This is a genomic window from Nonomuraea sp. NPDC048826 (assembly GCF_043198225.1).
GTDB lineage: Bacteria > Actinomycetota > Actinomycetes > Streptosporangiales > Streptosporangiaceae > Nonomuraea.
On record NZ_JBICUQ010000006.1, the window covers coordinates 291,590 to 403,095 of the forward strand.

Consider the following 111,506-nt stretch of genomic DNA (forward strand, 5'->3'; position numbering starts at 1 on the left):
CACCGGCACCAGCCACACCGACAGCGGACTCAGCGCCGACACCGCCTACACCTACACCGTCCGCGCCCGCGACGCCGCCGGCAACCGCTCCGCCGCCAGCACCGCCGTCACCGCCCGCACCTCCACCGGAGGCGGCGGAGGCGGGGACAAGGTCCTCGGCTACTTCGTCAACTGGGGCGTCTACCAGCGGAACTACCACGTCAAGAACATCGACACCAGCGGCTCGGCGGCCAAGCTCACGCACATCAACTACGCCTTCGGCGACGTGCGGAACGGCCAGTGCGCGCTCACCGACACCTACGCCGACTACGACCGCTTCTACAGCGCGGCCGAGAGCGTCGACGGCGTCGCCGACACCTGGGACACCGGCGCCCTGCGCGGCAACTTCAACCAGCTGCGCAAGCTCAAGCAGAAGCACCCGCACATCAAGGTGCTGTTCTCCTTCGGCGGCTGGACCCTGTCCGGCGGCTTCGGCCAGGCCGCCCAGAACCCGGCCGCGTTCGCCGAGTCCTGCTACCGCCTGGTCGAGGACCCGCGCTGGGCGGACGTGTTCGACGGCATCGACATCGACTGGGAGTACCCGAACGCCTGCGGCCTCAGCTGCGACACCAGCGGACCGGCCTCGTTCCGGAACCTGATGCAGGCGCTCCGGGCCCGGTTCGGCTCCGGCAACCTGGTGACCGCCGCCATCACGGCCGACGGCACGAACGGCGGCAAGATCGACGCCGCCGACTACGCGGGCGCCGCCCAGTACGCCGACTGGTACAACGTCATGACGTACGACTACTTCGGCGCCTTCGCGGCCCAGGGGCCGACCGCCCCGCACTCGCCGCTCACCTCCTACAGCGGCATCCCGACGCCGGGGTTCTACTCCGACGCCGCGATCCAGAAGCTGAAGAGCAAGGGCGTCCCGGCGAGCAAGCTGCTGCTCGGCATCGGCTTCTACGGCCGCGGCTGGACCGGCGTCAGCCAGGCGGCCCCGGGCGGCTCCGCCTCCGGCGCGGCCCCCGGCACCTACGAGGCGGGCATCGAGGACTACAAGGTGCTCAAGACCCGCTGCCCCGCCACCGGAACCGTCGCGGGCACCGCGTACGCGCACTGCGGCAACCAGTGGTGGAGCTACGACACGCCGGCCACGATCGGCGGCAAGATGGGCTACTCGAAGAACCAGGGCCTCGGTGGCGCGTTCTTCTGGGAGCTCAGCGGTGACACGACCAACGGGGAACTGATCACCGCGATGCGGAACGGCCTCCGCTGATCCGCGGCCGTTGACAGGGCCGGCTCCGCGATCCGGGGCCGGCCCTCTCACGTCCGGCGGTAGCCCCGCACGTAGTCGACGGTGAACTCCTTCGGGTACGGCCCCCGCTCGGGGCCGGGGAACTCGTAGATGTCGAGCATGAGCTGCATCGGATAGCCGGGCGACTGGGCGACGGTCCTGACGTGCTCGCCGTCGACGAAGAAGGCCACCTCGTCCGGGGTCCACTCGGCCGCGTAGGTGTGGAAGTCGCGGGCGTCGATGGGCAGCGTCTCGCGGGTGAAGTCGTCGGTGATCGCCGGGTCGCCGAACGGGTGCAGGCCCATGCCGACGCCTGTCGTGCCGGGGCCGACGTCCCGGCCGAAGATCTCGCAGACGCAGATCTCGGCCGAGCGTTCCGGCGCGTCCTCGTACCCGATCATCCAGAGCGCGCACATGGCGCGCGGGTCGTCGGTCACCTTGCCCCGCATCTCGATCAGGCCGTGGTGCGGGGTGTAGAGGCGGACGTCGTCCTGGGCCTCGCGGACCACGGCGGCGCCGCGCCCGTGCTGGCCGACGGTGCTGCCGACCGGGCCCGCGAACACGCCGGTCTGCAGGGACGACACGCGCAGCCCGCCCTCCAGCTCGGGGCTCCACGCCGGCTGGTCCTCCTCGATGAGCAGCCGCAGCCGACCGCCTCCGGTGCGGTAGCGGGCCGCCGACCGGTCGGCGGTGGTCCACTGCGGCAGGTAGCGGGCCACCCACTTGCCGCCGTCGAGCTCGGCGGCGTCGAACGTGTCCTCGAACTCCAGCTCGTAACCGTCTCGGCGCACCAGCCCACCGTACGTCAGAAGATCAGGAACTCGGCGCCCGCGGCCCAGCGCCTGAACTTGACCGGCCCGTGCGACGGCGCGGCGGGCTCCAGGTGGATCACGCGGGCGTCGTCCGGGACGTGCCGCAGGTCGTGGGTGATCATGATGGTGGTCCGGCCCGCCATCAGCCGGCGCAGCGGCTCCATCACCCGGGCGACCGTGTCCTCGTCCAGCCCGGTCATGGGCTCGTCCAGGACCAGCACCGGGGCGTCACGCAGGATCGCCCTGGCGATCGCCAGCCGCTGCCGCTGCCCGCCGGACAGCAGCCTGCCGCGCTGGCCCACCGAGGAGTCGTACCCGCGCGGCAGCGTCTTGACGAAGTCGTGCACCCCGGCCAGCTCGGCCGCCGCCAGCACCTCGTCGGGCGAGGCGTCCGGCCGCCCGTAGGCGATGTTGTCGCGGACCGAGCCGGCGAACAGCAGCGTCTCCTGGTGCAGGATCGTGACGTTGTCGCGGAGCGACTGCCGGGTCACGTCGCGGACGTCGATCCCGTCCAGCAGCACGGCCCCGGCCTGCGGGTCGTAGAACCGCAGCAGCAGCTTGGCCAGCGTCGACTTGCCCGCCCCGCTCGGCCCGGTGCACGCGACCAGCTCGCCCGGCTCGACGGTGAACGACAGGTCCACCAGCGTCGGCCGCCTGCGCCCCGGATAGGTGAAGGTGACGTGGTCGAACGCGATCACGCCGCGGGCGCGGCCGGGGATCGGCTCCGCGCCCGGCCGGTCGGTGACGGTGGGCTGGATCTTGAGCATCTCGATGACCCGGTCGGAGCCCGCCGCCGCCTCCGACACGGTGAGCGCGATCTCCCCCAGGCTCTGCACGGCCGGATAGAGCATGGCCAGGTAGGCGGCGAAGGCCAGCAGCCCGCCGAGCGTGAGCCGGCCGGTGGCGATCTCCCACGCGCCCACGCCCAGGATGACGATCAGGCAGATGGTCTCCATGACCTGCATCAGCGGTCCGTACACGCTCGACAGCCACGCCTGCCGCAGGTTCGCGCGGAGCCAGCCCCGCCCGGCGCGGTGCAGCCGCCGCGACTCGCTCGCCTCGCGGTTGTACGCGTGCACCAGCGCCTGGTTGGCCAGCCCCTCCTCGATGACGCTGTTCATGTCGCCGTTGCTGGCCCGCTCGGTCGCCGAGGCCGTCCTGAACCGGGACGCGAACACCTTCGAGGCGATCAGGAACGCCGGGAACAGCGCCATCGTCACCAGCGCCAGGTCCCACCGGATGAAGAACGCCGCCGCGGCGAAGAACACCGCGCTCGCCACCGTGGTCAGCAGCTTGACCAGCCCGGAGCCCATCATCTCCTCGATGGCCTCTATGTCGTCGGTCAGCCGGGCCATCAGGTCGCCCAGGCGGCGGTTCTCCGAGAAGTCAGGCGACAGCTTCTGCAGGTGGGCGAAGACCCGGTCGCGCAGCCGCAGCAGGAAGCGCTCGGCCCCCACCGCCGTCGTGTACGTGCCCGCGATCGACGCCCCCCCGGCCACGACCGCCAGCCCCAGCCACGCGCCCGCCGGCGTCCAGAAGGCGTCCATGTCGCGCGTGGTCAGCACCTCGTCGGTGATGTGCGCGAACAGCCGGATGGCCACCACCTCGCAGAGCGCGGCCAGCACGGCGAACACCACGCCCGCCGCGAAGAACCACCGCAACCCACGGGTGTCGGGCCAGAACTCCCGGAACGTACGACGCAGCGACACGGCCGGCGCGAGCGGCCCGCGCTCGCTCCGGTCGGCCAACCGGAGGGAGAGCCGGCGGTTGACCCGCCGGCTCTCCCGACTATCCATTACCACTCCCACCACCTGCGGTAGTAGTAGCAGCTACAGCAGCGATACCTGCGCCTTCGGCAGCACCGCCGCCTTCTTCCGCATCCACTCGTAAGAGCCATTTCTGCCTCCCCCGAATCGATCGAACCGTCTTTTTCGGACGGTAGCACCTATATGCCCTCAATTCACCAGAGAAACATCTGCAAAACCAGACTTGACCTGCCACGCCGGTCAAGTCTCCCGAACCTCGTTGAATGGTCAACACCTAGCAATTCGGGACCGCTGATGCGTTTCCCTTTTCTTCACGCGTACGGAAAGAATCCCACCGAACAAAATTCGGACCCTGGTACGGATGTGACGGCAGAGACGGAATGAATGATCCGCCTGTCCGGAAAAGGCGAGGGATCTACCTCAACGGACTGGAATGCTGGCCTTCAGGGGCTTTCTTGGCCCGCCGGGACCGTGCTTCGGTTGCGGGCGGCCGAGACCGTCACCGCGGCCAGCCCCGCCAATCCCGCGCCCGCCACGTACGGCAGCGCCGTGGCCGCGTCGAACAGGGCGCCCGCGCCTGCCGGGCCCGCGATGCGGGCGAAGGCGCCGGCCGACTGGCCGGTGCCGAGGCGGGCTCCGCGCCGATCGGGTGGGCCTGCGGCGGCGAGGAGGCTGGCCACGGTGGGGGTGACGAGGCCGTTGCCCGCCGACAGGACGCACACGGCCAGCAGGCACAGCCAGGCCGGGCCGGCGGGGACGACGGGCAGGCAGACCGCCATCACAACCGCCCCCGCCGCGGCCACGCGGGCGTCGCCCCACCGTCTGGCCAGCAGCGTCACGGGCCCCGCCTGGATCGCCGCCATGGACAGCCCGGCGGCGGCCATGGCGAGGCCGATGGCCTCGGGGCCCCAGCCGTACCGGTCCCTGCCGAGGAAGGCGAGCGTCGTCTCCATGCCGACGAACGCCGCCATGGTGAGGAAGCCCGTCCCGGCCAGGAGCAGCACCGCGCTCCCCTGGGGGCCGGTGCGGCCGGCGGCCTCCTGGTGCCGTTCCGGCTCGGGGAGCAGGAAGACCGCGGCGACCAGGTTGGCGGCGGCGAGGGCGGCGGCGGCGTACGCGGAGGCCTGGAACCCCCACGGGGCCAGGGCCGCGCCCAGTGCGGGACCGGCCACGAACGCCGTGCCGATGGCCATGCCGAGCCGGGCCATCGCGGCGGTGCGCCGGTCCTCCGGCACGGCGTCGGCGAGGTATGCCTGGGCGACCGAGATGCTCCCGCCGAAGGCCCCGGCCAGCGCTCTGGCGGCGACCAGCCAGGCCAGGGAGGTCGCGGCGCCGGACATGGCCAGCGACAGCGCCGAGCCGGCGAGCGCGATCAGCAGGACCGGGCGTCGTCCGTACCGGTCGGAGAGCCTGCCCAGCAGAGGCGCGGCCAGGAACTGCGCGACGGAGTAGGCGCTCACCGTGACCCCGTACCAGACGCCGGTGGCGCCCAGGTCGGCGGCGAAGAACGGCAGCGACGGCAGGATCACCGTGAACCCCAGCAGGTCGACGAAGACCGTGAGGGTGATCACGAGTTGGACCGGCCGCCGCATCGGCACTCCAAGGTGAGGGTCTGTATTCGGCGTGTCATGCTACAAGTCGTCACCATCGGTCTCTCCGACAGGACGGAGAGCGTCATTACGCTGGCAAGACCCTCTTATGGGTGATAGACAGCCTTATGCCGGGACAATCAACACGCCGCCGTCCGGCCGGGTCGGCATGATGTCTCCGGCGAGGTGGGGTGGCCGCGACATGGACGGTCCTGAACAACCGATGGAGCCCTCGCAGAACTACTTCGACCGCCTGGCCGACCTGGACGCGCGGCTGGGTCGGACCCGCGGCGATGACGCGATGGCGCTGGAGCGGGCCGCGGGCGTGCTGGCCGGGCGCACCTCGTGCCGGATCTCCGAGGCGCACGCCTACCTGCGCGGGCTCGCCGCCGACCAGGGGCGTGACGTGTTCGAGCTGGCCGCCGAGGTGCTGGTGGCGCTGGAGGGCCATGCCGAGGAGGGGCCGGAGCGGCTGCGCGCCACGGTGGCCTCGGCGCTGCGCCCGGTGCCCCGGCCGCGGCCGTCGCACCGGCCCCCGGAGGGGACGAGTGACTGGGCACGGGTCGCCCAGCAGGTCCTGGACGCGGTGGGCGGCAGCTTCACGGTGCTGGTGCCGATGCGGGGCGAGGACGGGCGCATCGAGGACTACCGGTTCATGGCCGCCGGTCCGGAGCTGGTGGACATCTCCGGGCGGCGCGGCGCGGAGATCGTCGGCCTGCGGCTCAGCGAGGTCTACCCGACGCTCGTGGGCGGGGTCGTGTGGGACGCCTGGGAGCGGTGTCTCGCCGACGGCATGCCGCGTCAGGTCGGCCCCATCCCGTACGTCAGCGTCGCGTCCAGGGCGCCGGCCGAGATGTCCATCTCGGTGCAGATCAGGCCGGTCGGCGGCGGGGTGATCAACAGCTGGGTGCGGCACGACGTGCAGACCCGCCTGGAGGACCGGGTCGCGCAGACCGAGCGGCTGGGCAACCTCGGCTGGGGCGAGTGGGACCTGGTCACCGGCGAGGTCTCCTGGTCGCCCGGCCTCTACCAGGTCTACGAACGCGACCCGGCGAGCGGGCCGCTCGCCCACGACCTGCTCGACACCTTCACGCTGCCGGAGGACGCGCCGGTCCGGGCCCAGGCGGCTGCGGACTTCGCCCGGGGCCGGACCGTCGATCTCACGTACCGGGCCAGGATCGGCGACCGGGTCAAGCACCTGCGCATGGTCGCCGACGCGGTGCGCGACTCCGAGGGCCGGCCGGCCAAGGTCTTCGGCATCATCCAGGACGTCACCACCCGCGAGACCACCCGGGCCGAGCTGGCCAGGATCGAGCAGGAGCTGCATGAGCACCGGCGCAACCTCGAGGTCGAGCACCGGCTCGCCGCCGAGCTCCAGCAGATCGTGCTGCCCATCCCGTCCGAGCCGATCGATCTGCCCCGGCTCCGGGTGGCGGTCCGCTATCTGCCGGCCGTGCAGGCGGAGCGGGTCGGCGGCGACTGGTACCACGCGGCCGTCGCGGGTGACGGCAGCGTGGTGCTCGCCATCGGCGACGTCGCGGGTCACGGGGTGCGCGCCGCGGCGTGCATGGCCCAGCTCCGGTACGCGCTGGCGGCGCTGGCCGTGACCACCACCAGCGAACCCGCCGAGCTGCTCGCCCACCTCAACCACCTGCTGTACGTGGGAGGCGCGGGGACGAGCACCGCCACCGCGGTGGTGGGCCGCTACCTGCCCGAGACCGGCGAGCTGCGCTGGTCCCAGGCCGGGCACCCGCCGCCGCTGCACGCCCGGGCCGGGCGTACTGTCGAGCTGGACCGACCGGACGGCCCGCTGCTCGGGGCCGTGCCGACCGCCGCCTACGGCACCGCCGCCGTCACCATCGAAGCGGGAGACCTGCTGCTGCTCTACACCGACGGCCTGGTCGAGCGCCGGGACAAGACGCTGCGCGAGGGGCTCGACCCCGTGATCGAGACCCTCGACCGGACCTCGGCCGAGGGCAGCAGGCAGCCGGTCGCCGACGTGATCACCCAGCTGCCCGAGGCCAACCCGCACGACGACACCTGCGTGCTGGCGGCCCGCCGGTTGCCCGTCCCGGCGGAGGGCGGCCATGGCTGAGGAACTGGAACCGCTGTTCAGCCGCGACTTCGACCGGGAGTCCCTGGTCACGCTGCGCCGGGAGGTGGAGCGCCGCAGCGAGGAGCAGGGGCTGGCCGGGCTGGCGCTGTACCGGTTCGTGGTGGCGGTCAACGAGATCACCACCAACGCGGTGCGGCACGGCGGCGGGCACGGCCGGCTGACCCTGTGGAAGGGCGACGACCGGCTCTTCTGCGAGGTCGCCGACCGGGGCCGCGGTCTGCCCTCCGGCCGCGAGTGGGCGCCGCCACCGCCCGCCACCAGCACCACCGGCCGCGGCCTGCTGCTGGCCAGGCATGGCGCCAGCCGGCTCAGCATCCGCAGCGACGGTGACGGCACCAGCGTCCTGCTGGAGATCACCTACTCCTGAGCGCCCCGAGCACCCTTCCGAGAGTCGAGTCTTTTCTTTTATTATAGTAATGATTCGACTTCAGGAGGGCGTACGGGGTGGGCAGGATCGGCACGGTGCACGCTTACGGCACATTCGCCATCGACGCCGTGGCAGGCGCGCCGGACGTGCTCCGGGACCGCGAGGTGGTGACCTGCCCCACGCCGGAGAGCTTCGCCCGCGAGCTGGACCGCGTCGAGGCCGTGCTGGGCTTCGGCATGCGGGTGCCCGACTGGTCCGCGGCCGGGCGGCTGCGGCTGGTCCACCTCGTCGGTTCCGGCGCCGACAGCATCCTGCCGGCGGCCGGACTGTCGCCGGACGTGCCGGTGGCCGCCGCCCGGGGGGTGTCCGCGCCGGCCATGGCCGAGTTCGCCGTGGCCATGCTCCTCGCCCTGGCCAAGCGGCTGCCCGAGGTGCTCGCCAGCCAGCGGTCGCGTACCTGGGAACGGCACCATCCCGTCCTGCTGTCCGGGAGCACCCTCCTGGTGGCGGGGGCGGGGCCGGTCGGGCGCGAGGTCGCCGTCCGGGCGCGGGCGCTGGGCATGACCGTGATCGGGGTGCGCGGCGAGCCCGTCCCGGTGCCGGAGTTCGACGAGACGCACCCCGCCGGGAGCTTCGCCGAGCTGGCCGGGCGGGCCGACGCCATCGTCCTGGCGGTCCCCGCGACGCCGCTGACCCGCCACCTGCTGGACGGGAAGGTCCTGGACCGGTGCCGCCCGTCGTGCCTGATCGTCAACGTCTCCCGCGGCGAGGTGGTGGACGAGCGCGAGCTGGCCGCCCGGCTGCGCGCGGGCTCGATCGGCGGCGCCGCGCTCGACGTGTTCGAGAAGGAGCCGCTGCCGCAGGACAGCCCGCTGTGGGACGCCCCCGGCGCCATCCTCACCCCGCACGTGTCGTGGAGCTCGCCCGGCTACACCCGCAAGGTGGTGGAGCTGTTCGCCCGCAACCTGGAGCGGGTCGAACGCGGCCAACCGGTGATCAACCCGGTCGACCTGGCGCGCGGGTACTGAGCCGTGGTCCCCTCCTGGTTCCGCGACGCGCTCGCCCGGCCCGCCGACACCGGCGAGATCACCGTCGGCGGGGTGCCCATCCGCTACCGGGCCTGGGGTCCCGCGGGCCGGCCCGGGGTCGTGTTCGTGCACGGCGGCGCGGCGCACGGCCGGTGGTGGGACCATCTCGCGCCGCTCTACGCCGACGGCCACCGCGTCGTCGCCCCGGACCTGGCCGGGCACGGCGACAGCGGCCACGCCCGGCGCTACAGCCACGACTCCTGGGCCGAGCAGGTGCTCGCGGCGGCGGACGACGCCGGGGTCGCGGGACCTCCGGTGCTGGTCGGGCACAGCATGGGCGGGCTGGTCTGCCTGCGCGCGGCGCTCTCGTACGGGCCGAGACTGGGCGGCGTGGTCTGCGTGGACTCGATCCTGCGCGAGGAGGACGACACCCCGGAGCACGTGCACCGGCGGCAGCGGGCGCTGCGCCGCCCGCGCCTCTACCCGAGCAGGGAGGAGGCGGTGGCGCGGTTCCACCCCATCCCGGAGGTCGGGCGGGCGCACCGGTTCATCGTCGAGCACCTGGCCGAGACCTCGGTCCGGGCCGTCGAGGGCGGCTGGACCTGGAAGTTCGACCCGCTGCTGTTCGGGCAGGCCTCGCTCACCATGGCCGAGCTGGCTCCGCCGGGCTGCCCGGTCGCGCTGCTCCGCGCCGAGGACGGGCTGCCCCCGCCGGGGATGACGGAGACGATGCGCCGGCGGCTGAACGCCTCGCTGCCGGTCGTGGAGATCGCCGGCTCCGGTCACCACGTCATGCTCGACCAGCCGCTGACCCTCGTGGCCGCGCTGGACGGGGTGTTCGCGGCGTGGGGCCTTCCGCTGAAGGGACGGCTGACGACATGACGGATCTCGACCTGCCGGAGCGGCTGCGGGCGGTCCTGGCCGTCGAGCCGGGCGCGCGGGCGCTGGAGCTGGACGGCCGGTGGTGCACCTGGGGCGACCTCGCCGCGGGCGCCCGCGCGCTGGACGAGCGGCTGCGCTCGATCGGGGCGCCGGAGGGCGCGCGGGTCGGCGTGGTGATGCGCAACCGGCCGGGCGTCGTCGGCGCGGTGCTCGGGGTGCTGGCCGGGCGGTACTGCGTCGTGTCGCTCAGCCACCTGGCGCCCGCCGAGTCGCTCGCCCGGGACGTCCGGGACCTGGACCTGGTGGCGGTGGTCGCCGACGCGGCCGACTGGGAGTCGGAGAGCCTGGTGGCGGCCGCCCGGTCGGCCGGCGTGCTCGGGCTCTCGGTGCCCGCGTACGAGCCGGGCGCCGTCGAGCTGGTCACCGGGTGCGCGCTGGACCCGGGGACGGTCGCCGCGCGAGCGCACCCCGGGGTGGCCGTCAACATGCTGACGAGCGGCACCACCGGCCCGCCCAAGCGCGTCCCGGTCGGCTACCGCAACCTGGCGGCCAGCTTCGCGGGGGCCGCGCACTACGAGTCGGGCAAGCCGTGGCGGCCCCGGCTCCGCTCCGGGGTGGCCGTCGTGGTCGCGCCCATCCTGCACACCAGCGGGCTGTTCCGGCTGCTGCTCAACCTGCTGGAAGGGCGGAGCGTGGCGATGCTGGAGCGGTTCACGGTCGACGGCCTGGTCCGGCTGGTCACCGCGTACGACCCTCGGCTGCTCGCGCTCACGCCCACCTCGATGCGGATGGTCCTGGACGCCGGGGTGGACCCGGGCGTGTTCGCCGGGGTCCGCGCGGTGGTGTGCGGCACCGCGCCGCTCCGGCCCGAGCTGGGCCGCCGGTTCGAGGCGGTCTACGACGTCGCGGTGCTGGTCACGTACGGGGCGACGGAGTTCGCGGGCGGGATCGCGGGCTGGACGATGAAGGACTGGGAACGCCACCGCGACGCCAAGCCCGGCAGCGTGGGCCGGATCCATCCGGGGGTCGACGTACGGGTGCGCGACCCCGAGACCGGCGAGCCGGTGCCGCCGGGCCAGGCCGGCCGGCTGGACGTGCGCACCGCGCAGTCGCCGGACCCGGACCGGTGGCAGGAGACCACCGACCTGGCGCGGGTCGACGAGGACGGCTTCCTGTGGGTGCTCGGCCGGACGGACGACGTGATCATCCGGGGCGGGTTCAAGGTGTCGGCGGGCGCGGTGGCCGAGGTCCTGAAGGACCATCCCTCGGTACGCGACGCCGCCGTGGTGGGCCTGCCCGACGTCCGGCTGGGTGAGGTGCCGGTCGCGGCCGTGGAGGTCGCCGACGGCGCCGCCTTCGACCCGGACGGGCTGGCGAGCTGGGCGCGCGGGAGGCTGACGCCCTACCAGGTGCCGGTCCGGTTCGTGGCGATGGAGGCGCTGCCCCGTACGCCGTCGTTGAAGGTGAGCCAGGAGCGCCTGAAGGAGCTGCTCGCCTGACGGTCTCCCCGGGGCCGGGGAGACCGTCAGGCGTGGCTCAGGCGATCCGCTCGAAGACGGCGGCGATGCCCTGGCCGCCGCCGATGCAGAGGGTGGCCAGGCCGTAGCGCTGCTCGCGGCGGTGCAGCTCGCGGGCGAGCGCGCCGACCATGCGGGTGCCGGTGGCGCCGACCGGGTGGCCGAGCGAGATGCCCGACCCGCGCGGGTTCGTGCGCTCCAGGTCCTTCTCGCCGAACCGCCACTCGCGCATGACCGCGAGCGCCTGGGCCGCGAACGCCTCGTTGAGCTCGATGAGGTCCATGTCGGCCAGCCGCAGCCCGGCCCGGTCCAGCGCGATCCCGGTGGCCGGGACCGGGCCGATGCCCATCCGGTGCGGCTCCACCGCGCCGATCCCCGACGACACCAGCCGCACCAGCGGCCGCAGCCCGAGTGCCTCCGCCCGGTCGGCGGTGGTGACGACGCAGAGCGCGGCGGCGTCGTTCTGGCCGCTGGCGTTGCCCGCGGTGACCGTCGCCTCCGGGTCGGCGGCGGCGCGGATGGGGCGCAGCCTGGCCAGCGACTCCAGGGTGGTGTCGGCGCGCGGGTGCTCGTCGCGGTCGACGGTCGTCTCGCCGCCCTTGACCGGGACCGTCACCGGGATGATCTCCTCGGCGCTCCGGCCGTCGCGCTGGGCCTCGACCGCCCGCTGGTGCGACAGCAGCGCGAGCGCGTCCTGCTCGGCGCGCGGGATCGCGTACTCGCGGCGCAGGTTCTCCGCCGTCTCCAGCATGCCGCCGGGCACCGGGTGGTGGCGGCCGCCCGCGGTGACCCGGCCGCGCTCCAGGCTGTCGTGCAGGGTGACCCCGCCCTGGCGGGCGCCCCATCGGACGTCGAAGGAGAAGTGGGCGGCGTTGCTCATGCTCTCCACGCCACCGGCGACGATCATGTCGGCGTTGCCCGTCTCGACCTCCCTGGCCGCGTACAGGATCGCCTGCAGGCCCGAGCCGCAGCGGCGGTCGACGGTGAGGCCTGGCACGGTGACGGGCAGCCCGGCGTCCATCGCGACCACCCGGCCGATGGCCGGGGCCTCGCTCGTCGGGTAGCAGTGGCCGAGCACGACGTCGTCGATCGCCTCCGGCGGGACGCCGGTGCGGGCGAGCAGCCCGCGCAGCGCCTGGGCGCCCAGCTCGGGAGCGGTGAGCGCCTTGAGCGCACCGCCGTAGCGGCCGATCGGCGTCCGCACCGGCTCGCAGATCACGACGTCACGGGATCCGGTCATCGGGCGGCCACCTCGCGCATCAGATTCCTGGCGATGATCAACTTCTGCACCTCGCTGGTCCCCTCGTAGATGCGGTAGAGCCGGGCGTCACGGTAGAAGCGCTCGACCGGCACCCCGTGCATGTAGCCGCTGCCGCCGTGGATCTGGACGGCGCGGTCGGCGACCCGACCGGCCATCTCGCTGCAGAACAACTTGGCGCTGGACGGGCCGATCCGCCGATCCGTGCCGTCATCGTAGGCGCGGGCGGCCGACAGCACGAGCGCGCGACCGGCCATCAGCTCGGTCTGCGAGTCCGCGATCATCGCCTGGACCTGCTGGAAGGTGCCGATCACGGCGCCTCCCTGCTTGGCCGATGCGGCGTACGCCACGCTCTCGTCGACCAGCCGCTGCGCCAGCCCGACGCAGCAGGCGGCGATGTGCAGCCGGCCCTTGGCCAGGGAGCGCATCGCGGCGGCGAACCCCTCGTTCTCCACCTCGCCGATCAGCCGGGAGGCGGGCACCCGGACGCCGTCGAAGGCGATCTCGCTGGTGTGGGAGCCGCGCTGCCCCATCTTCTTGTCCCTCGGGCCCACGGTCACCCCCGGCGTGGCGGTGTCCACGGCGAAGACCGAGATGCCCTTCGGGCCGGCCTCCCCGGTACGGGCGAACACCATGAGCAGGTCCGACCGGTCCGCGTTGGTGATGAACCGCTTGTGGCCGTCGATGACGTAGTCGTCGCCGTCGCGCACGGCGCGGGTGCGCAGGCCGCTCGGGTCGGACCCGGCCTCCGGCTCGGTCAGCGCGAAGGAGGCCACGCACTCCCCGGCCGCCATCCGCGGCAGGAACTCCGCCTTCTGCCGTTCGGTGCCGAAGTTGACCAGCACCTGGCCGGCGATGCCGTTGTTGGTGCCGAACATCGAGCGGAACGACGGGGTCGTGTAGCCCAGCTCCATGGCCAGGCGGGCGTCCTGCTCGGCGTCGCAGCCCAGGCCGCCGTGCTCCTCCGGGATGGTGTAGCCGAACAGCCCCATCTCCGCGGCGGCGGCCCGGATCCGCTCGGGGATCTCGTCGGTCTCCTCGATGACGTCCTCGGCGGGCACCACGACGTCGCGTACGAAGCTTCGCACGGTGCTCAAAACGGCGGCGAAGTCCCCGCTGTCCATGTGTCGTCTTCCTCTCTCGTCACCTGCCCATGCAGGCGTCCTTGATCCGTTCCAGGTCGTCGATCTCGGCCACGGGGGAGCTCACGACGACCTTGCCGACGTCGATCACCGTCACGTGGTCGGCGACCTCGACCGCGGCCTCGACCGCCTGCTCGACCAGCACGATCGCCAGGCCCGACGCCTTCAGCGCGGCCACCCTGGCCATCACCTCGGCCACCACCGACGGCGCGAGGCCGCCCGACGGCTCGTCGAGCATGAGCAGCCGCGGCCTGGCCATCAGGGCCTGCCCGATGGCCACCATCTGCTGCTGCCCGCCGGACAGCGAGCCCGCCGGGGACTCGCGCTTCTCGGCCAGGATCGGGAACAGCTCGTAGATCCGGGCCAGCTCGCCCTCCAGCGCGCGGCGCCGCAGGCCCAGGCTGTAGCCGCCGAGGAGCAGGTTCTCCTGTACGGACTGCTCGCGGAAGACCCGCTTGCCCTCCTGGACGTAGCTGATCCCCAGCTTGACCCGGGCGTGCGCGGGAACCTGGGCCAGCGGGCGGCCGTCGTAGACCAGCTCGCCGCCGTGCAGCGGGTTGAGCCCGGCGACGGCGCGCAGCGTGGTGGTCTTGCCCGAGCCGTTGCGGCCGAGCAGCGCGGTGACCTGGCCCGGCCTGGCCTCGAAGGAGACGTCCCAGACGGCCCGCAGGTCGCCGTAGCCGGTGGCCAGGTTGGTCACGGTCAGCAGGGCGTCGCTCATGCGCGTTCCTCCTTGCCGGTGGCGACCTGGTCGTCAGTCACGCCGAGGTACTCGTCGCGCACCCGCGGGTCGGCCTCGATCTCGGCGGGGGTGCCGGAGGCGAGCACGGAGCCGCGGGCCAGCACCACGATCTCGTCGGCCAGCGACAGCACCAGGCCGAAGTTGTGCTCGACCAGGATCACCGTGCAGCCCGCGTCGCGGATCCGGCGGATGAGCGCGGCCAGGGTCTCGACCTCGGTCTCGTCCAGTCCGGAGGCGACCTCGTCGAGCAGCAGCACCTTGGGCTCGGCGACCAGCGCCCGCGCGACCTCCAGCAGCCTGCGCATGCCGAGCGGCAGCGTGGCCGCCTCGGTGTCGGCCAGGTGGTCCAGCCCGACGAGGGCGAGCGCCTCGGCGGCCCGTTCCCGGTCGCGCCGCTGGGTCCCGCGGAAGCGCGGGGTGCGCAGGATCGCGCCGGCGAACGAGGCGGGCTCGGCGGTGTAGCGGCCCGAGGCCACCACGTCCCTGACGGTGATGCCGGGCGGGATCAGCGGCGTCTGGAACGTGCGCGCGACGCCCAGCCTGGCGATCCGGTGGGTCGCGGCCCTGCCGATCTCCTCGCCGTCCAGCGTGATCGTGCCGGAGTCCCTGCGGTAGTAGCCGCAGACGAGGTTGAGCAGCGTGGTCTTGCCCGAGCCGTTGGGGCCGATCAGCGCCGTGACCCGGCCGGGTTCGGCGCGCAGCGTCGCGTTCGCGAGCGCCTGGTTGCCGCCGAAGGCCTTGGCCACGCCGGTGACCTCCAGCGTACCGCCGGCGATGGGGGCGAGCTCGGTCCGCGTCCCCGCGGCGTCCGTCCCCAGCACGCCGGCGGCCCGGTCGAGCCTGGCGACCAGCTTGCGGGCCACGCCGGCCAGGCCGCCGTTCAGGAGCACGCCGCCGATCAGCAGGAACAGGCCGAAGAAGACCAGCGAGTACTCCTGGAAACTGGCCGACTGGGTGCTGCCGTACTCCACGACCCCCGCGCCGATCAGCGCACCGTAGACGCTGACCGAGCCGCCCAGGATGGACGCGGCCAGGGCGCCGGTCGCGACGTGGAAGGTGAAGGCGTCCAGCGACACGAACAGGTCCAGGTTGGCGAAGAGCGCGCCCGCGAGCCCGGCGGGGATCGCGCCGATCGCGTACCCGGCCAGCTTGGTGCGGAAGATGGACATGCCGACCGAGGACGCCAGCACCGGGCTCTGCTTGAGCACCTGGAAGGCGATCCCGTGCCGGGACGCCACGATGTTGCGGAAGGCCGCGAACCACGCGATGGCGACGGCGACCACGCAGAAGTAGAAGTGCTCGGGCATCAGCGGGAAGCCGAACAGGGTCGCGGGCGGGATGCCCGACAGGCCGTGCGCCCCGCCGGTGTGGTCCTCCAGGATCGTCACCACGTCCGGGACGAGCAGCACCAGGAAGAACGAGGTCATGGCCAGCGACCAGGAGCCCAGCCGGAGCCCGGGGATGCCGGTGAGGATCCCGACGAGCAGCGCCGCCAGCCCCGCCGCGACCAGGTGGACCAGCAGGTCGGTGGTCCCGGCCTTGGACAGGATGGCGGCCGTGTAGGCGCCGGCCGCGTACATGGCCACCTGCCCGATGGCGAGCTGGCCGGCGTACCCGAGCGAGAGGTTCAGGCCGCTGACGATCAGCGCCATGATGAGCGTCAGCTCCACCTGCCGGGTCAGCCCGTAGTCCGCGCCCAGGAACGGCAGCACCAGCAGCAGGGCTCCCAGCAGCGCCGGATACACCCACGAAGGCACCGCCCGCAGGGCAGCCCACGCCTTCATCGTCGTCACACCACCCGTTCCTGGACCTTGCCGAACAGCCCGGTGGGCCGGATCATCAGCACCAGCAGGAGGATCGCGAAGACGCTCAGGTTGCTGAACTCCGAGCCGAGGTAGCGGGCCGCGTGCTCCTCCACCAGCCCGACGGTGAAGCCGCCGGCCAGGCCGCCGTAGAAGCTGCCGAAGCCGCCGATCGCCAGTGCCACGAAGCCCTTGAGCGCCAGCGCCGAGCCGAGCGTGGCGACGGCGAACGTCTTGGGGCCGATGAAGAAGCCCATCAGCCCGGCGAGCAGCCCGGTGACCGCGAACGCGGCGAAGGCCAGCATCCGCACGTTGACCCCGCGCAGCACGGCCGCCTCCGCGTCCTGCGACATCGCCACCACGGCCAGGCCGTTGAGCCGCCTGCGGGTGTACAGGTGGATGCCCACGACGAGCAGCACGGCCATGACGACCAGGCCGATCTCGAAGCTGTAGACCCGGCCGCCGGCGAGCGTGAACGCCTCCTTCGAGCCGATGAACGGCACGTCGAGCGGCTGCGTCCCCCAGATGAGCTGGGCCAGGCCCGTCAGGACCGTGCCGAAACCCAGCGTGGTGATCAGCTGGGTCTGGTGGTCCGCGACGGGCCTGACCGCGATGCGCTCCTCGATGGCGGCGATCACCATGACGACGACCATCGCCAGGAGGATGACGGCGACCGCCGGGAGCCCGAACGTGACGTGGCCGGTGTAGGCGACGAACGCGCCGATCATCATCAGCTGGGCCTGCGCGAAGTTGAACGACCGCGAGGCCACGAAGACGATGTTGTAACCGATGGCCACGAGCGCGTAGACGGCTCCCAGCGACAGCCCTGCGTAGATCAGCGTCACGTGGACGCGCCCATCTGGCCGTTGACGATCGGGGCCGGAGCCACGAACTTGTGCGTGCCGCGGGGCAGCTTGGGCTCGTGCGAGTCCGCCGAGTACGGGTAGCTCCCGTAGACCGCGGTGCCCGCGTTGCCGTTGACCTGCGGGTCCTCCAGCGCCTTGGCGATGGCCGCGGCGTCGGTGCTGCCGGCGCTCTTGGCCCCGGCGGCGATGAGCAGGACTCCGTCGTACCCGAGGACGTTGACCATGGCGCCCTTGATGCCGCCCAGCGCCTTCATCTTCTCGACGGCCTTGTTCGTGGCCTCCGCCGCCTGGTCGTAGACCGTGGCCGCGTTCACCTCGATCTTGAGGTTCTTGACCTCGGGCGAGCCGAGCAGGCCGTCCGGCGGGTCCTGGGTGACCAGCGGGGTCGAGGCGACCGACGTCTCGCCCAGCAGCGGGACGTCCCAGCCCAGCTTGGTGATGCCCTTGAGCACGTAGCCGGTGGGGGCGCCGTAGGCGTTGAAGACGACCACGTCGGGGTCGGCGTCGCGGAGCGCGGAGATCTGGGCGGTCATGTCGAGCGCGGCGGAGTCGTACTCGATGGTGCCGACGACCTCGTAGTTGTTCTCCTTGAACACCTTCTCGGCCAGCTCACCGAACGACTTGGCGTACGGTGAGTTGCCGTGCAGGATGCCGATCTTCTTGTAGCCGTTGGCCTCGAACTCCGGCAGGTAGTCCTCGACCACCACCCGGGGGGAGGCGGCCAGGTTGAAGGCCAGCGGGTGCTGCTTGGGGTCCGCCGTCTCGTCGAGGTTGGCGGAGTTCATGAACAGGATCTTGTTCTGGTTCAGGATCGGCGCGACCGCCGAGCTGACCTGGGTGCCCGCCGTGACGATGTAGGCGTCCGGCTTCTCCTTGGCGAGCTGCGCGCGCAGCCCGGACACCGCCTTGGTCGGGTTGGCGTTGTCCTGCGACTCGATGAGCTTGACCTGACGCCCGTTGATCCCGCCGGACTCGTTGACCGTCTCGACCGCGGCCTTGACCGAGTTCACGCCGGTGATGAGCTGGTCGGTGACGGGGCCCGCGTCGCTGCCGGCACTCACCATGATCACGTACGGGGCGTCAGCCGCCCCTGTTGTCCCGGCGTCCTCGGCGGCGCCACACGCCGGGAGCGCGAGCAGGGCGATCGCCAGCGCCGCCCACCTCGCCCGTCGGCCCTTCATTGCATCAATCCAATCTTATCTATGATTGAATCCTAGTAAGAGAAGGCTGGCACAAGGCCCTCTCCATTGGCAATGGGGAACGGTGAAAATCCCCCGGCGCGGCGTATGCGGAGGTCAGAGGGCGGCGCGCAGATCCCGCCTGAGCACCTTGCCGCTGGCGTTGCGGGGCAGCTCCTCGACGAACTCGACCGTACGCGGGACCTTGAAGTTGGCCAGCCGCTCCCGCGCCCACGCGATGATCTCCTCGCCGGTGGCCTCGGTGCCGCGGCGGCGCACCACGTACGCCCTGGCCACCTCGCCCAGCCGGGCGTCCGGCACGCCGATCACCGCCACCTCGGAGACGCCCGGATGGCGGGCCAGCGTCTGCTCGACCTCGGCGGGCGAGACGTTGAACCCGCCGACGAAGAAGAGGTCCTTGATCCGGTCGGTGATCTTGAGGTTGCCGTCGGCGTCCAGGGTGCCGACGTCGCCCGAGTGCAGCCAGCCGCCGGCGTCGATCGCCTCGGCCGTGGCGGCCGGATCCTCCCAGTAGCCCGGGGTGACGTTGGCGCCCCGGATCAGCACCTCGCCCGGCTCGCCCGGCGGCAGGTCGCGCCCCTCGGCGTCCACGACCCGCAGGCCCACGCCCGGCAGCGCGCGCCCGTTGGAGCGGGCGATCACGTCGGACGGGTCGCCCCTGCGGCACATCGTCGCGGTGCCGAAGCACTCGGTCATCCCGTAGGCGGTGATGAAGTGCTCGAACGGCAGCTCGGAGCGGGCCCGCTCGACCAGCGCCACCGGCACCACCGCGGCTCCGGTGGCGGCCACCCGCAGCGACCCGAGATCGCGGGACGCCCGCTCGGGGCTCTCCAGCAAGGCGTAGTAGATGGTGGGCGGCCCGTTCATGACCGAGATGCGGGCCGACTCGATGATCCGCAGGACCTCCGCCGGGTCGAACACGGCCAGCGGCACGATCGTCAGCCCGTTCATCAGGCTCGTGATCATGCCGGCCTTGTTGCCGCCGGTGTGGAAGAACGGCAGCGACACCAGGTAGCGGTCGCCGGGCCGCAGCCCCCAGATCTCGCCGTACGACGCGTACAGGTCCAGGCAGGCCCCGTGCGGGATGGTCACGCCCTTGGCCCGGCCGGTGGTCCCCGAGGTGAAGATGACCTCGCTCAGGTCGTCGGGGTCCACCGCCAGCGCGGTCCGCACGGCGGTCTCGGCGCTCACCGCCGCGCCCCCGGCCAGGAAGTCCTTCCATCCCAGGCCGTCGCCGCCGTCGAGCAGGTCGACCACGGCGAGCTCGCCCAGCGGGGGCTCGTCCTCGTCGCGCTCGCGCAGCGCGGCCGCGTAGTCGTAGCCGAGGAAGCCGTTGTCCAGGAAGACCGCCGTGGCCCGGACCCGGCCCAGGATCTCGCGGGCCTCGCGGCCCCGGTAGCGGGTGTTGAGCGGGACCACGGTGGCGCCGGCGCAGTGCAGGCCCAGCGAGGTGACGACCCACCGGTAGGTGTTGGGCGCCCAGATGCCCACCCGGTCGCCCGGCCTGACGCCGAGCGCGATGGCGCCGCGGGCCACCTCCAGCGCCCGGTCGAGCAGCTCCCGGTACGTCAGCTCGACCTCGCCGTCGAGCACCGCGGGCCGGTCGCCGAACCGTTCGGCCCCGGCCATCAGCATGCGCGGCACGGTGCGTTCCGCCGCTCGCTCGATCTCCATCAAGGTCTCCTATCTCCCGGTGAACTTCGGCTCACGCTTCTCCACGAAGGCGCCGAGGCCCTCGCGGAAGTCCTGGCTGCGGGAGGAGATCTCCAGCGCGAACGCCTCGGCGGGCAGCTGCTCGGCCAGGGTGGCGTCGGCGGCCTGGTTGATCAGGGCCTTGGTGAGGCCGAGCGCCACCGTCGGCCCGGCCGCCAGCCGGGCGGCGAGCGCGCCGGCCACCTCGCCGGCCCGCCCCGGCTCGACGACCTCGTGCACGATCCCCCACCCGGCCGCGGTCTCGGCGTCAAGCCGCTCGCCCAGCATGAGCAGGCGGCGCGCGCGCAGCGGGCCGACCGCGCGGGCGGTCAGCCAGGTGGCCCCGCTGTCGGGCGTCATGCCGCGGGTGATGAACGGCTGCCAGAAGGCGGCCGTGGTGTCGGCGACCACGAAGTCGGCCGCCAGCGCGAGCTGGAACCCGATCCCGACCGCGTATCCCGTCACCGCGCAGACCACCGGCACCTGCAGCTCGCACAGCTGCGGGATCAGCCGGTGCGCCTGGGACGGCAGCCGCCGCTGGATCGCGCCCGGCCGGGGCCGGCCGCCGGAACCCGCGTTGCGCGCCACGATGTCGAAGCCGCTGCAGAAGTCGCCGCCCGAGCCGGACAGGAGGACGGCGCGTACCCGCTCGTCGTTCTGGGCCAGTTCCAGGGCGTCGATGACGCCGCGCAGGGAGCGGTCGTTGAGCGCGTTGCGCCGGCGCGGATCGTCCAGGCGCACGGAGAGCACACCCTCCGACAGCTCGACGACCAGGCCTTCGACGGCCGGATACTCGCTATGCATACAAGCATTATAAAGATGGACTCTTAGACTCCGTCAGCCCTACCTATCGATGTTACTATCTTTGTAATGATTGCGTTTCATGGAGAGGACGCGGATGAGCACGAGCGTTCCACGGGGGGACGGGCAGGCCGACGGGCCGGCCGGGCGATCGCTGATGGAGCTCCTCGATGAGCTGCCTGCGCTCGACGAGGCCACCGTCGTGCATTCGACCAGCAGCACCATGACCCTGGCCGAGCTGCGCGCCGCCGTGTCCCGGGTGGCTGACGAGCTGGTACGGGCCGGGGTCCGGCCGGGCCATCCGGTCGGCGCGCTCGTCGGGTCGGGCACCTCCGGCGTGGTGGCGATGTTCGCGGCCTGGCGGGCCGGCGCCGTCTACATGCCGGTCAACCACCGCATGACAGGCCACGAGGTGGCGGCACTCATCGACGACACCCCCGTCTGCCTGCTCCTCGGCACCGCCGACGACCTCGACGGGCGGGACGCGGGCATCGGCGTGGTGGAGCTCGACGAGGCCACCTGGAGCGCCCGCACCCGCAGGCCGGTGCCGGCCGACGCGACCACGTACGACGACGACATCGCCCTGGTGCTGCGCACGTCCGGGACGACCGGCAAGCCCAAGGCGGTGCTGCTGCGCCACGACGGCACGCTGGACGCGCTGGACGCGAGCCTGCGCAAGCTGCGCCGGCGTGACCGGGGGGCGCGCGAGCCGCGGGCGGCGCTCCGGGTCAACCTGATCCCGCTCTCCCTGGCGCTGTGGGCGGGGATCTTCAACACGTTGTTCTCGTTCCGCGCCGGGTTCGGCGTGGTGCTGCTCGACCGGTTCACGCCGGAGGAGTTCGCGCGGGCGGTGCGCGAGCACGGGCTGACGTCCACGGTGCTCGCCCCCGCCATGATCACGATGCTGACGGACGCCCCCGACCTGGACAGCCTGGAGCCGCTGCGCATCGTCCGCTCCATCACGGCGCCGCTCTCCCCCGCCGTCGCCCAGCGCTTCCACGACCGCTACGGCGTGCTCGTGCTGAACTCCTACGGGCAGACCGAGCTGGGCGGCGAGGTCGTCGGCTGGACGATCGAGGACATCCGGACCTACGGCACCGAGAAGCTCGGCGCGGCCGGCCGCCCCTACGACGACGTGGACGTGCGCATCCTCGACGAGAACGACTCCGAGCTGCCGCCGGGCGAGCTCGGCCACATCCACATCCGCTCCCCCTACCGCATGCGCGGGTACGCGGTGGCGGGCTCCGAGGACGCCGACCGGATGCTCGACGACTACCTGCGCACCGGCGACGTCGGCCGGCTGGACGCCGACGGGTTCCTCTGGATCGAGGGCCGGGTCAGTGACATGATCAATCGGGGTGGCCTCAAGATCTTCCCCGACGAGGTGGAGGAGGTGCTGCGGCGTCATCCGGCGGTGCGCGACGCGGCCGTCGCGGGCGTGCCCGACCGCCGGCTCGGCGAGGTGCCCTGTGCGTGGATCGTCCCGGTGGACGGTACGGTTGACGCCGCCGCCCTGGCGGCCTGGTGCCGCGAGCACCTGGCGCCGTACAAGGTGCCGGTGTCGTTCGTCGCCATCGACGCGATGCCGCGCAACGACGTGGGCAAGGTGCTGCGCCGTCAGTTGCGGGTCAGCACTCCCCCTCGGGAAGTTATGCTGTAATCATAATGATTGTATGATTGACAACGACGTGTCACGCGGCGTTGCGAGCGCCGGTCCGGCGCTCCGTTCGTTCCCTTGAAACCATAGGAGAGAAGAGGCACGCGTGCGACAGCTACGACAGCCGCGTCTCGCCGAGATCGTCGCCGCGAAGCTGCGCGACGACATCCTCTCGGGCCGGCTCACCGAAGGGGACAGCCTGCCCCGGCAGGAGCACCTCTTCACGGAGTTCCGCGTGAGCCTGCCGGCCGTGCGCGAGGCGATGCGCATCCTGGAGACCGAAGGGCTGGTGTCCGTGCGCCGCGGCAACGTCGGCGGCGCGGTCGTCCACCTGCCCACGCCGCAGCGCATCGCCCGCACCATCAGCATGGTGCTGCAGACCCGCCGCACCACGATGTCCGACGTGAGCGGCGCGCTGCTCAGCCTGGAGCCGACCTGCGTCGCGCTCTGCGCCGCGCGCCCCGACCGGGCCGAGACCACCGTCCCCGAGCTGCGCAAGGTCGTCGCCGAGCAGCAGGAGGCGTTCGACGACCCGGAGCAGTTCCCCCGGCTGGCCCGGCGCTTCCACGAGAAGATCGTCGAGACCTGCGGCAACGAGACCATGATCGTCATCATCGGCTCGCTGGAGCTGATCTGGACCGCCCACGAGTCCACGGTCTGGGGCGACGTCCAGGTGGGCGACGACACCGACTCCCCGATGGCGCGCAAGTCGCTCCGGGCCGCTCTGCGTGACCACGAGAAGATCGTCGACGCCATCGAGGCCGGCGACGGGCCGCGCGCCGTCAAGCTCGCCACCGCCCACCTCGACGCCACCCGCAGCTCCAGCCTCGGCGCCGCGAAGGACGACCTGGTCAACACCGACCTGCTCGACAACATCGACTACGGCACCCGCTGACCCCACGCGAAACGGCCGCCGGTCCACCGGCGGCCGTTCCTCGTTCCCGGTGCAGGGAACGGCCGCCGGACTTTCCCGGCGGCCGTTCCTCGTTCCGGGGTCAGGCCTGGCCGACCGCCTCCGTCCGGATCGTGTCGTCCACGAGCTTGGAGGCGGGGATGACGTCGGTGTAGGTGAGCGTCCCGTCCACCTTCATGAACATCTCCTGCATCTCCGTCAGCGTGCTCTCGTTGATGGCGAGGCTGGTGTCGAAGGCGTAGAGACCACCGCCGCTGATCGTGTTCTCCGGCACCTTCATGAAGTCGGCGAGCATCTTGACGATCTCGGCGTCCTTGCGCCAGTCACCCTCGAACCGCTTGACCGCGCAGGCGTTGGCCTTGAGGAAGCTCACCCCGGCGGCCCGGTCGGTCTTGAGCAGCTTCGGGCCGTACATGATGCCGGCCGTCGTGCTCTGCCCGTACGCCTTCTTCGAGTCGACCAGCGCGTGGGCCACGTCCTGATCGATCGCCTTCTGGGTCTCCGGCGCGAACAGCAGGGCCGCCTCCACGCCGCCGTTCTTGAGCGCCGGCACCATGTCGGAGCTGTTGAGCGGGACCAGTTCGACGTCGGAGAAGGTCAGCCCGCCGGCCTCCAGCGACTTGCCCAGCAGGTAGGAGGTCGCCGAGCCGACGGTGCCCAGCAGGGCCACCCGCTTGCCCTTGAGCTCCTCGACCGACTTGATCGACTTGGCCGCGAACAGGCCGCTGGGCGCGGCCTCGCCCTCCGGCGTGTTCACCGAGCCGAGCGAGGCCACCATCTTGAGCTCGGCGCCCTTCGCGACCTGGTTGAACATGCCCGCCGACGGCGAACCGACGTAGGCGTCGAGCTTGTCGGTGGCGAGGAAGGCGATCGCGTCGGCCGGGTTCTTGATGGGCTCGAACTCGACGGTCAGGCCCGCGTCGCGGTAGCACCCGAGGGCGTCGGCGACGAAGGCCGGGCCGAGCGAGGTGCCGGAGATGTAGCCGACTTTGAGCGTGCGGGTGGTGTCACCGCCGGCCGTGCCGGTCTCCTCGTCGGCGCCGCAAGCGGTCAGCGCGCCGAGGGCGAGAATGGGGAGAGCGAGCGCGGCGATGACGCGCCTGCCCAACGAGAGCCGTGCGGTCACGGGTCGTTCCTTTCGATCGGCCGGTGCGGGGGATCACCGGTTCCAGGGGGTGAGCAGCCATTCGACGCCCCGCAGCACCAGGCCGAAGACCACGCCGATCAGCGAGATCGACACGATGCCCACGTACATGTGCTCGGGGACGCCGAGGTTCCACGAGTTCCACACGAGGAAACCCAGGCCCGCGTCGGCGGCGACGAACTCGGCGCCGACGATGACGATGACGGCGAGGCCGGAGGCGATGCGCATCCCGGTGAGGGTCTGCGGCAGCGCCGCCGGCAGCGTGATGTGGAGCAGCGTGGACCAGCGCGAGGCGCCGGCCGAGCGGCCCACGTCGTGATAGCGGGGCGAGACGCCGCCCACCGCGTCGATCGTGTTGATGAGCACGACGAAGAAGCAGGTCAGCGCGACAAGGAGGATCTTGCTCGTCTCGCCGAGCCCGAAGATGAGCAGCAGCAGCGGCAGGATCGCCAGCTTCGGCACCGTGTAGAGGGCCGAGATCGTGGGTTCGAGCGCCACCCGGATCAGCCGGACCGAGCCGATCACCATGCCGAGCGCGACCGCGCTCAGCGTGCCGAGGAGATAGCCGGAGACGATGCGGCCCAGGCTGGCCAGCACCGACTCCTGGTAGACGCCGTTGGCCACGAGGTCGGCCCAGGAGGCGGCGATCTCGGTGGGCGCGGGGAAGTAGTTGCTCTCCAGCACCCCGGCTCCGGCCAGGATCTGCCACAGACCGATGAGCGCGACCGGGACGAGCACCGCCAGGCCGCGTTCGAGCAGGGTGCGGCGCCGGGCGTACCCACGCGGGTCGAGCTCGGCCGGGCCGGGCGCGATGGTCCGCCAGTTTCCGGTGCGCTCCGCGGTGGCGGAATCCTGATCGCGGGTGACGGGGCTCATGCGGGCTGGAGTTCCCTTCGCAGTCGGTGCCAGATCTCGTCGCGCAGCAGGGCGAAGTCGGGCGAGGCGCGGATCTCGTCGGGGTCGCGCGGCCGGTCGAAGGGCACGTCGATCACCGTGGCGATGCGGCCGGGCCGCGCGCTCATCACCGCGATCCGGTCGCCGAGCAGCAGCGCCTCGTCGATCGAGTGGGTGACGAAGACGACCGTGTTCTGGTTGGCCTGCCACAGGTCCAGCAGCTTCTCCTGGAGGAGCAGGCGGAGCTGGGCGTCGAGCGCGGCCAGCGGCTCGTCCATGAGCAGCGTCTCGGGCTCCACGGCGAGCGCCCTGGCGATCGCGACGCGCTGCTTCATGCCGCCGGAGACGGTGTCCGGATAGGCGTTCTCGAAGCCGGACAGGTCGAGCTGGGCGAGCCAGTGGTCGGCGATCTCCTTGGCCCGCGCCCGCCGGACTCCCGTCTGCAGCAGCGGGAAGATGACGTTCTCCCTGATCGTCTTCCATGGGAAGACGGAGTAGTCCTGGAACACCACCGCCGACAGTGACCGCGACGGGTCGTCGTGCCGCATCTCGATGGCGCCGCTGGACGGCCGCTCCAGCCCCGCCATCACGCGGAGCAGGGTGGTCTTGCCGCATCCGGAGGGGCCCAGCAGGCACAGGAACTCGCCGTCGTGGACGTCCAGCGAGATCTCGTCCAGGGCGCGGACAGAGCCGGAGCCGCTGGAGAAGACCTTGCCGAGCTGTCGCACGGCGATCTTCACGGGCTTTGGAGGCGGCATGGCGTACGCCTTTCGGAACACTGCGTCGGAGCTGATCTAAAAGTCAATCATTAATAAGATACGCAACACGCTAGTCAGCGACAAGGCCGTTGCTCCGGTTAAGGCCAACCCGTAACCTTCCGGACTCACCCTCCCAGCACCTCGTCCGACACCCGCGACTCCACCGCGTACGCCTCCGCCAGCGTGCCGCGCACGCCCTCGCCCACCGCCCGCTTGATCCCGCGCACGGCGGCGGCCGGATGGCCGGCGATCAGCTCGGCCAGGTCGAGTGCGCGGTCCAGCGCGGCGCCCTCCGGCACCACCTCGCCGACGAACCCCCACTCCCGCATCCGCTCCGCGCCGAACCGCTCACCGGTGAGCATCACCTGCATCGCCGCCGGATAGCCGATCTGCCGGGGCAGCCTGGCCACCGACCCGCCGCTCGCGATGAACCCGTGCCGCACCTCCGGCAGCGAGAACAGCGCCGACGCGCCGGCCACCCGGATGTCGGCGGCGCCGGCCAGCTCCATCCCGGCGCCGAAGCAGACGCCCTCGATCGCGGCCACCACCGGGATCTCCAGCAGCACGTCCCGCAGCAGCGCGTGGTGCACGTCGCCCCACACGCCGGCGGCGGGCTCGCCACCCCGGATCGCCGCGGCCACGTCCCCGGAGAACGTCGCCAGATCGGCGCCGGAGGAGAAGTCCCGCACCCCGGTCACCACGACAGCCCCGACCCCGGCACCCCGCCCGGCCCCGCCCTCACCGCCGGCGGCGGCCCGCCCACCCTCGCCCCCAACCCCCGCGGCGGCCCCGGCGGTGGCCTCGGCGGTGATGGAGCGCCAGGCGGCGGCCAGGGCGCGGAAGCCCGCCAGGTCAAGGGCGTTGCGGCGGGCGGGGCGGTCGAGCGTGACGAGCCGGACGCCCGGCCGGGGCGCGGAAACGACGATCACGAGCACTCTCCTCTTATGATTTACATCATTGAAATGATAGATTGAGACAATGGTCGACACCAGCCACGCCGAGGACGAGGTCCTCATCCGCTCCCTCATCGGGCTCGCCGCCCACCTCGCAGACGAGGGCGAGCCGGACGACTACCGCAGGCTCTACACCGCCGACGCCACCTGGAGCTTCGGCGGCAGCACCCAGCACGGCGCGGACGAGATCGTCGCCGCCACCCGGCAGCGCCGCGCCGAAGGCGTCAGCGGGCCCGGCACCGACACCCGCCACATGGTGGTCCCGCTGCACGTGACCGTGACCGGCGACACGGCCACCGCGGTCTCGTACTTCCTGTTCTTCGCCGACACCACCGGCACCCCGGTCGTCCGGGTCTTCGGCGTCTACACCGACGAGCTCGTCCGGACGCCGGAGGGCTGGCGGATCAGCAGCCGGACCAGCCGGGCGGGATGACCTTTCGTGTGCGTTTGGGCAATGATGTCCTCTACTGGAGAGGATCGCTCAGCATGACCACGTCGATCGAGACGCTTCTGGCAGCCGCGGCCGAGGACGCCGCGGACGTTCCCGCGCTGCTGTGCGAGGGCGAGTCGGTGACCTACGCCGACCTGCACACGCGCGTCCGCGAGGGCGCCGCCGCCTGGCGGGCGCACGGCCTGCGCCCCGGCGACCGGGTGGCCTGCTGGGCCGCGAACACGATCGAGTGCGCCGTCGCCATGCTCTCGGCCATCGTGGCCGGAGGCGTGCTGGTCCCGCTCAACCCGCGCTACACGGTCGCCGAGGTGGCCGCGATCCTGCCCCGGGTCTCCTCCCGCTTCCTCGTCGCCCCCGGCCTGCTCGCCGGGCGGCGGCTGGCCGCCGAGGCCCTGCCGATCGCGGGCGGCGCCCAGGTGGTGGCCCTCGGCCCCGAGGTCCCCGAGGGCGCCGTCGGGTGGGACGCGTTCCGCACAGGCGCGGGTGCGGGCGACGCCGACGGCGTACCGCCCGGCGAGCTCATCGCCATCCAGTTCACCTCGGGCACCACCGGGAAGCCCAAGGGCGCGGTGCTCCGGCAGGAGCCCTTCCTCACCACCGCCCGCACCTGGGCCGGGGTCGTGGGGCTCGGCCGGGGCGACGTCTACCCGGTGACCTATCCGCTGGCGCACATCGGCGGGTTCAAGACCGGTCTCATCTCGCCGTTCCAGGCGCGGGCCACCGCCGTGCTGATCCCCGTGGTGTCCGCGGAGTCCATCGCCGAGGTCGTCCGCACACTGCCGGTCGCGGTGCTCAACGCGCCGCCCGCCGCGCAGCAGTACGTGGTCGCGGCCCGCCGCGGCGGCCGGATCCCCGGCGAGCTGGCCATCCGCGTGGCCGTCATCGGGTCGGCGATCGTCCCGCCCGTCCTCGTACGGGACCTCAAACAGGAGCTCGGGGTCGGCGACGTGGTCATCGGCTACGGGCTCACCGAGGCGACGGGCGTGTGCACCATGACCCGCCGCGGCGACCCGCTGGACCTGGTGTGCGACACGATCGGCCGGCCCATCGACGGCGTCCGGGCGCGGATCTGGGCGCCCGGGGCGACCGGGAACCCGGTGGTGGGCGAGATCGAGGTGACCGGCTCCAACGTCATGGTCGGCTACCTCGACGACCCCGACGCCACGGCCGAGGTGATGCGCGACGGCTGGCTCCGTACGGGCGACCTGGGGTGGATCGGCGACGACGGCTACGTGCGGATCGCCGGGCGGGCCAGGGACATGGTCATCGTCGGCGGGTTCAACGTCTACCCTGCGGAGATCGAGCACGTCCTCGCCGACCATCCGGCGGTCACGGACGCGGCGGTGGTCGGCGTGCCCGACGACCGTCTCGGCGAGGTGACGGCGGCCTTCGTGGTGGTCTCGGAGGAGCTGGACGAGGGCGACCTCGTCGCCTGGTGCCGGGAGCGGCTGGCGAACTTCAAGGTGCCCCGGCGCATCTGGATCCTCGACGAGCTGCCACGCGGCGCGGTCGGCAAGATCGCCAAACCGCGCCTCCAGGAACTCGCCCGCGGCCTCCTCCGCGAAGCGGGCTGACCCGTCCAGGGCCGCCGGGCGTCATCGATCGGCGCCCGGCGCGCCCTGTCACCCGCGGCGGACGCGGTCGCGGAGGGCGGCGACCGCGTCGGTGAAGGCGGGCCGGCGCATGGACCAGTCCTGGGCGATCTGTTCGAGGTCGGCGGCCATCCGGGGCTGGGTCAGCGAGCGGCTGAGCCGCATGGTGGCCTTGGCCCGGCGCACCGCCTCAGGGGAACGGCCCGCCACCCTCGCGGCCATCCGCCGCGCCACGTCCATCAGCTCGTCGTCCTCGACGCAACGCCAGACGAGGCCGCGCCGCTCCGCCTCCTCGGCCGTCAGCTTGTCGCCGAAGAGCACCATGGCCGCCGCGCCCTGACGCCCGACGCGCTGCTCCATCCGCCACAGGTGGCCGCCGCCCGGGTGGATGGCGAGGTCCAGGAAGCGCGGGTCGAACGTGGCGCTCCTGGCGGCCACCACCACGTCGCACGCCAGCGCGAAGCTCACCCCGGCCCCGATCATCGGGGCGTGCACCGCGGCCAGGACGGGCATCGGCAGCGCGGCCAGTGCGTCGAAGCCCCGGTAGACGGCGGTCGGGTCGTCCGCGGGCGTCAGGAGCGCGTCCATGTCGCCGCCCGAGGAGAAGACGGGCCCGTTGGCCCGGAGCACCACGGCCCGCACGTCCTCGCCGAGCCCCGCGCACGCCTCGGCGAGCTGCCGGACCAGCACCGGGTTGAGGCTGTTGCGCCGCCGGACGTCGTCCAGCGTGATCCACGCGACGTGGTCCGCCACGTCGACGACCACAGCCCTCCTGTCATCTGCCATCGGCTTCCTCCTCGGGGTTCGTTGCCGCACGGGCGGGTGAGTCCTATAATGCCCCTATCCTGTAAAAGATAAAAATGATAGTCCTCGGAGTGGCATGGAGATCGAGCTCACCGCCGAGCAGCGGGCCTTCCGCGAGTCCTGCGACAAGCTGGCCGCCCACCTGGCGTCCCGCTGGCACCGCGGCCGCGGCCCGCACGACGTCGGCCCGCCCGACCCCGACGAGACGACCTGGTCCCGCGTCGCCGAGGCCGGCTGGCTCGCCATGCGGCTGCGCGAGGAGAACGGCGGGGCCGAGGCCGGCGCCGTCGACATGATGATCCTCGCCGAGCAGCTGGGCTACCACGCCGTCGCCGCGCCCGTGCTGGGCACGGTGATCGCCGCCGAGCAGCTCCAGTCCTGGGGCGCGCCGTCCGGGCTGCTGGAGGAGATCGCCGAAGGCGGCCGCCGGCTCGCCCCCGCCCTCACCCCGGACCTGACGGTCCTGGCCGACAGCGCCGGCTCCGGCGCGCTCGCCTGGGACGCCGCCGGGGCCGACGCCGCGGTGATCCCGGCCACGGGCGTCGCCCACACGCTCGGCTCCCCCGTACCGTTCGCCGACCAGACGCGCGCCGTCCGCCCGCTGGGCGAGCCCGCCGAGACCATCCCCTCGCTGACGGCGCCGGACGGCGAGACGGCCACGCGGACCACCGCGTTCGCCCTGAGCCTGCTGGTGGCCGACCTGCTCGGCACCATGCAGGCCGCGCTCGACGCGGCGCTCGACCACGCGAGGACGCGCGTGCAGTTCGGCGCGCCCGTCGGCTCCTTCCAGGCCGTGCAGCAGCTCCTCGCCGACAGCCACGTGCTCACCGAGGCCTGCCGGAGCGCGTGCTGGTACGCGGCCTGGGCCGTCGACGCGCTGCCCGGCGACGAGGCGCTGCGCGCCGCCCGGATCGCCAAGGCGTACGCCTCCCGCTCGGCCGTCGAGGTGTGCGAGAACGCCATCCAGGTCTTCGGCGGCATCGGCATGACCTGGGAGGCCCCCGCGCACATCTGGCTGCGCCGGGCGCACGCCGCCCGCGCCGCGTTCGGCGACGAGCACCACCATGAAGCCGTCATCGCCACCGAGTTCTCCGGGAGCTGACCGTGGACTACTCCGACGACCCCGAGGTGGCCGAGTTCCGCGCCGGACTGCGCGCCTGGCTCCACGACCACCTCGACGAGCACCGCGACGCCACCGGCTACGAGTCGGCCGAGTCCGTCGAGCGGACCCTCCGCTGGCACCGCGCCCTCGCCGCCGCCGGCTACGTGGGCCTGTCACTCCCCGCCGCCTACGGCGGGCACGGGCTGCCCGACCTGTACGAGGCGGTGCTCAACGACGAGCTGGCCACGGCCGGCGCGCCCCCGCCACCGCCGATCGGCCACATCGCGCACGCCGTCGCCGACTTCGCGAGCGAGGAGCTGAAGTCCCGGGTCCTGCCCGGCCTGCTGGGCTGCACCGAGGTGTGGTGCCAGGGCTTCAGCGAGCCCGGCGCCGGATCCGACCTGGCCTCGCTCACCACCGTCGCCGCCCCCGACGGCGACCGGTTCGTCGTCGACGGCCAGAAGATCTGGACCAGCGGGGCCATGTGGTCACGCTGGTGCCTGCTGCTCGCCCGTACCGAACGCGACCAGCCCCGGCACCGCGGCCTGTCCATGCTGGTCGTGGACATGGAGTCGGCGGGCGTGGACCGGCGCGAGATCGTCCTGGCCAGCGGCAGCCGCGAGTTCGCCGAGGTGTTCTTCGACGGCGTCGAGGTGCCCGCGGCCAACCTGGTCGGCGCGCGCGGCCAGGGCTGGCAGATCGCCATGCACATGCTCTCGTACGAGCGAGGCCCCGCCGACATGGGCTGGGTGGGACGGCTCGGCCGGGTCCTGGCCGCCGCCCGCGACGACGTCCGCTCCGGGCGCGTCCCCGCCGACGAGCCGCTGCGCCGCCGCCTCGCCGCCGCGTCGGTGGACCTGCAGGTCATGCAGTGGCACGTGGCCCGCTCCCTGGCCGGCCGCGACCCCGGCGGATCGGCCGGCTCGGTGGACAAGCTGCTCACCATCCGCGTCGAGCAGAACCTCCACCACGTGGTCGCCGACCTGGCGGGCCCGTCCTTCGTCCTCGGCGACCCCGCCCCGTACGGCGACTACCTGTGGTCCCGCGCCCAGTCCATCTACGGCGGCACCCAGCAGATCCAGCGCCAGATCGTCGCCCAGCGCGTCCTGGGGCTCCCCCGAGGATGATCAGGGGTGCCGGTGCTCGTCGGCGAGGCCACGCCTTGACCGCGGCGGCGTACCGGCCACGCCCCGTCTCCTCGTAGCGCCGGCCAGTCCAGCGCAGCATGATGTAGACGCCCCGCCCCGCAAGCTCGTATGCCACGCGGCGGCCCCTCAGGGTCGCTCACCGCTGCCGGCCGGGCTGACGGCGATCAGGCCTCTGCCGACGCCGCATCAGATGACTCGTCACTGACTTCGACGCGCGGGGCCGGGACGACGGGAGAGGCGATCAGGTCGGGAAGACACCGGCTGTGGGCACGCTGTAGGTACTGGATACCGGTGTCATTGGTGCTCTGGTAGTCGAGTGCCTGGCGAACGAAGGCGAGACGGTGACGGGCATCCTGGATCACTTCGGCCCAGGTAACCGCGCGGACCACGAAGCCGTCCCCCTCGACGATGATGCCCGGAGCGCGCCCCTTCTGGTTCGCCATCTTCTCGACGGCGGGCTTCAGCACATCTCCGACGATCCAGAACTCCCACCTGCAGTCGATGCGCGCGAACCGGGAGTCCATGGTGACGGCGGTGGCGTAGTTCTGGATCTGTGAGAACTCCTCCATGCCGACGTGGACACTCGGGCGCTTGAGCTCGATCACGATGTGTTCGCGGTGGTTGCGCCGTTGTTCGACGACCCGGCTCAGCATCATGTCGACAACGACTCTCCGGCCGTCCTCGTCCAGCACTTCGGCGGCATCCACCTCGGCGGGCGTCAGTTCGACTCGGCCCAGCAACTTGATGTGGTCGCGCAGTGCCGTCTTGAGCGTCACGTCGTCCGCGGTGAGGGCGTACTCCTCGCGGAAGATCCAGGTTTCGCCAGCGAGGATTCGGTGGAGTTGCCTACGCTCCAGAAAGTGCTTCTTCAGGTCTCGGTCGAAGACGATCTGTTCCAACCCCGTCAGGAAGTCCAGCCGGTCGGTGATGTGACGGGCGGCGGTGATGATGGCGCCGAGCGACGTGCGTTCGATCAGTTGGGTGAGCTCAGCCAGCCGATCAGGGGCTAGATCCAGAACCTCCCGGAGAACTTCGTGAACGGATCTCGGGCTCTTCTCCAGGGCTTCACGCAGGAGCCTGAACGAAAGCTTGCGAGATCGGGTATCGGTTGTCTCCACCGCCGGCGCGGCGGCTACCGCGACGAGGTCGAAGAGGTTTCGCTCAGCCCGCTCGATGACCGTGCGAGGCTCGTCCTTGAACGGATAGCTGTGCTCGTCCTTCCAGGTCTTCAGAAGGATGCTGCCCCGTTCGCTCGCGCGTTCCTTGAAATAGCGCTTCAGCTCTTCCTTGGCGGCGTCGACGATGGAGGCGAGAGGTTCCTGCCCGAGTTCGGCCAGCGCCAGATCGGCTGTCGAACCCCGGAAACCGCTCCAGGCGATGTACGCGGTGAACTCGAATCCTGGGGCCTGGATGCCGGGCGGGAGCTGGAAAAGAGACGTCCCCGATGTATCGCAGAGGTGCAGGGCGCGCTTGACAGAATGCTTCCACTCGATCACGGTCAGAACGACACCCGTCAGGCCGTCCACCTCCAATTCGGTCTCATGGAGATTGACCTGCAGCCGGGCCGGGTCGAGGAGATTTCCCCCCCAAACGATCTTGACGGGATACTGCTTGAGGTAGAGGGCGAGAAAGGTTGTCAGTTCGTCAACGGTCGATTCTCTCAGCAGGCTCTTCTGAGCGGCTTCGGTGAGATTGGTGATCACCACACGCGTGCCGGTTTCGGCTTCGGCCGAAGAAACGGACGAGTCCACCTGAAACTCTCTGAGCGCGCTGCGACGTCCTGTGATCTCGATCCGCGTGCGCCGGCCTGGGCCGTCGTCAGCGACGGTCGTCCACTGAACATGCTCGCCGATGCCGTATGCCGTCCACCGACCTTGACCGTTGCGTCCGTGCAGGAGCCGTCCGCCGTCAGTTTGCGTGGTCGTCTTTTTCCATGACCCGCCGAGGTGGCTGAAGTACCTCTTTACCTGAATTGGGGTGATCCCGGCGCCGTCGTCAGCGATCGTAACGCTCTCGATGCCACCCAGGTCGTTTGTGATCAACTCCACAGCCACCGTGGAAGCGTCCGCGTCGAGACTGTTCCATATAAGCTCGGCCATCCCATGGATGGGAGATTTGACCAGTCTTTCCAGGTGGTCCTGCTCAACGCTTACGATCAGTTGCTCCACCAGCGAAGTCTTTCACGGCCGGACCCTTCTCAGGAGCGAGACGGCCCCTTCTCCGTGCTCTCAACCGTAAGAGATCAGCATCCGTAAGCATCATGTTGACGAACGTCTCGCTCGCGTCCTTCTCCATCAGGACACGAACTCCCAGATCGCGTTCTCGGGCAGTTTCTGCGCCGGAGGTAGCTCGTCCTCGATCCAGGTGTCGAACAGCAGGTCGATGGCGCGGGCGGCGGAGACGCCGGAACTCCGGAACAGGGCGAGGACGGACTTGACGTACGGCTTGGGCAGGCAGGGAGGCGCGAGCTCGTGCTTGACCACGAGATTCAGCTCGATGATGTCGGCCTTGCCGGTACGCACCGAGCGGACATCGGCGGCCTCGGCGGAAGAGATCAGGCCGATGTCCGTCAGGCGGCGAGCCAAGGTCGTCATGTCCACCTGGTAACAGCTGCCGAGCTTGACCGCGATCGTGCGGAGGTCGGCGCCCTCCCTCGCCAGGCGGTCGAAATCCAGCCGGAGACCGGACCCAGGCAGCAAGAACGCGCGGGCGAACCGGTCCAGGCGCGACTCCCAGCCATCGGTGTAGAACAGAGCTCGGCCGGCGCCACGCCATCCGGATCGCGCCTGGGAGCGCGTCCCGCGCGGTTGCCGATGGGGGCGGAGTCGGGGAGGCTGCCTGGATGACTGTTGCCTGGACGTTGACGTTCGACAGCGCGCACCCGCCCACGCTGGCCGCCTTCTGGAAGACCGCGCTGGGGTACGTCGACGCGTCGCCGCCGCGCGGGTTCGCCGACTGGGAGGAGTTCTACCGGCACCACGACGTGCCCGACGAGGAGCGGGACGCCGCCGCCTACCTGGAGGATCCGGACAAGCAAGGGCCGCGGATCTCCATTCTCCGGGTGCCGGAGCCGAAGGCGGCCAAGAACAGGATCCACCTCGACATCCAGGCCGGCGGAGGCCGCGGGGTGCCCTGGGAGGTGCGGGCGCCTCGCGTCCGCGCGGCGGTCGAGCGGCTGCTGGCGGCGGGGGCCACGGTGCTGCGCGAGGACGAGGTGGACGGCCGGCTGGACCACGTGGTCATGGCCGACCCGGAGGGCAACGAGTTCTGCGTCGTCTGATCCGCACACCGTGGCGGTTCGATGACACAATGTGACGGTGAGCCGCCCCCGAGCCAAGTACTTCAACACCACCGGGCCTTGCGATCCCCAGCGCCACTACATGCTGCCGCCCACGCCGCGCATCCCCGAGGCGCGAGCGCTGATAGAGATGGATCGCTATTTCGTGCTCCACGCGCCCCGGCAGACCGGCAAGACGACCGCGCTGCGCGTTCTGGCGTCCGACCTGACCGCCGAGGGCGACATCGCCGCGCTGATGTTCTCCTGCGAGCGCGCCAAGGTGGTCGGCGACGACGTCGCCTGGGGGGAGTCGATCCTGCTGGAATCCATTCGCGAGGCCGCCGAGCGGTCGGGCTGGCCGAAGAAACTACTGCCGCCTGACCCGTGGCCGCGAACCACGCCGGGCAGCCGGTTCGGTTCGGCGCTGACCGAGTGGTGCCGCCACAGCCCGCGCCGGGTGGTGCTGTTTCTCGACGAGATCGACGGCCTGCAGGGCAACAGCATGGTCAGCATCCTGAGCCAGTTGCGTGAGGGCCACAACGCGCGGCCGCAGGGGCGTCCGTTCCCCTCGTCCGTGATCCTGTGCAGGCGGAGTGCGCATCCGGGCCGGTCCGATCTCCCGAGTCCGTTCAACATCGTCGCCGAGTCGCTGCGCCTGGGTGACTTCACCGCCGATCAGATCGGCGAGCTGTACGGTCAGCACACCGAGGCGACCGGGCAGGAGTTCACCAAGGACGCGGTCGACCGGGTCTTCGAGCTGACCCAGGGGCAGCCGTGGCTGGTCAACGTCCTGGCGTACAAGATCACCATCGAGATGGGCGTGACCGGTGCCATCGGCGTGACCCAGGTGGAGGAGGCCAAGGAGCGACTGGTCCGGGCGCGGGCGATCCGGCTCCACGCGCCGATCTCTCGGCTGCACGAGCCTCGGGTGGCACGGGTCATCGAGCCGATCGTGGCGGGAGCATGGCCAGGCATGGATGTGTCTCTCGATGACGTCTCCTACGTCCGCGACCTGGGCCTGATCCGGAGCACCAGGGACCTGGAGATCGCCAACCCGATCTACCGGGAGGTCCTGCTGCGGGTGCTGGGCGATCGAGCGGAGCGGTTCGTCAGGGCCGATCCGCGGAGCTTCGTGCTTCCCGACGGCCGGTTCGACCTGCCCCGGCTGCTCCGGGAGTTCGTGGTGTTCTGGCGCGAGCACGGCGAGGTCCTCATCCGCCAGGAGAACTACCACGAGGCGGCCTGCCAGATCATCCTGATGGCCTTCCTGCACCGGCTGGTCAACGGCGGCGGCTACCTCGACCGCGAGTACGCGGCCGGGACCAAACGCCTGGACGTGCTGGTCCGCTGGCCCTACCCCGGCACCGACGGCGAACGCCTGATCCAGCGCGAGGCGATGGAGCTGAAGGTCTGGCGGGCCGGCAAGGACGACCCGCTGGCCGAGGGGCTCGCCCAGCTCGACGGCTACCTGGACCGGCTCACCCTCACCACCGGCGTCCTGGTGATCTTCGACCGGCGGCCCGAGGCCCCGCCGTGGAAGGAACGCGGCGCGTTCGAGCAGGCCGTCACGCCGTCCGGCCGGCAGGTCACCGTGCTGCGCGCCTAGCGGCCTCAGCTGCGGGGGAGGTCGCGCCAAGGCTTGCCGCGGTAGGGGTCGAAGTCCTTGGGGAGGCCGAGGACGCGTTCGGCGATGACGTTCTTGTTGACCTCGGTGGTGCCGCCTTCGATGGTGTTGGCGCGGCTGCGGAGCATGCCGCGGGTCTCGGCGGGCATGCTCGCCCAGTAGTCGGCGGGGGTGGTGACGGCGCCGGGCCAGGCGATGGCGGATTCGCCGGCGAGGGTGGCGGCCATCTCCTGGATGCGCTGGTTGAGGTCGGTGCCGTGGACCTTGCCGATGGAGCTCTCCGGGCCGGGGGGCAGGTTGCCGGCGGCGCGGGCGCGGACGCGGCGGTTGGTCCAGGTGCGGACCTGTTCCTCGCACCACAGCTCGACGATGCGGGCGCGGGTGAGCGGGTCGTCCCAGCCGCCGGGGATGCCGGCCTCGGTGCGGCGGCGGGCCAGGCGGACGAGGTGGGAGGCGCTGACCCCGCCGATGCGGTCGACGCCGACGGAGCCGCCGCCGGACACCATCTGGCGTTCGCCGGCGAGCGTGGCCTGGGCGACCCGCCAGCCGTTGCCGGGGTCGCCGACCCGGTGCGCGTCGGGGACTCGGGCGCCGTCGAAGAACACCTCGAAGAACTCGGCCTCGCCGCCGATGTGCGGCAGCGGCCTGACCTCGACGCCGGGCTGGCGCATGGAGAGGAGGAAGTACGTGATGCCCTGGTGCTTGGGGGCGTCGGGGTCGGTACGGGCGAGCAGCACGGCGTAGTCGGCCTGGTCTGCCCAGGTGGTCCAGACTTTCTGCCCGTTGACCACCCAGGTGTCGCCGTCGAGCTCGGCCCGGGTGGACAGGGAGGCGAGGTCGCTGCCGGAACCGGGCTCGCTGAAGAGCTGGCACCAGATCTCCTCGGCCCTGGTGATCGGCTTGAGGAAGCGCAGCCGCTGCTCCTCGGTGCCGTGGGCGAAGAGGGCGGGGGCGGCCAGGTTGAGGCCGAGCGGGTTGAGCCGCGGCAGGTGGTAGGGGCGCAGCGCCTCGTCGGCGGCCACGGCGGCCTTGCGTGACCAGCCGAGCCCGCCGTAGTCCACCTCCCAGGTGGAGGCGACCAGGCCGGAGGCGCCGAAGCTCGGGTACCACGCGCGGTACTCCTCGCGGGTGCGTACCGTGCGGACGGCGCGCGGCCCGCCTCGTTCGCCGGCCTCACGCCAGGCGGTGGGCAGGTGGGCGGCGATCCAGCCGAGGGCGGCTTCGACGGCCTCGCCGGGGGTGACGTCGGGGCCGGTGGGCAGTGTGGTCATGGGTGGATCTCCCCGTCGTCGTGATGGCCTGGACCGCGCGCGGCCTGCGTGCGGGCGGCGGTGAGGCCGAGTTCCTGGGCCTGCCAGAGGGCCTGTTTGAGCGCGCGGGCGTGCGCGGGGTCGGCGCGGGCGACGGTCTCGGCGACCCGCTGGGCCGCGTCGCGCAGCGCGTCGGGCTCGACGACCTCGCTGACCAGGCCCAGCCGGTACGCGCGCGCCGCGTCGAGCCGTTCGTGCACCCCGATCAGGGCGAGCCGGGCGGCGGCCGTGGCGGACGTCCGGCGCACCAGGCCGATGGCCTCCCAGGCGCTCACCTGGCCGACGCTGACGTGCGGGTCGAGGAAGGTGGCGGTGGAGGCGGAGAGCACGATGTCGGCGTCGACCACGAAGTGCAGCCCGCCGCCCGCGCAGACGCCGTTGACCGCGGCCACGACGGGGGTGCGGACGCCGAGGTGCCAGCCGGTCAGCTCCAGCTCGCCGGCGCGGGTGCGGCGGCTGGACTCGCGCAGGCTGGCGGGGTCGCGGGCGAGTGCGGCCATGTCGAGCCCGGTCTGGAAGGCCCGGCCGCGGCCGGTGACGACGATGCAGCGTACGTCGGGGTCGGCGTCCAGCTCGCGCCAGGCGACCGGCAGCTCGGCCATCATCGCGGCGTCCATGGCGTTGCCCGCCCGGGGCCGGTCGAACTCCAGCCAGCCGACCTGGCCACGGCGCTCGACCGCCAGCGTCTCGTACGCCATCCGACCCCCTGTTCCCTCTGCCATAGTTATATATAAGATAGCAAAGAAAAGGCGAGAGAAGGCGGACAGCTACATGGCTCCGACGGAAGAGAAGACCCGCCCCCGTATCACCGACGAGGGGGTGGAGGCGCTCCGGGCACGCATCGGCATCCCCCAGCCCAATCCCGTCCCGCCCCACTACCTCCGTCCCGGCACCGACACGTTCCGGATCGTGGCTCGCTCGTACGGCGACGACAACCCGCTGTGGTGCGACCCCGACCACGCCGCCCGCTCCCGCTGGGGGCAGCCGATCGCGCCGTTCCCGCTGGTCGGCGGCGACAGCCTGATCGGCGAGGACGTGCTCACCGAGGCCGACCTGGCCCGGCAGGACGAGGTCAAGGGCGACCCGCTGCGCGGCGTGCACGCCTTCTACTCGGCCTGCGAGCGCGAGTGGTGGCACCCGCTCCACTCCGGCCAGGCGGTGCACCGGCGCAACGCGCTGGTGGGCGTGCTGGACAAGCCCAGCGAGTTCAGCGGCCGGGCCGTGCACGAGTGGAACGCCAACGTGTTCGCCACCGCCGACGGCACCCCGCTGGCCGGCCAGTACCGGCTGATGATCCGTACCGAACGCGACGAGGCGCGCAAGCGCAAGAAGTACGACGACGTCGTGATCGAGCCGTGGACCGAGGAGAAGATCGCCGAGATCGACGCCCGGTACGCCGCCGAGCGGGCGCGCGGCGCGGAGCCGCGCTGGTTCGAGGACGTCCAGGAAGGCGAGGAGATCACCCCGCTGGTCAAGGGCCCGCTGACGGTGACCGACATGGTCTGCTGGCACACCGGCATGGGGATGGGCGTGTACGGGGTCGCGCCGCTGCGGCTCGGCCACCGCAACCGGCAGCGCATCCCGCGCTTCTACCACCGCGACGACCTCGGCGTGTGGGACGCGATGCAGCGGGTCCACTGGGACCCCGAGTTCGCCCGCCGCTCCGGCAACCCGACCACCTTCGACTACGGCCGGATGCGCGAGACGTGGATGATCCACGCCTGCACCGACTGGATGGGCGACGACGCCTGGCTCTGGCGGATCCGGGTGGAGTTCCGCAAGTTCAACTACGTCGGCGACGCCCAGTGGATCACCGGCAAGGTCGTGCGCAAGCACCTCATGGAGGACGGCAACGGCGTCCACCCGGCCGTCGACCTGGAGCTGGCCGCCACCAACCAGCGCGGCGAGGTCACCGCGCCGGCCACCGCCACCATCCTGCTGCCGAGCCGCGAGCACGGCCCCGTCGCCCTGCCCGAGCCGATGGGCGGCGCCACCACGCTCGACGGCACCCTGCAGGCCGCGATCCGGCACTTCGCCAGGTCATGACCAGGCCGCTCGACGGCCTGCTGGTCGTCTCGATGGAGCAGGCCGTGTCCGCCCCGTACGCCACCCGGCAACTCGCCGACCTCGGCGCCCGGGTGATCAAGGTGGAGCGGCCCGACGGCGGCGACTTCGCCCGCGCCTTCGACACCCACGCCAACGGCACCGGGGCGCACTTCGCCTGGGCCAACCGGAACAAGGAGTCGCTGGCCGTCGACGTCAAGACGCCCGGCGGCCGGCAGGTCGTCGGTGAGCTGCTGGCGCGGGCCGACGTGTTCGTGCACAACCTGATCCCGGGCGCCGCCGGCCGGCTGGGCCTGGACGGCGCGTCGCTGCGCGCCGCCCATCCGCGCCTGGTGGTCTGCGAGATCTCCGGCTACGGCACCGGCGGGCCCTACGACGGGCGCAAGGCGTACGACCTGCTCGTCCAGGCGGAGTCCGGGCTCACGGCGATCACCGGCAGCCCGCAGGACCCGGTCAAGCCGGGCATCTCGGTGGCCGACATCGCGGCCGGCATGTTCGCCTTCTCCAGCGTGCTCGCGGCGCTGCTCCGGCGGACGACCACCGGCGAGGGATGCGTGCTGGAGGTGTCCATGCTGGACGCGATGGCCGACTGGATGGGCTACCCGCTGGTGGTGCGCCGGCACGGCACGGAGCCCGCGCTGTCCCCCGGGATGAGCCATCCGGCCATCGCGCCGTACGACGCGTACCGGGCGGCCGACGGGCGGCTGGTGACGGTGAGCGTGCAGAACGACCGCGAGTGGGCCAAGCTGGCCGCGACGGTGCTGGGGCGGCCGGAGCTGGCCGACGACCCCCGGTACGCGACCAACCAGGCCCGCGTGGCGCACCGCGACGAGATCGACGCGCTGGTGGCCGCCGCGATCGGGGCCGTGGACGCGGACCGCGCGGTGGAGTCGCTGCACGCGGCCGGGATCGGCTGCGGGCTCGTCAACGACCTGGCCGCGGTCGTCGAGCACCCCCAGCTCGTGGCCCGCGACCGCTGGCTGACCGTGGACGCGCCGGCCGGGCCGGTCGCCGCCCCGCTCGCGCCCCCGGTGACCGCGGCCTGGCAGCCGCCGGCCCGCGCGGTGCCGCGGCTGGGCGAGCACACCGAGGCGGTGCTGCGGGAGCTGGGACACGACGCGACGGCCATCGCCAAGCTGCGCGCCGATGGCGCCGTACGGACGAGCGAGGAGGGGTCATGACGGTGACGTCCGAAGAGGACCTGGAGGAGTTCCGCGCGAGCGTGCGGGGCGCGCTGTCGCAGGTCAGCACCTCGGCCCGGGTTCGGGAGGCGATGCTGACGGCGAGCGGGCGTGACGAGCCCACCTGGCGCGCCCTGGTCCAGCTCGACCTGCCCGGCCTGATGCTGCCCGAACGCTGGGGCGGCAGCGGGCTCGGCGCCGCGGAGTTCGCCGTGGTCGCCGAGGAGTGCGGCGCGTGGCTGGCCTGCACGCCGCTGTTCGGCACCTCGGTGCTGGCCGTGCCGCTGCTGCTCGCGCTCGGCGACGAGGCCGCGCTCGACGCGTACGGGCCGCGCGTCGCGAGCGGCGAGCTGACCGCCACCGTCGCGCTGGCCGAGGCCGGGGCGCGCTGGGACCTCGGGACGATCCGCACCGCCGCCCGCCGCGACGGCGACGGCTGGCGGCTCGACGGCGGCAAGTCCCACGTCGTCGACGGAGCCACCGCGGACCTGCTGCTGGTCGTCGCCGGAACCCCGGACGGCCCCGGCGTGTTCGCGGTCGAGCGCGACGCGCCCGGGATGGCCGTGGAGCCGCTGGTCACACTGGACCTGACCAGGAAGATGGCGCGGATCGAGCTCGACGGCGTCCCGGCCACGCTCGTCGGCCCGGTCGGCTGCGCGGACGCGCTGGCCGCGGCCACCGACGTGTCACGGGCGCTGCTCGCCGCCGAGCAGACCGGGGTCGCGCAGCGGTGCCTCGACATGACGGTCGAGTACGCCAAGACCCGGATCCAGTTCGCCCGCCCGATCGGCTCGTTCCAGGTCATCAAGGAACGGCTGGCCGACGCGCTGATCAAGGTCGAGTCGGCCCGCTCCGCCGTCTACACGGCGACCCGCTCGGAGGGCGCCGCGCTCGCCCGCGACTCGCGGGTGGCCGCGCTCATGGCGGGCAAGGCCGCGTCCTGGGTGACCGCCCAGACGATCCAGCTGCACGGCGGCGTCGGCTTCACCTGGGAGCATGACGCCCACCTGTACTTCAAGCGGGCGCGTACGAGCGCTCACTTGCTCGGCGATGCCGGCGAGCACGTTGCGGCGCTCGCGGGGATGCTCGAGCGCGAGGTCGTCTAAAGGGTCGTCCAAAGGGTCGTCCAAAGGGTCGTCCAAAGGGTCGTCTGAGGAGAGAGCATGACGTACGAGACCATCAAGGTGGAGCGGCACGGCCGCGTCGGCTGGCTGATCAACGCCCGCCCCGAGGTGCTGAACGCGATGAACAACGCGATGCGCGACGAACTGGCGGACGCCTGGCTGGAGCTGGACCGCGACCCGTCGGTCCGGGTGATCGTGCACACCGGCGAGGGCCGCGCCTTCCAGACGGGCGCCGACCTCGCGGAGATCGCCAACGACGGCGTGGGCATGCAGCGCTACCAGGACAGCCTGATGAACTTCGACCTGCATTTCACGTCCTGGCACCAGAACGTGAGCAAGCCGGTCATCGCGGCCGTGAACGGCATCTGCGCCGGCGGCGGGCTGCACTTCGTGGCCGACGCCGACATCGTGATCGCCGCGTCCGACGCCACGTTCTTCGACCCGCACGTGAGCGTGGGCCAGGTGACCGCGATCGAGGTGATCGGGCTGGCCAAGAAGATCCCGTTCGAGGCGGTGATGCGGATGGCGCTGGTCGGCTCGCACGAGCGGATGAACGCGCAGCGCGCCCTTGAGCTGGGCCTGGTCAGCCAGGTCGTGGACCCGCCCGCGCAACTGCGCGAGGCCGCGCAGGAGCTGGCCGAGAAGGTCGCGCGCAACTCCCCCGCCGCGATGGCCGCCACCAAGAAGGCCCTCTGGGCCGCGCTCGAACTGGGACTGACGGACGCCTGCAAGGTGGGCACGCAGCACCTGGTAGGCATGTGGGGGCACCATGACCAGACCGAGGGACCGCTCGCCTTCGTGGAGAAGCGCGAGCCCCGCTGGGCTGAATGAGAGAAGAGGATGAGTATGGAGACGAACCTGCTCGACGGCCGCGCGGCCGTGGTCACCGGCTCGGCCCAGGGCATCGGCCTGGCGATCGCGACCGTCCTGGCCCGTAACGGCGCGTCGGTGGTGATCAGCGACGTCAACGCGGAAGGCGCCAAGCAGGCGGCGGCCGACCTGGAGGCCCAGGGCCTGAAGGCGATCGCGGTGCCGTGCGACGTGACCGACGAGGCGGCCGTCGAGGCGTTGGCCGACGCGTGCAAGTCCGCCTTCGGGTCGCTGGACGTCATGGTCAACAACGCCGGCATCACCCGCGACGCGACGATGCCGAAGATGACGCTGGAGAACTTCAAGCTGGTGCTGGACGTGCACCTGACCGGGGCCTGGCTGGGCACCCGGGCGGCGGCGCGGATCATGCGGGAGCAGCGGAGCGGCGCCATCATCAACATCTCCTCCATTTCCGGAAAATCCGGAAACTTCGGGCAGACCAACTACAGCTCCGCCAAGGCCGGCATGATCGGCCTCACCAAGGCCGCCGCCAAGGAGCTGGCCCGCCACCAGATCCGGGTCAACGCCATCCAGCCCGGCCCCATCCGTACCGCCATGACCGCCGCCATGCCGCCGGAGGCGCTGCAGAAGATGGTCGACAACATCCCGCTCGGCCGCATCGGCGAGCCGGAGGACATCGCCAACGCCGCGCTCTACCTCGCCTCCGACCTGTCGTCGTTCGTCACCGGCATCACGGTGGAGGTCGCCGGCGGGAGGAACATCTGATGCGGGTCTTCAAGAGTCTCGACGAGTTCACCGCGCAGGTCGGGCAGACGCTCGGCACCAGTGACTGGCTGGAGATCGGGCAGGAGCGGGTGGGCACGTTCGCCGACGCGACCGGTGACCACCAGTGGATCCACGTCGATCCGGTGCGGGCCGCCGACGGGCCGTTCGGCGGCACGATCGCGCACGGCTACCTGTCGCTGTCACTGCTGCCGGTGCTCATGGGCACGATCTACCGCATCGAGGGCCTGCGGATGGGCGTCAACTACGGGCTGAACAAGGTGCGTTTCCCCAGTCCGGTACGGGTCGGCTCGCGCATCCGGGTCACCGCGGAGCTGCGGGAGGCGCGGGAGGCGAGCGGCGGCGTCATGGCGGTGCTGGGCTCGACGATGGAGATCGAGGGGGGCGCGAAGCCCGCCTGCGTGGCCGAGACGATCACGCTTTACTACCCGCAGGGCTGAAAGGACTTCCCGCAGGGCCGAAAAGGGCCGAAAAGGGGCCCGCCCCCTCCGCAGCGCAGTTGACGGAGGGGGCGGGCGGCGGGCTACCAGCTCTTGAGGGTCGGCAGCACGCGGTCGGCGAATCTCTTGAGGTCCTCGTACGCCTCCTCGGGCGGGGTGCCGCCCGCCGGGCCGGAGTGCACGATGTCGGTCAGCGGGAGGTCCTTGACCAGCGATTCGAGGGTTCCGATGACGGTGTCGGCGTCGCCGATGATCTCGTAGTCGCGGTATGCCTCGGGTGAGGGGGCAAGGCCGTACTGGAGGTCCGGGTCGCCCATTTCGTCACGGATGCGGCGGTAGAAGTCCCAGCGTTCGAAGATGAGGTTCTTGCGGCGTTCCCAGACGGCGTCGGGGTTCTCGTCGGTGACGGTGATGGCCCACGGGTTGGACACGCGGACCTGGTCGCGGGCGATGCCGGCTTCGGCCAGGCCGTCGAAGTAGGCCTGGTGGAACTCGGGGTCGACGGAGGCGCCGTGCAGGTTGGCGCCCATCCGCCCGGCGCGGCGGGCGGCGGGGGGCGCGGTGGCGGCGACCCAGAGCGGCGGGTGCGGCTGCTGCAGCGGCGCGGGCGCGACGGTGACGTCCTTGAGCTCGTAGTAGCGGCCGCTGTAGCTGAAGGGCCGCTGGGTCCAGGCGAGCTTGAGCACCTCCAGGCCCTCCTGCATGCGGGACGGCCTGGTCTTGGGCGAGTAGCCGAGCGCCTGGTACTCGGCGGCGCTGTGCCCGGAGCCGACGGTCACGTCGAGCCGGCCGCCGGACACGTGGTCGAGGACGGCGGTCTCCTGGGCCAGCATGGCCGCGTGGTGCAGCGGGAGGATGTAGACGTACGAGCCGATCTTGATGGTGCTGGTGCGCTCGGCGAGCATGGTGAGGAAGATCGGCACGGAGGGCGCGTACCCGTCCGGCTGGAAGAAGTGCTCCTGCACCATGACGTAGTCGAAGCCCATCGCCTCGGCCTCGCACATGAGGTGGAGACAGTCTTCCCAGTGGTCGCGCCACGGCCGCCCGAGCGGGTTGCGCATGTCCATGGTGAATCCGACGTGCATGACCTCTCCTCAGATCCGGTAGCGGCGGGTGGCGTTGGCGACGAACACCTGCTCGCGTTCGTCGTCGGTGAGCCCGGCGGTGGCGCCGAGGTAGGCCTCGGCGAGCCGGTCGTAGCCGCCGAAGAGCGAGTCGACGGGGAAGTTGCTGCCGAAGAAGGCGCGGCCGGTGCCGAAGACCTCCAGGCAGGTCTGGATCCACGGCCGGAGGGTCTCGGCGTCGAGAGTGTGCAGGCTCATGGGCAGGCCGGAGATCTTGCATTCGACGTTGTCGAGGGCGGCGAGCCTGGTGAGGCCGTCGCGCCAGGCGGCGAACTGGTCGGGGTCGCCGCCGTCGGGCCAGCCGGCGTGTTCCAGGACGACCGCGAGGCCGGGGAAGTCGCGCAGCAGCGGCAGCCAGGCGTCGACCTCGCCGGGGTGGATGACGACGTCGAAGACGTGCGCGCCGGCGTCGAGCAGTTCGACCAGCCGCCGGGTGACGGGGTCGGCGGGGTCGAACCCGTACAGCACGCGGATGCCTCTGAAGAGCCGGCTCTTGGCCTGTTCGGCGAGGTCGGCGGCGACGGTGTCGGCGTCGGCGCCGGGCTCGACGGCGCCGATGACGGCGCCGACCAGGCCGTGTTCGGCGGCGACCCGGTCCAGCCAGCCGGCTTCGTCGAGGTGGGTGCCGGGGGCGGTGACGGCCGAGACGTGCACGGTGCTGACGACGTCGAGGCCGGAGCCGGCGGCGTCGGCGCGGTAGTGCTCGGGCAGGTAGTCGCGCCGCAGTCCGGCCATGTCGCCGATGCCGAAGTCGTCGGAGTCCTCGGGCGGGTCGAGGGCGGGGTACCACTTGTGCTCGGTCAGATGCCACAGGTGCATGTGGCTGTCTACGAAGCGCACGGCTGCCACCTCACTTCAATCATTGCAAGGATAGCTAAGATATAGCCTGGATTCAGCCCTGTCCACGACGTCAGGAGGGCAGCCCGTACTCCTCCAGCAGCCGGCGACCGATGATCATGCGCTGGATGTCGGCCGTGCCCTCGCCGATCAGCAGCATCGGGGCCTCACGGTAGAGGCGCTCGATCTCGTACTCGGTGGAGTAGGCGTACCCGCCGTGGATGCGGAAGGCGTCCTCCACGACCTCCTTGCAGTACTCGGAGGCGAGATACTTGGCCATCCCCGCCTCCAGGTCGTTGCGCTGCCCGGAGTCCTTCTTGCGCGCGGCCATCACCATCATCTGGTGGGCCGCCTCGACCTTGGTGGCCATGTCCGCGAGCCTGAACTGCACGGCCTGATGCTCGGCGATGCGCCTGCCGAACGTCCGGCGCTCCTGGGCGTAGCGGACCGCCAGTTCGAAGGCGCGCAGCGCGACCCCGCAGCCGCGGGCGGCGACGTTCACCCGGCCGACCTCGACGCCGTCCATCATCTGGTAGAAGCCGCGCCCCGGCGTCCCGCCCAGCACCTGCGAGGCGGCGGCGCGGTAGCCGTCGAACACCATCTCGGTCGTGTCGACGCCCTTGTAGCCCAGCTTCGAGATCTTGCCCGGGATGGTGAGCCCCGGCTCGACCTCGCCGTACCCCGGCTCCTTCTCCACCAGAATCGTGGTCATGTTGCGGTAGACCGAGTCGGCGCCCTCGTCGGTCTTCACCAGCACCGCCACCAGGTTGGCGGTGCCGCCGTTGGTGAGCCACATCTTCTGACCGTCGATCACGTACCCGTCGCCGTCGCGGGCGGCCCTCGTGGTGATCGCCGACACGTCCGACCCGCAGCCGGGCTCGGACATGGAGAACGCGCCGCGCACCTCGCCGGCGGCCATCCGCGGCAGGTAGTGCCGCCGCTGCTCCTCGGTGCCGTGCTTCATGATCATGTACGCGACGATGAAGTGCGTGTTGACGATGCCCGACACGCTCATCCAGCCCCGGGCGATCTCCTCCACGGCCAGCGCGTAGGTCAGCAGCGACTCGCCGAGCCCGCCGTACTCCTCGGGGATGGTCAGCCCGAACAGCCCCATCTCCCGCATCCCGTCGACGATCTCCGCCGGGTACGCGTCCTCGCGCTCCAGGCGCTGCGCCACGGGCAGGATCTCCTTGTCCACGAACTCCCGGACCGTGCCGAGGATCTCCTGCTGCACGTCGGTCAGTCCGTCGGTCTGCGCGAGCCGCCCCATGGCCTACCTCCTCGTCGATTTGTACGGCCATATTTATGACACATGCCTCATATGTGCCACAAGTGGGTGGTTGACAGCTACGAGGCCAGCACGTTTTCATTTGGCCGTATATTTCCGTACCAATCGCAGGAGGCGGCCGGTGGCGCTCGTGGACGGCCCGTACTTCGAGGACCTGAGCGCCGGGATGCGGTTCGACGCCGCCCCGGCCGTCACGCTCACCGAGGGGCTGGCGGCGGCCCACCAGGCGATCGTCGGCTGCCGGCTGCCGCTGGCGCTCGACCACGGCCTGTCGCGCCGGGTCACCGGGGAGGTGCTCGCCGCGCCCCCGCTCGTCTGGGACGTCGCCATCGGCCAGTCGACCGTGGCCACCCACACCGTGGTGGCCAACCTGTTCTACCGGGGCGTGGTGTTCCGGCGTGCGCCCGCCATCGGCGACACGCTCACCACGGTCACCGAGGTGGCCGGCCTGCGGCAGAACACGCGCCGCCCCGGCCGCGCGCCGACCGGGCTGGCCGCGCTCCGCATCAGCACGACCGACCAGGAGGGCAGGCCCGTCCTGGACTTCTGGCGGTGCGCCATGCTGCCGCTGCGCGACGGCGACCTGGACACCGGCCACGCCGACGACCTGTCCGCCATCGGCTCCGGGCCCGACCATGACGAGCTGGCCGCCGTGACCGCCGGCTGGGACCTGGCCGCCCATCCCCGGGGCGCGGCGGTCGAGGCCGGGGACGTGTTCGAGGTGGCCGGCGGCGACGTGGTCTCCTCGGCGCCCGAGCTGGCCCGCCTCACGCTCAACGTGGCCAAGGTGCACCACGACGCGGCGGCCGGCGAACGCCTGGTCTACGGCGGTCACACCATCGGGATCGCGCTCCACCAGGCCGTGCGGGCGCTGCCGTCGCTGGTCACCGTCGTCGGCTGGCACGGCTGCGACCACCTGGGCCCGGTGCGCGAGAACGACACCCTCACCAGCACCGTCGAGGTCGAGCGGCTGGACCCGCTGCCGTCCGGCACGCTCGCCCACCTGCGCTCACGGGTGCGCGCCAACCGCGCCACCGACGTGCTCGACTGGCGATTCGCGGCGGTTCTGGCGTAGGCCGGTAGGCTGCCGCGGGGCACACGGGAGGTCGGCGATGGCGAGCACCGGGCGGCGGGAGAGCAGCTACAGCGCGCTCGCCAGGGAAGTCCGCAACGACATCCTCGCGGGCCGCTACGCCGACGGGCGGCAGCTGCCCACCGAGGCCGAGTTCGCCGAGCGCCACGGCGTGAGCAGGCAGACCGTGCGCCGGGCGTTCCAGGACCTGGTCGCCGAGGGGATGGTCTACCGGGTCCCCGGGCGCGGCACCTTCGCCAGGCCGCGCGAGGGCACCTACCTGCGCCAGTTCGGCTCGGTCGAGGACCTCATGGCGCTGTCGGTCGACACCCGGATGGACATCACCGTGCCGCTGCACCGACGGGTGGACGTGGCGGCCGCCGGCCGGCTCCGGCTGACCAGCGACGCGGTCAGCAGCCTCGCGTTCCGCCGGCTGCACGACGCCGTGCCGTTCTGCGTCACGACCGTCTACCTGCCGCCGCGCGTGGGCGGTCTGCTCCAGGACGTCGCCGAGCTGGCGGCCGAGGGTGCGACCAGCGCGGTCACCATCATCGGGCTGCTCGACACCCGGCTCGCCGCGCCCATCGCGGAGGCCGACCAGAGCATCACGGTCGCCGCCGCCGACCCGTCGGCGGCCCGGCACCTCGGCTGCGCCCCCGGTCACCCGCTGCTCCGCATCGACCGGCTCTACTACGACACCGAGGGCGCCCCGGTCGAGCTGGCGATCAGCCACTTCCTGCCGGAGCACTACTCCTACCGCACCCACCTGCGCCGCAGCGTCACCTGACCCGGACACGGCAGGGCCGCCGCCGGTCAGCCCGGCGGCGGCCCCGTGCGTCGTGCGGTCAGCGCTTGAAGGCGTCCTTGACGTTCTTGGCGGCGTCCTTGGCCTTCTCGCCCGCCTGCTTGACCTTGCTCTCCGACTGGTCGGCGCGGCCCTCGGCCTCAAGGCGCTCGTCGTCGGTCGCGCGGCCCAGACCTTCCTTGGCCCGGCCCTTCATCTCTTCGGCCTTGTTGGAAACCTTGTCGTCGGCACCCATGCCGGCACCCCCAATGCTGCTTCGGTAAGAAGAACCCCAACCCTCTATCCGAACCCGCACTCGGGAAACCTCCTCCAACAGCGAAGAGGGCGGGGGCGGGTGGAAGGACCCGCACCCGGAGAACTTCCCCCAATGCCGAAGACCCGGCCCGTCCGGGCCGGGTCTTGTTCCGTGGCGCTCACTTGAGGATGGGGTGCCGCTGGACGATGGGGAGGTTGCCGAGGCCGAGGGTGGCGCCGGCGTTCGCCATGGCCAGGCCCGCCAGGACGATCGCGTAGACGAGGTGCTCGTCCATGAACGGGTTGGTGGTCAGGGGCAGCGCCGCCGCCCACATGAGGACCATCATCAGGCCGCCCGCGACGGCCGCGACGCGGGTGCCGACGCCGAGCATGAGCGCGAGGCCGATGCCGAGGAGGCCGAGCATGAACATCCAGTCGACCCAGGCCTGGCCGGCGAGTGCGGTGAAGAGGCCGCCGAGCGCGTTCTCCTCGGTGCCCTTGAGGAAGCCGGTGGTGGGGCTGCCGCCTGCCAGCCAGGCCTTCTCGGCCGGGGTGGCGAAGCCGAGTCCGAAGGTCTTGTCGACGAAGGCCCAGAGGAAGGTCCAGCCCAGGGCGATCCTGGCCACGGCCCACACGTAGTCGACGGGGCGACGGGTTTCTGCCGCGGGAGTGTGCACGGGGATCTTGCGTGCGGTGGGACGGTCGTATGTGGTGGCCATGGCTCCTGTCCTTTCACGGGTGCCTTTCGCTGGTTACAGTTCATCGGATCCGCGAGATCGCGGGCAGAGCCGTACGACCCCGGCCCGATGGGACCTTCGGCACCGGCCCGCCCGACGTCCGCCCCTACCCGTGACCGGCCCGCGGGCGGTGTCATGGCGAGAAGGGGGTAGGCAGGTAGACGTGGGACCCATCACCATCCAGCGTGTCTACGACGACCGGCCGGCCGAGGGCGCGGTGTTCCTGGTCGACCGGATGTGGCCGCGCGGCGTACGCAAGGAAGACCTGCGGCTCGACGGCTGGGTGCGCGACGCCGCGCCGTCGACCGAGCTGCGTCAGTGGTTCGGCCACCGGCCCGAGCGCTTCGCCGAGTTCGCCGAACGCTACCGGGCCGAGCTCGACGCCGGGCGGGAGGCGCTGCGCCCGCTGCTCGACGCCGCGGCCGAAGGCCCGGTGACCCTGCTCTACTCGGCCAAGGACACCGAGCACAACCAGGCCGTGGTGCTCCGCGACTATCTGCTGTCAGGGCCCGGCTAGCCGATCAGACCAACGCCGGGCGAGCGCTTGGGGCTATTCGACGATGCCCGTGCCGGAACCCGGACGGACACTCGCGGCATGATCACACGCCTGTTATGCACCGTCGTCCTGGTCGCGGCCGGGCTCGTGGCGCCGGCGTCGGCCGCGACCGCCACCGGCGCCGCCGGCTACTCCGCGACCATCCGCTACACCGAGTTCGGCATCCCGCACGTCACGGCCGGCAGCTACGGCGACGCCGGCTTCGGCCAGGGGTACGCCATGGCCAAGGACAACATCTGCACGCTCGCCAACGGTTACGTGACCGTGCGCGGCGAGCGGTCGCTGTTCTTCGGTCAGGCAGGGAAGGCGTTCGGGGCCGACTCCGCGCCGCTGCACGTGCCCGCCACCAACGTGTACTCCACGGCCCAGAACAACCTGGACAGCGACGTCTACTTCCGCGGCCTGTTCGCCGGCGGGATCCTCGCCGAGCTGCTCGCCCAGCCGTACCCGCAGGGACCGCGCGACGAGGTCAAGGACATCATGCGCGGCTACGTGGCCGGCTACAACAAGGTCGTCGCCGAGGGCGGCATCACCGACGCCCGCTGCGCGGGACAACCGTGGGTGCGCGCCATCACCGAGGAGGACGCCTGGAAGTACATCTACGGCCGCCTCATGTACGCCGGTCTGGGGCAGGCGGCCATGGGCATCGCCCAGGCCGACGGGCAGCGCGGCACCGGCTCGGCCGCGGAGCCGAGCGAGGAGGTGGCGTCCGGCGCGGCGTGGAAGATGCTGCGTGAGCGGCAGCTCGGCAGCAACGCGGTCGCGGCCGGCGGCGACCTGTCCCAGAACGGGCGCGGCCTGCTGCTGGGCAACCCGCACTTCCCGTGGCACGACGGGCTGCGGTTCTGGCAGTCGCACCTGACCATCCCGGGCGAGCTGAACGTGTCGGGCGGGTCGCTGCTCGGCCTGCCGGGCATCCAGATCGGCTACACCGCCGGGGTGGCGTGGAGCCACACGGTCAGCGCCGCCTACCCGTTCGTGATCTACGACCTGAAGACGGTGCCGGGCAGCCCCACCTCCTACATCGTGGACGGCCAGGTCGAGCAGATGACCAGCCGGGACATCGCGGTGCCGGTGCAGGGCGGCGGCACGGTGACGCGCCGCCTCTGGTACAGCCGGTACGGCCCGGTCACCACCCAGGTGGGCCCGCTGCCGCTGCCGTGGGGCGGGCTGCTGGCGTTCAGCGTGTCCGACGCGAACGTGCGGAACCTGCGGGCGGTCAACGCCTGGTTCGACTTCAACCACGCGCAGAGCACCGCCGAACTGGACCAGGCGCTCCGCGGCAACCAGGGCATCCCGTGGGTGAACACGATCGCCGCCGACTCCGCGGGCAACGCCTACTTCGCCGACATCCAGGTGGTGCCGAACGTCTCCGACGCCAAGCTGGCCGACTGCGTCACCCTGCTCGGCCAGGTGACCGGGCTGTACAACCTGACGGTGCTGGACGGCACCCGCACCTCCTGCCTGCCGGGCGACGACCCGGACGCGATCGTGCCGGGCATCTTCGGGCCGGCCAACCAGCCGTCGAAGTCGGTGCGCACGTACGTGGAGAACTCCAACGACAGTCCGTGGCTGGTCAACCACTATCCGGGCGACCGGTTCACCACCCTGCCGAAGGCCATGGTCAAGACGGGCGTCGCGCAGGACCTGCGGTCGCGGTACGCGCTGACCACGATCCCCGGGCTGGGGCAGCTCACCCGGGCGAAGATGGAAGGGCTGCTGTTCTCCAACCGGGTGCACGCGGCCGAGCTGACCAGGGACGACCTGGTGGCGATGTGCCGCAGCATGCCGCTCGGGTTCGCGCCGTCGAACCAGGGGCCGATCGCGGTGGGCGACTCCTGTGACGTGCTGGCCGCCTGGGACCTGCGCAACGACCCGGACAGCCGGGGCGCGCTGCTGTTCCAGCGGTTCTGGGAGCGGGCCACGATCGGGGCCACGCTGCCCGAGCAGGCGATCAAGAACCCGTGGCTGACGCCGTTCTCTGCGGCCGACCCGATCGGCACGCCCACCGGGCTGAAGGTCACCCCCGGCCACCGGATCGACTTCGGCAACGCGCTGCGGGATCTGCAGAACGCGGGCATCGCGTACGGCGCCAAGTTCGGCGATCACCATTACGTGACCCGCAACGGCGTCAAGATCCCCATCCACGGCGGCGGCGGGTCGACCGGCGGCGTCTACAACCTCAACATCGCGCAGTGGGACCCGGCCGCCGGGTACTCGGAGATGCTGCACGGCTCCAGCTACGTCCAGGCGGTGTCGTTCGACGGCGACTCCTGCCCTGACGTGCGCGGCTTCCTGACGTACTCCCAGTCGGGGAACCCGGCCTCGCCGCACTACGCGGACCAGACGGCCGAGTTCGCCGCCAAGCGGTGGATCACCCAGCGCTTCTGCGAGGCGGACGTGCTGGCCTCGCCCGCGCTGCGGACGGTCACCGTGACCGGCTAGCGCAGCCTGGGGACGGACTCCAGGAGAGTCCGCGTGTACGGGTCCCGTGGCGAGGCCATCACCTCGTCCACGGGGCCCTCCTCGACGACGAGGCCCCGGCTCATGATCGCCACCCGGTCGCTCACGTACCGGACGACGGCCAGGTTGTGCGAGATGAACAGCAGCGTGAGCCCGAGCTCGCGCTGGATGTCCCTGACGAGGTTGAGCACCATCCCCTGGACGGACACGTCGAGCGCCGAGGTGATCTCGTCGGCGATCACCACCTCGGGGCGCGCCGCCAGCGCCCGCGCCAGCGCCACCCGCTGCCGCTGCCCGCCGGAGAGGAGCCGCGGCAGCCGCTGCGCGTGCGCGGCCTCCAGCCCGACGAGGTCGAGCAGCCGCGCGACCTCGGCCGAAGCGCCCGCCGCCGCGGACCCGAGGAGGCGGCGGCGCGGGAGGGCCTCGGCGATGGCGGCGCCGACCGTCATGCGCGGGTCCAGGGAGGAGTACGGGTCCTGGAAGACGAGCTGAACGGCCCGCCGGCGGTCCGGGACGACGTGGCCGGCGGCGAGCGGCACCAGGCCGACCGCCGCCCGCGCGAGGGTCGACTTGCCGCAGCCGGACTCGCCGACCAGGCCCACCACCGTGCCCGACGGCACCTCCAGGTCCACGCCGCGCACGATCTCGGTCGCGTGCCTGCCGCGCCCGAGTCGCACCCGTACGCCATGAAACTCCAGCGCCGTCACCGCTCGCTCCCCTTCTCCATGATCGTCACCGGCTCGCCCAGCACCGGGTGCCAGCACCGGACCCCGTCCTCCAGCGGCGGCAGCTCGCTCACGCACCGGGAGTCGGCCAGCGGGCAGCGGGGCGCGAACGGGCAGCCCGCCGGGCGCTCCGCCGGTGACGGCATCCGGCCCGGGATGGTGGCCAGCGGCTGCGACCGGTCGGCCGCCATGTCCGGCACCGAGGCCAGCAGCGCCCGCGTGTACGGGTGGGCCGGCCCGGCCAGCAGCCGCTCCACGGTCAGGTCTTCCACGATGAGGCCCGCGTACATGACCAGGACCCGCGAGCAGAGCTGCCCGACCACGGCCAGATCGTGCGAGATGAGCAGGATCGCCGCCCCGGTGCGGTCGCTGACCTCGCGCAGCAGGTCCAGGATCTGCTTCTGTACGGTCACGTCCAGCGCGGTCGTCGGCTCGTCGGCGACGATCACGCGCGGGCTGCCCATCAGCCCCATGGCGATCATCGCCCGCTGCCGCATGCCGCCCGACAGCTCGTGCGGATACTGCCGCACGACCTTGGCCGCCGCGGCGATGTGCACGTCGGACAGCCGGGTGACGGTCCGTTCCGCGGCGGCCTTGCGCGCCAGCCGCCCGTGCACCCGGGCCACCTCGGCGAGCTGGGTGCCGACCCGCAGCGCCGGGTTGAGCGAGGTCATCGGATCCTGGAAGACCATCGCGGTCTCGCCGGCCAGGACCGTGCCGGACACCACGCCGGGCGGCTCGATCAGCCCGGAGACGGCCAGGGCGGTGAGCGACTTGCCGGAGCCGGACTCGCCGACCAGGCCGACCCGCTCCCCCTGCGCGACCCGGAACGACACGCCTTTGACCGGCTCGGCGTCCCCGTACGCGACCCGCAGGTCCTCGACGGTGAGCGCGTCGCCCGGGACCGGCCGGATCGAGCGGCCGGACGGGTGGGCGTCGGACGCCCGGCCGCCGAACACCTGGGCGGCGAACTCGCCCAGGACGTTGAACGCCAGCCCGGCGAGCACCACGGCGGCGCCGGGCGCGAGCGCGGCGGCCGGGTTCAGGTAGACGCGGTTGAGTCCCTCGTTGAGCAGCAGGCCCCAGTCGTAGTCGGGCGTCTGCACCCCCAGCCCCAGGAAGGACAGCGCGGCGAAGGCCAGCAGCGCGCCGCCCGCGCCCAGCGTGGCCTGCACGATCAGCGGTTCGCCGATGTTGGGCAGGATGTGCCGGAACAGCATCCGCAGCCGCCCCACCCCGAGGACCCGGGCCGCGGCGACGAAGTCCCGTCCGGCCACCGAGGCGGCCAGCGTCTGCGTGAGCCGGGCGAACGCCGGCACGCCGGCCAGCCCGATCGCCACCGCCGCCGAGGTGCCGCCGCTGCCCAGCACGACGGCGAGCACCAGCGCGATCAGCAGTCCCGGGAAGGCCACCACGAGCCCGATGAACCCGTTGACCAGCCGCCCGGCCCGGCGGCCGAGCACGGCGGAGAGCCCGCCGAGCAGCAGCCCGCCGCCGACCGCGATCGCGGTGGCGAGCAGCGCCAGCCCGACGGTGAGCTGCGAGGCCACCATGACGCGGGCCAGCACGTCGCGGCCGAGCCCGTCGGTGCCCACCGGGTGGTCGGCGCTGGGCCCCTGGCCGAGCGCCATCGTGTCGGTGCGGACCGCCTCCTCGGCCCAGAAGACCGGCCCGAGGACGACCATGAACAGCAGGAACGCCAGCGACGCGACCGCCGCGACGCCCAGCGGGCTGCGGAGCCTGCGCATTTCAGTCCTCCCGGATGGTGGAGCGGGGGTCGAGCCTGCCCAGGGCCACGTCGACCAAGAGGTTCACCAGCAGCACGGCCGCGCCGTAGACGAGCACCACGCCCTGCACGACGGGATAGTCCTTGGCCTTGATCGCCTCCACCAGGGCGTCGCCCAGACCGGGCCAGGCGAACACGTTCTCCACCAGCACGCTGCCGGCGATCAGCCCGGAGATGAGCAGGCCGCCGATGGTGAGCGCGCCGGTGAGCAGGTTCGGCAGCGCGTGCCGCAGGTAGACCAGCCGGGCGGGCAGCCGCTTGGCCCGCGCGGTGCGCATGTAGTCGGACGAGAGCACGCCGAGCGCCTCCACCCGGACGATCCGGCCGAGCGCGGCGGCCGGGCCGAGTGCCAGGGCCAGCGCGGGCAGCACGTAGTGCTCCGGCCCCATCGCGCCGGTGACGTCCGCGACCGGCAGCAGTTCCAGGGTTACCGCGAACACCACGATCAGGGCCACGGCCAGCAGGAACTCCGGCACCACCGCCAGGAAGCCGCTGACCCCGGTGAACACCAGCTCCAGGCCGCGCCGCCGGCCGCCCCTGGTCCACGCGGCCAGCGCCATCCCGACCGGGATCGCCGTGAGCATCACCACCGCGAACGCCACCAGCGCCAGCAGCGCCGTGTACGGCAGCCGGTCGGCGATCGTCTGCGCGACCGGCAGCCCGGACACCAGCGACTCGCCCAGTTCGCCGGTGAACAGTCCGGCCACGTGGCGCCCGTACTGCTCCCAGAGGGGTAAGTCGAGGCCGAGCGCGTGGGTGCGGGCGGCGATCAGCTCCGGTGAGGCGGTGACGCCCAGCGACGCCCTGACCGGGTCGCCGGGGATGACGTGCACCATCCCGAACGTGGCGGTCACCAGCAGGGCCAGCGAGAGCAGGAAGCGCACCAGGCGCCTGCCCACATACGCGGCCCAGGGATGACTCTGCTGGATGGCCATGGCGGGCATCCTGTCACGCACCTCGCCCTACGGAATCGTGGGAATCGCCCACACCTGGCATCCCAATATGTCCACCGAAACAACGGCTCGTACATATGTACCGTGATATTTCGTGGCTTCGTCGGATCCCACGATGACCGCCCCGCCCCCGGGCAGCACGCTGGCCCGTATCCGCAACATAGGGATGGGAGACGATATGCGCGCTCGCCTGCTCGGGCTGCTGTGCGCGGTGGCCCTGACGTCCGCGGCGTGCGGGACCTCCGGGTCCGGCGGGGAGCCTGCCCCCGCGGGCACGAGCCGGTACGCCGAGGGCGCCACGTTCACGATGGCCATCTTGGAACCCGGCGATCTGAACCCGCTGCTGACCGCCTTGTCCGAACCCCGGCAGGTCGATTTCTTCCTGTACGACACACTCGTCGCGTACAAGGAGGACGGCACGGTGCTGCCCGGCCTGGCCACCGAGTGGAAGGACACCGCCACGTCGGTGGAGTTCACCCTGGCCAAGGGCGTCACCTGCGCCGACGGCACGCCGCTGACCGCCAAGGACGTGGCCGACAGTGTGAACTTCATCGCCGACCCGGAGAACAAGTCCCAGTTGCTCGGGCTGTTCGTGCCGGCCGACCTGAAGGCCACCGCGGACGACGCGGCGGGCAAGGTGACGATGACGGTCGAGGCGGCGGACCCGTTCCTGCTGCGCAGGCTGTCGTCGGTGTTCATCGTGTGCGGCAAGGGCCTGACCGACGCCGAGGGGCTCAAGGCCGGCAAGCACGGCACCGGCCTCTACCAGATCACCGAGTCCGTGGCCGACGACCATTACACGCTGACCCGGCGGCCGGAGTACGCGTGGGGCCCCGGCGGGGTGACCGCCAAGGAGCCGGGCCTGCCGGAGAAGGTCGTGCTCAAGGTGGTCAAGAACGAGACCACCGCGGCCAACCTGCTGCTGAGCAACCAGCTGAACGCGGCCAACGTGATCGGCCCGGACCGGGCCCGGCTGGACCAGAAGCAGCTGTTCAAGAGCGAGATCCGGCTCATGTTCGGCGAGTACACGTTCAACCAGGCCGAGGGCCGTCCCGCGCAGGACGAGAAGGTGCGGCAGGCGCTGACCGCGGCGCTGGACCTGGACGAGCTGGCCAGGGTGGCGACCGGCGGCACCGGCGTGCGGCCCGACGGGCTGAGCATGCAGCCACGGGTCTGCCCCGACGTGACCACCACGGCGCTGCCCGCGCACGACCCGGCCAAGGCGGCGGCCCTGCTGGACGAGGCCGGCTGGGTCAAGGGCGCCGACGGCGTCCGGGCCAAGGACGGCAAGAAGCTGGAGCTCACGTTCCTCTACCTGACCGAGCACGGCGACCCCGGCAAGGCCGCCGCCGAGCTGATCAAGCAGAAGTGGACCGAGCTGGGCGTGCCCACCGAGCTGTCGCAGGTCCCCAGCTCCCAGCTGGGCGGCGTGAACGACGGCAGCACCGACTGGGACGCCGGCTGGATCCAGGTGAACGTGCCGCTGCCCAGCATGATCGTGCCGTTCCTGACCGGTGACGGCCCGCCGAAGGGCTCCAACTGGTCGTCCATCAAGAACGCCGACTACGACCGGCTCGTGGCGGAGGCCGCCAAGGCCACCGGCGACGAGAGCTGCGCCAAGTGGAACGAGGCGGAGAAGGCGCTCTACGCCAAGGCGGACATCGTGCCCTTCGCCGACACGACCACCCCGCTGTACGGCAACGGCGCGGAGTTCGGCCGGCTGGGCGGCGTGTTCGCCCCGAGCACGATCCGCATGCTGAGCAAGTGAGGTGAAGGGCGCCGCGCCGGAAGGCACGGCGCCCTTTCTCATGAGTAGAGACGGACCTGGAGGGCGACGGCGAGCCGGGCGTCCGGGTCGTCCAGGTCCAGGCCGGAGATCGAGGCCAGCCGGCGCAGCCGGTAGCGGAAGGTGTTCTGGTGCACCTGCACGGCCTTGGCCGCGGCGTGCACGTTGCCCAGGCAGTCGAGATACGCCTTGAGCGTGCCGACCAGGTCGGTGCCGTGCTCGGCGTCGTAGGCGACCAGCTTCTGGTACGGCCCGGCGGGCGGCTGTTCCTCGGCCGCCACCAGGTCCCCGAGTTGCAGCAGCAGCGACTCGAAGTACACCTCGGCGTACGAGGCGGCCGCGCCGGAGACGCCCCGCGCCCGCAGCACGCGCAGCGCCCTGGCCGCGTCCGCCCGCGACCTGCCCACCTCGGCCAGCGTGCTCACCAGCCGGCCCACGCCGATCGCGGCGGGGAAGCGGCGCCCGGTGCGCGTCAGGAAGCTCTCGGCGACCTTGACCGCCCGCTGCTCGGCGTCGGACCCCTGCGCGTGCAGCGGCAGCACCGCGTAGGCGATGCCGCCGACCAGGGCCGCGGCGGCGTGCGGGTGGATGGCGCCGACGTGCAGCGCGAGCGCGTCGCAGAACCGCTGCCGCTCCCCCTCCCGCCCGGCGACGTCCTGGAAGGCGCTCTCGTCCAGCCCCGCGGCCAGCACGCAGACCCGCTCGGTGGCGATGCCCAGCCGGGCGGCGGCGTCGGCGGCGTCCCTGCCGCCCTCCAACACCGTGGAGAGCAGGTCGGCGCGGAGCCGCCGCTGCGCGTCCGCCCCGGCCCGCTGGCGCAGCAGGTGAAGTGCGACGATCTTGGCGGCGTCGGCGAACGCCCGCCGCCGGTGCTCGGGTAACGGGCCCGGCACGGTCGCCCACATCGAGCCGAGGATCTCGTCGCCGGCCCGCACCGCGATCGCGGTCCGGGGCAGCATGCCGTTGCCCAGGTCGAAGAAGATCGGCTCGCGGTTCTGGTAGAGCTCGCGGTAGATGCCGTGCTCCTCCTGCATCCGCTGGTACTTCTCCGGCACCTTGCGGCCCAGCACGGTCTCCACCCTGGCCTGGTCGGCCTCGTCCTGGCGGCCGGAGAACGCGAGCACCCGCGAGGACCGGTCCTCGATCGTGATCGGCGCGTCCAGCAGCTCGCACACCGCGTTGGCCAGCGTGAACAGGTCGTCGCCGGTCTCCGCCGGGTCTCCGGGGACGCCCACGTCGCCCTCGGCCAGCATCGACCGGAGCAGGGCCGCCACCTGCGCCCAGGACGCGGCCCTGGTCAGGCCGAGCAGCACCACCCCGGTCTCCAGCACCTTGGCGCGCACCGCCTCGTCCACCGCCACCGGCGACTTCACCACCAGCCCCGCGGCGCCCGCCGGGCCGAGCGCCGAGAGCAGCTCGCAGATCCGGTCGCTGCCCTCCACGCCCACGCCCAGCAGGATGGCGCCCGGCGGCACGCCCGGATCGTCCAGGGGATCGTAGATCTGCACCGTCGCCACCTCGACCTCGACGCCGCCGGGAGATGCCACGATGTCGAGGAACGTGGAGCCGAGATCGTCAAGTATGCGGCCGAGAGTGGTCAACCCGAGTCCCATCCCCCAGGAGATACCAGCCATCCCGGGCCACGTCGACAATCACCATTCCCGCTTCCCGGGCTGTGAGCAGCGCGTCTCGTACGGCGTGCCGCCAGCGCTGGGCGGTCGCGGGCGACTCGGCGCGCAGCCGCTCCACGTCGCGCGGCATCGCCACCGCGAGCCGCGTGCCCGGTTCGGGCGTCCTGCCGGTGCTCACCGGCTCCTCACCGTCCCGGTCGACCAGGACCAGCGCGCCGTCCAGGTCCGCCTCCGGCCGGGGGGCAGGCTGGGGCTCCAGGTTCCACTCGACGTAGATGCGGTCGGTGGCCTCGCCCGCGTTGATCGCGTCCCGCATGGTGCCGTAGAAGTCCGGCAGGTACGCGGCGGCGCGGGCGCCCAGCTTGTGGAAGTTGAGATAGGCGTTCCGGCTGACCAGGGGGTCGAAGGTCCACGACACCTGGCCGACGCCCCGGGCCAACGCCCACTCGCGCTGGTGCAGCTTGAGCGCGTATCCCGCGCCGCCGCGCGCGCCCGGAAGCACGCCGGTGATGTGCGAGTGCAGGTGGCCGTCGGCCGCGAAGATGCCGACGGAGACGCCGATCAGCTCGCCGTCGGCCCGCGCGCCCGCCACGTAGCCGCCGACGTGCGCTATGGTCGTGATCAGCCCCGGTTCCAGCAGTTCCCTGCGCCAGATCTTGGCGATCAGCTCGGCGCCCCGCTGATGCTCCTCGACCCCGGTCAGCTCGGCGATGGAGAGCGTCACGAGACCTTGGGGGTGGAACGCACGCCGAAGTACAGGTACGGCGAGCCGTCGGGCAGCCTGAAGAAGGCGCCCCGGGTCCAGAGCCGGTCGCCGGGCCTGCGGGCCAGGAACCCGTCCGGGCCGTCGGGGACGAGGTCGAAGTGGAAGGGCGGCTGCAGGCCGGCGAGCTCGCCGAGGTTCTCGTACGTCAGCTTCCCGTCCTCGACGGTGAGCCGGACGCCGGTGCGCTCGTAGACGCCCTCGTGCGGGCGGAGATCGCCGGGGGCCGCGGCGGCCGGCTCCGGCGGGACCGGCGGGCGGATGTCGCACAGCTCAGGGAACAGGTCCTCCGCCACGGCCTGGATGAGGCCGTCGCTGTCGCCGCCGTTGCACAGCAGGGCGACGACCGTGCCGAGGTCGGGCACCACCCACAGCATCGCGGACTGCCCGATCGTGTTGCCGCCGTGCGACCAGACGGGCGCGCCGTCCCAGGTGTCGAGGATCCAGCCGAGCCCCCAGTGGCTGCCGTAGACGCGGCACGGCAGCTCGACCCGGGGCCGCGCCATGGCGGCGGTGCCGGCCCGGCCGAGCACCCTGCCCTCCAGGAAGCCCCGGCCGAAGCGCACCAGGTCGGCGGCGGTCGAGCAGATCTGGCCCGCCGGGCTGTTCGAGCGGGGGATGCCCCAGGTGGGCGTGGGCTCGTTGGCGTCGCCCAGGTGACCGGTGGCCGAACGGAAGCGCAGCACGTCCTCCGGCAGCGTCCAGGTGTGGGTGAGCCCGAGCGGCTCGATCAGCTGCTCGCGCAGCGCCGCGTCCCAGGACGTGCCGGTGATCACCTCGATCACGCGCCCGGCCACGGAGAACGCGCCGTTGCTGTAGGAGTGGGCGGCGCCGACCGGGTGGGTGAGCGGCCGCGCGGCGATGGCGGTGACGTACGCGGCCAGGCAGTCGTCGCCGCGCCCCGTGTCGTGGAAGAAGTCCCCGTCGATGCCGCTGGTGTGGCAGAGCAGGTGTTCGATCCGGATGCCGTGCCGGATCTCGGGCAGCACGTCGGCGACCCGGGTGTCGAGCGTCAGCTTGCCCCGCTCGACCAGGAGCATGATCTGGGCCGTCGTCCAGACCTTGGTCACCGAGCCGACCTGGAACAGCGAGTCGGGCGTCACCTCCACGCCGGTGCTCAGGTTGAGCAGCCCGGCCGCCTCCTGGTGGATCTCGCCCCCGTGCCAGTAGGCCAAGGCAGCCCCGGGCACCCGGAACTCCTCGATCAGTTCTGCCAGCCTCTTGGTCATGCCCGCACGCTAGGCGGTGGCCCGCCCGACCCTCATCGTCGTTTCGCACCAACAGGAGGCATCCCCTTAGGTCGTTCACCACAAGAAATCTCGGCTTATGAGGTGTTGGGTGGTTCCTATGATCGATCTGGTGGTGCGCGGCGGGACCGTGCATGACGGGCTCGGCTCTCCCGGGGTGACCGCCGACGTGGCGGTCGACGGGGGCCGGGTGGTCGCCGTGGGCCGCGATCTGGGGGCCGCGCGGCGGGTGCTGGACGTGACCGGGTTGATCGTCGCCCCCGGCTTCGTGGACGCGCACGCGCACTCCGACCTGGTGCCCCTGATGCCGGACGCGCAGCCGTTCAAACTGCTGCAGGGCGTCACCACGGAGATCAACGGCAACTGCGGCTACTCGTACGCGCCGGACGCCACCCGGGTCGAGGAGCTGACCGGGGTGTCGGTGCCCGACTGGACGTTCGCCGCGTACCTGTCGGCGATCTCGGAGGCGGGCCCGACGAACCACATGGCCACGCTGGTCGGCCACTCGACGCTGCGCGGCGCCGTGGCGGGCTTCCGCCCGGAGCTGGCGCCCGGCGAGCTGGCCCGGATGTGCGAGCTGGCCGCCGAGGCGTTCGAGGCCGGGGCCTGCGGGCTGTCCAGCGGCCTCATCTATCCGCCCGGCAGCTTCGGCGACACCGACGAGCTGGTCGAGCTGGCCAGGGTCGCGCACCGCTACGGCGTCCCGTACACCACCCACCTGCGCGACGAGGGCTCGGCGGTCGGCCGGGCGCTGGACGAGGCGATCGAGATCGCCCGCCGGGCCCGGGTCCGGCTGCAGGTGTCGCACTGCAAGGTCGCCGGGCGGCCCAACCACGGCCGGGCCGGCATGCTGCTGGCCAAGCTGCGCGAGGCCCGCGTGTCGGGCGTGGACGTGCGCGGCGACCAGTACCCCTACACGGCGGGCTCGACCGTGCTGGCGGCGCTGCTGCCGCCGTCGGCGCTGGCCGGCGGCGGGGTGCGCGACCTGCTCGGCTCCCCCGCCGAACGGGCCAGGCTGCGGGCCCTCGCCGAGGCGGGCGGCACCGGCGCCGGGCTGTGGCAGGACACCACCCCGGCCGGCGTCCTGGTCACCTCGCACACCGGCGACTCGCGCGGCGACCAGATCGTCGGGTTCACCCTGGCGGACCTGGCGGCCGGCGGCGATCCGTGGGAGACCCTGTGCGACCTGGTGGCCGCCGACCCGGCTGCCCAGATGGTGATCGAGATGATGGCGGAGGAGGACGTCGTCGAGATCATGGCCGACCCGCTGATCGGCATCGGCTCGGACAACGGCCCGCCCACCGGCCTGGAGCACCCCCGTACGTGGGGCTGTTTCCCGCGTTTCCTGGGCGCCTACGTACGGGAACGTCAGGTGGTCGGCTGGCCGGAGGCGATCAGGAAGGCGACCTCGGCCACCGCCGACCAGTTCGGGCTGCGCGGGCGCGGCTGGCTGGGGCCGGGCGCGTACGCGGACGTCTGCGTCTTCGACCCCGCCGAGGTGGGCCACGCGGGCACCTACGCCGCCCCGGCTGCCACGCCGTCCGGGATCGTCCACGTCCTGCTCGAAGGGCACGTGGTGGTGGAATCGGGACAGTTCGCGGGCGAGCGCCGGGGCCGCGTGCTGCGGGCATGACAACGATATTCAAACGGAGTGCAGGACATCGTTGTGACGGAGGGATAGGCGGGTAAGGCTGCTGCCATGCCCGACGCGCGTGACGAGGGACGGTTGCTGATCGGACGCTACCGGCTGCGGTCGGAGCTGGGCCGTGGTGGCATGGGCACGGTCTGGAGCGCCTATGACGAACTGCTCGACCGCGAGGTGGCCGTCAAGGAGCTGACGGCCCCGGCCTCGCCGCCGGAGCAGCGCGAGGTGCTGATCGAGCGCACCATGCGCGAGGCGCGCATCGCCGCCCGGCTCCACCACCCCAACATCGCGGCCGTGTACGACGTGGTGCTGGCCGACGACCGGCCGTGGATCGTCATGCAGCTCGTCCGGTCGCGGAGCCTGGCCGGCGAGATCTACGACCGGGGCGCGCTGGCGGTGCCGACCGTGGCCATGATCGGGCTGGAGGTGCTGGCCGCGCTGCGCGCCGCGCACGCCGCCGGGGTGCTTCACCGCGACGTCAAGCCGGCCAACGTCCTGCTCACCGCCGACGGCCACGCCGTGCTCACCGACTTCGGGCTGGCCGTCACGCTCGACGACTCGCACGACAGCTCCTCGCTCACGCTTCAGGGCATGGTGATGGGCACGCCCGCCTACGTCGCCCCCGAGCGCGCCGCGGGCGGGCGGGCCACGGCGCTGTCCGACGTGTGGTCGCTGGGTGCGACCCTCTACACCGCCGTCGAAGGCCGCGCCCCGTTCCCCCAGGGCGGCACCCGCCTCGACACGCTCCGCGCCGTGCTCGCCGACGACCCGGCGCCGTTCGAGCAGGCGGGCGAGCTGGCGCCGGTGCTGGCGGCCATGCTGACCAAGGACCCGGCCGAGCGGCCCGACGCCGCGCGGGCCCAGGAGCTGCTGCGGCAGGTGGCGGGCCGGACGAGCCGCGTCAAGATCCGGCCGGCCGCCCCGCCGCGACCGCCGCGGACGGCCCGCGCGCTGCGGCTGCTCGCGTCCCGATGGCGGGAGGCCGCCGCCACGGCGGCCCTGATCGCGACCGTCGTCGCCACCGTCTCGCTGCACTCCTCGTCGCGGCAGCGACCGCGCGCCGACCCGATCCCGCAGCCGACCTCGGGGCAGCCCACCGGTGTCCTGCGGGCCGAGCCCACCACGAGCCCGCGCACCGAAGCCGTCCGCGAGCAGCTCACCCGCAGCCGGACGCGATCCACCACCGGCACCCGCGCGACGGACACGCCGACCCGGTCCGCCTCCCCGACCCGGTCCGCCTCCCCGCGCGAGTCCGCCTCCCCGTACCAGTCCACGTCCCCCCGTCAATCCACGTCCCCCCGCCAGTCCACCTCCCCCCGCTCGAACGCCTCCTCGAACCGGTCGGCCGACGACTCCGGGCAGGGCCGCACGAGGGCCCCCGGCAACTCCCAGCCCCGTGGCCAGGCCAAGGGCCACTTCAAGTAGGGGCGTACGTAGATTCGCCGATGTGTGACACCGGCGGCGCGCCTACTGTCGGCGGACCATGCTGTGTCCGACGGCTGTGTCCGACGAAGGTGGGCCCATGCGCACATTGACCGTGTTCCTCTCCTCCGTCCTGCTGGCGACCGCCCTCACGGCGCCGGCGGAGGCCGCACCGAAGAAACCCCCCGCGCGCGCCGCCGACGTGGTGTTCAAGCGGGCCGACTTCGCCTCCGGGACGCCGGAAGGCACGGTCACGGGCGACGGGCTCGCGTTCGCCGCGGCCGTCGGCACCACCTCCTACACCGACGCGCTCGGCACCAAGACCTGGGAGTACGCCCGCTGGACCGGCCCCGAACGGTCGCTGGAGTTCACCGCCACCGAGCTGGTCGCCTCCTGGACCGCCGACGTCCCCGCGGGCAGCTGGGTGCAGGTCGAGGCGCGGGCGAGAAACTCGGCCGGGCTGACCAAGTGGTACGTGCTGGGCCGCTGGGCCTACGGCGAGAGCGACATCAGGCGCACGTCGGTGCCCGGCCAGGGCGACGACGACGCCCAGGTGTCCGTCGACACGCTGGTGGCGGCCGAGGGCCGGCAGATCTCCGCCTACCAGTTGCGCGTCACGCTCTACCGCACGCCCGGCTCGGCCGTGGTGCCGCGGGTGCGCACGCTCGGCGCGATGGCCTCGAACGTGCCGGAACGCAAGACCGTGCCGGTGAGCCCCGGTGGCGGCGCCTGGGGCACCGAGCTGGACGTGCCGCGCCGGTCGCAGAGCATCCACTCCGGCCACTACCCCGAGTGGGACGGCGGCGGGCAGGCCTGGTGCAGCCCGACCTCGACCACGATGGTGCTGGGGTACTGGGGCCGGTGGCCGAGCGCCGACGAGACCGCGTGGGTCGACCCGTCCGACCCCGATCCCGAGGTCGACCACGCCGCCCGCCGCACCTACGACCACGCCTACCAGGGCGCCGGCAACTGGCCGTTCAACACCGCCTACGCGGGCCGCTACGGCATGGACGGCTTCGTCACCCGGCTGCGCACGCTCACCGAGCTGGAGAAGCTGATCAGCGCGGGCGTCCCGGTGATCACCTCGCAGTCCTTCAAGAAGAACGAGCTGCCCGGCGCCGGTTACGGCACGAACGGCCACATCATGGTGGTGGTCGGCTTCACCGCTGACGGCGACGTGATCGCCAACGACCCGGCCTCGCCCAGCAACGACGCCGTCCGCCGGGTCTACGACCGGGCCGCCTTCGAGAACGTCTGGCTGCGCAGCTCCAGCAGCGGCGGCATCGTCTACGTCATCCACCCTCCGGGCCACGACCTGCCGCCCACCACGCCGGGCCTGCCCGCCAACTGGTGAGGTCTCAGATCGACGACACCCGGCACTCCCGTCCGGGCGGGCGCGACTCGAGCCGGTCCTCGTAGACGCCCACCTTGAAGGTGATGAGGTCGAGCGCCCGGTTCAGCTCCTCGAGCCGGGCGAGCACCCGTTCGCGGTGCGCGCGCATCAGCTTCAGCCGCTCGTCCTCGGTGCCGCCGCCCTGACTGACCAGCTCGGCGTACCGGCGGATGTCCGGCAGCGGCATGCCGGAGGCGCGCAGCAGCACGCACACGTCCAGCCACTCCACGTCCCCCACGGTGTAGAGGCGGCGCCCGCCGGCGTCGCGCTCCACCCGGCGGGCGAACAGGCCCTCGCGCTCGTAGAAGCGGAGGGTGTGCACGCTCAGACCGGTGCGTTCGGCGATCTCGCCGATGGTCAGATGATCCGCCATGCCGTAGAGCGTACGGCTGCGCGTTCGCCGGACGGTTCCGTCAGGAACATGGGCTTCGATCCGGGCTTCGGGAGCTTTCTCCCTTTCCCCCGGGTTCACACCACTGTGACCTGAGAAGGCGGGGCGACGTGACGGGAATTTGAACCTCTTCGGCCCTGCCGTTCCCCCGCTGGGCGCACCGAGGGGACCAGCATGGCAACGCGGCGTGAACGCGCCGTCACGAAAGGTGCGATACCACCTGGTATCGCCTCGTTCTGGAGGTTTTCATGCTCAAGCGGACCCTCATCTCGCTTGCCGTTCCTGCCATGCTCGCCACCGGTCTCCTCGCGATGGGCGGCAGCGCGTCCGCCGCCACGGGCGACCGCTTCGAGTGCAAGCTCCGCACCGTGGACGCGGGCAACGCCTCGCTGGCCCACTGCCGCTACCGCGACGACTACGTCCACTGGATCCGCTGCGAGAACAGCAGCAGGTCCCTGGAGGTCACCGAGGAGTTCAACGGCCGGCGCAACGTGCTCGACTGCCCGAACGGCTACCGGCTGAGGAACCAGGCCATCGGCATCTGATTCCACACAGCGCGACGGGCCACCGCCTCCTGGCGGTGGCCCGTCGTGGTGTGTCAGCGGGTGGGGTCGAACTCGCGCAGGATCGCGGAGGTCTTGCCCGTGGTGATCTGCTCGGCGAGCATGCGGCCGGTGGCCGGGCCGTGCGTGACGCCCCACATGCCGTGCCCGCCCGCCGCGTAGACGCCCGGCACGTGCGTCGCGCCGACCAGCGGCTTGCCGTCGGGGGTGACCGGGCGCGCGCCGACCCAGGTGTCGGTCCGCTCCTCCCAGTGCACGCCGGTCGTCAGCGGCCTGGCGGACTTGATGATCGCCTCGACCCGCCGCTCGAACAGCGGCGCGTCCGCGTCGCGGAACTCCATCGTGCCCGCCACCCGCAGCTTCCCCTGGTACGGGGTGCAGGCGACGCGCACGGCCGCGAGGTACAGGGGATTCGGCACCGGCTCGTCGGTCGGCACCGTGAACGAGTAGCCGCGCCCGGCCTGGACGCGCGTCCGCACGCCCCACTCCTTGCCGAGCTGGTTGAGCCAGGCACCGGTGGCGAGCACCACGGCGTCGGCCTTGACCGCGTCCCCGCCGCCGGAGCGGACCACGAGCCCGCTGGCCTCGGACGTGACGCCGGTGACCCGGAAGCCGGACCGGATCTCGCCGCCGCGCGCGGTGACGGCCGCCGCCAGGGCGTGGGTGAACGCGCCGGGGTCGATGTAGCGCTGGCCGTCGAGCCGGACGCCGGTGGTGGCGCCGGCCGAGAGCTGCGGCATCTGGGCGCGCAGCTCGTCGCCCTCGAACGCGGCGTAGCGGATCTCCAGCCCGGAGTCGTTGATGCGGCGCAGCTCGTGCAGCAGGGAGACGGCCTGCTTGCGCGTCTCGAACGCGGCCATGATCGGCGCCTCGATGGTCGGGGCCTCGACGCCGTTGCCGGTGAGCACGTCGAAGGCTTCCAGGCACTCCTCGTTGAACGGGAGGTTGGCCTGCACGGCGCGGCCCCACGAGCGCCAGTTGCAGTGCAGCGCGAACCGGGTCAGGAACGACCAGAGCCCTACGTCGGGGGTGGCCGGGACATGCAGCGGGGCGTCCTTGTCGAGCAGCGAGCGCAGCCCGTAACGGAGCACGCCGGGCTCGTTCAGCGGAATGGCCAGCCCCGGGGACAGCCAGCCCGCGTTGCCCCACGACGCGCCGGCGGCGACCCCGTCGCGGTCGACCACGGTCACCTCCACGCCGCGCTCCTGCAGGAACCAGGCGGTGGACAGGCCCACCACACCGGCGCCGATCACCACTGCCGTACGCGGCCCGCCGTCGATGCCCATAGCTGCCGTCTCCTTCCTCCGTTACACGAAGGATCGCCCGTACCGGACCGAAACGCTCTGTAGTGCGGGGACAACCGCCCGCGGCCCGTTTGTCCGCCCGCGACAAAGGGGCTCAGCCCTGGTGGGCCGCCAGCGCGATGATCATGGCGAGCCGCTTCTCCGGCCGGTCGAGTTCCAGGTGGGTGAGCGCGTCCATCTTGCGCAGCCGGTAGCGCACCGTGTTGGGGTGCACGCCGAGCCGGGCGGCCACGGCCGCGAGGTCGCCCTGCGCGTCCAGCCAGGCCCGCAGGGTCTCGACGTAGCGGGTGCCGTGCTCGGCGTCGTGACGGCTCAGGTCGGCGACGGGACCGCGGGCCGGGGCCCGGCCGGAGGCGGCGGCGGCACGGAGCCGCTGGAGCAGGATCCGGTCCCACGACTCGTCGTACACGACGGGGCCGCCGGGCGCGGAGGCGCGCAGGGCCAGGCTCTCGTCGGCCTCCTGCCTGCTCGCGGGGAGCTGGGCGGGATCGGCGGGGCCGCCCACCCCGGCCGGGGCGGTGACGCCGGGAGGCAGCGCGGACACGATCGCGCGCACCCAGTCGCGGGCCGGGGCGGGGTCGTTGCCGCAGGGCAGCACCGTGTAGAGGGTGTTGCCGAACAGCGCGCTGCGGCCCGGCCGCGACCAGCCGAAGCCGGTGGTCGCCCGCTCGAAGGCGGTGAGCACGGCCGCGTGCCGTTCCTCGCCGACGTGCGCCTGCAGCGCGATCACCCGGAACTGGCCGCCGGGCAGCCCCAGCCTGCTGATCAGCGCCGGGGCGTCGGCGGTGCCCTCCACGAGCTGGATCACCAGGTCGGACTCGACCTGCCGCTCCAGGTCGGCGCTCACCCGGGAGCGCAGCAGGTGGAGCGCGACGGCGCGGGCCCCGTCGGCCAGCGTCTCGCGCTGCCGCCCGGTCAGCGCGTGCTGGCACTCCACCCAGATGGAGCCGAGCAGCTCACGCCCGGCCCGTACGGCCACCACCATGCGGCCGCGCAGCCCGTGCTCCGGCGACGGCGCGACGAACAGCGGCTCGTCGGAGGCGGCCAGGTGGGCGAAGACGCCCTGGCGTTCCAGCAGCCCGCGCATCGCCTCGGGCACCCGGCGTCCGAGGATCGTCTCCAGCCGCACCGGGTCGGCGGTCTGCTGCGAGCCGGAGTAGGCCAGCACCCGCGACATCTGGTCCTCGACGGTGACCGGGTGGCCCAGCTCCCCGGCGAGCGTGTCGGCGAACGCGAACAGGTCGGTCGGGCCGCGCCCCGCCTCGGTCTCACGCCCTTCGAGCACCAGCCCGTACACGATGCCGAGCAACTGGCTCCAGGACACGGCCGGGTCGACCAGCAGCACCGCGAGCCCGGCGGCGCGCCCCTCCGCGGCGGCGGCGCCGTCGGCCCCGCCGTCGGCCTCGTCGCGCACCAGCACCACGACGGCGCGGGCGGCCTGCCCCAGGCGCACCGCCTCACCGGCGGACCCGATCCCGACGGCCAGGAACACGTCACCGGTGGCGGGCCGGGGATCGGTCGGATCGTGCACCACCACGCTGCGCAGCGGCACGTCCCGGGAGGCCGGGGCGCACACCAGCCGCGCGCCGTACCCGCCGAGGACGTTGACCAACCGATCGAGCTTCAGCATCTCCGCCGAAGCGTACCCGCCTGATCAGCCGCAGTTGCCCCAGGTCGAGCGCCCGTTCCTGGCCTCGGCTAAGTCGAGGCGGGTGTCGCGGGCGCTGCCCGCGTACTTGACGCACTTGCCCACGGCCGGTCGGCGAAGGAGCGGAACTCGCCGGTCAGCTCTTCTTGGCGGGAGGTTCCTGAGTGGCCGGAGGCGCCTCGGCGGCGGGAGGCGCCTCGGGGATCGGGGGCTCCTCTCCCTCCGGGGGTTTCTGGTCGGCGGGCGTCACCGGCGGTTCGAGCTTGTGGCGGGTGCCGAAGGTCTCCAGCAGCGACAGGAGCATCGCCACCGTGGGGATCGCCAGCAGCGCCCCCGTCACGCCGAACAGCAGCGCTCCCATGATCGCGGCCGAGAACGAGACCCCTGGGTGGATGTCCACGCCCCACCCGCTGATCCTCGGCTCCAGGGTGAGGTTCTCGATCTGCTGGTAGAGGATCCCCCACGCCAGCGCCGCCAGCCCGATCCAGGGCCGGTCAGAGACCAGCCCGACCACGACGGGCAGCGCGATCGAGATGTACGTGCCGATGGTCGGCACGAACTGGGCCACCACCCCGGTCCACACGCCCAGCGCGAGCCACGACGGCATGCCCAGCGCCAGGAACACGATCGCCGAGGCGGTGGCGTTGATCAGCGAGAGGATCAGCCGGGCCGCGACGTAGCCGCCGGTCTTGGTCATCGAGATGTCCCACACGCTGACGACGATCTGCTGGGTGCGGCCGGGCAGCTGCCGGGCCAGCCACTGCCGGGCACGCGGCCCGTCGGCCGACAGGTAGAAGGTCAGCAGCATGAGCGCGAAGGTGTTGAACACCAGACCGGCCACGGTGCCCAGCACGCCGATCAGGCCCGCCAGCACCCCCTGCGCGTATCCCGCGGCCTGCTGGGGCGTCAGCTTGACCGCCTCCAGCAGGTCGGAGACGTTGTAGTTCGTCCCGAACCGCGCGTTGACCCACTCCGTCCCCCCGGCGAGCACGTCCGGCAGGCCCTGGACCAGCAGCACCACCTGCTCCACGAAGAGCTGCCCGAACAGCGCCAGGAAGATCGCCCCGAACAGCGCGAGCGCGGCCATCACCAGCCCGGCCGCGGCGCCGCGGCGCATGTGGCGCGAGAGCCTGCTCACCGCCGGCTCCATGGCCAGTGACAGGAACCAGGCCAGCACCACGACGAAGAGGAACGACCCCGCGTCGGTCAGCACGAACCGCAGGAACATCGCCAGGGCGACGACGCCGATCACGACGAGCCCGGCACGCCAGACGTTCCCCGGTGACAACAACACCCGGACCGTCGCCATCGGCGCGGGCTCGGTCTTCTTCCCCGTCGTCATGGACCCTCCCGCGGTACGGCACTCTCGCAATTGATCTGCCAGGAACATGCCGTTTCATACGGCTTTCACACCTGGCGGCATGCGTGATCGTCCGTCCTCGCAGGCAGCAAGGCAAGAAGCTGGGGACGACGGCGTCCCGGGCGGCCGGCGGGAGCGGCCCGCCGGCCGTCATCCGTTCCCGTCACTCGAAGTCGTCGGGGTTCAGCTCGGTGAGCCGGCGCAGTTCGTGCTCGTCGATGCTGTCCTCGATGCCTGGAGTGGCGCCCATCGGGCGGCGGGAGGGATCCTCGGCCTGGCCGAGATCCCGCTCGACCTCATACCCCGGCTGCTCGCTCATGTTCTCCCCCTTGCACTCCCCCGTCCCCTGACCAGGAAAGAGCAGGTCAAACAGGCTGGAACTCCGGCTTCGCCGGCTCGTCCCCGGTCACCGCGCCGCCGCGTCCGATCCGGCGCGCCACCGCCTCGCCGGCCAGCGCCGCGCCGACGCCCAGGGCCGCGCCCGCGAGCGCCATGCCCGCCCCCGCCGCGAACTTCGTGCCGGGCCCCGGCGGCTGCGGCGGCACGTCGGCGCGCCGCCACGCGTAGAGCCAGCCGGCCTGGGCCGCGGCGTCCAGCAGATAGGTCGGCGGCACCCGTCCGGCGAACACGTTGAGCAGGTCGAGACGGAGCTGGGTGAGGGCCGCCGAGGTGCCGATGCGCCTGGCGTACGGCAGCCCTTCCGGGCGGGCGGCGGCCCGCACCTGGTTGAGCCCGATCCCGACGAGCAGGCTCCCGATCGTACGGACCAGGAAGCGGTCGGTCTTGGTCCCGTACACCTTCTCGTAGCTGGACATGGAGATCGCGGGCCAGAGCCCGTTCGCGATGGTGAACAATCCTTGTGCGCGCGCCAGCCGAGCGGCGTTGAGGCGGCGGCTGCTGCTGTCGGCCATGCCCGGCGGCTGCCCTCGCGGGATACCGGCAAACCGGGCGGCGGCCTAAGCTTGCGGCATGCGTGTAGTGGTGATCGGCGCGAGCGGCCATATCGGCACCTACCTGGTTCCCCGGCTCGTCGAGGCGGGGCACGACGTGGTCGCGGTGAGCCGCGGCACCCGGCGGCCCTACTCCCCGCACGGCGCCTGGCAGCGGGTCACCCCGGTGACCGCCGACCGGGAGGCGGAGGAGGCGGCCGGCACCTTCGGCGGCCGCATCACCGGGCTGGAGCCCGACGCGGTCATCGACCTCATCTGCTTCGAGGAGTCCAGCGCCCGCCACCTGGCCGACGCGCTGGCGGGCAAGGTCCGCCACTTCCTCCACTGCGGCACGGTCTGGGTCCACGGGCCCAGCGTCCACGTGCCCACCCTGGAGGACGCGCCGCGCCGGCCGTTCGGCGACTACGGCATCAAGAAGGCCGCGATCGAGGCCTACCTGCTCGGCCGGGCGCAGCGCGACGGCTTCCCCGCCACGCTGATCCATCCCGGCCACATCGTCGGCCCCGGCTGGGTGCCGGTCACCCCGGCGGGCAACGTCAACCCGGTCGCCTTCCAGACTCTCGCCGACGGCGGCGAGCTGGCCCTGCCCAACCTGGGCCTGGAGACCGTCCAGCACGTCCACGCCGACGACGTGGCCCGGCTGTTCATGGCCGCGCTGGGCAACCGGTCGGTCGCGCTCGGCGAGGCGTTCCACTGCGTCGCGTCCTCGGCGGTGACGCTGCGCGGCTACGCCGAGACGGCGGCGGGCTGGTTCGGCCAGGAGGCCCGGCTGACCTACCTGCCGTGGGAGCGCTGGAAGGAGACGGTCTCGGCCGAGGACGCCGAGGTCACCTGGGACCACATCCTGCACAGCCCGCACTGCAGCATGGAGAAGGCGGCGCGGCTGCTCGGGTTCCGGCCGCGGTTCACGCCCTTCGAGGCGATCCGCGAGTCGGTCGACTGGCTGGTCAGGGAGGGCGTCGTCAAGACGCGGTGACCTGTGGCACCGTCTCGTACTGCGACCAGTCGGCGCTGATCGCGCTCGCGGTCTTGAGCAGCAGCGGGAGATGCTCCTCGGTCAGCTTCTCCACCGGGGTCTCGGCGGCGTGCGCGTTGACGTTGACGGCGGCGATCACGTTGCCCAGGCCGTCGCGCAGCGGGGCGGCCACCGACCTGATGCCGAGTGCCAGCTCCTCGTCGGTGAGCGCCCAGCCCTTGGCCCGGACCGCGCGCAGCGCGCTCTCGCGCTCCTCGCGACCGGGCTGCCAGCGCGGCGTGATGCCCGACCGGCTCGGCTCGGCCAGCACCCGCTCCACCTCGGCCGGCGGCAGCGCGGCCAGCAGCACCTTGCCCAGCGAGGTCTGCAGCGCCGGGAACCTGGTGCCGATCTGCACCGACAGGGTGACGATCTTGGGGACGGCCACCCTCGCCACGTAGACGATGTCGGACCCGTCGAGCTGGGCGATGGACGACGACTCGTGGGTCCGCGCCACCAGCCGCTCCAGATGGGGCCTGGCGACCTCCCAGAGCCCCATCGAGCGCACGTACGACACGCCCAGCTCCAGCACCCGCGGCGTGAGCGCGAACCCGCCCCGCTCGGCCCGCGCGTAACCGAGCTCGGTCAGCGTCAGCAGGATGCGGCGGGCCGTCGGCCGGGCCAGCCCGGTCGCGGTCGCCACCTCGGTCAGCGTCATGACGGGCCGGCCGGGCCGGAACGCCTTGATCACATCGAGGCCGCGGGCCAGCGCCTCGATGAAATCGGGTCCGGTGTCAGCGCGTGCCATCGACGCCTCGCTCAGCAGGTCTCACGGGTAGGACTTTAACGGTCGCGCGTCGCGGAGCTTCTGTAGTCGGTGTACGTGTACGGGTTGTCGAGGATCTTCGTTTCCGGGATGTCGGGGTTCATGCCCTTGATCCAGGTTTCCTCGCCCATGGTGGAGCGCAGATGCTCGACGGTCGACTCCACCTGGCGGCGGGCCGCGGCCAGGTCGACGCCGACCAGCTCGTGCTCGTGCTTGACCACCCGGCCGTTGACGATCACCGTGTGCACGTCGCCGCGCTGCGCCTGGAAGGCGACGTGCCCGTACGGGTTGAGCAGCGGGAACGACACCGGCGAGCGGTCGTTCTTGATGAGCACCAGGTCCGCCTTCTTGCCGGGCTCCAGGCTGCCGAGGTCGTCGCGGCCGAGCGCCCGCGCGCCGCCCCTGGTCGCCCACTCGACGACCTGGTCGGCGCGGAGCGCGCAGTGCGTGACGGTGTCGCCCTTGGCGTGCGCCTCCAGGTGGGCGCGGGAGCGGTCGGCGCCGAGCGTGGTGCGCATGGCGGAGAACAGGTCGCCGCTCCACCAGACGCTGGTGTCCATGGAGAGCGAGACCGGGATGCCGTGCAGGCGGATCGCCCAGGTGGGCGGGTAGCCCTGGCCGGCGCTCTGCTCGCTCTCGGTGGAGACCGAGATCGAGCCGCCGGTGGCCGCGATGCGGTGGTAGGAGTCGGGCTCCAGCGTGGCGGCGTGCACGTAGACGGTGCCCGGGGTCATGAACCCGTGCTCGTACATCTGCCTGATGCCCTCGTCGCTGGTGGCGCCCCACACGCCCGCGTGGGTGGTCACCGAGACGCCCAGGTCGCGGGCCGCCTCGAAGGCCGGCTTCTCGGGGAAGGACGGGTCGCCGACCACGTCGAAGGCGAGCTGGAAGCCGAGCATGTCGTCGCCGGTGATGCGCCGGTTCACGAAGTCGCGGAACTCCGGCGCGGCGGTCCACTCGGCGGGCGGCGCCTGGATGTTGCCGTACGCGAGCACGAACCGGCCCGGCACCGACTGGAGCGCGTCCACGGCGGCGTCGGCGTGGTCGACCGTCTGCAGGCCGTGCGACCAGTCGACGACGGTGGTGACGCCGGCGTCGATCGCCTCGATGGCGGCCAGCGTGTTGCCGGCCTGCACGTCCTCGGGGCGGAACAGCCTGCCGTGCTCCAGGTAGTACCAGACGAAGTACTGGGTCAGCGTCCAGTCGGCGCCGTAGCCGCGCATCGCGGTCTGCCACATGTGGCGGTGGGTGTCGATCATGCCGGGCATGACGATGCCGTCGGCGGCGTCGATCTCGATCGTGCCGTCGGGCACCGGCAGGTCCGCCCCGACGGCGGAGATCCGGTCGCCCTCGACGAGGACGTCGGCGCCGGTGAGCACCTGCCGGCTGTCGTCCATCGGCAGCACCGTGCCGCCCCGGAGCACCACGGGGCGTCCGGCCTCGAATTCTGTCATGGTGGACTCCCTCAACCCCGATCTCAGCGTACGACTGTCCGTCATACGGTCATTGCTGGTAAAGGACACTCTGATGACGTGCCCGCGGCCTGTCAATGGTTGACGCTTCTCCTGTTCGATGGTGAGAATGAGCGTCACGGACAAGTGTCCGTTTGACGGATATGGAGGGCGGAGCCGGATGACAGCAGGACCTCTGTCCGGTGTGCTGGTGGCCGACTTCTCCCGTGTGCTGGCGGGCCCGTACGCCACCATGCTCCTGGCCGACCTGGGAGCCGAGGTGGTCAAGGTCGAAGGGCCCAAGGGGGACGACACCCGGTCGTGGACACCGCCGGCCCGCGGCGAGACGGCCACCTACTACCTGGGCGTCAACCGGGGGAAGCGGTCGATCGCGCTGGACCTGCGCGACGAGGAGGACGCCGGGCTGGCCAGGGAGCTGGCCCGGCGGGCCGACGTGCTGATCGAGAACTTCAAGCCGGGCGGGCTGGACAAGTACGGCCTCGGCTTCGACGCTGTGCGGGCCGCGAACCCCGGCGTCGTGTACGCGTCCATCAGCGGGTTCGGCTCGGGCCCCGGCGCCAAGGTGCCCGGTTACGACCTGATGGTGCAGGCCATGTCCGGCCTGATGAGCCTCACCGGAGACCCGGAAGGGCCGCCCTACCGGGCCGGGATCTCGGTGTTCGACGTGATGGCCGGCAACCACGCGGTCATCGGCATCCTGGCCGCGCTGCGCCACCGGGACGCCACCGGGCAGGGCCAGCACGTCGAGATCAACCTGCTCTCGTCGGCGCTGACCGCGATGGTCAACCAGAGCTCCGCCTACGTGGCGGGCGGCGTGGTGCCGTTCCGGATGGGCAACGCGCATCCGAGCGTGTTCCCGTACGAGCCGCTGCCCGCCGCCGACACCGACCTGATCGTGGCGACCGGGAACGACGGCCAGTTCCGCAAGCTCTGCGAGGTGCTCGGCATCCCCGAGGTGGCCGACGACCCGCGCTTCGCCCGCAACGCCGACCGGACCGCCAACCGAGAGGAGCTGCGGCCGGTCCTCGTCGGGCGGCTGCGCACCAGGACCGCCGTGGAGTGGTTCGACCTGCTGGTCGAGGCCGGGGTGCCGAGCGGGCCGATCAACACCGTCGACGGCGGGTTCGCGATGGCCGAGCGGTTCGGGCTCGACCCGGTGGTGGAGGTCGGCGAGGGCGAGCGGGCGGTGCCGACGACGCGGCACCCGATCCGGTTCTCCGAGAGCGCGCTCACGTACGAGCTGCCGCCTCCCGAGCTGGACGAGCACGGCGCGGAGCTGCGCGCCTGGCTGTCGAAGGGGGACGACCGTGCCTGAGTACCCCACGGCGCTCGGCGCCTCCTCGGTCGAGAAGATCACCCTGCTCGGGCACGACCTCGCCGAGGACGTGATGGGCCAGGTGGGCTTCGGCGAGCTGGCGTTCTGGCTGGCCACCCAGCGCAGGCCGGCCCCCGGCGAGACGCGGGTGTTCGAGGCGGTGCTCGCCGCGCTGGCCGACCACGGGTTCACGCCCACCGCGATCGTCACCCGGCTCACCTACCTGTCGGCGCCCGACTCCGTCCAGGGCGCGCTGGCGGCCGGGCTGCTCGGCGGCGGGTCCCGGTTCCTCGGCGTGACCGAGGACTGCGGCCGGTTCCTGCACGCCGTGCTGGAGTCCGCCGATGAACGGCCGGTGGACGACGCCGGATGGGACGCGCTCGCCCTGGAGACCGTGCGCGCCCAGCGCGAGCAGGGCAATTTCGTCCCGGGGCTCGGCCACCACGTGCACAAGAACGGCGACCCGCGCACGCCCAGGCTGATGCGGATCGCCGCCGAGGAGGGGCTCTACGGGCCCCACCTGTCGCTGTTCGCCGCGATCGGCCGCGTCCACCCCGAGGTGCTGGGCAAGACGCTGCCGCTGAACGGAGCCGGCGCCTGCGGGGCGGCGCTGGCCGACCTGGGGCTGCCGCTGGAGCTGCTGCGCGGCTTCGCCCTGCTGGCCAGGACCGCCGGGCTGATCGGCCAGCTCGCCGAGGAGCTGCGCCACCCGGTGGCCAACGACATCTTCCTGTCGGTCGACCTCAACAACCGGTCCGTCGCCCCCGACCCGTACCCCCCTGGAGGCACGCATGGCTGAACTCGTCGCCGTGATCGCATCCACCCACCATCCGTTCTACTACCGCGCCAGCACGGCCACCGGCGAGAACCGGCCGCCGTTCGCCGACGAGTGGGTGCGCAAGGTGGAGGCGTTCCGCGAGACCCTCACCCGGGCCAGGCCCGACGTGCTGGTGATGGTCGGGTCCGACCACTTCCACCAGCTCTGGCTCGACAACATGCCGCAGTTCCTGATCGGCAAGGCGCCCTACTACGACGCCAACTGGTACAACGAGGAGCGCGAGTTCGGGCTGCCCCGGATGCTCTTCACCGGCCAGGAGGACCTCTCGGCGCACGTGCTGCGCGAGGGCCTCGACGCGGGCTTCGACCTGGCCTTCTCCAACGAGCTGCGGATCGACCACTCCATCACGTGCCCGATCATCACCCTGCGCCCGCAGAACGACCTGCCGATCGTGCCCGTCTACACCAACATCTTCGCGCCGCCGCTGCCTCGGCCGAAACGGTTCGTCGAGCTGGGCCGGACGATCCGGCAGCTCGTCGAGTCGTGGCCGTCGGACCAGCGGGTCGCCGTCATCGGCACCGGCCACCTGTCGCTGGAGCTGGGCGGGCCACGTCAGTTCGGGCCGCACGGCCCCGACCCGGAGTTCGACGCCAAGGCCGTCGAGTGGATCGCCGGCGGCGACATCGAGGGCTGCCTGGCCGAGGTCACGCTCGACAGCCTGCACGCGCCGGGCAACGCCACCCACGGGTTCATGGACTTCATGCTCATGATGGGCGTGGCGGGCGAGGGCCAGAAGGCCGACTACGTCGACACCTACGATCTGTTCCACACCATGGAGGCCTACTTCACCTGGTACCCGCGCGGAGGCCGGTCGTGAGCAAGTATCTGCTGAACAAGTTCCTGTTCACCGTCGACCGCGACCCCGAGCTGGTCGAGCGCTACCGCGAGGACCCGAGGGGCACGGTCGAGTGGTGGGAGTCCACGCAGGCGAACCTCATACTCAACTGCCACGGCGGCGAGGCGTCCACCTGGCTGCGCTTCGACGGCACCGAGCGGGAGGCGCTGACCGCGCACGACTACGTGCGGCTCTTCGAGCTGGGCGCGCACCCGTTCCTCACGCTCACACTCTTCATCGCCATGTTCGAGCGCGACTACGAGCCTCTCGGGTTCCAGAAGGAGTACGCCCGTAAGCTGGCGCACATGAGCCTGCCCTACCCGGACATCGCGACCTGACCATGCGCGCCGTCCAGATCCACGCCTGCGGCGAGCCGCCTGTGGTGGCGGGCCGCCCCGTCCCCGCGCCCGGCCCCGGGGAGGCGCTCGTCGAGGTGATCGCCGCCCCGATCACCCCGCTCGACCTGCTCTGCGCGACCGGCACGTCCTACTTCGGCACCCCGCCCACCCCGTACGTACCGGGCGTCCAGGGCGTGGGCACCGCGGGCGGCCGGACCGTCTGGTTCCCCACCAGGGCCGGGATGGCGCCCGGCGACGGCAGCATGGCCGAGCTGGCCACGGTGCCCGAGAGCGACCTGGTGGAGCTGCCGCCCGGCGCCGACCCGGTGACCGTGGCGGCGCTGGGCCTGTCGGCCGTGGCCGCGCACCAGGCGCTCAGCCGGTGCGGCGAGCTCAGGGCGGGCGAGCAGGTGATCGTGCTGGGCGCGGGCGGCGCCGTCGGCCAGGCCGCGGTCCAGCTCGCCCGGCTGGCCGGCGCCCGGCGGGTGGTGGCCGCCGCCCGCTCCGCCGCCGCCAGGGAACGCGCCGAGCGGGCCGGGGCCGACGCGGTGGTCCCGCTCGACAGCGAGGACGTCGACGAGCTGGCCGCCGCGCTTTCCGCGGCCCTCGACGGCCCCGCCGACCTGGTGCTCGACCCGCTCTTCGGCGCGCCGGCCGCGGCGGCGGCCCGGGCGCTGCGCCCCGGCGGCCGCCTGGTCAACCTCGGCGGCTCGGCCTCCGAGACGAGCCCGATCGACTCCTCGACGCTGCGCGGCAAGTCGCTGCGGCTGCTGGGCTACACCAACAACGAGCTGACGCCCGCCCAGCGCACCGCCGCCATCACCGAGATCGCCGACCACGCCGCGCATGGCAGACTGTCGGTCGTCCATGAGACCGTGCCACTCGACGACGCCGCGAAAGCGTGGCAACGTCAGGCCTCGGGCGCTCCTTCGGGGCGGATCGTCCTTTCCGTCCGTTGAGAAGCCGCTACCGTGGTCTGTAGCGCTCCGCGAACAGGAGATCACTCATGAGCGATGCCACCCCGCCGCCGGTCCCGGGCGTGTCGGCCAGCACGCCCAGCGTCGCTCGGATCAACAACTACTTCGCCGGCGGCAAGGACAACTTCGCGATCGACCGCGAGATCGCCGAGCGGGTGCTCGCCCTGGCCCCCGAGGCCAAGGACATCGGCGACCACGTCCAGGAGTTCCGCCAGCGGGTGGTCGCCCACATGATAGAGGCCGGGGTGCGGCAGTTCCTCCAGATCGGCGCCTGGCTGCCGGTGCAGCGCAACGTCCACCAGATCGCCCAGGAGCTCGCGCCCGAGTCCCGGGCCGTCTACGTCTCCGACGACCCGGTCGCGCTCAACCACGCCCGCGCCCTGCTGGCCACCAACGAGCGCACCGGCGTGGCCGAGGGCGGGATCCTCTACCCCGACAAGATCTTCGAGCACCCGGTGACGCGGCAGCTCATCGACTTCTCCCAGCCGGTGATGGTGCTGCTCTTCGGCATGCTGCAGTACATTCCCGACGACTACGGCGCCTACGAGAGCGTGGCCGCCCTGCGCGACCGCCTCGCGCCGGGCAGCCACATCGCGATCACCCACGCCGTCTTCGACACCCGGCCCGACATCGCCGAGGCGATCGCCGACATCTACCGCGACGCGCTCAAGCGCCCCTCGGGCGGGCCGCGGACCATGGCCCAGGTCAAGCGCTTCTTCGACGGCCTGGAGCTGGTGGAGCCGGGCTTCGTCTACGTCCGGCAGTGGCGTCCCGAGGCGCCGGTCTCCGACGCCGAGGCCGCCGAGCACTGGGTCGCCGCCGGCGTCGGCCGCAAGCCGGGCTGATCCCCGATCCGTGGCCGTCCGGCTTTCTCACGCGTACCGATGACCAAAATGCTAATCTGGTCATCGGTCATGAAGGGAGTGGTCGTGAGCCAGAGGGAGCGGGCCGACCGGATCCTCGACGCGGCGAAGGACCTGCTGCTGCGCTGGGGCTACCGGCGCGTCAGCATCGAGGAGATCGCCAAGCGGGCCGGCGTCGGCAAGGGCACCGTCTACCTGCACTGGCGCTCCCGCGAGGAGCTGTTCTTCGCCGTCGCGGCGCGCGAGGCGGCCGACATGCTCGCCGCCGTCACCGGCGCCATGCGGCGCGACCCCGGCGAGATCGCGCTCCACCGCTACCTGCGGCGGTTCTTCCTGGAGGCGATGGAACGGCCGGTGCTGCGGGCGATCTTCACCAGGGACGCCGAGACCATGGGCAAGTTCCTGACCAGCCCGGCGCGGCGACCGCTCGAAGGGGCCAAGCTGCTGGCCTCGCGGGCCTACCTGGAGATCCTGGCCGGCCACGGGCTGCTGCGCGCGGGGCTGCGGCCCGAGGACCTCGACTACCCGCTGCCCACCATCGCGTACGGGTTCTTCGCCGTCGAGCCGCTGCTGCCGCCCCAGCTCGACCTCGACCTCGACGCCAAGGCCGGCCACCTGGCCGAGACGCTGCGCCGCACGTTCGAGCCCGCCGAGCCGCCGCCCCCTGAGCGGTACGCGCGCGCGGCGGGCCCGGTCATCGCGGTCTTCGAGCGGCTCGGCCAGGAGTTCGGCGACGCCGCCTACCGCTGAGGAGGCGACCCGCCATGGGTCACGACATCACCGGCCCGCACCACGTCGGCCACCTCGTGCACGACCTGGCCGACGCCGTGGACCGCTACCGCCGCCTGGGGTTCACCCTGGCCCCGCCCGCCTATCCCGTGCTGCCCGGGTCGACCCGGCCCGCCGGGGTGGCGAACGCGCACGCGTACTTCGAGCGCGGCTTCCTGGAGCTGGTGGCGTTCGGCCGGATGCCGGCGGACGCCCGGCCGCTCCCCCTGGACGTGCCCGAAGACCGGGTCCCGGCCGTCGCCGCGGCGCTGGAGGCCGTCACCGCCTCCCTCGTGGCCCGCCTGCGGCGGTTCCAGGGGGTGCACATCGTGATGCTGGACTCGGCCGACCTGGAGGTCACCGCCGCCCGGCTGGACGCCGACGGCGTCGGCCACGGCGGCGTGCAGCCGATCCGGCGCCCGGTCGAGACGCCGTCGGGCACCCGGATGGACCCGGCACGCTACCTGGAGCTGACCGACCTCCCCGAAGGGCGGGTCGGCATGGCGCAGAACCTCTCCGAGGCGGAGGCGGCCGGGCATCCCAACGGCGCGGTGGGCCTGGCCGAGGTGGTGCTCTGCGTCGAGGACGGAGACGTCGCCGCGACCGAGCGGCGGTACGCGACCTACCTGGGCGGGTCGCCTGGCCTCGTCAGGGTGGTGGGCGCGTCGGCGTTCCCCGAGCTGTTCCCTGGCGAGGCTCCGCCGGGGGTGCCGGGGTTCGCGGCCTTCGCCGTCGAGGTGGCCGACCCGGCCGCCACCGGGCGACTCCTGCACGCCGCGGGCGTCCCCCTCGGCCGCACCGGCGAGGGGGACCCGTTCGTACCGGCGTCCGAGGCTCTCGGCGTGCCGATCACTTTCCGACCGGCTCGCTGACCTCGTCCAGGGTGGCGTCGCGGCCCTCCCGGGAGCCCCGGTAGGCGTCGCGGCGCAGCCGGGCGAGCACGCCCTCGATGCGCAGCGACGGGTGCGCGTGCCGTACCGGGTCGAAGGACAGGTCCGCGCCCTCCGCCAGCGTGGCGCGCAGGCGCAGCGTCGCCAGCGGCAGGGACGGTCCGCCCTTGCGCGCCGCCAGCAGGTGGAACAGCAGCTGACCTCGGCCCAGCGCCGCCGGCAGCAGGGCAGGATCGGCCGGCACGTTCTCCCCCTCGGGGACCGCGACCAGCCAGACCGGTCCCGTCTCGCTCGCGTACGGCACCACGCTGGAGTACGGCCCGGCGGCGAACCCCGCCCTGGGCCACAGCAGCCACGGAGCCCTGCCACAGGTGGAGAGCAGCAGGTCGAGCGGGCCGGGCAGGCGCATCGCCAGCCCCAGCACGTCAGGCAGGCGGCCGGGCAGCGACCCGCCCTTCGACAGCCGGGCGATCACCTCGTACCGTCCGCGCTCGTCCAGGACGGGCACGCCCAGCTTGCCCGCCCCGGTCACCTCCAGCGTCCCGGCCAGCAACCGGCCGCGCGGGTGCAGGACCCGGCCGCCGCGCAGCCGGGCCCCGAACGCCGCCATGGTGCCGATCAAGTCAGCGACCGAGCTGAAGACTGCGCACCGGGTGGGCGCCTTCGGTCTCCAGCCGGTACTCCTCGCCGGACTTGTGCACGTTCTCCTCCATCACCCTCTCGGACGGCGGCCGCTCGCCGCCCATGATCTGCTCCTGCAGCTTCTCGAACCGCTCGTGGGCCTCCTGGACGTAGCCGGTGCCCAGCGTGGTGTAGTCGATCTGGGTCGCGAGCAGCTCGCGGATGTACGCCTTGTTCGGCTCGAACGTGACCGGGGCCGGCAGCTCGGGCGCCAGCACCTGCTCCGGGTCACGGCCGTCGTGCCTCTTGAACAGCTCGGCCGCCAGGCGCAGGTGCTCCAGCTCCATGTTGAGATGGAGCTCCCAGATGCTCTTCACCTTGGGGTCCGACTCGGTCTGCATGAACGAGTGGTACAGGTAGCACTCGTTGTACTCGTGGTTGAGCAGCATCTCCCACCAGCTCTCGCCCGGGTCGACGAGCGACTCGTAGTGGGTGACGTGCTCCTCCTCGATCAGCCCGATCTCCTGGTAGAGCTGGCGGGCGATCGGCTCCATGTAGGTCGGGCCGACGTTCATGTAGAAGTTCATCGTCTGCTGCTCGGCGGCCATGATGGTGAGCGCGTGCAGCTTGGAGATCGGCTCCGTGGTGCTCTTGTCGTACGGGTCGCGGACGTTGTCCATCGGGTCCCGGTGGTGCAGGTAGGTCGGCCGGCCCGGCATGATCTCGGTCAGGTTGTCGACGATCTTCTCGGCCTTGCGGTGCTCGATCATCTCGTACAGGTTGGAGTACCGGTAGAGGTGGTCGAAGTCCTCCAGGACGCCGAACTGGTAGGCCTGCTTGAGGTAAGGGTCGGGCTCCATGCGGGCGACCCAGGCCGTCAGGTCGACCGCGACCTGCTCGTAGGCGATGGTCGTCTCCAGCACCGACGCGACGCCCGGCAGCAGCCAGTTGACCGCCTTCTGCTGCTGCGCCTCGATGTAGCGGACGCGGGCGAGCTGCTGCTTGATCTCGGTGTCCGGGCAGTGGCGGGCGAGCTGGTGGCTGAAGAAGATCGCCTCTGTCTCGATGCCGTTCATCGCGATGACGCGGCAGCGCGTGTACGGGTCCGCGTGGTCGGGATCGATCGGCATGACGTTCAGTTCACGCCAGTTGCGCAGTTGCTTGTCCAGCGGGATGCCCCGCTCCTGCAAGGGATTGAAGGTCATGGATGTGCGCTCCTTCGAGCTAATCGACTCGGGGGGCGTGCGAGTCCGGCCTACCCGAGGACTTCGAAGGCAATCGCCCCGGCTCGCCGGAGGCACATGCGTGACCAGCCGCACCAGGGGTAGGCAGCGGCCGGGACCCCGAAAGGAGATGGAACGTGACGAAGACGGCCCCTGAACGCATGCAGGAAACGGACGTCATCGAACTGCTGATCGCCCAGCACGGGATGATCAGGAATCTGTTCGACGAGGTCGAACAGGCGCCACCCGGTCAGCGCGGTGACGCCTTCACCCGGCTGGTGCGGCTGCTGGCCGTGCACGAGACGGCCGAGGAGGAGATCGTCCACCCGTACGCGCGCGCCAAGCTGGACGGCGGGGCGGGCGTGGTCGAGGACCGCCTCGAGGAGGAGCACGAGGCCAAGAAGCTCCTCCAGGAGATGGACCAGGAGGGCCCGGACGCGCCCGGCTTCATGGACAAGCTCCTGACGCTGCGCGCCGCCGTCGAGGCGCACGCCCGCGCCGAGGAGCGGTACGAGTTCGCCAAGATCGTCCAGCACACCACGGAGGCGGAGCGGCGCGCGCTCGGCGCCGGCGTCAAGGCCGCCGAAGCCATGGCGCCCACGCACCCGCACCCCGGCACCGAGTCGGCGACCAAGAACATTCTCGTGGGCACTCCCGTCGCCATGATGGACCGCGTGAGGGACGTCATCCGCCAAGCCATGGGCAAAAAGGACTGACCCGGTCCGTACCGGGTAGACGGCCCGGCACCGAAGAGATCCATTCCGAGGGAGCTCATATGAACACCCCGCGTACAGCCCGCCGGACGCCCGTGCAGTTAGCGGCACTCGTCGCCGGGGCGGTCTTCCTGCTGGTCGGTGTCCTGGGGTTCGTCCCCGGCATCACCACGAACTTCGACCAGCTCCAGTTCGCCTCGCACGAGTCGGACGCGATGCTCCTGGGCGTGTTCCAGGTGTCGATCCTGCACAACATCGTGCACCTGCTGTTCGGGGTCGCCGGCATCCTTCTCGCCCGCACCTGGTCGGGCGCCCGTAACTTCCTGATCGGCGGCGGCGTCATCTACCTGCTGCTGTGGCTCTACGGGATGCTGATCGGTCACGACACCCCGGCGAACTTCGTGCCGGTGAACGACGCGGACAACTGGCTCCACCTGGTCCTGGGTGTGGGCATGATCGCGCTGGGCCTGCTCCTGGCGCGGCGCCGCCCGAACGGCGTCCGCTGACTCAAGCCCCCGTGCGCGGCCTCCCCCGGGCCGTGCACGGGTCCGGCGTGTCCGGGGGTCAGGCCCCGCCGCCGTCCCGGTGCCGGAACGCGGGCACCGCCCGGGCCAGCAGCCAGCCGACCAGGCCGGTGACCACGCCCACCAGGACCCCGGTGAACAGGCTGCTGCCGAACGCGAACGTCCGCATCAGCGCCTCCTCCGCGCCCGGCGACAGCGCGCCCGCCAGATTCCCGCCGAGCTGGGGCGGATCATCGAACGCCGCCCCCCAGAACAGCTGGTGCGCGACCGCGAGCAGCACCCCGTAGGCGCCGCCGATCGCCAGCAGGGTCAGGAACGGGTTCGGCACCCGCCTCCACAGCACGACGCCCAGCCAGATCACGACCGGCAGGAACACCAGCACCGCGTTGACGACCGGGCCGACCGGCCCCAGGTCGTGCGCGACGACCCGGGGCACGCCGAGCGCGGCCAGCCCCAGGATCGCGATCGGCGACATCCCGAGAGAGCTCGTCTTGTTCATCGCCCGACCGTAAGCGTACGGCTCGGTCCGGGGCGTCGCCCCGCGGTTGTGTCCCGTGTACGCGCGGACGCGTACGGGATCGCGGCGCGTGTAGGCGGAAAGATGTACGCGCCGGCTCCGCCGTCCCCGCCTTTCTGATGATGCGGCTCTGATGATGCGGCTCTGATGATGCGGCTCTGATGATGCGGCTCTGATGAGGCGGCGGTCAGGCGCTGGCCGCGCCGTCCACCACCAGGTCGTGACCGACGACGAAGCTCGACCGGCCGGAGGCCAGCCAGACGACGGTCGCGGCCACCTCGGCGGAGTCGGCGAGCCGGCCGAGCGGCATCGACGGCGTGATCCTGGCGTCGCGCTCGGCGGCGGTCTCGCCCGGCAGGTAGGTCATGGTCGTGTCGGTGGCGCCGGGGCTGACGGCGTTGATCCGGATGCCGGCGGCGGCGTACTCGCGCGCCGCCGCCCTGGACAGCACGCTGACCGCGGCCTTCGAGGCGGCGTACGCGGCCAGGCCGGGCACGCGCTGGTGCGCGCCGATGTTGGACGCCACGTTCACGATGGACCCGCCGCCGTGCTCCTTCATGTACGCGATCTCGTACTTCATGGCGTGGAAGACGCCGGTCAGGTTGGTGTCGAGCACGTCGGCCCAGTCGGCGGTGTCCAGGTCGGCGAGCGGGCCCGGGCGGCCCAGCACCCCGGCGTTGTTGACGGCGACGTGCAGGCCGCCGTGCCGGTCGGCGGTGTAGTCGACCATGCGGGCGCAGTCGGCGGCGCTGGCCACGTCGGCGGCGACCCAGTCGGCGTCGAGCCGCTTGGCCGCGTCGGCGAGCCGCCCCTCGTCGCGCCCGGTGATCACCACCGTGGCGCCCTCCTCCTTGAACGCGCGGGCGACGGCGTAGCCGATACCGGCGGAACCACCGGTGATGAGAACGATCTTGTCCTGCATGTGAGCCCCTCTTTTAAGAACGATCGATCTGGAATATGGGCATGAAAAAAGGCCGGGTCAGCCCAGGACGGCCAGCGCCTGTTCCGCCGCGTCGTCCAGCCGGGCGGCGCCACCCGAGGTCCGGCCGAGCACCCGCATGCCCTGCATGAACACCAGCAGCATCCGGGCGAGCGCCCGCGGGTCCTTGTCCTCGCTCAGCTCGCCCTGGGCCCGCGCCCTGGTCAGCGCCGAGGTCAGCACCGTCTCCAGGTGACTCCAGCTCGCCTCCACGAACGCGGCGGCGGCCTCGTCGCGCGGCGCCAGCTCCACCGCGGCGTTCACCACCATGCAGCCGCGCCGGTCGTCACCGCTGGACTCCGCCGCGTACGTCCTGATCAGCGCCCGCACCGCCGGCAGCACCGGGCCGGGCTGGGACAGCGCGTCGAGGACGGCGGGGTCCCTGCTGCGTACATAGCGATGCAGAGTCTGGAGATAGAGCTCGCGCTTGCCGCCGAACGTGGCGTAGAGACTGGCCCGCGCGATGCCGAGCCGCTCGACCAGGTCGGCCATCGAGGTCGCCTCGTAGCCGCGCTCCCAGAAGAGCTCCAGCGCCCGCTGCAGCGCCGCGTCTGGGTCGAACTCCTTGCTCCTCGCCATGCCCTGGACCCTAACCCTATCCAGAACGATCAGTCAAATAAGCGGGACGTTAACAAGACCGTTCACAGCCCGGCAACCGCCTCCCCATGACGCTGACGGACATGAAGACGACGACGAGGGTCATCACCGCCCTCACCCTGACGTTCACCGCATTCGCCTGCGCGCCGCGGGCCCCCCAGGCGGTCGCCGCCACCACCGCGTGCGAACCGCTGACCGGCCCCGTCGAGGGCGGGCTGACCGCGACCACCGTGACGACGATCGAGCAGGCGTACGACTGCGTCTTCGCGCGCTACTACGGCGCCCCGGCGCTCGACCACCGCACCGTGCTGGCCTCCGCCTTCGCCGCCTACACCCGCTACCTGCAGCGCCACGGCCTCGACCGTCCGGACGCCACCATGCCCGCGCTCGGCGGCGGCCGGGAGGCCGACCGGAAGGCGTTCGCCGAGGTCTACGCCCGCGTGGCGGAGAGCCTGCCGGAGCGGGCCAGGCAGGCCGCCGCCGAGGCCACGATGCAAGGCATGACCGACTCCCTGCACGACAACCACGCCGCCTGGATCCGCCCCAGGGACGAGGGCGAACCGGGCCTGGCGTTCGGCTACGGCGTCGACGGCATGTCCGGGCACCGGGGCGGGCGGCCCGACCCGGCCGTGGGCCCGCCGCTGCACATCACCTCCGTGATGCCCGGCAGCCCGGCCGCCGAGCGCGGGATCCGGCCCGGCGACGTGCTGGTCTCCGTGAACGGCGCTCCCCCGTACGTCGCCGGGGTCCTCTCCCCCGGCGTCCTGAAGCTGCTGGCCGAGAACGAGCCGCTGCGGCTGACCCTGCGCCGGCCGGCGACGGGCCGCACCTGGAAGACGACGCTCAAGGCCGGTGAGTTCCGCGCCGAACGGCCGACGCCGTCGTCCAGGCGGACCGGCGGCGCCGCCTACGTGAAGCTGCCGGACTTCGGCCCCGGCACGGCGGACGAGGTGATCCGCGCCGTCGGCGAACTCCGCAAGAAGGGCAAGCTGAGCGGGGTCGTGCTGGACCTGCGGGGCAACCGGGGCGGCTCGCCCCAGGAGGTGACCCGCCTGCTCGGTGCGTTCGCGCACGGCAAGGTGACCGGCCACGAGTGCGACGTGCACGGCTCCTGCACCGCCCTGCGGACGGACGACTCCGTCCCGCTGCTGAAGCTGCCGCTGGTCGTGCTCGTCGACCGGCAGTGCGGCTCGGCCTGCGACGACTTCAGCGCCGCGGTCAAGGGCCTGAAGCTGGCCCCGCTGGTCGGCACCCGGACCGCCGGCGCGCTCTCCGGCCCGGCGAGCGCCTTCCGGCTCGGCGACGGGAGCATCCTGCTGCTGCCCGGCAAGCGCCACGTCGGCCCGGACAAGGAGGTCGTCGACGACATCGGCGTGGCCCCCGACCACCACGCCCCGCTCACGGCGGAAGACCTGTCCAAGGGCCGCGACCCGGGCCTGGCCAAGGCGCTCGCCCTGCTCTCCTAGATCTCTCAGGAGTACGCGGCCACCATGCCGACGATCATCAGCAGGAACCCGATCGTCGTGACGACCACCCCCGCGACGACGCACCGGCGGCGCGCTCCCGGCCCACCCCACCAGTACGCGATCACGTACGGGAGGAAGCCCAGCCCCATGAGCCCCGCGGCCGGCACGGCGGAGGCGCCCAGCACTCCCTTGACCCCGTCAGGGAGCGCGCGGGCGCCGTCGGGGGTGAGCCGGGCCCGCGTCACGTCACCCGCACTGGAGTCGGGCGAGGCCGCGACCATGACGGGCGCCCCGCCGTCATCGGGGACGAACCGGCCCCGGCAGTCGTAACGCCCCTTGCCCAGCGCCTCACAGGACAGCACGGTGAGGGTCCCGGGGGTGCCGACATGGCCGAGCGCAAGCTGGAAGCCGGGCACCGCCACCGGGATCGGCGCCAGGCAGACGGCCAGCCAGAGAAGGATCAGCACGATCCGGCGAGGGGTCACCATGCGCACCAGGATCGAGGCGCCGACTTGCGGATGACTTGGCCCCCACTGCGCCCCTCAACCGGCCCGGCCGGCTCTATCCGGAACGATCGCTCGACTTGATCAAGCGGAGTGTGGCCTCCCGCTCATGGGCCGCCCCGATCCGCCCCCACATCTCCGCCGACTCGCTCAACGCCTCCCGGTCCCCCCGCAACCGCCCGACGGCCCGCTTCAGGCAGGCGGCGGCCCACGCGTTCTCCTCCCCCGCCGCCCCCGCCGCGGCCACCCGCTCAGCGGCATCCGGATCCCCGCGGACCACGGCCAGCTCCGCCACCGAGGCGATCGCGTACCTCCCGAACATCCCACCGCCGTGGCCCTCTCCCGCAGGCGCGACCGCGTCACCCTCCAGAGCGAGGTCGGCTCGGTGGATCGCGAGGCGGGCGTCGATGAAGGTGATCAGAGGGGCGTGGCGGGAGGCCGGGCCGATGTGGCCGACGGCGATCGCGCGGGCCCGCCACGCCCGGCATGCCACGGCGTCTCCGCGCAGCCCGTGGGCCAGCGCCACCATGCCGAGCGCGGGAGTCATCCACCGTCCGGGCGGGGCGTCCACGCGCGCCTGCCCGTCCACCATCTCGGCCGCCCGCGCGAGCGCCTGGTCGAAGTCGCCCGTGAGCACCAGCGGAGGCACCAGCCTGCTGTGGGCCAGCGCGGGATGGCTGCCCGTGACGTCGTCGTCCGCCGCCATCCTGGCCGCCTCCAGGGCCCCGGGCAGGTCGCCGACGGCGACGGCGTAGAAGGACGCGGTGTGCAGCGCGTCGACGATCTCGATACCGGTGCGCGGGTCGTCGCCGTCCATGGCGGGCAGCAGGTCGAGCCGCTCCCCCGCCAGCCGGTACGCCTCCCTGGCCCGTCCCCCGCGATCGGCGACGCAGATGACGGCGTCCAACGCGGAGCTGGTCAGCACCGGGTCCCCGGTGGCCCGTGCGGCTTCCAACGCCCGCCCGGCCGTGTCGGGCCGCCTGGTGGCCCAGGCACGCGCCGCCGCCACGTGCGCGGCCACGTACGGATCATCCGGGTCTCCCACCGCGGCCGCCTCCACCGGCAGCGCCCGCACCCGCTCCTCCTCCGGCTCGTCGTCGAACCCGAACCCCGGGTGCCTCTCAGCGATCACCGCCGCCCGCGCCAGCGCCACCGCCTCGGCGTTCCCGTCGCCGGCCGCCCGCGCCCTCTCGGCAGCGCCGAGCTGCAACCGGTAAGCCTGACCCGCCCGCGCGAACGCCAGCGCGCACTCCGCGGCGTCGGCCAGATCCCGCGCCGCCTCCCCCTCCCCAGGAGCCAGCACCGCCGCCTGCTCGTAACGCGCGACGGCCTCCCGCAGGAACCTCCGCCCGTACGTCAGCCTCGCCAGGCTCCTGGCCAGCCGATGCGCCTCCCCACCGCCAGCCGGCCTGTCAACGCTCGTGGCCGGGGAGACAGCGGTGGCGAGGGCCGCTCGCAGGTCGTCGGCCACGGCGTCGAAGCGGCCCCACCAGGCGGTGTCGGGGTCGTCCGCGCGGGCGGCGGTGAGCGCGTCGGCTGTTTCGACGGCCCAGGCGAGGTGGCGCCGCCGGGTGTCCGGGAGCTCGCCGCACTCCTCCAGGCGTTCGGCGGCGAAGGCGCGGACCGTCTCCAGCAGGCGCCAGCCGCCGGCGTCGCGGCGGTGGACGACCAGGCTCTTGTCGACCAGCCTGCCCAGCACGTCGGCGGCGGCGCTCCGGCTGCCGCCCGTCACGGCCACCACGGCGTCCAGGCCGAACTCGCCCGCGAACACCGCCAGCCGCCGGAACAGGGCCCGCTCGTCCTCCTCCAGCAGGTCGTGGCTCCAGCCCAGCACGGTGCGGAGCGACCGATGCCGCTGGTCGCCGCCGCGCCCGCCCGCCAGCAACCGCAGGTTGTCGTCGAGCACCGCCAGCAGGCCGTCGGCCCCCAGCGCGGCCCCCCGGGCGGCGGCCAGCTCGATCGCCAGCGGGAGCCCGTCGAGCCGGGCGCAGATGCGCGAGGCGACGTCCCGCCCGGCGGCGAACCCGGCGGCCTCCGCCCGGTCGAGGAACAGCTCGACCGCGTCGGACCCCGGCGGCAGCGGCTCTACGGAGACCACCCGCTCGCCGGGGACGCCGAGCCGCTCGCGGCTGGTCACCAGCACCCGGGTGGCGGGACAGACCGCCAGCAGCCGGTCCACGAGCGCGGCCACCGGATCGAGCAGGTGCTCGCAGTTGTCCAGCACCAGCAGCGCGCGCCCGCGCCCGAGCCGGTCGGCGATCGCGTCCTCCAGCGGCTGCCCGGGCCGCTCCGCCACGCCGAGCGCCGCGGCCACCGCCTCCGCCACGAACCCGTCGCGCACCGGCACCAGGTCCACGAACGCGCCGCCGTGCGGGAACGACGACGACGCCCCGGCGACCGCCACCGCGAGCCGGGTCTTGCCCACCCCGCCGGGCCCCGCCAGCGTCACCAGGCGGGAGGACTCGAAGGCCGCGGTGATCTCCGCGCGCTCCGCCGACCTCCCCACGAAGCTCGTGCGCGCCGCCGGCAGCCCCGTCAGCTCTCCTGCCCGGCTCTCCCGGGCGAGCGCGGCCAGCTCCTTGCGGTCGGCGGCCCCGTGCTTGCGCAGCAGCGACGAGACGTGGCTCTCGACGGTGCGGACGGAAATGTGCAGGCGGGCGGCGATCTGCGCGTTGGTGAGGCGGTGCCCGAGCGCCGCCAGCACCTCGGCCTCGCGCTCCGACATCCCTTCACCCGCCACGGCCCCATCATCGCCCACCGCACCGGAACGGGTGCGAGTGGGCGGTGAATCCGTGGTGAATCCGTGGTCCACACGGATGCCCCCCGCGGGGGCGCCGCAGGAGTCTGAGATCGGGTCAACCACCGAAGGGACGCATCATGCTGACGAACATCGCCGACCGGATCGACGGCTTCACCGGTGCCGTGCACCTGCCGGGTGACGAGGGTTACGAGCTGGGCCGGCAGTCGCTGAACCCGGCGGTCGACGCGCGGCCGGTCATGGTCGCGGAGGCGGCGCGGCCGGAGGACGTGCGGGCCGCCGTGGTGTCCGCCGGTACGTGCGGGCTGCCGCTGGCCGTGCAGGCCACCGGGCACGGGACGCATGTGCCGGCCGACGGCGGGATCCTGCTGCGGACGGGGGCGCTGGACCGGGTGGAGATCGACCCGGTGAGGCGGGTGGCGCGGGTCGGGCCCGGCGTGCGCTGGGGGCGGGTGCTGCGGGAGGCCGCCGGGTACGGGCTGGCGCCGCTGTCGGGGTCGTCGCCCGACGTCGGGGTGACGGGATACACGCTCGGCGGCGGGGTCGGGTGGCTGGCGCGCAGGTACGGGCTCGCGGCCGACAGCGTGGTGAGCGCCGAGGTGGTCACCGCCGACGGCCGGACCGTCACGGCGGACGCCGACCGGCACGCCGACCTGTTCTGGGCGCTGCGGGGCGGGGGCGGCAACTTCGGGATCGTCACCTCGCTGGAGTTCCGGCTCTACCCGGTCGACCTGGTCCATGCCGGGATCGCCTTCTTCCCGTACGAGCGGGCGGCCGAGACCCTGGCCCACTACCGCGCATGGGCGGCGCAGGCCCCCGACGAGGTGAGCACGGCGGTCATGCTCACCTCCCTGCCGGGCGGGACCGAGCGGGTGCTCGGCATCAAGGCCATGTACGCGGGAGCACCCGAGCGGGGCGACCGGGTGCTCCGGCCGCTGTGGGAGGCGGCAGGGCCCGCGATCAGGGACGAGGTGCGGCCGGTCCGGTACGCGGACGCGGCCATGGGCGGCACCCCGGCCCGCTACCTCGACTTCTTCCACGACCTGCCGGACGAGGTGATCGGCACCCTGGTGGAGGCAGGGCGGCACGCCACCGTGGAGATCAGGCACTGGGGCGGCGCGATGTCCCGCCCAGGCCCGGACGCGGGGCCGGTCGGGCACCGGGGCGCGGCGTTCTCGGTCATCGTCAGCGAGCGGCTCCCCGGCATGTCCGGCGCACTGTCGCCGCACGGGACCGGCGCCACGTTCCTCAACTTCCTGGCCGACGCCGGGCGGGTCGCGGACGCGTACACGGACGCCGATCATGCCCGGCTGACCGGGGTGAAGCGTGCGTACGACCCGGACAACCTGTTCCGGCTCAACCTCAACATCGCGCCCCGGTGACGTCGTGCCCCGGGTCACGTCCTGCGACGGGACGTCCATCGCGTACCGGCGGAAGGGTACGGGGCCGGCGGTGGTCCTGGCCGGGTTCCCCGACAGGGCGGCGGCCCTGCTGGCGGAGCGGTTCACCGTGTACAGCTACGACCGGCGAGGCACCGGCGGCAGCGGGAACACCACCCCGTACGCGGTGGCGCGGGAAGTCGAGGACCTGGCGGCAGTGGTGGCCGCGGCCGGCGACATCGCGCACTCCCGCGACACAGCGACAGCCGGCGGGACGGTGGCGCTGGCGGGATGGGGTCCCGGGGCAGTCCTCGCCCTGGAAGCCGCCCGCCTCCTTCCGTCCCTCACCGCACTCGCCGTGACCGGCCTGGGCCCTCTCGTCCCCACTTCCCGCCCGGAGCACGCCCACCCCGAGAGCGTCCGCACCTCGGTCGGCCACGCCGAAACCCGCAGCACCCGTACGGAGGACGCGCTGCGGCAACTGATCTCCGAGGCGGAGTCACCGATCCCGGCGGAACTCGCCGCCGCCCGGTGGTCGTGGCTGGCGGTTCCGGTGCTCGTCCTCGGAAACCCCGCACTGGCGGCCGTCCTCAGCGAGGGCAGAGCGCGTTCTCCCATGGTGATGCGCGAACCCAGGGGATGAACTCGGAACTGCCCTCTGGGCCGGGGCGACGTCTTCGTCTTACTCGAAGAGCTTGCTCACGGAGTCGACCAGTGCGGCCCGCTGCAGCCACTTCTCCAGCGTCTTGGTGTCGGTGCAGGACATGATCCGATCCCGGTCTTCGTCGGTCACCCGGAACCCGCGCGCTTCCAGCACGACGAGCAGCCCCTTGGCCTCGCCTCGGGCTTCCCCCTCCGCCTGCCCCTTCGCCAAGAGGCTCTGAGCGTACTCTCCCTGGTAGAGGTAGGACTGTGTGGCCATGAGCTGCTCCATCTCTTTCTGCGCGTCCCCCGTCAGTGCCACGGTTACGTACTCAGCGTAGCGTCCGGCCTTCTCCGGGTCGATGTGGTCCAGGGCTTCTACCAGGGTGGCGAGGATGGCTTTGATCTGCGGATCCTCGCTATGGGTGATCGCCGCGATCGCCGCCAGGCCGATGTTGCCGACGGCCTCGGCGACGTCGGTGATGACAGGCGTGTTGTCGGGGCCGATGACGAAGGGACACAGGGCCAGGCCCGGGTGTCCGGTCTCGATGCGCTGGGACGCCCATACGGCTACGGCGCGGCTGGGGCAGATGACGACCAGCAGAGCCGGACAGCGGTCGCGGGCGCGCATGTTGGCGATGTAAGCCAGCCACGTCCAGTGTTTGGTGTCGTCGCGCTGACGTTGGACCTCGGTGATGACGGCCAGCTTGGCCCTTCCCTCGGTGTAAAGGAGTGCGGCGTCGGCCCGGTAGACGGAGGGGCTGATCTCCGACAGCTCGTTGGAGATGACTTCAGAGGTGGACGAGGGGATATGGAAGCCGAACAGCGTGCGGAGTGTGCGCGCGGTCTCTTCCGGATCGAGAGTGGTGATCCCGATGAGCCCCTCGTGGAGAGCGGTGACCATGACGAGAATATTACTCTCTGCGACTATGAAATTACCTTCGGTTGTCCCACGTCGAGAGGAGAGCTCGCGGATGAGTTGGCCCCGCTGCCCCCGTCAGCCGGTCGTCACTACCGGCGGGCCCTCGCTGGCCTGGACCAGTACGAACCCCTGGCCCTGGAACGCCAGCTGCATGGCTTCGCCGCTGCCCCGGCCGATCAGCGCACCGGCCTTGAAGGAGCGGTTGACGCCGACGTGCAGCCCCGCGCTCCAGCAGACCGCCGACTGCCCGTCGGCGAAGGTGGGCATGGCGGCGGCGTCGAGCATCACGGGGGTGCCGTGGGTGGTGACGGCCACCCAGCCGGTGCCGGTGAGCGTGGTGTTGAACAGCCCGCCCGCCGCGACGCCGGCCCCCTGCACCCGCTTGATGTCCCAGTTGATCTGCGGCTGGAAGGCCAGCAGGTTGCGGCCGTTGACGGTCAGGCCCTCGTTCTCCAGATAGAACAGGTGGATGTCGTCGGCGTTGTCGGCGAGGAACAGCGCGCCCTGCCCGCGCACCCGCATGAGCGAGGCGCCTTCACCGGTCATCGCCTTCTTGAACAGCTTGCCGAGCCCGCCCGAGCCTTCGTAGTCGAAGTCCCAGGCCCCCTGGAAGGCCACCATGGACCCCTGCTTGGCGAGCACCTCGGGCAGCTCCACCCGGAGCATCTTGCCGTTCTGCAGGGCGAAGCCTGGAGGGAGCTGCTGGTTGTCCAGGTTGCCGAAGATGGGGCTGCGCACAGGGGGAACCTTCCGAAATCAGGCGGTCCGGGTGAGCCGCGGCTCCACGATATGCGGCGCGGCGGCCGGGCGCGCGAGAGCCGGCCGGGTGAGCATGAGCTCGGCCAGGCTCGCCTTGACGAGGGCGGCGCCGCGCAGCACGGGCGCCAGGGTGATGGCGAACAGCAGCCCCAGAACGGTGTGCCAGACCACGAACAGCGCCGGGCTGGCGCCGAACCCGAGCAGGTCGGGCAGGCCAGTCTCGACGGCGCCGGGGATGGCGGCGATGATCCACCCGTACAGCGGGAAGGTCAGGCCGGCCAGCGCGCCCGCCCACCAGACGGCGGCCACCACGAACGCGGCGATCGCGATCGGGAAGGCGATGATGACGTGCAGCACGTCCATGAGCGCCTGGCCGCTGGTCAGCGGGTTCATCATCCGGCGGAACCAACCCGCCCAGACGGGCGCTTCGCGGTAACGGGGCCGGGCGATCGGGTGGCCGAGCACCCCGGGCAGGGCGGCCCGCTCGGCGTCGGCGACGTTCCTGGCGAGCGCGGCGGTGGCGGCCAGCACGGGCAACCCGACGAAGGCGACGGCGGCGCCCAGCCCGGCCGACACACCTGCGACGACCAGCGGGAACGAGACGACGGCGGCGGGAAAGGACAGGAACACGTAGCGGGAGTCGATGGCGATGCGCTGGTGGAGGGTCGTCATACCGGCAACGCTACGGACCCGCGCCGCCCGAATCAGTCCCGCGAGCACGCCGAACGAAGGTAGGGAAAACCCCACCCCCGCCCGCCGGTGAGCACGCCGAGCAGTCCCCCGGAGGACCCCGCTCAGCGCGCCGACCAGCGGCCCCCGCAAGGCCCGGCTCAGCGAGGGCTCCCCGAAGGCGCTGCTCAACACGCCCACGAGCAGGCTCCCAGGGGTCGCTCAGCGCGCCGCGAGCAGTGCCCCGGGGAACGCTGCTCAGTGAGCCGAGAGGAGCTCGCCGAGGGCGTCGGCCGTGGCCGGGTGGCGGGACAGGAGGTCGCCTGCCGGGCCTGGGCCCGGGGTGTCGGTGGATCGCCAGGTGCCCGTGCAGCCCAGGAGGGCCGCCAGGGCGTCGGTCGAATCCGGGCGGGCGGCGAGCAGGTCCGCCACCGGCCCGCCCGCCGGGGCCTCGGGAACGGCCTCGCGGGGTGTGGCGTGCCAGGGCGGGGTCCACGCGTCCACCGCCGCGAGCGTGCCGGGGAACGTCCGGCCCGCTTCCCGTACGAGGACCGGGACCAGCTCGGCCGCCTCGTCCTTGAGCGTGGTGATCAGCTTGGGCAGCCACGGGAGCAGCACGCTGTCGGGCAGGCCCGCGAACGCGTCGGAGATCAGCTCGACCACGAACGGCGTAAGCGCGGGCGCGGGTTCGAGCGCCTGCACGAAGCCGCTCAGATACTGCGGGAAGGACGGCACCACCAGCGGGTTGGCCAGCAGCTCCGCGCAGCGCTCCCGCAGCTCGGCCAGCGGCAGCAGGCCGAGCTGGAACCGGGCCGCCCACAGCAGCGCCACCTTGCCGGGCGTCTCCGGGTGCGACTGCTTGACCGCCAGCTCCAGCTGGGCGCGGTCGCAGCCGAGCGAGATCGCCAGGCTCTCCATCCCGGCCAGGAAGCCGAGCATGGCCGCCACCTGCCGCACCCCGGTGTCGTCGGCCACGAACGCGGTCGGCAGGAGCGTGCAGTAGTGGGCGTATCCGGTGGTGACGAACCGCTCGCACCAGGCGGGCAGCGCGGGCTCGGCGACCCGGTAGTGGGCGAGCAGCCGGCGGATGCGGCGCAGCACGTCGGGCGCGTCGTCGACGGTACGCTCGGCCGCCAGCAGCTCCACCGCCCGCGTCCCGAGCTCCTCGGTGAACCGGCGGCTCTCCAGGAGCACGATGGACTCCTCCACCGCCTCCAGCGCGACGGCGGCGGTCGCCTTCGGATCGTTCACCATCGCGCGCAGCCGCTGCTCCAGCACCTGCTCGACGGTGACGCCCTCGTAGCCCAGCTCGATCAGCGCACGCTGGTGGTGGCCGAGGGCGACGTCCCAGCTCTCCTGCCTGGACCGCTCGCCCAGCGCACGATCGCCCATGATGGGCCGCACCGCGCCTTGCGGCATCAACCGGAGCAGCATCCACAGCAGGTGGGAGCAGGGCTGCAGGTCGGGGTCGGCGGTGAAGTCGAGCAGCACCCGGTGCACGGCCCGTTTGCGCACGTCGACGCCGAGCGGCTGGAGCCGGTCGTAGACGTCCTGGGCGAGCGGCGGCAGCGAGGCGTAGCCGACCTCGCCGATCCGGTCGCCGCCGAGCAGGATCTCGCAGAGCTGCGCCACGTCCCTGCGGCCGGGCACGGCGTCCTTCTCGATGCAGGTGACGGCCGCGTCCTGGAAGTCGTACGGGGTGGGCCTGGCCCGGTTGCGCATCCCGGCCAGCAGGATCGACGTCTCGAACACCGCGATGGCGTCGGCGGTGCTGGCCAGGTAGCCGTTGCGGCGGGCCAGCCGGACGATGTCGACGCACCAGCCGAGCAGCTCGGCCTCGTCCAGCTCGTCCAGCGCGGGCGGGCTGGACAGGAACCCGGTCAGCCGGTCGGTCACCGCCTCGGCGGCGGCCGGGGCGGCCTTGCGCGGCCGGCTCTTCGACGGCTGGCCCTTGAGCTGGTAGGTCTTGACGCCGCCGCGGGTGACCGCCTTGGCGTAGGTGGCCGCAGCGATCGACACCGAGCCGGGGGCCAGCCCGAACTGCGCCTCGACGGCCGAGTGGCTGGCCGGGACGATGCCGTACTGCCAGGCGGTGGCGGTGCGCGGGGTGATCTCGTACGCGGGAGCCCCGGCACGCAGGCCGAACTCCTCGACCCGGCTGGCCGCGTGGAAGGCGCCGCACACGTACAGGCAGCGGCCGGGGTCGGCGCCGGTGGCGGTGAGGTGCTCGCGCATGCGGGTCCACATGTGGCGCTCGCGTTCCTCGTCGCCGGCCAGCCGGGGCGAGCCGGCCGGGGTCAGCCGCCGGAACAGGCTGCCGATCAGCACCATGACCTGCCGGTAGGTGTCGTAGTCGGCCCCGGAGAGCGGCTGCTCGACGTACTGGTCCCACCACTCCGACCAGTGGCGCACTTTCGCGTGGTGCAGCAGGTGCGCCTCCAGCTCGGCGAAGCGCGGCCGCAGGTCGCCGATCTCGATGCCGACGGACTCGTCCGGCCGCTCCTTCGGCAGCCACTGGTAGACATGGTCGGCCGAGCGGTCGACCAGCACCAGCTCCACGCCCGGGGTGTCGAGCGCGTAGGCGATGGCCTGGTATTCGGCGGACGCCTCGGTGATCGGCGCGATCACGTTGAGCGGGCCCCAGTCGCCGGGGAAGCCGTCGAGCTCGGTGGCGAACGCCTGCAGCGCGACCGGGAGCCGGCAGTTGCGCAGCTCGTCGAGCACCGGCCGCAGGTCCTCGCAGAGCTCCAGGTAGATGACCTCGGGCTGTTTCTCGCGCAGCCTCCTGGCCATGGCCAGCGCCGAGGCCGGGGAGTGGTGGCAGACCGGGAAGATCTCCAGCGGCTCCGTCAGCGCCCGGTCGACGTCGTCGACCAGGCCCGACAGGATGCCGGACAGCTCGCCCGGCCCGTCGGCGAAGGTCTCGGCGGCGGCGTGCAGCTGCTCGCGCAGCGCGGCGAACGGGCTCATGACAGGGTGGCGATCGCCTGGCGGCCGCCCTCGAGGAAGCCGGGCCACTCTCCGCCGTCCTTCTTGCTGCGCGGCTCGACGACGCCGTGCCAGTACTTGTTGAGGATGGCCAGGTCCTCGGGGCTGCGCCGGGCCAGCGACCCGACCAGCGACCCGGCCAGCGTCTCGGCGCGCAGCCGGCTGTCGCCGAAGAAGTTGCTGTGCAGGATCGCGTCCTCCAGCACGCCGATCTGCTCGGCGGTGGACAGCGCCGACTCCAGCTTCTCGTCGTCGCTGGTCGCCGATCGGGCGGCGGCGCGCAGGTCGGCGAAGCTCTGCAGCAGGATGTCGAGCAGCGACGGCGGCACCTCCAGCTCGATGCGGTGCCGGCGCAGCAGCTCGACGGTGCGGAAGCGGACGATCTCCGCCTCGCTCCGCTTGTTGGTCACGACCGGGATGCGGACGAAGTTGAAGCGCCGCTTGAGCGCCGACGACAGGTCGTTGACGCCCCGGTCGCGGCTGTTGGCGGTGGCGATCACGGAGAAGCCGGGCTTGGCGAAGACGATGTTGTCGTCGTCCAGCTCGGGGATGGACACGTACTTCTCGGACAGGATGGAGATCAGCGCGTCCTGCACGTCGCTGGTGGAGCGGGTCAGCTCCTCGAACCGGCCGATCACGCCCTGCTCCATCGCGGTCATGATCGGGGACGGGATCATCGACTGGCGCGACTGGCCCTTGGCGATCACCATGGACACGTTCCACGAGTACTTGATGTGGTCCTCGGTGGTGCCGGCGGTGCCCTGCACGACCAGCGTCGAGTTGCGGGAGATGGCGGCGGACAGCAGCTCGGCCAGCCAGCTCTTGCCGGTGCCCGGGTCGCCGATCAGCAGCAGGCCGCGGTCTGACGCGAGCGTGACGATGGCCCGCTCGACGAAGCTCCGGTCGCCGAACCACTTCTGCGGGATCTCCCGCTCCAGGCCGTCGGAGCGCTCGGAGCCGAGCACGAACAGCCGGACCATGCGCGGGCTGAGCCGCCAGGAGAACGGCTTGGGCCCGTCGTCGACCGACTCCAGCCAGTCGAGCTCTTCGGCGTACTTGACCTCGGCGGGGGCGCGCAGCATCTCATCGGTCATGGCGATCTCCTAGGTGAGGAAGCTCTTGAGCTCGAAGACGAGTTTGTTGACGTGGCCCGAGACGACGGGCGTGCCCAGGTCCTTGAACTTCTGGCGGAACCACGGGTTCACGCTCTGCTGACCTGAGCTGTTGACGGAGCCGACCGGGATGAACTTGACCCCTGAGCGATGGACCGCCTGGATGCCGTCGAACAACGGCTGGGACCGGTCGAACTCGTAGAAGTCGGAGATCCACACCATCGCGGTGTTGCGCGGGTCGGCGATCTTCGGCCGGGCCATCGCCATCGCGACCGGCCCGTCGTTGCCGCCGCCGAGGTTGGTACGGAGCAGCACCTCGAACGGGTCGTTCACCCACGGCGTCAGGTCGATCGCCCGGGTGTCGTAGGCGATCAGGTGGACGTCCACCTTGGGCAGCCCGGAGAAGATCGAGGCCAGGATGGTGCAGTTGACCATCGAGTCGACCATCGAGCCCGACTGGTCGACGACCACGATCATCCGGGCGGGGGTGGTGCGGCGGGCGGTGTGGCGGTAGAAGAGCCGGTCGACGTAGAGGCGTTCGTCGTCGGCGTTCCAGTTGGTGAGGTTCTTCCAGATGGTCCGGTCCAGGTCGAGGTTGCGGAAGACCCGCTTGGGCGGCACGCTCCGGTCGACGGTGCCCACGCTGGTCTGCTCCACCTGGGTGCGCAGCACCTGGGCGACCTCGTCGACGTAGCGGCGGATCAGCGCCTTGGCGTTGGCCAGCGCCACTCCCGACAGGTTGGACTTGTCGCGCAGCAGTTGCTCGATGAGCGACATGCTGGGGGTGAGCTGCCTGGCCAGCGCGGGGTCGCCGAGCACCTCGCGCAGCCGCATCCGGCGCACCAGGTCGCCTTCGAGCCCGGCGAGCATCCCGCCCAGCTCACTCTGCCCCGGCTGGCCGCGCAGCTCGCCGGGCTCGCAGCCGAGCGCCTGCTCGAACCAGCCCGCGTCACGCTGCCAGGCGGCCAGCCGGCCGGCGGTGACGTCGCCCGCCCCGGTCGCGAACAGGTTGAGCAGCAGCTTGGAGGCGAGCGCGGCGGTGCGGGCGCGGTCGCGGTCGTCGTCGCCCGTCAGCAGCCCCTGGAACTCGGGGCCGAGGTCGGGGAACCGCTGCACCAGGTTGTCGACGGACACGCCGGGGTCGAGCAGCTGGGCCGGCAGGCCGAGGTCCTCGACGACGGCGACGCTCGCGGACTCCAGCGTCGGCTGCTCGTCGGTGCCGAACACGCGCGCCAGCAACCGCCAGAGCAGCACCTGCCGGCGGTTGGCCTCGGCGGTGTCGGAAGGGGGAAGGTCGGGTGAGGTCATGAGCGCAGCAGCCGTCCCGCTCGCTCGCGGAGCACGCCGACCGGGTCGCCCGTCTTGGCCATGGCCTTGGCCGCCTTGGGGTCGGTGGTGCCCAGCGCCCAGTCGCCGTTGTGCGCGGCGACCGGCTTCTTCTTGACCGTGGCCTGCACGGCGAGCGGCTGCAGCAGCCATCCGCCGGCGTCCCAGCGCAGCAGCCCGACGCACGCCGTGGAGGCGGCGAGCAGCTCGGGTGTGAGCGGGCCGCACCCCGGCAACCGCCCGGCGGCGAACGGGAGCGTGGCCCCGTCGAGCGTGAACGTCACCCCGCCGTCGGCCTTGGCCGCCCGGTAGCCCTCGATGAAGACCGGCTCGGCGACGCGCGCCGGGTGACGGTCGAGCGGCGGGGTCGCGGGGACGAGCGCGCCCGCGAGCAGCAGCCGGGCGGTGGCGAACGGGTCGGTCGGCTCGCCGGCGGCGGCCTTGTCCTCCCGCCAGAGCAGGTCGCCGCCGGGAAGCAGCGGCAGGCCGTCGACCTCGACGGCGAGATGCCTGGCCAGCGCGGCCAGCAGCACCGGGTAGCCCTGCAGCAGCCCCCACACGGCGGGGCCGGTGATGGTGTCGACCTTGCCCGCGGCGACGCTCACCCGCACCAGCCGGGCCGGCCCGCCGTCCGCGGGCTCCAGCACGGCGTGCAGCTGGACCTGGACGGCGGTGCCGTGCTCGTGCACGTCGGCCCCGAGCGGCAGCAGCCGCCCCGAGACCGCCTCGGCCCCAGAGTCCGCACCCTGCCCGAGCCGGCCGAGCTCGGCCAGCAGCATGGCCCGCGTCCACAGGTCGGCCCAGCGCCGCGCGGGCAGCCGCTCCATCGTGGCCACCGGCGAGGAGTCGCGCAGCTCGGCGGCCAGCCCGTCGAGCAGCACGGCCAGGCGGCGCAGCGCCGGCTCGGCGAGCAGGCCCTCGATCGACTGGTCGCAGGCGGCGGCCAGGTCGTGACCGACCCCCCGCCAACCGGTGATGGCCAGCTCGTGCAGCCACGACCGGCACCCGGCGAGCTGGTTGTCGGGCACGGGATCGGCGGGAGCGGGGGCGCTCCACCGCTCCCGCTGCCGGCCCAGTGACTCGTCCAGGTGGGCCAGGAGCGCGTCGTGGGCGGCGCCGAGCAGGGCGGCGCGGGCGGCTGCCAGGGCCACCAGGTGCTCGCCGCCCACCGAGCCGGCCGACACCTTGCCGGCCGCCTCCGCCGCCCGGTCGCCCAGCGGCGTCGCCGCCACCGCGCCCGCCAGCGCGGCGATCGCGGCGCCCCGCTGCTCGCCCGTCCGGCCGAGACCGTGGGACAGCACGTCGTCGAAGCCGTCGACCAGCTCCAGCGCCTCGGCCAGGCCCGCGGGCGGCCCGCCCGCCAGCCCGGTCAGCTGCATCGCCAGCATCAGCGCACCGTCCCGGGGAACCAGTGGAGCTCGGGCAGCGGCGCCGTGGTGACCGGCAGCTCCAGGTAGCCCAGGTGACGCAGGAACCGGCTGAACACCACGGCGGCCGGCAGCGGCTCGTGGCCGCCGTCGAGCCGGGCGGCGAGGTCGGCGCCGGAGGCGACCGTCTCGGCCCCCTCGACCCGGAGGTAGCGGGCGACCCGCTCGGCCCCGTACTGCACGACCGCCTCGTCCACCAGGGACCGCAGGTGCTTGCAGAGCGAGCCGTAGAGACCGCCGCACGGGCGGTTGTTGTTGGTGCTGCAGTTGAAGCCGTGGGTCACGGCGGCGATCGAGGAGACGTACACGCGGGCGATGTCGGAGCCGCTGGACACCACCCCCTGCAGCCTGCCGTCGGCCAGCTCGACGAACGGCACCTTGGCCAGCTTGCGCGGCTGGACGGGAGGCACCACGCAGGTCACGCTGGTCTGTTCGTACGCGGTCGGGTCCGCGGGCATGAGGGACGACCTCCAGCCGGTTCGGCGATGATCAACGACCGGAAATGTAGCGGAGCCCACCGACATTCATCCGGCGCTCTCAGCACACGTTCATATCGGTCCATTACCGTCGAGGATCGGCCGAAGGGAGTGCCATGGGACACGATGACGAGGGCCGGCGGGTCAGCAGGCGGCGGCTGATCGCGGGCGTCGGCTCGATCGGGCTCGGCGGCCTCATCGCCGCCTGCACCCCCGGCGGGCCGGCGGTCACCACCTCCACCGGCGCGTCCGTCACCCCCCGGGCGACCACCGCCGAGGACCTCACCTCGCTGTTCGACGGCGCGAACACCTGCGCGCTCACCCCCGCCACCACCCCGGGGCCCTACTACTTCGACGCCGACAAGATCCGCGCCGACATCCGCGAGGACCGCGAAGGCGTCCGGCTGCGGGTCGCCGTCAAGGTCCAGGACAGCCAGAGCTGCCGGCCGATCAAGGACGCGGTGGTGGAGATCTGGCACTGCGACGCGGGCGGGCTCTACTCGGGCGCCGAGGCGATGTCCCGCGGCTCCGGCGGCGGCGCGCTCTCCGCCGACCCGCCCGACCTCACCCCGCAGGACGACCAGCGCTACCTGCGCGGCGCCCAGGTGACCAACGCCGACGGGATCGTCGAGTTCACCACCGTCTGGCCCGGCTGGTACCGGGGACGATGCGTGCACATCCACGCGATGGTGCACGTCAGCGACGCCCGGGTGCTGACCACGCAGATGATGTTCGACGAGGCGCTCAACGACCGCGTCCTCGCCACCCGGCCGTACGCGGACCACGGCGAGCGCGACACCCGCAACGACGCCGACGGCATCTTCCGGGAGGAGATGCTGATGAAGGTCGCCCCCGACGGCGACGGCCACCTGGCCGCCATCGTCTTCTCCGCGCCTAACGGATGACAGCCCCATGGAGTGACGTATAGCGTCGCCACCACTGTCCGAGGCCAGCCAGTGACGGAGGCGAACGGTGCGATCCTGGGCCGCGTTACCGACCGGCAAGGTCGTGCGCCTGGAAGGCGCCCGTGCGCTGCCGCTCGCCATCGACTCCCTGCCGCGCGAGGCCCCCGCCATCCTCACCTGCACCGCCCATGAGTCGCGATCCCCGAAAGCGCTGGCCGCCGCGATCCTGGACGAGATGGACGCCACGGTGCTGGGGCTGTTTCCCGCCTGGTTGCCGGACGCCGGAGCCATCGACGGGCCCGGCGGAACCGGCCTGGCCGCCGTACGCGCCCTCGCCCTCCGCACCGCCGCCGGCTCCGCCCACTTCGGACCGTTCCTCGCCGAGCTGGCGGAACGGGCCCTGCGCGCTCGTCCCGGCCGGCTCCCGGACCTGCGGGCGAGCCTCTCCTCCGAGATCCGGTCCAGCGGGTTCCCGCCGGAAGTACGGGCCGCGGGGCTGGCCAGGGCGCTGGCCGCCGCCTTCTCCAGGCAGGGCACGGCGCTGCTGGTGGACGTGCCGGAAGGGCTGTCGCCCGCCGGTCAGGAAGCCCTGGTCGCAGCGGGCGAGTGGCTGGCCCACCGCGCCGGGCTGGGCATCTGGCTCTCGGGACCGCTCCCGGCGGTGGACCGGGTGGAGACCGTCCTCGTCGCGGACGCGCCGAGCCCGGCCCCCTCCCTGCCCGCGACCACGTCGCGGCTTGAAAGGACCGGCCACCCGCCCGTCGCCGGCCGCCCGCACCCGGCGAGCGCCGTGGAGCGCGCGCTGGAGGCCGCGTTGAGCGGGCACGCGTGGGCCGCCGGCCGGGCCTGGAACCAGACGATCCGCCCCGGCGCCCTGGCCTCTCCGGTACGGGCCGACCTGGTGTGGCAGGACGAGTGGTGCGTCGTCGAGCTGGACGGGCCGGATCACCGCGAGCTGGACAAGTTCACCACCGACCGCGCCCGCGACGTGCGACTGCAGATCGCCGGTTACGCCGTGCTCCGGTTCACCGATGTCCAGGTGCTGACCGATCCCCAGGCCGTGGTCCGTCACATCGAGCTTTTCCTGCGGAACCGTCGAGCCTCTCAAGAAGGATGAAAAATGTCAGAGCGAAAGCTGTCGCTCCCTGAATTCGCCGCCCTGATGGCGCTGGCCGAGGAGAACGGCGAGATCTCCAACCCCGACCTCCAGGAGCGGCACGGCCTGACCATCGACGGCAAGAGACGACTCAAGCTCAACGAGCTGAAACTGGTCGACAGTTGGCGACAGGGCCGGTCATACGTGCACATGCTCACTGACAGCGGCTGGGCTCGCCTTGAGGAGGACCTGCGCGCCGGAGCGCTTCCCGCGATGACCGGCTCGCCGAAGGTCATCGCCCGTGGTCTGCAGGGCTGGCTGCGGAAGTACATGGACCGGTCCGGTCTGCGACTGGCCGACGTGTCCACACCCCTGGAAGCCGCTCCGCCTGGAGACGAGGCCCCGGTGGACGAGCCGGCCGGGCTGCCACCAGGTGACCTGGAAGCGCGGATCCGCGGCGCGTACGCGCGGCTGGCGCCCCGGCCCGGCTCCTGGGTGGGGCTGGCCCGGCTGCGTCCCCTGCTCGGAGACGCGCCCAGGGACGAGGTCGACGCCGCGCTCGGCCGGCTGGAACGGCTGCCGGACGTGAACATCGTCCCCGAGTCCAACCAGAAGATCCTCACGCCCGCGGACCGGGAAGCCGGGGTGATCATCGGGGGTCAGGAGAAGCACCTGCTGTGGATCGGGGAAGCATGACAGGGCCTGGCACCGAGGCGCTCACCGCGCTCAGCTTCAACTACACCGAGGGCGCCGACGACGTCTGGCGGCCCTCGGCATTCCACGTCGAAGGGCTGCACGGGCACTCGGCGAAGATCCTGCTCGACGGCCTGGCGGAGGCCGGCGGCCAACGGGAGACCAGCCCGATCGGCGTGGTCCTGCAGGGCCAGCGCGGCACCGGCAAGACCCACCTGCTCGGCTGGTTGCGCGAGGTGACCCAGCGCCAGGGCGGCTACTTCGTGCTGGTCGGGCTGCTGGACGCCAAGGAGTTCTGGGAGAGCGTCATGGTGTCGCTCCTCGACAGCTTCTCCCGGCCGGGCGAGGGCGGTGAGACGCAGCTCAGGGCGTTCCTGTCACGGCTGGCCGCACGCGCCGACCTGTCCCGGATGGCTCGCAGGGCCGTGACCGGCAAGAAGACCCTGTCCAGGGAGGAGCTCGACGCGTTCGTCCACGCGCTGCGGGCGATGGACGAGAAGGTCGGGCGCGAGTGTCAGGACACCGCGCGGGCTCTGGTGCTCTACGCCTCCACCGACCCGGCCCTGCAGGACCTCGGCGAGGCTTTCCTGTACGCGATGCCGGAGGGCGAGACCGGCGACCGGGCCCGCTGGGGCATCCGGCCGATCAACAAGTCGCCGCAGGAGATCGTCAGGGACGTCTCCCACCTGCTGGCGCTCACCGGCCCGACAATCATCGCGGTGGACCAGATCGACCCGCTGATCGCCCAGTCCCGGATCTCCACCGACACCGCGACGGATGACGGCCACGGCGACAAGCTGCTCCTGGAGCGGATCGCCGGCGGCCTGATGGCGTTGCGCGAGGTGACCAGGCGCACCATGACGGTCGTCTCCTGCATCCCCCAGACCTGGACGCTCATCGAGCGGGAGGCGGTCGACACGGTTCGCGACCGGTTCCGTACGGCCGTGCAGCTCATGACCATCCCTGACCCCGAGACCGCGCGCGAACTGGTCGCCAAGCGATTCGGCGTGCAGTACGGGGCGGCCGGGGTCGAACCGCCGTACCCGACCTGGCCCGTGCGGCCGGAGGCGTTCGACGAGGCGCCCGGGTTCACCGCGCGGCAGTTGCTCATCACGATCGACAAGCACGTCCGGGCATGCCTGCTCAGCGGTGAGGTGTCGGAGCTGACCGGACTCACCGGCCCGGTTCCGTCGGTGGGACCACGTACCGCGGCCGGTGGAGAAGCCGTCGTGGCCGTGAACGAAGGAGACCCGGCCGAGGCGGCGGCGCTCGCCGGTCTGGACGCCCGCTTCGCCACGCTCCGCGACGCCGGGGACGCCCCTGACGTGAACGGCGCCACCGAGGACGTGCTGATGCCCGCGCTGCTGGCGGCGGGGTTGGCGGCGTGGATCAACGAGCAGGGCGAGCACGGCCAGGCGTTCAGCGTCGACCCGCCGCCCAGCGCCAAGCCGCCCCTGCACGCGCGGCTGCGGTTCACGCTGGACGAGACGACGGAGGACGAGGAGCACTGGGCCTTCAGGGCGATCACCGCCGAGCACGCCGTCTCGGCGCTCAACCGGATCCGCAAGGCGTCGGTGGCGGCCGGTCTGGACGCCGAGGTGCCCAAGCGGCGGCTGTTCCTGCTGCGTAACGAGGACTGGTCGAAGGGGGCGCGGACGCGGGAGGTGGTCGCCGCCTTCGAGCGCGCGGGCGGAAGGACCCTGTCCTTCACCGACGCCGACCTCCGCGTCCTGGCTGCGCTCAGGCACCTGCGCGCGGAGAACCCGCCGGGCTTGGCATCGTGGCTGGCCTCCCGCCGCCCCACCCGCATCGTCACCTTCCTGGCCGAGGCGCTGAACGACCCGCCCGGCCAGGAGAAGAAGCCGCGCTCCCTCGTACAGCGAGAAGCCCCTCGGCCGGTACGAGCGGCGGAGGCGCAGGCGCCGCGTCCCCGAGCGAGCGGTGAGCAGGCGCCGCGTCCCCCAGCGGCAGGTGTGCAGGCGCCCCCTCCACCCGTGCGAGCGGGCGCGTCCCGTGAGGACACCCCCCACGTCCCACTGGGGAGGGCCGTCGGAAGTGGGGAGCCTGTGCGGGTGGGGCTGGAGGCGTTGCGGAAGCATACGGCGATCTTCGCCGGGTCCGGGTCGGGCAAGACGGTGCTGATCAGGCGGCTGGTCGAGGAGTGCGCGTTGCACGGCGTGTCCGCCATCGTGCTCGACCCGAACAACGACCTGGCCAGGCTGGGCGACCCGTGGCCGCAGCAGCCGGAGAGCTGGGCGGACGGCGACGCGGGCAAGGCCGGCGCGTACCTGGAAGGGACCGAGGTGGTGGTCTGGACGCCGAGGCGCGCGGCGGGCCGGCCGCTCTGTTTCCAGCCGCTGCCGGACTTCGCCGGGGTGGCCGAGGACCCGGACGAGTTCACCGAGGCGGTGGAGTCGGCGGTGGCGTCGATCGCGCCCCGGGCGAAGCTGGACGCCCAGACCCACAAGGCCCACCTGGGCCGGGCGGTGCTGCGCAAGGCGCTGGAGCACTACGGCCGCCGCGGCGGCGCGACGCTCAAGGGACTGATCGCGCTGCTGGCCGACCTGCCCGACGGGGTGAGCGAGCTCGCGGCGGCCCCGCGGATCGCCGCCGACCTGGCGCAGTCGCTGCAGGCGGCGATGGACAACGACCCGCTGTTCGGCGGTGGCGGCGAGCCGGTGGATCCCGGGCTGCTGCTGACCCCGTCGCCGGGCAGGCGGGCCCGCGTGTCGGTGATCAGCTTCGTCGGGCTGCCCAACGACGACCAGCGGCAGAGCTTCGTGAGCCAGTTGCAGATGGCGTTGTTCGCCTGGATCAGGAAGAACCCGGCGGGGGACCGGCCGCTGGGCGGGCTGCTGGTGATGGACGAGGCGCAGACGTTCGCCCCTGGCTCGGGGCGGGTGACGGCCTGCACGCACAGCACGGTGGCGCTGGCGTCACAGGCCCGCAAGTACGGTCTGGGCCTGGTGTTCGCCACCCAGGCGCCGAAGGGCCTGCACAACCAGATCCCCGGCAACGCCGCGACCCAGTTCTTCGGCCTGCTGAACGCCCCCGTGCATATCACGGCGGCCCAGGAGATGGCCCGGGCCAAGGGCGGCTCGGCGCCGGACATCTCGCGGTTGAGCGCGGGCGAGTTCTACGTGGCGCTGGAGGGGAGCGCGTTCGTGAAGGCGCGGGTGCCGATGTGCCTGAGCCATCACCCGAGCGCGCCGCTGACGACGGAGGAGGTGCTGGCCCGCGCCGCTACCGGGTCGGGTCGACCTGGCTGAAGGACGTGCCGACGGCGATGTTGTCGTGGAAGACCGTGCGGCTGTCGACGCCGGTCGGCCCGGTGTTCCACGCCGGCTTGTAGATGCCCCACTTGAGGTAGCCGTAGGTGGTCTTGTCGTCGTTGTAGGTGTTGGGGCCGGTCGCGGTGAGGACCTTGCGCCACCCCGGGCTCTTGTGGGTCTGGTACCAGCCGTCGATCTTCCCTTGGCCGCGGTGGCTCCAGGCGAACCGGAAGACGAAGTCGTGCCACTGCCCCGGCTTCACCTCGCCCAGGTC

The 111,506-nt window shown here is 72.3% G+C and carries 102 protein-coding genes (1 of these 102 cut by a window edge); 47 read left to right on the forward strand and 55 right to left on the reverse strand.

All coding sequences use genetic code 11. The features are described from left to right. The coding region (locus tag ACGFI7_RS23145) for a glycosyl hydrolase family 18 protein (protein ID WP_393407778.1) at window positions 1-1,258 on the forward strand (1,258 nt) is incomplete at its 5' end. Between the two features lie 47 nt (window positions 1,259-1,305). On the opposite strand, the gene ACGFI7_RS23150 is transcribed toward ACGFI7_RS23145, so the two are convergent. The 3 genes from ACGFI7_RS23150 to ACGFI7_RS23160 all read right to left on the reverse strand — a co-directional run bounded on the left by ACGFI7_RS23150 (window position 1,306) and on the right by ACGFI7_RS23160 (window position 5,446). Continuing rightward, entirely contained in the window at window positions 1,306-2,067 is a 762-nt protein-coding gene (locus ACGFI7_RS23150) for a glycoside hydrolase family 16 protein (protein WP_393407780.1), read from the reverse strand. A gap of 14 nt (window positions 2,068-2,081) precedes the next feature. Beyond that, a complete protein-coding gene (locus ACGFI7_RS23155) occupies window positions 2,082-3,884 on the reverse strand; it encodes an ABC transporter ATP-binding protein (RefSeq protein ID WP_393407783.1) in 1,803 nt (600 codons plus the stop codon). Window positions 3,885-4,297: 413 nt separating this feature from the next. After that, on the reverse strand, window positions 4,298-5,446 hold the full coding sequence (locus tag ACGFI7_RS23160; RefSeq protein WP_393407785.1) for an MFS transporter: 1,149 nt from the start codon (window positions 5,444-5,446) through the stop codon (window positions 4,298-4,300). 199 nt (window positions 5,447-5,645) lie between these two features. Here ACGFI7_RS23160 and ACGFI7_RS23165 point away from each other — a divergent pair, with 199 nt between their 5' ends. The 5 genes from ACGFI7_RS23165 (at window position 5,646) to ACGFI7_RS23185 (ending at window position 11,335) form a co-directional block, all read left to right on the forward strand. After that, window positions 5,646-7,538 carry a PP2C family protein-serine/threonine phosphatase gene (locus tag ACGFI7_RS23165; RefSeq protein WP_393407787.1) on the forward strand — a complete coding sequence of 631 codons (1,893 nt, stop codon included), beginning with the start codon at window positions 5,646-5,648 and terminating at the stop codon, window positions 7,536-7,538. Beyond that, window positions 7,531-7,926, forward strand: a complete 396-nt coding sequence (locus ACGFI7_RS23170) for an ATP-binding protein (RefSeq protein ID WP_393407789.1) — start codon at window positions 7,531-7,533, stop codon at window positions 7,924-7,926. Before ACGFI7_RS23165 ends, ACGFI7_RS23170 begins: the two co-directional genes overlap by 8 nt. Before the next feature lie 95 nt (window positions 7,927-8,021). Next, complete coding sequence (locus ACGFI7_RS23175) at window positions 8,022-8,954, forward strand: D-2-hydroxyacid dehydrogenase (RefSeq protein ID WP_393407792.1); 933 nt, start codon at window positions 8,022-8,024, stop codon at window positions 8,952-8,954. Between the two features lie 3 nt (window positions 8,955-8,957). Then, window positions 8,958-9,836: an alpha/beta fold hydrolase gene (locus ACGFI7_RS23180; RefSeq protein ID WP_393407795.1), complete on the forward strand. Its 879-nt coding sequence runs from the start codon at window positions 8,958-8,960 to the stop codon at window positions 9,834-9,836. Continuing rightward, a complete protein-coding gene (locus ACGFI7_RS23185; RefSeq protein WP_393407797.1) occupies window positions 9,833-11,335 on the forward strand; it encodes a class I adenylate-forming enzyme family protein in 1,503 nt (500 codons plus the stop codon). Before ACGFI7_RS23180 ends, ACGFI7_RS23185 begins: the two co-directional genes overlap by 4 nt. Window positions 11,336-11,372: 37 nt before the next feature. On the opposite strand, the gene ACGFI7_RS23190 is transcribed toward ACGFI7_RS23185, so the two are convergent. From ACGFI7_RS23190 to ACGFI7_RS23225, 8 genes are all read right to left on the reverse strand, one after another. Further along, a complete protein-coding gene (locus tag ACGFI7_RS23190) occupies window positions 11,373-12,593 on the reverse strand; it encodes an acetyl-CoA C-acetyltransferase (RefSeq protein ID WP_393407800.1) in 1,221 nt (406 codons plus the stop codon). Further along, window positions 12,590-13,735 (reverse strand): acyl-CoA dehydrogenase family protein, encoded by a 1,146-nt coding sequence (locus ACGFI7_RS23195; RefSeq protein WP_393407802.1) that lies wholly within the window; start codon window positions 13,733-13,735, stop codon window positions 12,590-12,592. Before ACGFI7_RS23195 ends, ACGFI7_RS23190 begins: the two co-directional genes overlap by 4 nt. Window positions 13,736-13,754: 19 nt before the next feature. Continuing rightward, entirely contained in the window at window positions 13,755-14,474 is a 720-nt protein-coding gene (locus ACGFI7_RS23200; RefSeq protein WP_393407805.1) for an ABC transporter ATP-binding protein, read from the reverse strand. Then, window positions 14,471-16,279, reverse strand: coding sequence for an ATP-binding cassette domain-containing protein (locus ACGFI7_RS23205; RefSeq protein ID WP_393407807.1), 1,809 nt, complete (start codon window positions 16,277-16,279; stop codon window positions 14,471-14,473). The genes ACGFI7_RS23200 and ACGFI7_RS23205 overlap by 4 nt, the downstream gene beginning before the upstream one ends. A 5-nt stretch (window positions 16,280-16,284) precedes the next feature. Beyond that, window positions 16,285-17,142: a branched-chain amino acid ABC transporter permease gene (locus ACGFI7_RS23210; protein WP_393407810.1), complete on the reverse strand. Its 858-nt coding sequence runs from the start codon at window positions 17,140-17,142 to the stop codon at window positions 16,285-16,287. Beyond that, window positions 17,139-18,344, reverse strand: coding sequence for an ABC transporter substrate-binding protein (locus tag ACGFI7_RS23215; protein WP_393407812.1), 1,206 nt, complete (start codon window positions 18,342-18,344; stop codon window positions 17,139-17,141). Before ACGFI7_RS23215 ends, ACGFI7_RS23210 begins: the two co-directional genes overlap by 4 nt. A gap of 114 nt (window positions 18,345-18,458) precedes the next feature. Then, a complete protein-coding gene (locus tag ACGFI7_RS23220) occupies window positions 18,459-20,036 on the reverse strand; it encodes a FadD3 family acyl-CoA ligase (protein ID WP_393407815.1) in 1,578 nt (525 codons plus the stop codon). A gap of 9 nt (window positions 20,037-20,045) precedes the next feature. Further along, window positions 20,046-20,858: an enoyl-CoA hydratase-related protein gene (locus ACGFI7_RS23225; RefSeq protein WP_393407817.1), complete on the reverse strand. Its 813-nt coding sequence runs from the start codon at window positions 20,856-20,858 to the stop codon at window positions 20,046-20,048. A gap of 94 nt (window positions 20,859-20,952) precedes the next feature. On the opposite strand from ACGFI7_RS23225, the gene ACGFI7_RS23230 reads away from it, so the two are divergent. Then, on the forward strand, window positions 20,953-22,515 hold the full coding sequence (locus ACGFI7_RS23230) for a class I adenylate-forming enzyme family protein (protein ID WP_393407819.1): 1,563 nt from the start codon (window positions 20,953-20,955) through the stop codon (window positions 22,513-22,515). Window positions 22,516-22,618: 103 nt separating this feature from the next. Continuing rightward, window positions 22,619-23,407, forward strand: a complete 789-nt coding sequence (locus tag ACGFI7_RS23235) for a FadR/GntR family transcriptional regulator (protein ID WP_393407821.1) — start codon at window positions 22,619-22,621, stop codon at window positions 23,405-23,407. Between the two features lie 100 nt (window positions 23,408-23,507). Here the strand turns inward: ACGFI7_RS23235 and ACGFI7_RS23240 are convergent, their stop codons facing one another. The 4 genes from ACGFI7_RS23240 to ACGFI7_RS23255 all read right to left on the reverse strand — a co-directional run bounded on the left by ACGFI7_RS23240 (window position 23,508) and on the right by ACGFI7_RS23255 (window position 27,150). Beyond that, a complete protein-coding gene (locus ACGFI7_RS23240) occupies window positions 23,508-24,551 on the reverse strand; it encodes an ABC transporter substrate-binding protein (RefSeq protein WP_393407823.1) in 1,044 nt (347 codons plus the stop codon). A 33-nt stretch (window positions 24,552-24,584) separates the two neighbouring features. Further along, window positions 24,585-25,445 (reverse strand): ABC transporter permease, encoded by an 861-nt coding sequence (locus tag ACGFI7_RS23245; protein WP_393407825.1) that lies wholly within the window; start codon window positions 25,443-25,445, stop codon window positions 24,585-24,587. Next, window positions 25,442-26,221: an ABC transporter ATP-binding protein gene (locus tag ACGFI7_RS23250; protein ID WP_393407828.1), complete on the reverse strand. Its 780-nt coding sequence runs from the start codon at window positions 26,219-26,221 to the stop codon at window positions 25,442-25,444. Before ACGFI7_RS23250 ends, ACGFI7_RS23245 begins: the two co-directional genes overlap by 4 nt. A gap of 125 nt (window positions 26,222-26,346) precedes the next feature. Continuing rightward, on the reverse strand, window positions 26,347-27,150 hold the full coding sequence (locus ACGFI7_RS23255) for an enoyl-CoA hydratase/isomerase family protein (protein WP_393407830.1): 804 nt from the start codon (window positions 27,148-27,150) through the stop codon (window positions 26,347-26,349). Window positions 27,151-27,199: 49 nt separating this feature from the next. Between ACGFI7_RS23255 and ACGFI7_RS23260 the strand changes: the two genes are divergently transcribed. Beyond that, a complete protein-coding gene (locus tag ACGFI7_RS23260; RefSeq protein WP_393407832.1) occupies window positions 27,200-27,607 on the forward strand; it encodes a nuclear transport factor 2 family protein in 408 nt (135 codons plus the stop codon). Between the two features lie 53 nt (window positions 27,608-27,660). After that, window positions 27,661-29,199, forward strand: coding sequence for an AMP-binding protein (locus ACGFI7_RS23265; protein WP_393407834.1), 1,539 nt, complete (start codon window positions 27,661-27,663; stop codon window positions 29,197-29,199). A 48-nt stretch (window positions 29,200-29,247) separates the two neighbouring features. On the opposite strand, the gene ACGFI7_RS23270 is transcribed toward ACGFI7_RS23265, so the two are convergent. Continuing rightward, window positions 29,248-30,003, reverse strand: coding sequence for an enoyl-CoA hydratase-related protein (locus ACGFI7_RS23270; RefSeq protein WP_393407837.1), 756 nt, complete (start codon window positions 30,001-30,003; stop codon window positions 29,248-29,250). Between the two features lie 94 nt (window positions 30,004-30,097). Here ACGFI7_RS23270 and ACGFI7_RS23275 point away from each other — a divergent pair, with 94 nt between their 5' ends. Both ACGFI7_RS23275 and ACGFI7_RS23280 read left to right on the forward strand, forming a co-directional pair. After that, the gene (locus tag ACGFI7_RS23275; protein ID WP_393407839.1) at window positions 30,098-31,123 is read left to right on the forward strand and encodes an acyl-CoA dehydrogenase family protein; all 1,026 of its coding nucleotides are present in this window, start codon (window positions 30,098-30,100) and stop codon (window positions 31,121-31,123) included. A gap of 2 nt (window positions 31,124-31,125) precedes the next feature. Continuing rightward, the gene (locus tag ACGFI7_RS23280; RefSeq protein WP_393407842.1) at window positions 31,126-32,250 is read left to right on the forward strand and encodes an acyl-CoA dehydrogenase family protein; all 1,125 of its coding nucleotides are present in this window, start codon (window positions 31,126-31,128) and stop codon (window positions 32,248-32,250) included. A 185-nt stretch (window positions 32,251-32,435) separates the two neighbouring features. On the opposite strand, the gene ACGFI7_RS23285 is transcribed toward ACGFI7_RS23280, so the two are convergent. Both ACGFI7_RS23285 and ACGFI7_RS23290 read right to left on the reverse strand, forming a co-directional pair. Next, the gene (locus tag ACGFI7_RS23285; protein ID WP_393407844.1) at window positions 32,436-34,439 is read right to left on the reverse strand and encodes an ATP-binding protein; all 2,004 of its coding nucleotides are present in this window, start codon (window positions 34,437-34,439) and stop codon (window positions 32,436-32,438) included. Between the two features lie 126 nt (window positions 34,440-34,565). Continuing rightward, a complete protein-coding gene (locus tag ACGFI7_RS23290) occupies window positions 34,566-34,865 on the reverse strand; it encodes a hypothetical protein (protein ID WP_393407847.1) in 300 nt (99 codons plus the stop codon). Between the two features lie 248 nt (window positions 34,866-35,113). On the opposite strand from ACGFI7_RS23290, the gene ACGFI7_RS23295 reads away from it, so the two are divergent. Together ACGFI7_RS23295 and ACGFI7_RS23300 are read left to right on the forward strand one after the other, a co-directional pair. After that, window positions 35,114-35,551: a VOC family protein gene (locus ACGFI7_RS23295; protein ID WP_393407849.1), complete on the forward strand. Its 438-nt coding sequence runs from the start codon at window positions 35,114-35,116 to the stop codon at window positions 35,549-35,551. 37 nt (window positions 35,552-35,588) lie between these two features. After that, window positions 35,589-37,154, forward strand: coding sequence for a hypothetical protein (locus ACGFI7_RS23300; RefSeq protein WP_393407852.1), 1,566 nt, complete (start codon window positions 35,589-35,591; stop codon window positions 37,152-37,154). A 5-nt stretch (window positions 37,155-37,159) separates the two neighbouring features. Here ACGFI7_RS23300 and ACGFI7_RS23305 read toward each other — a convergent pair whose 3' ends face one another. Both ACGFI7_RS23305 and ACGFI7_RS23310 read right to left on the reverse strand, forming a co-directional pair. Then, complete coding sequence (locus tag ACGFI7_RS23305) at window positions 37,160-38,443, reverse strand: acyl-CoA dehydrogenase family protein (RefSeq protein ID WP_393407854.1); 1,284 nt, start codon at window positions 38,441-38,443, stop codon at window positions 37,160-37,162. Next, window positions 38,440-39,180 carry an enoyl-CoA hydratase/isomerase family protein gene (locus ACGFI7_RS23310; RefSeq protein WP_393407857.1) on the reverse strand — a complete coding sequence of 247 codons (741 nt, stop codon included), beginning with the start codon at window positions 39,178-39,180 and terminating at the stop codon, window positions 38,440-38,442. Before ACGFI7_RS23310 ends, ACGFI7_RS23305 begins: the two co-directional genes overlap by 4 nt. A 73-nt stretch (window positions 39,181-39,253) precedes the next feature. On the opposite strand from ACGFI7_RS23310, the gene ACGFI7_RS23315 reads away from it, so the two are divergent. Genes ACGFI7_RS23315 through ACGFI7_RS23340 form a run of 6 tightly spaced genes read left to right on the forward strand, consistent with a single transcriptional unit; the run spans window position 39,254 to window position 44,905 of the window. Next, window positions 39,254-40,528 carry a hypothetical protein gene (locus ACGFI7_RS23315; protein WP_393407859.1) on the forward strand — a complete coding sequence of 425 codons (1,275 nt, stop codon included), beginning with the start codon at window positions 39,254-39,256 and terminating at the stop codon, window positions 40,526-40,528. Next, a complete protein-coding gene (locus tag ACGFI7_RS23320) occupies window positions 40,525-41,727 on the forward strand; it encodes a CaiB/BaiF CoA transferase family protein (protein ID WP_393407861.1) in 1,203 nt (400 codons plus the stop codon). The genes ACGFI7_RS23315 and ACGFI7_RS23320 overlap by 4 nt, the downstream gene beginning before the upstream one ends. Then, window positions 41,724-42,833 (forward strand): acyl-CoA dehydrogenase family protein, encoded by a 1,110-nt coding sequence (locus tag ACGFI7_RS23325; RefSeq protein WP_393407864.1) that lies wholly within the window; start codon window positions 41,724-41,726, stop codon window positions 42,831-42,833. The genes ACGFI7_RS23320 and ACGFI7_RS23325 overlap by 4 nt, the downstream gene beginning before the upstream one ends. A 57-nt stretch (window positions 42,834-42,890) precedes the next feature. Beyond that, window positions 42,891-43,682, forward strand: coding sequence for an enoyl-CoA hydratase/isomerase family protein (locus ACGFI7_RS23330; RefSeq protein ID WP_393407865.1), 792 nt, complete (start codon window positions 42,891-42,893; stop codon window positions 43,680-43,682). A 9-nt stretch (window positions 43,683-43,691) separates the two neighbouring features. After that, on the forward strand, window positions 43,692-44,447 hold the full coding sequence (gene fabG, locus ACGFI7_RS23335) for a 3-oxoacyl-ACP reductase FabG (protein ID WP_393407867.1): 756 nt from the start codon (window positions 43,692-43,694) through the stop codon (window positions 44,445-44,447). After that, a complete protein-coding gene (locus tag ACGFI7_RS23340) occupies window positions 44,447-44,905 on the forward strand; it encodes a MaoC family dehydratase (protein WP_393407870.1) in 459 nt (152 codons plus the stop codon). The genes fabG and ACGFI7_RS23340 overlap by 1 nt, the downstream gene beginning before the upstream one ends. Window positions 44,906-44,988: 83 nt before the next feature. Here ACGFI7_RS23340 and ACGFI7_RS23345 read toward each other — a convergent pair whose 3' ends face one another. The 3 genes from ACGFI7_RS23345 to ACGFI7_RS23355 all read right to left on the reverse strand — a co-directional run bounded on the left by ACGFI7_RS23345 (window position 44,989) and on the right by ACGFI7_RS23355 (window position 48,136). Continuing rightward, complete coding sequence (locus tag ACGFI7_RS23345) at window positions 44,989-45,990, reverse strand: LLM class flavin-dependent oxidoreductase (RefSeq protein WP_393407873.1); 1,002 nt, start codon at window positions 45,988-45,990, stop codon at window positions 44,989-44,991. Between the two features lie 9 nt (window positions 45,991-45,999). Further along, window positions 46,000-46,869 carry an amidohydrolase family protein gene (locus ACGFI7_RS23350; RefSeq protein WP_393407875.1) on the reverse strand — a complete coding sequence of 290 codons (870 nt, stop codon included), beginning with the start codon at window positions 46,867-46,869 and terminating at the stop codon, window positions 46,000-46,002. Between the two features lie 70 nt (window positions 46,870-46,939). Further along, on the reverse strand, window positions 46,940-48,136 hold the full coding sequence (locus ACGFI7_RS23355; protein ID WP_393407877.1) for an acyl-CoA dehydrogenase family protein: 1,197 nt from the start codon (window positions 48,134-48,136) through the stop codon (window positions 46,940-46,942). Between the two features lie 139 nt (window positions 48,137-48,275). Between ACGFI7_RS23355 and ACGFI7_RS23360 the strand changes: the two genes are divergently transcribed. Both ACGFI7_RS23360 and ACGFI7_RS23365 read left to right on the forward strand, forming a co-directional pair. Next, window positions 48,276-49,229 carry a MaoC family dehydratase gene (locus tag ACGFI7_RS23360; protein ID WP_393407880.1) on the forward strand — a complete coding sequence of 318 codons (954 nt, stop codon included), beginning with the start codon at window positions 48,276-48,278 and terminating at the stop codon, window positions 49,227-49,229. Window positions 49,230-49,266: 37 nt separating this feature from the next. Continuing rightward, on the forward strand, window positions 49,267-50,013 hold the full coding sequence (locus ACGFI7_RS23365) for a GntR family transcriptional regulator (protein ID WP_393407883.1): 747 nt from the start codon (window positions 49,267-49,269) through the stop codon (window positions 50,011-50,013). 58 nt (window positions 50,014-50,071) lie between these two features. Here ACGFI7_RS23365 and ACGFI7_RS23370 read toward each other — a convergent pair whose 3' ends face one another. Both ACGFI7_RS23370 and ACGFI7_RS23375 read right to left on the reverse strand, forming a co-directional pair. Continuing rightward, window positions 50,072-50,266, reverse strand: a complete 195-nt coding sequence (locus ACGFI7_RS23370) for a CsbD family protein (protein ID WP_393407885.1) — start codon at window positions 50,264-50,266, stop codon at window positions 50,072-50,074. Window positions 50,267-50,444: 178 nt separating this feature from the next. After that, window positions 50,445-50,984, reverse strand: a complete 540-nt coding sequence (locus ACGFI7_RS23375) for a hypothetical protein (protein WP_393407887.1) — start codon at window positions 50,982-50,984, stop codon at window positions 50,445-50,447. A gap of 181 nt (window positions 50,985-51,165) precedes the next feature. Here ACGFI7_RS23375 and ACGFI7_RS23380 point away from each other — a divergent pair, with 181 nt between their 5' ends. Continuing rightward, window positions 51,166-51,519 carry a DUF488 domain-containing protein gene (locus ACGFI7_RS23380; protein ID WP_393407890.1) on the forward strand — a complete coding sequence of 118 codons (354 nt, stop codon included), beginning with the start codon at window positions 51,166-51,168 and terminating at the stop codon, window positions 51,517-51,519. A gap of 78 nt (window positions 51,520-51,597) precedes the next feature. Further along, window positions 51,598-54,003, forward strand: a complete 2,406-nt coding sequence (locus ACGFI7_RS23385) for a penicillin acylase family protein (protein WP_393407892.1) — start codon at window positions 51,598-51,600, stop codon at window positions 54,001-54,003. On the opposite strand, the gene ACGFI7_RS23390 is transcribed toward ACGFI7_RS23385, so the two are convergent. From ACGFI7_RS23390 to ACGFI7_RS23400, 3 genes are read right to left on the reverse strand one after another with little or no spacing between them, the layout of a single operon-like run. Continuing rightward, the gene (locus ACGFI7_RS23390) at window positions 54,000-54,728 is read right to left on the reverse strand and encodes an ABC transporter ATP-binding protein (protein ID WP_393407895.1); all 729 of its coding nucleotides are present in this window, start codon (window positions 54,726-54,728) and stop codon (window positions 54,000-54,002) included. The two genes, ACGFI7_RS23385 and ACGFI7_RS23390, sit on opposite strands and share 4 nt — an antisense overlap. After that, entirely contained in the window at window positions 54,725-56,494 is a 1,770-nt protein-coding gene (locus tag ACGFI7_RS23395) for a dipeptide/oligopeptide/nickel ABC transporter permease/ATP-binding protein (protein WP_393407897.1), read from the reverse strand. Before ACGFI7_RS23395 ends, ACGFI7_RS23390 begins: the two co-directional genes overlap by 4 nt. Window position 56,495: 1 nt before the next feature. Further along, on the reverse strand, window positions 56,496-57,467 hold the full coding sequence (locus ACGFI7_RS23400; protein ID WP_393407900.1) for an ABC transporter permease: 972 nt from the start codon (window positions 57,465-57,467) through the stop codon (window positions 56,496-56,498). Between the two features lie 196 nt (window positions 57,468-57,663). Here ACGFI7_RS23400 and ACGFI7_RS23405 point away from each other — a divergent pair, with 196 nt between their 5' ends. Beyond that, entirely contained in the window at window positions 57,664-59,253 is a 1,590-nt protein-coding gene (locus ACGFI7_RS23405; protein WP_393407902.1) for an ABC transporter substrate-binding protein, read from the forward strand. A 38-nt stretch (window positions 59,254-59,291) separates the two neighbouring features. Here ACGFI7_RS23405 and ACGFI7_RS23410 read toward each other — a convergent pair whose 3' ends face one another. From ACGFI7_RS23410 to ACGFI7_RS23420, 3 genes are read right to left on the reverse strand one after another with little or no spacing between them, the layout of a single operon-like run. Beyond that, window positions 59,292-60,884, reverse strand: coding sequence for a PucR family transcriptional regulator (locus tag ACGFI7_RS23410; RefSeq protein ID WP_393407905.1), 1,593 nt, complete (start codon window positions 60,882-60,884; stop codon window positions 59,292-59,294). Further along, window positions 60,847-61,626 carry a GNAT family N-acetyltransferase gene (locus tag ACGFI7_RS23415; protein ID WP_393407908.1) on the reverse strand — a complete coding sequence of 260 codons (780 nt, stop codon included), beginning with the start codon at window positions 61,624-61,626 and terminating at the stop codon, window positions 60,847-60,849. The genes ACGFI7_RS23410 and ACGFI7_RS23415 overlap by 38 nt, the downstream gene beginning before the upstream one ends. After that, entirely contained in the window at window positions 61,623-62,894 is a 1,272-nt protein-coding gene (locus ACGFI7_RS23420) for a serine hydrolase domain-containing protein (RefSeq protein ID WP_393407910.1), read from the reverse strand. Before ACGFI7_RS23420 ends, ACGFI7_RS23415 begins: the two co-directional genes overlap by 4 nt. Before the next feature lie 118 nt (window positions 62,895-63,012). Between ACGFI7_RS23420 and ACGFI7_RS23425 the strand changes: the two genes are divergently transcribed. The 3 genes from ACGFI7_RS23425 to ACGFI7_RS23435 all read left to right on the forward strand — a co-directional run bounded on the left by ACGFI7_RS23425 (window position 63,013) and on the right by ACGFI7_RS23435 (window position 67,333). Further along, window positions 63,013-64,545, forward strand: coding sequence for an amidohydrolase family protein (locus ACGFI7_RS23425; RefSeq protein ID WP_393407913.1), 1,533 nt, complete (start codon window positions 63,013-63,015; stop codon window positions 64,543-64,545). Window positions 64,546-64,611: 66 nt separating this feature from the next. Continuing rightward, window positions 64,612-65,982 (forward strand): protein kinase, encoded by a 1,371-nt coding sequence (locus tag ACGFI7_RS23430; RefSeq protein ID WP_393407915.1) that lies wholly within the window; start codon window positions 64,612-64,614, stop codon window positions 65,980-65,982. A 97-nt stretch (window positions 65,983-66,079) separates the two neighbouring features. Further along, a complete protein-coding gene (locus tag ACGFI7_RS23435) occupies window positions 66,080-67,333 on the forward strand; it encodes a C39 family peptidase (protein WP_393407918.1) in 1,254 nt (417 codons plus the stop codon). Window positions 67,334-67,337: 4 nt separating this feature from the next. On the opposite strand, the gene ACGFI7_RS23440 is transcribed toward ACGFI7_RS23435, so the two are convergent. Further along, on the reverse strand, window positions 67,338-67,745 hold the full coding sequence (locus ACGFI7_RS23440; RefSeq protein WP_393407921.1) for a MerR family transcriptional regulator: 408 nt from the start codon (window positions 67,743-67,745) through the stop codon (window positions 67,338-67,340). A gap of 266 nt (window positions 67,746-68,011) precedes the next feature. Here ACGFI7_RS23440 and ACGFI7_RS23445 point away from each other — a divergent pair, with 266 nt between their 5' ends. Beyond that, a complete protein-coding gene (locus tag ACGFI7_RS23445) occupies window positions 68,012-68,308 on the forward strand; it encodes a hypothetical protein (protein WP_393407924.1) in 297 nt (98 codons plus the stop codon). A 53-nt stretch (window positions 68,309-68,361) separates the two neighbouring features. Here the strand turns inward: ACGFI7_RS23445 and ACGFI7_RS23450 are convergent, their stop codons facing one another. From ACGFI7_RS23450 to ACGFI7_RS23470, 5 genes are all read right to left on the reverse strand, one after another. Then, window positions 68,362-69,612 carry an NAD(P)/FAD-dependent oxidoreductase gene (locus ACGFI7_RS23450; protein WP_393407926.1) on the reverse strand — a complete coding sequence of 417 codons (1,251 nt, stop codon included), beginning with the start codon at window positions 69,610-69,612 and terminating at the stop codon, window positions 68,362-68,364. A 112-nt stretch (window positions 69,613-69,724) separates the two neighbouring features. Then, complete coding sequence (locus tag ACGFI7_RS23455; RefSeq protein WP_393407929.1) at window positions 69,725-71,260, reverse strand: PucR family transcriptional regulator; 1,536 nt, start codon at window positions 71,258-71,260, stop codon at window positions 69,725-69,727. Between the two features lie 154 nt (window positions 71,261-71,414). Then, the gene (locus tag ACGFI7_RS23460; RefSeq protein ID WP_393407931.1) at window positions 71,415-72,620 is read right to left on the reverse strand and encodes an AI-2E family transporter; all 1,206 of its coding nucleotides are present in this window, start codon (window positions 72,618-72,620) and stop codon (window positions 71,415-71,417) included. Window positions 72,621-72,801: 181 nt separating this feature from the next. Then, a complete protein-coding gene (locus ACGFI7_RS23465; RefSeq protein WP_393407933.1) occupies window positions 72,802-72,957 on the reverse strand; it encodes a hypothetical protein in 156 nt (51 codons plus the stop codon). A gap of 46 nt (window positions 72,958-73,003) precedes the next feature. After that, window positions 73,004-73,549: a hypothetical protein gene (locus tag ACGFI7_RS23470; RefSeq protein WP_393407936.1), complete on the reverse strand. Its 546-nt coding sequence runs from the start codon at window positions 73,547-73,549 to the stop codon at window positions 73,004-73,006. A 58-nt stretch (window positions 73,550-73,607) separates the two neighbouring features. On the opposite strand from ACGFI7_RS23470, the gene ACGFI7_RS23475 reads away from it, so the two are divergent. Further along, a complete protein-coding gene (locus tag ACGFI7_RS23475; RefSeq protein WP_393407939.1) occupies window positions 73,608-74,564 on the forward strand; it encodes an NAD-dependent epimerase/dehydratase family protein in 957 nt (318 codons plus the stop codon). Here ACGFI7_RS23475 and ACGFI7_RS23480 read toward each other — a convergent pair. Further along, window positions 74,551-75,351, reverse strand: coding sequence for an IclR family transcriptional regulator C-terminal domain-containing protein (locus ACGFI7_RS23480; protein ID WP_393407941.1), 801 nt, complete (start codon window positions 75,349-75,351; stop codon window positions 74,551-74,553). The two genes, ACGFI7_RS23475 and ACGFI7_RS23480, sit on opposite strands and share 14 nt — an antisense overlap. 35 nt (window positions 75,352-75,386) lie before the next feature. After that, window positions 75,387-76,823 carry an amidohydrolase family protein gene (locus tag ACGFI7_RS23485; RefSeq protein ID WP_393407943.1) on the reverse strand — a complete coding sequence of 479 codons (1,437 nt, stop codon included), beginning with the start codon at window positions 76,821-76,823 and terminating at the stop codon, window positions 75,387-75,389. A gap of 178 nt (window positions 76,824-77,001) precedes the next feature. On the opposite strand from ACGFI7_RS23485, the gene ACGFI7_RS23490 reads away from it, so the two are divergent. The 8 genes from ACGFI7_RS23490 to ACGFI7_RS23525 all read left to right on the forward strand — a co-directional run bounded on the left by ACGFI7_RS23490 (window position 77,002) and on the right by ACGFI7_RS23525 (window position 83,647). Next, window positions 77,002-78,156 carry a CaiB/BaiF CoA transferase family protein gene (locus ACGFI7_RS23490; protein WP_393407945.1) on the forward strand — a complete coding sequence of 385 codons (1,155 nt, stop codon included), beginning with the start codon at window positions 77,002-77,004 and terminating at the stop codon, window positions 78,154-78,156. Then, window positions 78,149-78,955, forward strand: coding sequence for a citryl-CoA lyase (locus ACGFI7_RS23495; protein ID WP_393407947.1), 807 nt, complete (start codon window positions 78,149-78,151; stop codon window positions 78,953-78,955). The genes ACGFI7_RS23490 and ACGFI7_RS23495 overlap by 8 nt, the downstream gene beginning before the upstream one ends. Then, on the forward strand, window positions 78,948-79,811 hold the full coding sequence (locus ACGFI7_RS23500) for an extradiol ring-cleavage dioxygenase (protein ID WP_393407950.1): 864 nt from the start codon (window positions 78,948-78,950) through the stop codon (window positions 79,809-79,811). Before ACGFI7_RS23495 ends, ACGFI7_RS23500 begins: the two co-directional genes overlap by 8 nt. Beyond that, window positions 79,808-80,167: a hypothetical protein gene (locus ACGFI7_RS23505; RefSeq protein ID WP_393407952.1), complete on the forward strand. Its 360-nt coding sequence runs from the start codon at window positions 79,808-79,810 to the stop codon at window positions 80,165-80,167. The genes ACGFI7_RS23500 and ACGFI7_RS23505 overlap by 4 nt, the downstream gene beginning before the upstream one ends. Before the next feature lie 2 nt (window positions 80,168-80,169). Then, window positions 80,170-81,126, forward strand: coding sequence for a zinc-binding alcohol dehydrogenase family protein (locus tag ACGFI7_RS23510; RefSeq protein ID WP_393407954.1), 957 nt, complete (start codon window positions 80,170-80,172; stop codon window positions 81,124-81,126). 47 nt (window positions 81,127-81,173) lie between these two features. Then, window positions 81,174-81,989, forward strand: coding sequence for an SAM-dependent methyltransferase (locus ACGFI7_RS23515; protein ID WP_393407956.1), 816 nt, complete (start codon window positions 81,174-81,176; stop codon window positions 81,987-81,989). Between the two features lie 84 nt (window positions 81,990-82,073). After that, entirely contained in the window at window positions 82,074-82,757 is a 684-nt protein-coding gene (locus tag ACGFI7_RS23520; RefSeq protein WP_393407959.1) for a TetR/AcrR family transcriptional regulator, read from the forward strand. A gap of 14 nt (window positions 82,758-82,771) precedes the next feature. Next, entirely contained in the window at window positions 82,772-83,647 is an 876-nt protein-coding gene (locus tag ACGFI7_RS23525; protein WP_393407961.1) for a VOC family protein, read from the forward strand. On the opposite strand, the gene ACGFI7_RS23530 is transcribed toward ACGFI7_RS23525, so the two are convergent. Together ACGFI7_RS23530 and ACGFI7_RS23535 are read right to left on the reverse strand one after the other, a co-directional pair. Then, complete coding sequence (locus tag ACGFI7_RS23530; protein ID WP_393407964.1) at window positions 83,625-84,275, reverse strand: hypothetical protein; 651 nt, start codon at window positions 84,273-84,275, stop codon at window positions 83,625-83,627. The two genes, ACGFI7_RS23525 and ACGFI7_RS23530, sit on opposite strands and share 23 nt — an antisense overlap. A gap of 13 nt (window positions 84,276-84,288) precedes the next feature. Next, window positions 84,289-85,491, reverse strand: a complete 1,203-nt coding sequence (locus ACGFI7_RS23535) for a hypothetical protein (protein WP_393407967.1) — start codon at window positions 85,489-85,491, stop codon at window positions 84,289-84,291. A gap of 155 nt (window positions 85,492-85,646) precedes the next feature. On the opposite strand from ACGFI7_RS23535, the gene ACGFI7_RS23540 reads away from it, so the two are divergent. Both ACGFI7_RS23540 and ACGFI7_RS23545 read left to right on the forward strand, forming a co-directional pair. Further along, window positions 85,647-86,225, forward strand: coding sequence for a hemerythrin domain-containing protein (locus tag ACGFI7_RS23540; RefSeq protein ID WP_393407970.1), 579 nt, complete (start codon window positions 85,647-85,649; stop codon window positions 86,223-86,225). 59 nt (window positions 86,226-86,284) lie between these two features. After that, complete coding sequence (locus ACGFI7_RS23545; protein WP_393407973.1) at window positions 86,285-86,728, forward strand: DUF4383 domain-containing protein; 444 nt, start codon at window positions 86,285-86,287, stop codon at window positions 86,726-86,728. A 58-nt stretch (window positions 86,729-86,786) separates the two neighbouring features. Here the strand turns inward: ACGFI7_RS23545 and ACGFI7_RS23550 are convergent, their stop codons facing one another. The 3 genes from ACGFI7_RS23550 to ACGFI7_RS23560 all read right to left on the reverse strand — a co-directional run bounded on the left by ACGFI7_RS23550 (window position 86,787) and on the right by ACGFI7_RS23560 (window position 88,821). Next, on the reverse strand, window positions 86,787-87,245 hold the full coding sequence (locus ACGFI7_RS23550; protein ID WP_393407976.1) for a hypothetical protein: 459 nt from the start codon (window positions 87,243-87,245) through the stop codon (window positions 86,787-86,789). A gap of 205 nt (window positions 87,246-87,450) precedes the next feature. After that, complete coding sequence (locus ACGFI7_RS23555; protein WP_393407979.1) at window positions 87,451-88,185, reverse strand: SDR family NAD(P)-dependent oxidoreductase; 735 nt, start codon at window positions 88,183-88,185, stop codon at window positions 87,451-87,453. A gap of 57 nt (window positions 88,186-88,242) precedes the next feature. Then, window positions 88,243-88,821, reverse strand: coding sequence for a TetR/AcrR family transcriptional regulator (locus ACGFI7_RS23560; protein ID WP_393407982.1), 579 nt, complete (start codon window positions 88,819-88,821; stop codon window positions 88,243-88,245). Between the two features lie 101 nt (window positions 88,822-88,922). Here ACGFI7_RS23560 and ACGFI7_RS23565 point away from each other — a divergent pair, with 101 nt between their 5' ends. Further along, window positions 88,923-90,305 carry a S41 family peptidase gene (locus tag ACGFI7_RS23565; RefSeq protein WP_393407985.1) on the forward strand — a complete coding sequence of 461 codons (1,383 nt, stop codon included), beginning with the start codon at window positions 88,923-88,925 and terminating at the stop codon, window positions 90,303-90,305. A gap of 5 nt (window positions 90,306-90,310) precedes the next feature. On the opposite strand, the gene ACGFI7_RS23570 is transcribed toward ACGFI7_RS23565, so the two are convergent. Together ACGFI7_RS23570 and ACGFI7_RS23575 are read right to left on the reverse strand one after the other, a co-directional pair. Further along, entirely contained in the window at window positions 90,311-90,793 is a 483-nt protein-coding gene (locus ACGFI7_RS23570; RefSeq protein ID WP_393407988.1) for a hypothetical protein, read from the reverse strand. Window positions 90,794-90,866: 73 nt separating this feature from the next. Next, window positions 90,867-93,548, reverse strand: a complete 2,682-nt coding sequence (locus tag ACGFI7_RS23575) for an ATP-binding protein (RefSeq protein WP_393407991.1) — start codon at window positions 93,546-93,548, stop codon at window positions 90,867-90,869. Between the two features lie 137 nt (window positions 93,549-93,685). Between ACGFI7_RS23575 and ACGFI7_RS23580 the strand changes: the two genes are divergently transcribed. After that, the gene (locus ACGFI7_RS23580) at window positions 93,686-94,948 is read left to right on the forward strand and encodes an FAD-binding oxidoreductase (RefSeq protein WP_393407994.1); all 1,263 of its coding nucleotides are present in this window, start codon (window positions 93,686-93,688) and stop codon (window positions 94,946-94,948) included. Between the two features lie 4 nt (window positions 94,949-94,952). Beyond that, window positions 94,953-95,588, forward strand: coding sequence for an alpha/beta fold hydrolase (locus ACGFI7_RS23585; protein ID WP_393407997.1), 636 nt, complete (start codon window positions 94,953-94,955; stop codon window positions 95,586-95,588). A 39-nt stretch (window positions 95,589-95,627) separates the two neighbouring features. Here the strand turns inward: ACGFI7_RS23585 and ACGFI7_RS23590 are convergent, their stop codons facing one another. The 8 genes from ACGFI7_RS23590 to ACGFI7_RS23625 form a co-directional block, all read right to left on the reverse strand. Beyond that, window positions 95,628-96,491 carry a hypothetical protein gene (locus ACGFI7_RS23590; protein WP_393408000.1) on the reverse strand — a complete coding sequence of 288 codons (864 nt, stop codon included), beginning with the start codon at window positions 96,489-96,491 and terminating at the stop codon, window positions 95,628-95,630. A gap of 93 nt (window positions 96,492-96,584) precedes the next feature. Next, on the reverse strand, window positions 96,585-97,247 hold the full coding sequence (locus ACGFI7_RS23595; protein WP_393408003.1) for an AIM24 family protein: 663 nt from the start codon (window positions 97,245-97,247) through the stop codon (window positions 96,585-96,587). An 18-nt stretch (window positions 97,248-97,265) separates the two neighbouring features. Continuing rightward, the gene (locus ACGFI7_RS23600) at window positions 97,266-97,940 is read right to left on the reverse strand and encodes a sensor domain-containing protein (protein WP_393408006.1); all 675 of its coding nucleotides are present in this window, start codon (window positions 97,938-97,940) and stop codon (window positions 97,266-97,268) included. 255 nt (window positions 97,941-98,195) lie between these two features. After that, window positions 98,196-100,907, reverse strand: a complete 2,712-nt coding sequence (locus ACGFI7_RS23605) for a DUF5682 family protein (protein ID WP_393408009.1) — start codon at window positions 100,905-100,907, stop codon at window positions 98,196-98,198. Next, complete coding sequence (locus ACGFI7_RS23610) at window positions 100,904-102,019, reverse strand: AAA family ATPase (RefSeq protein ID WP_393408012.1); 1,116 nt, start codon at window positions 102,017-102,019, stop codon at window positions 100,904-100,906. The genes ACGFI7_RS23605 and ACGFI7_RS23610 overlap by 4 nt, the downstream gene beginning before the upstream one ends. Before the next feature lie 9 nt (window positions 102,020-102,028). Next, complete coding sequence (locus tag ACGFI7_RS23615) at window positions 102,029-103,345, reverse strand: VWA domain-containing protein (RefSeq protein WP_393408015.1); 1,317 nt, start codon at window positions 103,343-103,345, stop codon at window positions 102,029-102,031. After that, window positions 103,342-104,751, reverse strand: a complete 1,410-nt coding sequence (locus ACGFI7_RS23620; RefSeq protein ID WP_393408018.1) for a hypothetical protein — start codon at window positions 104,749-104,751, stop codon at window positions 103,342-103,344. The genes ACGFI7_RS23615 and ACGFI7_RS23620 overlap by 4 nt, the downstream gene beginning before the upstream one ends. Next, on the reverse strand, window positions 104,751-105,248 hold the full coding sequence (locus ACGFI7_RS23625; RefSeq protein WP_393408021.1) for a hypothetical protein: 498 nt from the start codon (window positions 105,246-105,248) through the stop codon (window positions 104,751-104,753). The genes ACGFI7_RS23620 and ACGFI7_RS23625 overlap by 1 nt, the downstream gene beginning before the upstream one ends. 134 nt (window positions 105,249-105,382) lie before the next feature. On the opposite strand from ACGFI7_RS23625, the gene ACGFI7_RS23630 reads away from it, so the two are divergent. From ACGFI7_RS23630 to ACGFI7_RS23645, 4 genes are all read left to right on the forward strand, one after another. After that, window positions 105,383-106,171: an intradiol ring-cleavage dioxygenase gene (locus tag ACGFI7_RS23630; protein ID WP_393408024.1), complete on the forward strand. Its 789-nt coding sequence runs from the start codon at window positions 105,383-105,385 to the stop codon at window positions 106,169-106,171. Between the two features lie 67 nt (window positions 106,172-106,238). Then, on the forward strand, window positions 106,239-107,288 hold the full coding sequence (locus ACGFI7_RS23635; RefSeq protein ID WP_393408027.1) for an endonuclease domain-containing protein: 1,050 nt from the start codon (window positions 106,239-106,241) through the stop codon (window positions 107,286-107,288). Window positions 107,289-107,291: 3 nt separating this feature from the next. Continuing rightward, window positions 107,292-107,963: a hypothetical protein gene (locus ACGFI7_RS23640; RefSeq protein WP_393408030.1), complete on the forward strand. Its 672-nt coding sequence runs from the start codon at window positions 107,292-107,294 to the stop codon at window positions 107,961-107,963. After that, the gene (locus tag ACGFI7_RS23645; protein WP_393408033.1) at window positions 107,960-111,229 is read left to right on the forward strand and encodes a helicase HerA domain-containing protein; all 3,270 of its coding nucleotides are present in this window, start codon (window positions 107,960-107,962) and stop codon (window positions 111,227-111,229) included. The genes ACGFI7_RS23640 and ACGFI7_RS23645 overlap by 4 nt, the downstream gene beginning before the upstream one ends. Here ACGFI7_RS23645 and ACGFI7_RS23650 read toward each other — a convergent pair. After that, window positions 111,204-111,506, reverse strand: partial view of a polysaccharide lyase gene (locus ACGFI7_RS23650; protein ID WP_393408036.1) — the 3' portion only. It continues 549 nt past the right edge of the window; 303 of the gene's 852 nt are visible here — the last part of the coding sequence; its start codon lies off the right edge, out of view — the gene reads right to left on this strand; its stop codon occupies window positions 111,204-111,206. The genes ACGFI7_RS23645 and ACGFI7_RS23650 overlap by 26 nt on opposite strands.

What these genes read in the sequence shown, in the direction of transcription:
- ACGFI7_RS23345 (WP_393407873.1), bottom strand. Translation starts at nt 45,990, where the DNA reads ATGCACGTCGGATTCACCATGGACATGCGCAACCCGCTCGGGCGGCCG.
- ACGFI7_RS23640 (WP_393408030.1), top strand. Translation starts at nt 107,292, where the DNA reads ATGTCAGAGCGAAAGCTGTCGCTCCCTGAATTCGCCGCCCTGATGGCG.
- ACGFI7_RS23245 (WP_393407825.1), bottom strand. Translation starts at nt 25,445, where the DNA reads ATGAGCCCCGTCACCCGCGATCAGGATTCCGCCACCGCGGAGCGCACC.
- ACGFI7_RS23160 (WP_393407785.1), bottom strand. Translation starts at nt 5,446, where the DNA reads ATGCGGCGGCCGGTCCAACTCGTGATCACCCTCACGGTCTTCGTCGAC.
- ACGFI7_RS23310 (WP_393407857.1), bottom strand. Translation starts at nt 39,180, where the DNA reads ATGGCGTACGAGACGCTGGCGGTCGAGCGCCGTGGCCAGGTCGGCTGG.
- ACGFI7_RS23405 (WP_393407902.1), top strand. Translation starts at nt 57,664, where the DNA reads ATGCGCGCTCGCCTGCTCGGGCTGCTGTGCGCGGTGGCCCTGACGTCC.
- ACGFI7_RS23525 (WP_393407961.1), top strand. Translation starts at nt 82,772, where the DNA reads ATGGGTCACGACATCACCGGCCCGCACCACGTCGGCCACCTCGTGCAC.
- ACGFI7_RS23215 (WP_393407812.1), bottom strand. Translation starts at nt 18,344, where the DNA reads ATGAAGGGCCGACGGGCGAGGTGGGCGGCGCTGGCGATCGCCCTGCTC.
- ACGFI7_RS23430 (WP_393407915.1), top strand. Translation starts at nt 64,612, where the DNA reads ATGCCCGACGCGCGTGACGAGGGACGGTTGCTGATCGGACGCTACCGG.
- ACGFI7_RS23565 (WP_393407985.1), top strand. Translation starts at nt 88,923, where the DNA reads ATGAAGACGACGACGAGGGTCATCACCGCCCTCACCCTGACGTTCACC.
- ACGFI7_RS23475 (WP_393407939.1), top strand. Translation starts at nt 73,608, where the DNA reads ATGCGTGTAGTGGTGATCGGCGCGAGCGGCCATATCGGCACCTACCTG.
- ACGFI7_RS23620 (WP_393408018.1), bottom strand. Translation starts at nt 104,751, where the DNA reads ATGCTGGCGATGCAGCTGACCGGGCTGGCGGGCGGGCCGCCCGCGGGC.
- ACGFI7_RS23605 (WP_393408009.1), bottom strand. Translation starts at nt 100,907, where the DNA reads ATGAGCCCGTTCGCCGCGCTGCGCGAGCAGCTGCACGCCGCCGCCGAG.
- ACGFI7_RS23170 (WP_393407789.1), top strand. Translation starts at nt 7,531, where the DNA reads ATGGCTGAGGAACTGGAACCGCTGTTCAGCCGCGACTTCGACCGGGAG.
- ACGFI7_RS23395 (WP_393407897.1), bottom strand. Translation starts at nt 56,494, where the DNA reads ATGCGCAGGCTCCGCAGCCCGCTGGGCGTCGCGGCGGTCGCGTCGCTG.
- ACGFI7_RS23190 (WP_393407800.1), bottom strand. Translation starts at nt 12,593, where the DNA reads ATGACCGGATCCCGTGACGTCGTGATCTGCGAGCCGGTGCGGACGCCG.
- ACGFI7_RS23530 (WP_393407964.1), bottom strand. Translation starts at nt 84,275, where the DNA reads ATGGCGGCGTTCGGGGCCCGGCTGCGCGGCGGCCGGGTCCTGCACCCG.
- ACGFI7_RS23265 (WP_393407834.1), top strand. Translation starts at nt 27,661, where the DNA reads ATGACCACGTCGATCGAGACGCTTCTGGCAGCCGCGGCCGAGGACGCC.
- ACGFI7_RS23550 (WP_393407976.1), bottom strand. Translation starts at nt 87,245, where the DNA reads ATGAACAAGACGAGCTCTCTCGGGATGTCGCCGATCGCGATCCTGGGG.
- ACGFI7_RS23230 (WP_393407819.1), top strand. Translation starts at nt 20,953, where the DNA reads ATGAGCACGAGCGTTCCACGGGGGGACGGGCAGGCCGACGGGCCGGCC.
- ACGFI7_RS23375 (WP_393407887.1), bottom strand. Translation starts at nt 50,984, where the DNA reads ATGGCCACCACATACGACCGTCCCACCGCACGCAAGATCCCCGTGCAC.
- ACGFI7_RS23510 (WP_393407954.1), top strand. Translation starts at nt 80,170, where the DNA reads ATGCGCGCCGTCCAGATCCACGCCTGCGGCGAGCCGCCTGTGGTGGCG.
- ACGFI7_RS23560 (WP_393407982.1), bottom strand. Translation starts at nt 88,821, where the DNA reads ATGGCGAGGAGCAAGGAGTTCGACCCAGACGCGGCGCTGCAGCGGGCG.
- ACGFI7_RS23220 (WP_393407815.1), bottom strand. Translation starts at nt 20,036, where the DNA reads ATGGAGATCGAGCGAGCGGCGGAACGCACCGTGCCGCGCATGCTGATG.
- ACGFI7_RS23455 (WP_393407929.1), bottom strand. Translation starts at nt 71,260, where the DNA reads ATGCTGAAGCTCGATCGGTTGGTCAACGTCCTCGGCGGGTACGGCGCG.
- ACGFI7_RS23185 (WP_393407797.1), top strand. Translation starts at nt 9,833, where the DNA reads ATGACGGATCTCGACCTGCCGGAGCGGCTGCGGGCGGTCCTGGCCGTC.
- ACGFI7_RS23500 (WP_393407950.1), top strand. Translation starts at nt 78,948, where the DNA reads ATGGCTGAACTCGTCGCCGTGATCGCATCCACCCACCATCCGTTCTAC.
- ACGFI7_RS23580 (WP_393407994.1), top strand. Translation starts at nt 93,686, where the DNA reads ATGCTGACGAACATCGCCGACCGGATCGACGGCTTCACCGGTGCCGTG.
- ACGFI7_RS23290 (WP_393407847.1), bottom strand. Translation starts at nt 34,865, where the DNA reads ATGACGACCTTGGCTCGCCGCCTGACGGACATCGGCCTGATCTCTTCC.
- ACGFI7_RS23320 (WP_393407861.1), top strand. Translation starts at nt 40,525, where the DNA reads ATGACCAGGCCGCTCGACGGCCTGCTGGTCGTCTCGATGGAGCAGGCC.
- ACGFI7_RS23165 (WP_393407787.1), top strand. Translation starts at nt 5,646, where the DNA reads ATGGACGGTCCTGAACAACCGATGGAGCCCTCGCAGAACTACTTCGAC.
- ACGFI7_RS23465 (WP_393407933.1), bottom strand. Translation starts at nt 72,957, where the DNA reads ATGAGCGAGCAGCCGGGGTATGAGGTCGAGCGGGATCTCGGCCAGGCC.
- ACGFI7_RS23305 (WP_393407854.1), bottom strand. Translation starts at nt 38,443, where the DNA reads ATGACCACACTGCCCACCGGCCCCGACGTCACCCCCGGCGAGGCCGTC.
- ACGFI7_RS23555 (WP_393407979.1), bottom strand. Translation starts at nt 88,185, where the DNA reads ATGCAGGACAAGATCGTTCTCATCACCGGTGGTTCCGCCGGTATCGGC.
- ACGFI7_RS23200 (WP_393407805.1), bottom strand. Translation starts at nt 14,474, where the DNA reads ATGAGCGACGCCCTGCTGACCGTGACCAACCTGGCCACCGGCTACGGC.
- ACGFI7_RS23490 (WP_393407945.1), top strand. Translation starts at nt 77,002, where the DNA reads ATGACAGCAGGACCTCTGTCCGGTGTGCTGGTGGCCGACTTCTCCCGT.
- ACGFI7_RS23205 (WP_393407807.1), bottom strand. Translation starts at nt 16,279, where the DNA reads ATGAAGGCGTGGGCTGCCCTGCGGGCGGTGCCTTCGTGGGTGTATCCG.
- ACGFI7_RS23370 (WP_393407885.1), bottom strand. Translation starts at nt 50,266, where the DNA reads ATGGGTGCCGACGACAAGGTTTCCAACAAGGCCGAAGAGATGAAGGGC.
- ACGFI7_RS23275 (WP_393407839.1), top strand. Translation starts at nt 30,098, where the DNA reads ATGGAGATCGAGCTCACCGCCGAGCAGCGGGCCTTCCGCGAGTCCTGC.
- ACGFI7_RS23535 (WP_393407967.1), bottom strand. Translation starts at nt 85,491, where the DNA reads ATGACCTTCAATCCCTTGCAGGAGCGGGGCATCCCGCTGGACAAGCAA.
- ACGFI7_RS23155 (WP_393407783.1), bottom strand. Translation starts at nt 3,884, where the DNA reads ATGGATAGTCGGGAGAGCCGGCGGGTCAACCGCCGGCTCTCCCTCCGG.
- ACGFI7_RS23340 (WP_393407870.1), top strand. Translation starts at nt 44,447, where the DNA reads ATGCGGGTCTTCAAGAGTCTCGACGAGTTCACCGCGCAGGTCGGGCAG.
- ACGFI7_RS23610 (WP_393408012.1), bottom strand. Translation starts at nt 102,019, where the DNA reads ATGACCGATGAGATGCTGCGCGCCCCCGCCGAGGTCAAGTACGCCGAA.
- ACGFI7_RS23315 (WP_393407859.1), top strand. Translation starts at nt 39,254, where the DNA reads ATGGCTCCGACGGAAGAGAAGACCCGCCCCCGTATCACCGACGAGGGG.
- ACGFI7_RS23625 (WP_393408021.1), bottom strand. Translation starts at nt 105,248, where the DNA reads ATGCCCGCGGACCCGACCGCGTACGAACAGACCAGCGTGACCTGCGTG.
- ACGFI7_RS23260 (WP_393407832.1), top strand. Translation starts at nt 27,200, where the DNA reads ATGGTCGACACCAGCCACGCCGAGGACGAGGTCCTCATCCGCTCCCTC.
- ACGFI7_RS23385 (WP_393407892.1), top strand. Translation starts at nt 51,598, where the DNA reads ATGATCACACGCCTGTTATGCACCGTCGTCCTGGTCGCGGCCGGGCTC.
- ACGFI7_RS23515 (WP_393407956.1), top strand. Translation starts at nt 81,174, where the DNA reads ATGAGCGATGCCACCCCGCCGCCGGTCCCGGGCGTGTCGGCCAGCACG.
- ACGFI7_RS23420 (WP_393407910.1), bottom strand. Translation starts at nt 62,894, where the DNA reads ATGACCAAGAGGCTGGCAGAACTGATCGAGGAGTTCCGGGTGCCCGGG.
- ACGFI7_RS23545 (WP_393407973.1), top strand. Translation starts at nt 86,285, where the DNA reads ATGAACACCCCGCGTACAGCCCGCCGGACGCCCGTGCAGTTAGCGGCA.
- ACGFI7_RS23440 (WP_393407921.1), bottom strand. Translation starts at nt 67,745, where the DNA reads ATGGCGGATCATCTGACCATCGGCGAGATCGCCGAACGCACCGGTCTG.
- ACGFI7_RS23630 (WP_393408024.1), top strand. Translation starts at nt 105,383, where the DNA reads ATGGGACACGATGACGAGGGCCGGCGGGTCAGCAGGCGGCGGCTGATC.
- ACGFI7_RS23325 (WP_393407864.1), top strand. Translation starts at nt 41,724, where the DNA reads ATGACGGTGACGTCCGAAGAGGACCTGGAGGAGTTCCGCGCGAGCGTG.
- ACGFI7_RS23460 (WP_393407931.1), bottom strand. Translation starts at nt 72,620, where the DNA reads ATGACGACGGGGAAGAAGACCGAGCCCGCGCCGATGGCGACGGTCCGG.
- ACGFI7_RS23330 (WP_393407865.1), top strand. Translation starts at nt 42,891, where the DNA reads ATGACGTACGAGACCATCAAGGTGGAGCGGCACGGCCGCGTCGGCTGG.
- ACGFI7_RS23425 (WP_393407913.1), top strand. Translation starts at nt 63,013, where the DNA reads ATGATCGATCTGGTGGTGCGCGGCGGGACCGTGCATGACGGGCTCGGC.
- ACGFI7_RS23450 (WP_393407926.1), bottom strand. Translation starts at nt 69,612, where the DNA reads ATGGGCATCGACGGCGGGCCGCGTACGGCAGTGGTGATCGGCGCCGGT.
- fabG (WP_393407867.1), top strand. Translation starts at nt 43,692, where the DNA reads ATGAGTATGGAGACGAACCTGCTCGACGGCCGCGCGGCCGTGGTCACC.
- ACGFI7_RS23470 (WP_393407936.1), bottom strand. Translation starts at nt 73,549, where the DNA reads ATGGCCGACAGCAGCAGCCGCCGCCTCAACGCCGCTCGGCTGGCGCGC.
- ACGFI7_RS23195 (WP_393407802.1), bottom strand. Translation starts at nt 13,735, where the DNA reads ATGGACAGCGGGGACTTCGCCGCCGTTTTGAGCACCGTGCGAAGCTTC.
- ACGFI7_RS23355 (WP_393407877.1), bottom strand. Translation starts at nt 48,136, where the DNA reads ATGGGGCGGCTCGCGCAGACCGACGGACTGACCGACGTGCAGCAGGAG.
- ACGFI7_RS23445 (WP_393407924.1), top strand. Translation starts at nt 68,012, where the DNA reads ATGCTCAAGCGGACCCTCATCTCGCTTGCCGTTCCTGCCATGCTCGCC.
- ACGFI7_RS23570 (WP_393407988.1), bottom strand. Translation starts at nt 90,793, where the DNA reads ATGGTGACCCCTCGCCGGATCGTGCTGATCCTTCTCTGGCTGGCCGTC.
- ACGFI7_RS23295 (WP_393407849.1), top strand. Translation starts at nt 35,114, where the DNA reads ATGACTGTTGCCTGGACGTTGACGTTCGACAGCGCGCACCCGCCCACG.
- ACGFI7_RS23590 (WP_393408000.1), bottom strand. Translation starts at nt 96,491, where the DNA reads ATGGTCACCGCTCTCCACGAGGGGCTCATCGGGATCACCACTCTCGAT.
- ACGFI7_RS23225 (WP_393407817.1), bottom strand. Translation starts at nt 20,858, where the DNA reads ATGCATAGCGAGTATCCGGCCGTCGAAGGCCTGGTCGTCGAGCTGTCG.
- ACGFI7_RS23645 (WP_393408033.1), top strand. Translation starts at nt 107,960, where the DNA reads ATGACAGGGCCTGGCACCGAGGCGCTCACCGCGCTCAGCTTCAACTAC.
- ACGFI7_RS23250 (WP_393407828.1), bottom strand. Translation starts at nt 26,221, where the DNA reads ATGCCGCCTCCAAAGCCCGTGAAGATCGCCGTGCGACAGCTCGGCAAG.
- ACGFI7_RS23400 (WP_393407900.1), bottom strand. Translation starts at nt 57,467, where the DNA reads ATGGCCATCCAGCAGAGTCATCCCTGGGCCGCGTATGTGGGCAGGCGC.
- ACGFI7_RS23615 (WP_393408015.1), bottom strand. Translation starts at nt 103,345, where the DNA reads ATGACCTCACCCGACCTTCCCCCTTCCGACACCGCCGAGGCCAACCGC.
- ACGFI7_RS23480 (WP_393407941.1), bottom strand. Translation starts at nt 75,351, where the DNA reads ATGGCACGCGCTGACACCGGACCCGATTTCATCGAGGCGCTGGCCCGC.
- ACGFI7_RS23435 (WP_393407918.1), top strand. Translation starts at nt 66,080, where the DNA reads ATGCGCACATTGACCGTGTTCCTCTCCTCCGTCCTGCTGGCGACCGCC.
- ACGFI7_RS23365 (WP_393407883.1), top strand. Translation starts at nt 49,267, where the DNA reads ATGGCGAGCACCGGGCGGCGGGAGAGCAGCTACAGCGCGCTCGCCAGG.
- ACGFI7_RS23600 (WP_393408006.1), bottom strand. Translation starts at nt 97,940, where the DNA reads ATGACGACCCTCCACCAGCGCATCGCCATCGACTCCCGCTACGTGTTC.
- ACGFI7_RS23270 (WP_393407837.1), bottom strand. Translation starts at nt 30,003, where the DNA reads ATGGCAGATGACAGGAGGGCTGTGGTCGTCGACGTGGCGGACCACGTC.
- ACGFI7_RS23410 (WP_393407905.1), bottom strand. Translation starts at nt 60,884, where the DNA reads ATGGGACTCGGGTTGACCACTCTCGGCCGCATACTTGACGATCTCGGC.
- ACGFI7_RS23485 (WP_393407943.1), bottom strand. Translation starts at nt 76,823, where the DNA reads ATGACAGAATTCGAGGCCGGACGCCCCGTGGTGCTCCGGGGCGGCACG.